General features: G+C 34.5%; 90 protein-coding genes, 1 tRNA gene and 3 pseudogenes. 9 read left to right on the top strand and 85 right to left on the bottom strand.

Features of this window, described 5'->3' with window-relative positions:
• The first annotated feature begins 142 nt into the window (after nucleotides 1-142).
• Nucleotides 143-229, top strand: a tRNA-Leu gene (locus NEH75_RS06150).
• Between the two features lie 1341 nt (nucleotides 230-1570).
• Here NEH75_RS06150 and NEH75_RS06145 read toward each other — a convergent pair.
• The 3 genes and pseudogenes from NEH75_RS06145 to NEH75_RS06135 all read right to left on the bottom strand — a co-directional run.
• Nucleotides 1571-2302, bottom strand: coding sequence for a hypothetical protein (locus NEH75_RS06145; RefSeq protein WP_055304635.1), 732 nt, complete (start codon nucleotides 2300-2302; stop codon nucleotides 1571-1573).
• Between the two features lie 89 nt (nucleotides 2303-2391).
• The gene (locus NEH75_RS06140) at nucleotides 2392-2886 is read right to left on the bottom strand and encodes a GNAT family N-acetyltransferase (RefSeq protein ID WP_055304633.1); all 495 of its coding nucleotides are present in this window, start codon (nucleotides 2884-2886) and stop codon (nucleotides 2392-2394) included.
• Nucleotides 2887-3527: 641 nt separating this feature from the next.
• Nucleotides 3528-4421 (bottom strand): annotated as a pseudogene (locus tag NEH75_RS06135) (IS3 family transposase); the annotation flags it as partial.
• 507 nt (nucleotides 4422-4928) lie between these two features.
• On the opposite strand from NEH75_RS06135, the gene NEH75_RS06130 reads away from it, so the two are divergent.
• The 4 genes from NEH75_RS06130 to NEH75_RS06115 all read left to right on the top strand — a co-directional run bounded on the left by NEH75_RS06130 (nucleotide 4929) and on the right by NEH75_RS06115 (nucleotide 8651).
• Nucleotides 4929-5240: a hypothetical protein gene (locus tag NEH75_RS06130; RefSeq protein ID WP_262948646.1), complete on the top strand. Its 312-nt coding sequence runs from the start codon at nucleotides 4929-4931 to the stop codon at nucleotides 5238-5240.
• The gene (locus tag NEH75_RS06125; protein ID WP_262948645.1) at nucleotides 5212-7149 is read left to right on the top strand and encodes an insertion element protein; all 1938 of its coding nucleotides are present in this window, start codon (nucleotides 5212-5214) and stop codon (nucleotides 7147-7149) included. Before NEH75_RS06130 ends, NEH75_RS06125 begins: the two co-directional genes overlap by 29 nt.
• Before the next feature lie 28 nt (nucleotides 7150-7177).
• Entirely contained in the window at nucleotides 7178-8053 is an 876-nt protein-coding gene (locus tag NEH75_RS06120) for a PolC-type DNA polymerase III (RefSeq protein ID WP_262948644.1), read from the top strand.
• A 157-nt stretch (nucleotides 8054-8210) separates the two neighbouring features.
• Nucleotides 8211-8651 (top strand): hypothetical protein, encoded by a 441-nt coding sequence (locus tag NEH75_RS06115; protein WP_262948643.1) that lies wholly within the window; start codon nucleotides 8211-8213, stop codon nucleotides 8649-8651.
• A gap of 462 nt (nucleotides 8652-9113) precedes the next feature.
• On the opposite strand, the gene NEH75_RS06110 is transcribed toward NEH75_RS06115, so the two are convergent.
• The 7 genes and pseudogenes from NEH75_RS06110 to NEH75_RS06080 all read right to left on the bottom strand — a co-directional run bounded on the left by NEH75_RS06110 (nucleotide 9114) and on the right by NEH75_RS06080 (nucleotide 14778).
• On the bottom strand, nucleotides 9114-9953 hold the full coding sequence (locus tag NEH75_RS06110; RefSeq protein ID WP_262948642.1) for a DUF6518 family protein: 840 nt from the start codon (nucleotides 9951-9953) through the stop codon (nucleotides 9114-9116).
• Nucleotides 9954-10632: 679 nt separating this feature from the next.
• Nucleotides 10633-10860, bottom strand: a complete 228-nt coding sequence (locus NEH75_RS06105; RefSeq protein ID WP_262948641.1) for a hypothetical protein — start codon at nucleotides 10858-10860, stop codon at nucleotides 10633-10635.
• Nucleotides 10861-11243: 383 nt separating this feature from the next.
• A pseudogene (locus tag NEH75_RS06100) lies at nucleotides 11244-11477 on the bottom strand (transposase); the annotation flags it as partial.
• Nucleotides 11478-11541: 64 nt separating this feature from the next.
• Nucleotides 11542-11949: a hypothetical protein gene (locus tag NEH75_RS06095; RefSeq protein ID WP_262948640.1), complete on the bottom strand. Its 408-nt coding sequence runs from the start codon at nucleotides 11947-11949 to the stop codon at nucleotides 11542-11544.
• A gap of 280 nt (nucleotides 11950-12229) precedes the next feature.
• Complete coding sequence (locus tag NEH75_RS06090) at nucleotides 12230-12793, bottom strand: hypothetical protein (RefSeq protein WP_055241384.1); 564 nt, start codon at nucleotides 12791-12793, stop codon at nucleotides 12230-12232.
• A 112-nt stretch (nucleotides 12794-12905) separates the two neighbouring features.
• Nucleotides 12906-14267, bottom strand: a complete 1362-nt coding sequence (gene dcuC, locus NEH75_RS06085; RefSeq protein ID WP_262948639.1) for a C4-dicarboxylate transporter DcuC — start codon at nucleotides 14265-14267, stop codon at nucleotides 12906-12908.
• A gap of 130 nt (nucleotides 14268-14397) precedes the next feature.
• Nucleotides 14398-14778, bottom strand: a complete 381-nt coding sequence (locus NEH75_RS06080; RefSeq protein ID WP_055241386.1) for a zinc ribbon domain-containing protein — start codon at nucleotides 14776-14778, stop codon at nucleotides 14398-14400.
• 154 nt (nucleotides 14779-14932) lie between these two features.
• Here NEH75_RS06080 and NEH75_RS06075 point away from each other — a divergent pair, with 154 nt between their 5' ends.
• On the top strand, nucleotides 14933-17122 hold the full coding sequence (locus NEH75_RS06075) for an ATP-dependent helicase (RefSeq protein ID WP_262948638.1): 2190 nt from the start codon (nucleotides 14933-14935) through the stop codon (nucleotides 17120-17122).
• A 36-nt stretch (nucleotides 17123-17158) separates the two neighbouring features.
• On the opposite strand, the gene NEH75_RS06070 is transcribed toward NEH75_RS06075, so the two are convergent.
• From NEH75_RS06070 to NEH75_RS06045, 6 genes are all read right to left on the bottom strand, one after another.
• A complete protein-coding gene (locus NEH75_RS06070) occupies nucleotides 17159-17311 on the bottom strand; it encodes a hypothetical protein (protein ID WP_172676248.1) in 153 nt (50 codons plus the stop codon).
• A gap of 664 nt (nucleotides 17312-17975) precedes the next feature.
• Nucleotides 17976-19628, bottom strand: coding sequence for a hydroxylamine reductase (gene hcp, locus NEH75_RS06065; protein ID WP_055304627.1), 1653 nt, complete (start codon nucleotides 19626-19628; stop codon nucleotides 17976-17978).
• A 115-nt stretch (nucleotides 19629-19743) separates the two neighbouring features.
• A complete protein-coding gene (locus NEH75_RS06060; RefSeq protein ID WP_147614341.1) occupies nucleotides 19744-20406 on the bottom strand; it encodes a Crp/Fnr family transcriptional regulator in 663 nt (220 codons plus the stop codon).
• A gap of 6 nt (nucleotides 20407-20412) precedes the next feature.
• Nucleotides 20413-21417 (bottom strand): Gfo/Idh/MocA family protein, encoded by a 1005-nt coding sequence (locus NEH75_RS06055; protein WP_055241390.1) that lies wholly within the window; start codon nucleotides 21415-21417, stop codon nucleotides 20413-20415.
• Between the two features lie 202 nt (nucleotides 21418-21619).
• The gene (gene brnQ, locus NEH75_RS06050; protein WP_055304624.1) at nucleotides 21620-22900 is read right to left on the bottom strand and encodes a branched-chain amino acid transport system II carrier protein; all 1281 of its coding nucleotides are present in this window, start codon (nucleotides 22898-22900) and stop codon (nucleotides 21620-21622) included.
• Nucleotides 22901-22946: 46 nt separating this feature from the next.
• Nucleotides 22947-23891 carry a TRM11 family SAM-dependent methyltransferase gene (locus NEH75_RS06045; protein WP_070099766.1) on the bottom strand — a complete coding sequence of 315 codons (945 nt, stop codon included), beginning with the start codon at nucleotides 23889-23891 and terminating at the stop codon, nucleotides 22947-22949.
• A 198-nt stretch (nucleotides 23892-24089) separates the two neighbouring features.
• Here NEH75_RS06045 and NEH75_RS06040 point away from each other — a divergent pair, with 198 nt between their 5' ends.
• Entirely contained in the window at nucleotides 24090-26081 is a 1992-nt protein-coding gene (locus NEH75_RS06040) for an aryl-sulfate sulfotransferase (protein WP_262948637.1), read from the top strand.
• Nucleotides 26082-26110: 29 nt separating this feature from the next.
• Here the strand turns inward: NEH75_RS06040 and NEH75_RS06035 are convergent, their stop codons facing one another.
• From NEH75_RS06035 to NEH75_RS06015, 5 genes are all read right to left on the bottom strand, one after another.
• Entirely contained in the window at nucleotides 26111-27331 is a 1221-nt protein-coding gene (locus NEH75_RS06035; RefSeq protein WP_055274972.1) for a cation:proton antiporter, read from the bottom strand.
• Between the two features lie 237 nt (nucleotides 27332-27568).
• A complete protein-coding gene (locus NEH75_RS06030) occupies nucleotides 27569-28504 on the bottom strand; it encodes a hypothetical protein (protein ID WP_262948636.1) in 936 nt (311 codons plus the stop codon).
• A 225-nt stretch (nucleotides 28505-28729) separates the two neighbouring features.
• Nucleotides 28730-29293: a chromate transporter gene (locus NEH75_RS06025; RefSeq protein ID WP_055274968.1), complete on the bottom strand. Its 564-nt coding sequence runs from the start codon at nucleotides 29291-29293 to the stop codon at nucleotides 28730-28732.
• Nucleotides 29293-29835 (bottom strand): chromate transporter, encoded by a 543-nt coding sequence (locus NEH75_RS06020; RefSeq protein ID WP_055274967.1) that lies wholly within the window; start codon nucleotides 29833-29835, stop codon nucleotides 29293-29295. Before NEH75_RS06020 ends, NEH75_RS06025 begins: the two co-directional genes overlap by 1 nt.
• 142 nt (nucleotides 29836-29977) lie before the next feature.
• A complete protein-coding gene (locus tag NEH75_RS06015) occupies nucleotides 29978-30895 on the bottom strand; it encodes a manganese-dependent inorganic pyrophosphatase (RefSeq protein ID WP_055241402.1) in 918 nt (305 codons plus the stop codon).
• A gap of 153 nt (nucleotides 30896-31048) precedes the next feature.
• Between NEH75_RS06015 and NEH75_RS06010 the strand changes: the two genes are divergently transcribed.
• Nucleotides 31049-32830 carry a M3 family oligoendopeptidase gene (locus tag NEH75_RS06010; protein WP_055241404.1) on the top strand — a complete coding sequence of 594 codons (1782 nt, stop codon included), beginning with the start codon at nucleotides 31049-31051 and terminating at the stop codon, nucleotides 32828-32830.
• Between the two features lie 197 nt (nucleotides 32831-33027).
• Nucleotides 33028-34323, top strand: a complete 1296-nt coding sequence (locus NEH75_RS06005) for an MFS transporter (protein WP_212725862.1) — start codon at nucleotides 33028-33030, stop codon at nucleotides 34321-34323.
• Between the two features lie 38 nt (nucleotides 34324-34361).
• On the opposite strand, the gene NEH75_RS06000 is transcribed toward NEH75_RS06005, so the two are convergent.
• The 64 genes and pseudogenes from NEH75_RS06000 to NEH75_RS05680 form a co-directional block, all read right to left on the bottom strand.
• Nucleotides 34362-35276 (bottom strand): lysophospholipase, encoded by a 915-nt coding sequence (locus NEH75_RS06000; RefSeq protein ID WP_262948635.1) that lies wholly within the window; start codon nucleotides 35274-35276, stop codon nucleotides 34362-34364.
• Nucleotides 35277-35392: 116 nt separating this feature from the next.
• Entirely contained in the window at nucleotides 35393-36145 is a 753-nt protein-coding gene (locus NEH75_RS05995; RefSeq protein WP_055274962.1) for a hypothetical protein, read from the bottom strand.
• A gap of 137 nt (nucleotides 36146-36282) precedes the next feature.
• On the bottom strand, nucleotides 36283-40872 hold the full coding sequence (locus NEH75_RS05990; RefSeq protein WP_055304614.1) for a PolC-type DNA polymerase III: 4590 nt from the start codon (nucleotides 40870-40872) through the stop codon (nucleotides 36283-36285).
• A 171-nt stretch (nucleotides 40873-41043) separates the two neighbouring features.
• A complete protein-coding gene (gene proS, locus NEH75_RS05985; RefSeq protein ID WP_055241413.1) occupies nucleotides 41044-42306 on the bottom strand; it encodes a proline--tRNA ligase in 1263 nt (420 codons plus the stop codon).
• 105 nt (nucleotides 42307-42411) lie between these two features.
• A complete protein-coding gene (rseP, locus tag NEH75_RS05980; RefSeq protein WP_262948634.1) occupies nucleotides 42412-43665 on the bottom strand; it encodes an RIP metalloprotease RseP in 1254 nt (417 codons plus the stop codon).
• A gap of 14 nt (nucleotides 43666-43679) precedes the next feature.
• Complete coding sequence (gene dxr / locus NEH75_RS05975) at nucleotides 43680-44837, bottom strand: 1-deoxy-D-xylulose-5-phosphate reductoisomerase (protein ID WP_055241418.1); 1158 nt, start codon at nucleotides 44835-44837, stop codon at nucleotides 43680-43682.
• Nucleotides 44838-45650 (bottom strand): phosphatidate cytidylyltransferase, encoded by an 813-nt coding sequence (locus NEH75_RS05970; protein WP_068758825.1) that lies wholly within the window; start codon nucleotides 45648-45650, stop codon nucleotides 44838-44840.
• Nucleotides 45651-45665: 15 nt separating this feature from the next.
• Nucleotides 45666-46430 (bottom strand): isoprenyl transferase, encoded by a 765-nt coding sequence (locus NEH75_RS05965; RefSeq protein ID WP_055274954.1) that lies wholly within the window; start codon nucleotides 46428-46430, stop codon nucleotides 45666-45668.
• A 218-nt stretch (nucleotides 46431-46648) separates the two neighbouring features.
• Nucleotides 46649-46801, bottom strand: coding sequence for a hypothetical protein (locus tag NEH75_RS05960; protein WP_156344102.1), 153 nt, complete (start codon nucleotides 46799-46801; stop codon nucleotides 46649-46651).
• Between the two features lie 23 nt (nucleotides 46802-46824).
• The gene (locus NEH75_RS05955) at nucleotides 46825-47001 is read right to left on the bottom strand and encodes a hypothetical protein (RefSeq protein WP_172676247.1); all 177 of its coding nucleotides are present in this window, start codon (nucleotides 46999-47001) and stop codon (nucleotides 46825-46827) included.
• A 337-nt stretch (nucleotides 47002-47338) separates the two neighbouring features.
• Nucleotides 47339-48448 (bottom strand): LuxR C-terminal-related transcriptional regulator, encoded by a 1110-nt coding sequence (locus tag NEH75_RS05950; RefSeq protein WP_262948633.1) that lies wholly within the window; start codon nucleotides 48446-48448, stop codon nucleotides 47339-47341.
• A gap of 415 nt (nucleotides 48449-48863) precedes the next feature.
• Nucleotides 48864-49817, bottom strand: coding sequence for a hypothetical protein (locus NEH75_RS05945; protein WP_262948632.1), 954 nt, complete (start codon nucleotides 49815-49817; stop codon nucleotides 48864-48866).
• A 525-nt stretch (nucleotides 49818-50342) separates the two neighbouring features.
• Nucleotides 50343-50975: a hypothetical protein gene (locus tag NEH75_RS05940; RefSeq protein WP_262948631.1), complete on the bottom strand. Its 633-nt coding sequence runs from the start codon at nucleotides 50973-50975 to the stop codon at nucleotides 50343-50345.
• A gap of 81 nt (nucleotides 50976-51056) precedes the next feature.
• Nucleotides 51057-51629: a GIY-YIG nuclease family protein gene (locus NEH75_RS05935; RefSeq protein ID WP_262948630.1), complete on the bottom strand. Its 573-nt coding sequence runs from the start codon at nucleotides 51627-51629 to the stop codon at nucleotides 51057-51059.
• A 190-nt stretch (nucleotides 51630-51819) separates the two neighbouring features.
• Nucleotides 51820-52047, bottom strand: coding sequence for a DUF5659 domain-containing protein (locus NEH75_RS05930; RefSeq protein WP_262948629.1), 228 nt, complete (start codon nucleotides 52045-52047; stop codon nucleotides 51820-51822).
• A gap of 173 nt (nucleotides 52048-52220) precedes the next feature.
• Nucleotides 52221-52511, bottom strand: coding sequence for a hypothetical protein (locus NEH75_RS05925; protein WP_262948628.1), 291 nt, complete (start codon nucleotides 52509-52511; stop codon nucleotides 52221-52223).
• Between the two features lie 1004 nt (nucleotides 52512-53515).
• A complete protein-coding gene (locus tag NEH75_RS05920; protein ID WP_055241436.1) occupies nucleotides 53516-54190 on the bottom strand; it encodes a recombinase family protein in 675 nt (224 codons plus the stop codon).
• Between the two features lie 188 nt (nucleotides 54191-54378).
• Nucleotides 54379-54783 (bottom strand): HNH endonuclease, encoded by a 405-nt coding sequence (locus NEH75_RS05915; protein WP_055241438.1) that lies wholly within the window; start codon nucleotides 54781-54783, stop codon nucleotides 54379-54381.
• Nucleotides 54784-54858: 75 nt separating this feature from the next.
• A complete protein-coding gene (locus NEH75_RS05910; RefSeq protein WP_262948627.1) occupies nucleotides 54859-54981 on the bottom strand; it encodes a hypothetical protein in 123 nt (40 codons plus the stop codon).
• 241 nt (nucleotides 54982-55222) lie between these two features.
• A complete protein-coding gene (locus NEH75_RS05905; protein ID WP_262948626.1) occupies nucleotides 55223-56440 on the bottom strand; it encodes a DUF262 domain-containing protein in 1218 nt (405 codons plus the stop codon).
• Nucleotides 56441-56599: 159 nt separating this feature from the next.
• Nucleotides 56600-56827 carry a DUF5348 domain-containing protein gene (locus NEH75_RS05900; RefSeq protein ID WP_262948625.1) on the bottom strand — a complete coding sequence of 76 codons (228 nt, stop codon included), beginning with the start codon at nucleotides 56825-56827 and terminating at the stop codon, nucleotides 56600-56602.
• A complete protein-coding gene (locus NEH75_RS05895; RefSeq protein WP_262948624.1) occupies nucleotides 56827-57777 on the bottom strand; it encodes a tyrosine-type recombinase/integrase in 951 nt (316 codons plus the stop codon). The genes NEH75_RS05900 and NEH75_RS05895 overlap by 1 nt, the downstream gene beginning before the upstream one ends.
• A gap of 106 nt (nucleotides 57778-57883) precedes the next feature.
• On the bottom strand, nucleotides 57884-58348 hold the full coding sequence (locus NEH75_RS05890) for a GNAT family N-acetyltransferase (RefSeq protein WP_055241448.1): 465 nt from the start codon (nucleotides 58346-58348) through the stop codon (nucleotides 57884-57886).
• Between the two features lie 84 nt (nucleotides 58349-58432).
• The gene (locus tag NEH75_RS05885; RefSeq protein ID WP_144436935.1) at nucleotides 58433-58894 is read right to left on the bottom strand and encodes a metal-dependent transcriptional regulator; all 462 of its coding nucleotides are present in this window, start codon (nucleotides 58892-58894) and stop codon (nucleotides 58433-58435) included.
• Nucleotides 58895-59012: 118 nt separating this feature from the next.
• Nucleotides 59013-59570, bottom strand: a complete 558-nt coding sequence (gene frr, locus NEH75_RS05880; protein WP_055241450.1) for a ribosome recycling factor — start codon at nucleotides 59568-59570, stop codon at nucleotides 59013-59015.
• A gap of 2 nt (nucleotides 59571-59572) precedes the next feature.
• Nucleotides 59573-60289 carry a UMP kinase gene (gene pyrH, locus NEH75_RS05875; RefSeq protein WP_055241452.1) on the bottom strand — a complete coding sequence of 239 codons (717 nt, stop codon included), beginning with the start codon at nucleotides 60287-60289 and terminating at the stop codon, nucleotides 59573-59575.
• A 76-nt stretch (nucleotides 60290-60365) separates the two neighbouring features.
• Complete coding sequence (gene tsf, locus NEH75_RS05870; protein WP_055304348.1) at nucleotides 60366-61238, bottom strand: translation elongation factor Ts; 873 nt, start codon at nucleotides 61236-61238, stop codon at nucleotides 60366-60368.
• A 277-nt stretch (nucleotides 61239-61515) separates the two neighbouring features.
• Entirely contained in the window at nucleotides 61516-62256 is a 741-nt protein-coding gene (gene rpsB / locus NEH75_RS05865; protein ID WP_055241456.1) for a 30S ribosomal protein S2, read from the bottom strand.
• Between the two features lie 233 nt (nucleotides 62257-62489).
• Nucleotides 62490-62885, bottom strand: coding sequence for a hypothetical protein (locus NEH75_RS05860; RefSeq protein ID WP_055241457.1), 396 nt, complete (start codon nucleotides 62883-62885; stop codon nucleotides 62490-62492).
• 283 nt (nucleotides 62886-63168) lie between these two features.
• Nucleotides 63169-64134: a class 1b ribonucleoside-diphosphate reductase subunit beta gene (nrdF, locus tag NEH75_RS05855; RefSeq protein WP_055241459.1), complete on the bottom strand. Its 966-nt coding sequence runs from the start codon at nucleotides 64132-64134 to the stop codon at nucleotides 63169-63171.
• Between the two features lie 17 nt (nucleotides 64135-64151).
• Entirely contained in the window at nucleotides 64152-66236 is a 2085-nt protein-coding gene (gene nrdE, locus NEH75_RS05850) for a class 1b ribonucleoside-diphosphate reductase subunit alpha (protein ID WP_055241461.1), read from the bottom strand.
• Between the two features lie 457 nt (nucleotides 66237-66693).
• Nucleotides 66694-67623: an SPFH domain-containing protein gene (locus tag NEH75_RS05845; protein WP_055241462.1), complete on the bottom strand. Its 930-nt coding sequence runs from the start codon at nucleotides 67621-67623 to the stop codon at nucleotides 66694-66696.
• Nucleotides 67624-67637: 14 nt separating this feature from the next.
• Complete coding sequence (locus NEH75_RS05840; protein ID WP_055274946.1) at nucleotides 67638-68087, bottom strand: NfeD family protein; 450 nt, start codon at nucleotides 68085-68087, stop codon at nucleotides 67638-67640.
• Nucleotides 68088-68181: 94 nt separating this feature from the next.
• Complete coding sequence (gene xerC, locus NEH75_RS05835) at nucleotides 68182-69090, bottom strand: tyrosine recombinase XerC (RefSeq protein ID WP_055274944.1); 909 nt, start codon at nucleotides 69088-69090, stop codon at nucleotides 68182-68184.
• 167 nt (nucleotides 69091-69257) lie between these two features.
• Nucleotides 69258-70556: an FADH(2)-oxidizing methylenetetrahydrofolate--tRNA-(uracil(54)-C(5))-methyltransferase TrmFO gene (gene trmFO / locus NEH75_RS05830; protein ID WP_055241468.1), complete on the bottom strand. Its 1299-nt coding sequence runs from the start codon at nucleotides 70554-70556 to the stop codon at nucleotides 69258-69260.
• 283 nt (nucleotides 70557-70839) lie between these two features.
• On the bottom strand, nucleotides 70840-72903 hold the full coding sequence (gene topA / locus NEH75_RS05825) for a type I DNA topoisomerase (protein WP_055241470.1): 2064 nt from the start codon (nucleotides 72901-72903) through the stop codon (nucleotides 70840-70842).
• A gap of 518 nt (nucleotides 72904-73421) precedes the next feature.
• On the bottom strand, nucleotides 73422-74219 hold the full coding sequence (locus tag NEH75_RS05820) for a DNA-processing protein DprA (protein WP_055241473.1): 798 nt from the start codon (nucleotides 74217-74219) through the stop codon (nucleotides 73422-73424).
• A gap of 81 nt (nucleotides 74220-74300) precedes the next feature.
• Nucleotides 74301-75071, bottom strand: coding sequence for a ribonuclease HII (locus NEH75_RS05815; RefSeq protein WP_317452418.1), 771 nt, complete (start codon nucleotides 75069-75071; stop codon nucleotides 74301-74303).
• A 324-nt stretch (nucleotides 75072-75395) separates the two neighbouring features.
• On the bottom strand, nucleotides 75396-76265 hold the full coding sequence (gene ylqF, locus NEH75_RS05810; RefSeq protein WP_212725854.1) for a ribosome biogenesis GTPase YlqF: 870 nt from the start codon (nucleotides 76263-76265) through the stop codon (nucleotides 75396-75398).
• A gap of 72 nt (nucleotides 76266-76337) precedes the next feature.
• A pseudogene (gene lepB, locus NEH75_RS05805) lies at nucleotides 76338-76892 on the bottom strand (signal peptidase I).
• 77 nt (nucleotides 76893-76969) lie between these two features.
• Nucleotides 76970-77524, bottom strand: a complete 555-nt coding sequence (gene lepB, locus NEH75_RS05800) for a signal peptidase I (protein ID WP_055241478.1) — start codon at nucleotides 77522-77524, stop codon at nucleotides 76970-76972.
• A 218-nt stretch (nucleotides 77525-77742) separates the two neighbouring features.
• Nucleotides 77743-78093: a 50S ribosomal protein L19 gene (gene rplS, locus NEH75_RS05795; protein WP_055241480.1), complete on the bottom strand. Its 351-nt coding sequence runs from the start codon at nucleotides 78091-78093 to the stop codon at nucleotides 77743-77745.
• A gap of 248 nt (nucleotides 78094-78341) precedes the next feature.
• Entirely contained in the window at nucleotides 78342-79076 is a 735-nt protein-coding gene (gene trmD / locus NEH75_RS05790) for a tRNA (guanosine(37)-N1)-methyltransferase TrmD (RefSeq protein ID WP_055241482.1), read from the bottom strand.
• Nucleotides 79076-79582, bottom strand: a complete 507-nt coding sequence (rimM, locus tag NEH75_RS05785) for a ribosome maturation factor RimM (RefSeq protein ID WP_055241484.1) — start codon at nucleotides 79580-79582, stop codon at nucleotides 79076-79078. The genes trmD and rimM overlap by 1 nt, the downstream gene beginning before the upstream one ends.
• Before the next feature lie 327 nt (nucleotides 79583-79909).
• The gene (locus NEH75_RS05780; RefSeq protein ID WP_155223124.1) at nucleotides 79910-81370 is read right to left on the bottom strand and encodes an RICIN domain-containing protein; all 1461 of its coding nucleotides are present in this window, start codon (nucleotides 81368-81370) and stop codon (nucleotides 79910-79912) included.
• A 165-nt stretch (nucleotides 81371-81535) separates the two neighbouring features.
• A complete protein-coding gene (locus NEH75_RS05775) occupies nucleotides 81536-82063 on the bottom strand; it encodes a hypothetical protein (protein WP_195932320.1) in 528 nt (175 codons plus the stop codon).
• A 1-nt stretch (nucleotide 82064) separates the two neighbouring features.
• Complete coding sequence (locus NEH75_RS05770) at nucleotides 82065-82607, bottom strand: ImmA/IrrE family metallo-endopeptidase (RefSeq protein WP_262940961.1); 543 nt, start codon at nucleotides 82605-82607, stop codon at nucleotides 82065-82067.
• A gap of 316 nt (nucleotides 82608-82923) precedes the next feature.
• Nucleotides 82924-83832, bottom strand: a complete 909-nt coding sequence (locus NEH75_RS13565; protein WP_317452417.1) for an N-acetylmuramoyl-L-alanine amidase — start codon at nucleotides 83830-83832, stop codon at nucleotides 82924-82926.
• Nucleotide 83833: 1 nt separating this feature from the next.
• Nucleotides 83834-84256: a holin family protein gene (locus tag NEH75_RS05755; protein WP_262948623.1), complete on the bottom strand. Its 423-nt coding sequence runs from the start codon at nucleotides 84254-84256 to the stop codon at nucleotides 83834-83836.
• 139 nt (nucleotides 84257-84395) lie between these two features.
• The gene (locus tag NEH75_RS05750; protein ID WP_262948622.1) at nucleotides 84396-85226 is read right to left on the bottom strand and encodes an LPO_1073/Vpar_1526 family protein; all 831 of its coding nucleotides are present in this window, start codon (nucleotides 85224-85226) and stop codon (nucleotides 84396-84398) included.
• Nucleotides 85219-85422: a hypothetical protein gene (locus NEH75_RS05745; RefSeq protein ID WP_262948621.1), complete on the bottom strand. Its 204-nt coding sequence runs from the start codon at nucleotides 85420-85422 to the stop codon at nucleotides 85219-85221. The genes NEH75_RS05750 and NEH75_RS05745 overlap by 8 nt, the downstream gene beginning before the upstream one ends.
• A gap of 74 nt (nucleotides 85423-85496) precedes the next feature.
• The gene (locus NEH75_RS05740) at nucleotides 85497-85691 is read right to left on the bottom strand and encodes a hypothetical protein (protein ID WP_262948620.1); all 195 of its coding nucleotides are present in this window, start codon (nucleotides 85689-85691) and stop codon (nucleotides 85497-85499) included.
• 245 nt (nucleotides 85692-85936) lie between these two features.
• On the bottom strand, nucleotides 85937-88696 hold the full coding sequence (locus NEH75_RS05735; protein WP_262948619.1) for a hypothetical protein: 2760 nt from the start codon (nucleotides 88694-88696) through the stop codon (nucleotides 85937-85939).
• A 79-nt stretch (nucleotides 88697-88775) separates the two neighbouring features.
• Entirely contained in the window at nucleotides 88776-90386 is a 1611-nt protein-coding gene (locus tag NEH75_RS05730) for a right-handed parallel beta-helix repeat-containing protein (protein ID WP_262948618.1), read from the bottom strand.
• Nucleotides 90387-90399: 13 nt separating this feature from the next.
• On the bottom strand, nucleotides 90400-90666 hold the full coding sequence (locus NEH75_RS05725) for a hypothetical protein (RefSeq protein ID WP_262948617.1): 267 nt from the start codon (nucleotides 90664-90666) through the stop codon (nucleotides 90400-90402).
• Between the two features lie 2 nt (nucleotides 90667-90668).
• On the bottom strand, nucleotides 90669-91970 hold the full coding sequence (locus tag NEH75_RS05720; protein WP_262948616.1) for a phage tail protein: 1302 nt from the start codon (nucleotides 91968-91970) through the stop codon (nucleotides 90669-90671).
• Nucleotides 91971-92004: 34 nt separating this feature from the next.
• Entirely contained in the window at nucleotides 92005-92709 is a 705-nt protein-coding gene (locus NEH75_RS05715; protein ID WP_262948615.1) for a hypothetical protein, read from the bottom strand.
• On the bottom strand, nucleotides 92709-96158 hold the full coding sequence (locus NEH75_RS05710; protein WP_262948614.1) for a phage tail tape measure protein: 3450 nt from the start codon (nucleotides 96156-96158) through the stop codon (nucleotides 92709-92711). The genes NEH75_RS05715 and NEH75_RS05710 overlap by 1 nt, the downstream gene beginning before the upstream one ends.
• 12 nt (nucleotides 96159-96170) lie before the next feature.
• The gene (locus NEH75_RS05705; protein ID WP_262948613.1) at nucleotides 96171-96707 is read right to left on the bottom strand and encodes a hypothetical protein; all 537 of its coding nucleotides are present in this window, start codon (nucleotides 96705-96707) and stop codon (nucleotides 96171-96173) included.
• Between the two features lie 40 nt (nucleotides 96708-96747).
• On the bottom strand, nucleotides 96748-97317 hold the full coding sequence (locus NEH75_RS05700) for a major tail protein (RefSeq protein WP_262948612.1): 570 nt from the start codon (nucleotides 97315-97317) through the stop codon (nucleotides 96748-96750).
• Nucleotides 97318-97320: 3 nt separating this feature from the next.
• Nucleotides 97321-97647 carry a hypothetical protein gene (locus tag NEH75_RS05695; protein ID WP_262948611.1) on the bottom strand — a complete coding sequence of 109 codons (327 nt, stop codon included), beginning with the start codon at nucleotides 97645-97647 and terminating at the stop codon, nucleotides 97321-97323.
• A gap of 4 nt (nucleotides 97648-97651) precedes the next feature.
• Entirely contained in the window at nucleotides 97652-98032 is a 381-nt protein-coding gene (locus tag NEH75_RS05690; protein WP_262948610.1) for an HK97-gp10 family putative phage morphogenesis protein, read from the bottom strand.
• The gene (locus NEH75_RS05685) at nucleotides 98032-98679 is read right to left on the bottom strand and encodes a phage head closure protein (protein WP_262948609.1); all 648 of its coding nucleotides are present in this window, start codon (nucleotides 98677-98679) and stop codon (nucleotides 98032-98034) included. The genes NEH75_RS05690 and NEH75_RS05685 overlap by 1 nt, the downstream gene beginning before the upstream one ends.
• Complete coding sequence (locus NEH75_RS05680) at nucleotides 98657-98938, bottom strand: hypothetical protein (RefSeq protein ID WP_262948608.1); 282 nt, start codon at nucleotides 98936-98938, stop codon at nucleotides 98657-98659. The genes NEH75_RS05685 and NEH75_RS05680 overlap by 23 nt, the downstream gene beginning before the upstream one ends.
• Between the last annotated feature and the right edge of the window lie 157 nt (nucleotides 98939-99095).

Genomic DNA, 99095 nt, shown 5'->3' with positions numbered 1-99095 from the left:
GGTGGCTGAATAGTTACTTTTTTTCTAATTAAAATTTACATTAGGAATTCATTCACAATGATATACTACCGTTCACAATTGGAATTTTTTTGAAAAAAACACTTGCAACTGCTATAAGATATGATATAATAAATTTGTAAATGCCAGTGTGGCGGAATTGGTAGACGCAGTGGACTCAAAATCCACCGAAGCTTACTTCATGCCGGTTCGAGTCCGGCCATTGGTACCAAACCGAACAATAAACACCGATTAAGGTGTTTTTTTTATTTTTGATGACATAAACACAGACAACTCTTCTTTATTTTCATATGGTATATTGAGGATACCAAATCACTCATACATCCTAAAAACATTCCTAATTCAGTCTAATATCCAACTTTCCTACAACACTTTAACAAAATCTATTTACTTAATCACTTCCGGTATCCTCAGTCGATTAAGGACAGTAGACACAATCAAACAATTGATTAAATTTTTCTAAACATAAACATTCATACATTACCTATCATTCTCCTATATCCTTACTAAATTTTTATTTAAACTTCTATCTTTTAAACACTTTTAATCCATTGTTATAGCCATTATACTTCATACATTATTTATTTCTTTACCTTTTACTAACAAATAATCCTTTTATCACTTTATAAAACTACCAACATCTCATACACCATCACACTATTTACTCCACCATACTGTCACTTAAGAAGAAGCTATCTCATCGATAGCTTCTTTTTTATGGAAATATTTCGCATAAATACATCTACATGCTACAATTAACACAGTATGGTGTAGGAGGGCTTTCTATGATGTATCTAAAAAATACAGGCTATTACTATTACTTAGCTTCATTTGTTGATTTCATCCAATACTTGAAACACAAGCACAAGCCAATGTAAAACTTAAGGCTCATTTACCTACTTTTAGCGAAGAAATATTTAGTGCGCGTCATATTCAAATTTAAACTTTTGCTCGAGAAGCATGCCCTTATGGTGAGTTATTTAACTATTGAAGCCCCTCAAGTAAGCCCATATCTCTTAGTAAGAAAACAATGTGATTACATGGGGCTGTTCCTGCAACCATTAGAAATGAAACTTATCTCACCTTAGGTTAGAATGACCAATCACCTGACTTTTAGTTAGACTTAATCCAACGAATTCAATGTAAAAAAGCCATCAACCCAAACTTAAATCATTACCTCTATGTCATTAATAAAATATCCTCCCCTGATGCTAATCTTCAATTTTTCCAATTGGCTAACTTATCAAATCTATTTCCATTATTCATTGGAATGCTAATTTTAGCTTTACTAACGGATTCCTTATCCTATCAACCTACTAATGATGAAAAAAACATCATTCTTAGTTAAGATGATGTTTTTTTCATGACTTAATGTTTCATATCTAAAAAAATAATTCACATAAAATTAAATAAGTAATACACATTTCAAAAATAGCTCCAAATACAAAGGCTTCAATTGTCATCCATATCACTCCCATATAAAATACAGTTTCTGACCTTTAGTATTTGATTTTTTTTAACTTTTAATCATGATTTTTAGTTAAATCGCCTATTATTGTGAAATTAGCGTACGATAGACATAATATTTTCCTTCATCAAACCCTATGTATGATTGAACATAACCTAACGTATCATTATGTGAACGGCCTAATATTCGTTGGGTTAAAATCAGATCATGACCTTGAGAGTAATGTTTACTATTGATTGGATTTGAATCACTGACAGGAGCGACAACCCCTAATAATGGATTTTTTAAATTCCCTTGCGTATCGTAAATCGCCTCTAAATAATCTGGACTCCGTCTTGATAAATCTAAAATAGTTGTCTCATTTGTATTCAAATTTTTAATTTCGACTTGATACTTAGGTAAGTAGGTGACTTGAAATTTAAATTTTTCTTCTAATAATTTATTACTAAATCCAAGTTGTACTGCCTTACCTTGATTAAAGAAAATATAATAATCGACTTGACTTCCGGTTCCACCACTAAAAATATAGACCCCCACGTCTAACAAACCATCATGCGTAAAATCTACAAGATCTATCCCGCCCCCCATTCCTTTTGAAGTTGGAATTGGGTAAAACTTTTTTTCTCCAGTTGCTCCATTTTCAACAACCAATGCAATATCGCTATAAATTAAATTATCATCCTCTTTAGTTCCTAATAAATAAATTTGATCGACTTGTTCAGTTCCCGTTAACGGAACCGTTTCATGAGCAAGTTGAATCACCTCTTTTTTCATAAATCGGTAATCAGTTTGATAACCACTAATACCATATTCCATTGTATCGCCTCACTTTAACTGTCTACTTTACTATATGCGTTTAAATGTTAGGCGAAACTCAAAGATAGATTAAATTACAAAATTATCATCTACCCAATGATCTGACTTCGACGCTCAAAAAAGATAACATCTCGAAAAGTACCATCCTCGCTTTCTCCCATTTTCTCACGATAACCAATTTCTCGAAAACCACATCGTTGATGAAGTGCAATACTTGCTTTATTTTCTGGAAAAATTCCAGAAAATAAACTCCAAATCCCCGCTTCTTCTGATTGAGTAATCATTTCATTCATTAAGGTTCTTCCAATCCCTTGTCCTGTATAAGCTCGATCTAAATAAATACTAATCTCGGCAACTCCTCGAAAGCATCGTCTTGAACTCATTAAACTCAAGACGATAAATCCACAGACCTGTCCTTGTTCATCAACTGCTACTAATCGCGGATACTGAAGATGTCCTTGATCAAAACTCTCCCAGGTTGGTACTTCTGTCTCAAATGTACATTGTTTAGAATCAATTCCCTGTTGATAGATGTTGGCAACCTTCTCATAATCAGTTGCATCCATTGAGCGGATACTTATCATATTTACCTCTCCCTCATTTAATTAATATGGATAATTAAACCATAATTTCTTAAAGCTTACAATGGCGAAGAGTTATGAGTCATGTAAAATGACAAAGGGTTCTTTGCGGTCTAAGTGCGAGAATTGAAATCCTTCAGAAAAAGTTAGCACTTTCTCATTGAAGCTCATAAATTCAAGATCAGGATGGGCTAGCGCCCACCTTTCTAATTCATGAAATAATTTCGTTTGCAGTTGATGTATTCGTTGAGATGGAACTTCTAAATATCTGTGTTTAAACTGCTGTATCTTTTGAATTGTCAAAGAATTAGGACTGACAAAAAATGCAAGTAACTCCTTTGAACATCGGCTTAAGGTAGACGATAAGTGCACCTTATCAACTAAACTCAGCTCATTGTAAAACCCTCTTAAATATTCAACATAACGCATTGAAATCACAAAAGAAAAAATACGTTGAAGCTGATCATCATTCAAAGTTGTTTTTGAAGTTGCTTTTGTTGAGAGTTGTTTAAAAAAACATTGAAGCTCTTGTTCTTTGATAAAATTTAACTTTTGCGATACGGAGCTTAGTTGTAAACAAAGCTGTTGTTCATCATAAACATATGGATCTAGGTCAATATTTTGGACACAAAAAAGTTAAGTTTTTAAGCAATTTGTCGTGCAAGTTGCTCACATTCTTCTGGTGTTAAATAATTAATGGAACCATGAATTCTTTTGCGATTATACCAGCCTTCAATATATTGAAATAAGGCCATTCTAGCCTGTTCAAACGTCACATATGTGGTTTGATACACTTCTTCTTTCTTTAAAGTGGCATGGAATGATTCAATACAAGCATTATCGTAAGGGCATCCCTTACGGCTAAAAGATTGAATGACATTAAGTTCTGAGGTTAAGTTTTTAAAATCTTGGCTGGTATACTGTGTCCCTAAATCAGTATGAAGTATAACCTTGCCTTTGGGTCTTTGAGAAACATAAGCATTCTTTAAAGCTTGAACAATAATGTCTGTTGTCATTTGCTTAGAAAAATGATAACCAATAATTTTCTTTGAATGTAAATCCATCACTGAAGCTAAGTAGCACCAACCTTCTTTTTGAACGTAAATATAAGTAATATCGGATACCCATTTTTGATTAATTGAAGTCGTCGAAAAATCCTGTTCTAGAATGTTATCACGTTCTAAAACAAGTTCCTTAGATTGTTTATAGGGGGTATATTTCTTTTGAATAATCGAAGCTAAACCGCCTGATTTCATTAATCGCTGAACACGTTTCAAGCTAACAGAGAATCCTTCTTTACTCAATTGACGGTGTACCTTAATAGCACCATATCGACGGCTACTTTCAAAATAAATCTTCTTAATTCGTTCAAGCAGTTGTTGATTTTCACGTTTCCACTTAGATTCAGTTTGATGCTTCGATTGATAATAAGTACTTCTTGGGACACTTAAGACCTCATAAAGTTGCTTAATATCATGTTCTTGATGATGTTGATCAATAAACTGACATAATTCAGATTGAGTTACTTTCTCGTGAATGGGTCACCTGGCGATTGCTAACGGCAATCTATCCCCAACTGCTAGGGAAAGTCATCGGTTTCCGTTTTGGGAGAGTTTTTACAAAATTGTTCTTAAATTTGCATCTAAAAAAACAGCTATTTTTGTATAGCTGTTTTTTGTTGTATTATCAATGTTTATTAAGATTTTTATATAAAATCACATGAGTTTTTGTAACACTTTTTGCATCTAATAAAATAGCGGTCATAAAATTATGACCGCTTTTCTTATGTCTACAAAAACATTAACAATTTTAATTACAAAAATCTATGTAAAAATCATTGTAATTTTGTTTACAAAAATACGCACATTTATTAATGAAAAAAAAATATAGTTTCGGATAAATCACCTAATAATATCTCATAATAAGAGTGTACAAAAATTCGAAATTTTTCTCTTGTTTTTGTCATTTATTTTTGACAATTTTATTTTACTATACTATCTTTGAAATGTAAAATATTTCTTGGTATAAAAAGGAGAATTTGAAAAATGAAACTATTAAAACCAAAAAGACCTGATACGGTTAGTGAAGAATATGCCATTCTAAAATCAAGTCGTCTTATTCTTGAGTTATATAGTAAGTACACTAATTATCCAGAAGGTGAAGTGCTGGATCATTTTCTTTTAGAGATATTAAAGGAGGATACAGACTTCGTAGAATGGATAAGTGAACAACGCAGTATTAAAAAATTTCTTCAATCTGGATTACTTAAACATTTGACTGTAGAACAACAAAGATTATTCGAAAATCATACAGATGAGGTGTTAGAAGATGAACCATATGAGGAAGCTTGCAACTAAAGAAGATATTCAAGCTTCAGTTGAGCCATTATTTACTCCTGATGAGGTAGCTCAACGCCAAACAGAATATCCAATACTACCTCCTGGGGTATTCGCTAAAAAAGAACGTAAACTATGGGCCAGGCCGGTTACTTTTCAAGTTCGAGATAATCAGTATCAAATTCAATTTAATACTTGTACCAACCCATTTTGTCCTAATTTTGGTTTACAACAAGAAAGGTTTACTGACTTAAAAGGTAAGCCTTCTCGTTATAAAATAGTGAGTACAAAAAATGATTCTTTAATTGATTGTACAGTATATGGTTGTAGCCCTTTTCAACCCTCATTAGGTAACAAATCGACCTTACTTAGCAACTGGGCTATTGCAGAAGAAATCACTCGCTTAGAAGCTATCAATAGTGTCGTTCCTGATGTTTTTGTTATTGATTATCACAAAGAAGAGTGTCCAAATTACTCTCATACCCCGAAAACTCACCCTAAAAGTTTCACTAAGCAAGGACTTAGTAAGGTTGGGGCACAAGTATATAAATGTAAGACTTGTGCAAAGAAAACCAGCGAACAACCTAAACAAAATCGAGCTTTTTCATATGGTCAACAGAAAAATGATGTTTTACTAAGTCTGTTCGAAGATTTGATTAATCGTACTCCTGTGAATGGAACCATTCGTAAAAATGGAATTGGAGCCAGCACGTATTATCATAAGTTAGAATGGCTTTATCGTAAGTGTTTGGAATTTTTAGAGCGCCATGAAACGCAAGTATTAGAGAATAAGGAATTTGATTCATTATATTTAAATACAGATGCCTTTATGTATAACTTAAACTATAAACGCCTTAAAAGTAATGGTACGCGAGGAAATCGAGAGGAAAACAAATTACCAACAACTTATATGTATGCGACAACAGATGTACAAAGTGGTTATGTTTTTCGGACTGATTTTGCTTATGACTATAACGTAAAGTTAGATGAAATTGAACAAGATACAATGACCTATCATTGTGACCATACTTTATATTACATTCGTAAAAATGAACGACTACGCCATGAGTATGCCCCCCAACCACCCATTAAAATGGACACACAAACACAGGAAGAGTATGAATTAGAGCGTTTTTCTTTTGATGATAAGAAGAACTATGTGGATGGATTACATGTAAAGCCTACTTATACCTGTATGGCTCATATGTGGCTATTAAAGAAATCTTTAAAAGCTAAGAAATATTATTTTATAAATGACCAGGATATGACGATTCAAACTTCTATTTTTAGAATCTTTGCTGAGGAATTAAAGACGAAACAGTCCCATGTTATTGGTTGTCAAGTTGATAAAAGTTTAACAAGAAATGATGCCTTTGCAGTTGCGATGAAGCAACGAAGAGAATTTGAAAAATGGGCACAAGATTGGGGTTATGATCATCTAAATACAAATCAGCGAATTTGCGCTCATTTAGAGGAGCAATTAGCTTATCATGACTTCTACGAAGAGAAGGTGATTGATGGTGTATTTTATCCGTATAAAGGAGAAAATCCTATTCAATTCCCTTATCCCGCAATTGATGAAGGATTTCGCTACTTAACCTGTATGACAGATGTTCGTGAGATGGAGTTAGAAGAATTAGCTAAAGTCATGTCCCATGCTAATATGCGTTCTATTGACGATTTCTTTCAAAAAATACATCGGAGTATTTCAGTGTTAGAACGACCTTTAACGACTTCAAGAGGAGATGGAAAGTCATATATTTATGCAAACTTCAATCCTAAATATGCTCATTATGCAGTAACTATTTTGCGAGTATATTATAATTTCTGTCTAACTAATAAGAAGTTTAATGATAAAAAAACACCTGCTCAACGATTAGGGATAACTGATAAGGTGTTTACGATTAAGGACATTGTTTACTTTAAGTAGAATAACAAAGAAAAGGAGGAGAGAATTTTTGAGGAATATAATACCTTCACGCATATTTGAAATCACCAAAGAATGTGAATATCCTTGTGATTATGTGGTTTTAGACTTTGAAACTACGGGGCTTAATCCTAAAGATTGTCACATTATTCAAATGGCAGCTATTCGTTATAGAAATGATTTGAAGGTCAGTAGGTTTGTATCATTTGTCAATACGACAGTGGTTCCGCCAAAGGTAACAGAGTTAACTTCTATTACCATTGAAGATTGTCAATCAGCTCCAATATTAGAGGAGTTATTACCTCAGTTACTTGACTTTATTGGTGAGGATGTGATTGTGGCACATAATGCTTCTTTTGATTTAAGTTTTTTAATAGAGGCTATGCAACGATTAAATTTGTCAGGACGAACATTTATCTACATAGATACGCTTAGATTAGCTCGTCAAAAAATGAAAGAAGTCAGACGGTATAATCTACCGACATTGAAAAAGTATTTAAAACTTGAGTATAACAGTCATTTAGCAGAAGATGATTGTTATGTCTGTCATGAAGTCTATAAGTATTGTCGAGGTAATAAAGATGTATTGCAAACTAATATTTCGGAAAAAGTTAATTTAAGTATTGCATCTAATAATCATCCAGAATCTAAGTCAGTACATGCATTTGATAAAGAATTTATTGTTGCCAAAAAACTTGAAGAGAACGGTGAAATAGATAGTGCGATTGTTATTTATGAGGAATGTCTTCAAAAGAAATGTAATCAAAACATTCCATATGATCGTTTAATTATTCTTTATCGCAAAAAACGACAAAAAGAAAATGAAATTCGAATTTTAAAATTAGCCCTTGAATTATTTAAAGACGACGATAAGTATCTAATTCGCTTAAATAAGATTCTGGACTAAATCAGACTATCAGAGGCTATTGAAATCAAAATTAAGACTGTAAGGAAACAGAATATTGCTATGATATACCATTTATTTTAGAAGGTTTTGTAGACGAATGACTAAATGATCTCTTGTGGTGATATAATTAAGTAAACGATACCAGAGGGGGATTAAAATGATTAAAAAGTTATTATTATCAATGACAATTTTTTTAATCGGAGGGGGATGTGGTTTGTTGTTAGGGATTAAAACAACACCTGATTTAGATAGCACTACAAGTTTAGAATCACTATCTACTTCAGACACGTTATTTGATTTTTGGTTAAAAGAGACGTTAATAGAAGCTGAAATCAATGCAAGTTACGATGAAGAAACAAATTCTGTTTATCTTGGAGAGAAGATCACCGTTTTTTTTGATTTAGAAACTGATAAATTTGCAGGGATTGGCATGGATTTTGGTCCTATTGACGTTCAAAATTTAACTTCAACTCAAAAAGAACAATTAGATTATCATAGAAGTCAATTCGTGTTATCAGAAATTGAAAAACTTTTCGGAACTGATAGTGTGAAATTCCAAAATGTAGCCAAAGTGCTTGAAGATACTCAAGCAAGTTAAGTCATCCTCACTGTAAAATAGTAAATAAAAGAATCAAAAAAAATCCTGATAGCATTAATCAACAGTTTCAGTTTTTTTTGGGGAAAAAACTAAATTACATTAATTTTTGCCCTATAAATTTTAATACTTTTATTAAGGAATATTGGAACAAAAATATCTTTTGATTATCCAAGATATTTTAGAGAAATTTTAACCCCAAAAAGTTAAAATAAAATTTAATGATAATTTAAATTTTGGCTATGTTGGACGATTAGTTGATAAATAAATTAATATTATTTCTCATAATTTATGACCTTTTTTAAATTCGAAGGATGGATGTTTTCTCGATAATATAAGTATTTTTTTTGAAAATTATTTTATTTTTAATCCTAAACAACAATAACTTCAGGGTGTTTTAAGTTTATTTTCAGGAACGAAAAAAAAAGCAAGACTTCGGTCCTGCTTTTTTTGATATATTGGAATTTATTCCATATTCCATGACCCACCTTTACTCTCGTAATAGTCTTGCAATGCATGGACTACGTCTGGAATATTTTTCAAGGAATGAATATCTATTTCCTTATAAACTGTTTCGTCGCCCTCAATTTCTAATATTTTACCATCATCCCTCATTTTAATGTAAAACACCACAGTTTTACCGCCTAATTCGCAAGTGATAGTAGATTCCATTGTAATACTTTGAGAAGTCGTTGGGAACAGTATGAAGCCAATTAACGCAACAACGATTAAGACAAAAACAAATAGCCCTTTCTTATCTGCTTTCTTAAATAGTACCACGAACATAACCAGAAGAAATATAATACCCAAAATGCTGTTTACTAAATTTGTCTGCGAATAGTAGAACTTCATGCAGTTGTTAATCGTATCAACTAACATACCCGCAACAGGAAGTGCATACAACACACTACCCCAAACTACCTTTTTGTTCCAATAGAACAAGACATAAGCTACAAGTCCGCAAAGAACAGATATACCAATCCAGTGGAATAAATGGTCCCATTGGAGAAAATTATCAACTGTTACATTTGGGGTACAAAAATCAATGATACCTTGTAGTAAATAATAACTAATACACATACTCGATAAATATGAGAAGGTATTTATCATTGCATTTTTATTAGAAGAACTAAAGTAAATCACAAATGTTGTTGAGAATATCCAAAAGCCAAAAGAGCTCGCAATAGAACTCCAACCCCATAAATTATCATTAGGATAAAAATTCAATAATTCAGTAATCAGACCAATAATTGCACCAAAACATATTACCTGTATATATGATTTTTTCGCATACTTAGATTTCATGTCTTTCTTCCTTTCAAATCTAATCTATTGAATACCCATTTTTTATACAATACTTATTATAAAGAATAAATCTTAAGAAAAAGGTGCACAATTCCTTAAGATTTCCTTAATTTTACTTTTAATTATAATTTGCTACTCTACACTCTGTCAACTAACTTAGACTTATGCAAACCTCTGATATAGTAAACAGTGATTCACTCACTAATTACAAATAAATTTTACATTTTAAGGATAATATAGTGGAATAATAGTTGTAAAAAATAAATGACAAAAAACAGAAAAAAATTACTGGTGTTTGTATAAAATTAAATTTTCCGATAGATGAATAGTTATTTTTTAAAATAATAATTTCATCCCTAAAAATTACAATCATTTTTGAAGACATTTTTACAATCATAAAAAAGTCGGTAATAAATTTATTACCACAATTTTTAACTACGTAAAAACAGGTGTGAAAAATAACATTTTATTTGATTTAAAATGTCTAAAAACATTGATAATACCACAAAAGCAACCATTTTAAAAATGGCTGCTTTTTTCTTTGCAAAAATTAATGTAATTTGATTTTTTCAACTCAAAAACTGAAACTGTAGAGCATTAATCAGGATTTTTTTATATAACGTCACCAAAATTGAAAAAAGTCTTTATTTTAAACATCAAGATTTATCTAAACACAATGTTATTGTTTAGAGTACACATCAATTAAGTCATTTAAGGTTCCTAATTGTGTAGTCAAATATTGACGTTGGCAGTCCAGTTCTTCTTTGCTAAACTCTTCGCACTCTTGCCAACGCGCCCAATCTTCTAAATTAATTGAAAAATCTTGATAAACTTGTTTGGCAAATTCAAGTTTTGACAAGTTGAACTCGTATGAAGCATATCCTTCTTTTTCCTCAATGATAGACACAACAGAATCCGAAACAATTAAACGCCAATCCCAACCTTCAGCATCAAATTCTAATGTTAAATCAGAAGCTTAAAATAAATATCAACACTTTTTCCATTTTTTATTACCTTAACTGTTTAAGTTCACAGTTATTTGCGAACGATTGTTTGTGATTAATCTGCTACACATTTTAGTGAATTAATTAGTTTAAGATAACACAAAAATACACCTTCATCAAGTTGCATCTTTGTATGTAAAAAGCTCATATTTTTTAACTTCATTTTATCTTAAAAATAATAAGAAAAATAAGACGCATTTATATAGACAAAAGAGAATGTAAAAATTTTATCAATTTCGTAAAAACTCTCCCAAAACGGAAACCGATGAGGGAAAGTGGTCATAGCCTTTTTTAAGATTTCATTTTCCTCTTGTAAACGTAACATCTCTTGTTTCATGCGCTTAATCTCCTCAAGTGTGATATCAGTATCATCTATTGAGGTAATAGGAGAAATTTGTTTAATCCATTTATAGATAGTGACTTCGGATACACCATATTCACGACTAAGTTCTTTGACTGAACGTCCAGTTTTATAAAGTTCAACAATCATTGATTTAAATTCAGCATTATATTTTTTCATACAGACACATCCTTTTATTAAGTCTATTGTAACGACTTAACTTAAGTGTGTCCATAAAACTATACTAGCACCAATAATACCCTTCAACCATTAAATTTATCTCATAAAGCTTAAGTAATTCTTTTAAAAGTGAAACCTTTGACTCTAAAACAGGAATCGGATTTTTAATTGTTTTCTCGATAGATGAGGTTGGAGATAGGAACTTTAAACACCAATCTTCTACCTTTCCACTCAATATTCCCTGACCTTTCAATTTTTGAATTAAATAGATGCCTTGTTCATTAAACAATAAATGATCCATCCTGATCCCTAAACAACTTAGACGGGTAACTTTATATAAACTTGCTGGTAATAACGTATAAAATAGATACTGCTTCTGAATAGGTTTTATCACCTTCCCCATTGAAGATGATTTCAAATGCCTATTATAAAAAGAAGTGGTCATGACCACTAAAAGGAGAAATAACCCCATCACAAATACACCTTCCCTGCACCAGACAAAGCTATAATTAGGAACAGCGTCCTGTTTATCAAGGAAAAGAGATAACCAAGTGGTGATCTCTCTTAATAACGAGACGGAATTATCCGATAATCAATATAGATGTTTAACATTAAAGAGAAGATGACTTTCATGATAGTGCCCCCTAAATAATGATTCTATTACTATTCCCATTAAATGTATTTACTATTCATATCTTTTTTCCTATTAAAAAAAGAGTTAGTAGAACCACTTTTCTACTAACTCTTTCACGTTATTGACCTTTGACCATTCGTTCAAATGTTGTTTGATCACTATAGTCAATGTCATCAATTTCCCACTCATATAAAAAGGCCAACAGCGAATAATCTGTTTCTTTAATCATATTAAAACGAATATATTGTTGATCCATCGTTTTAATAATAATGGATGCTTTATTAAAGGTTTGTTCACCAATAGCTAATTTAATTTTCATACGATGATATTGATTCGTTTTAGCACAACAGTCTTCATAATAGAAAAATTTATAATTAGAGCTTTCTATAAAACGTTCAGATAAATATAACTTATTACGCGCATCATACTCCTCATCTTCACCTTGATCAATAGGATGACGCATAATAAGATTGACATGATAAGCGACAATCTCAAGTGGTGTCGGATGACAAAATGTTACATAATTTAGCAACGATAATACTAACGCCATCGCAACTAGAACCATCCAATAACACCAAACTTGATTAAATAGGATAGGCCCAACCATCACATAACGCAATAAGAACGCTAAAGCAACTAATAAATTATAAACAAATAAAAAGGTTCGATTGACTCTAAGCATCGGATTCCCCCCTCTATCTTGTACAGCCTTCATTCGTTTCTTTACTGCATTATATGAAAACGGGTGAAATATGTAACTGATTGTCCTTAATTACTAAGCATTTCACGGTGTACTAAAATAAGAGATACGGTAGGATAATTGATAATAGCATTCCAATAAGTACAGGTACAATAGTACGTTTAATTAATCCAACAGGCGAGACATTCATCATGGATGAAATAATAATAACAGTTGGCGATACAGGTGAAATACTTTTTACTAAATGAGAGACAAACTGCATCGGAATAGCAAGTAACATCGCATTCATCCCAGCAGACGCTGCAAAGCTCGGCATTAATTCTACGCATGCATAAAAGAGGGCCAATCCACTTCCGCTTAATAATCCGACACAAAGAGCCAATCCACAGAAGAATAACGTTAAAATTAATCCTGCTCCACTCAGCTGATTAATACTATTAGTTAACAAATCAATAACACCAATAATTTTTAATCCTTCCACAAACGTTAATGCTGCTACGACTTGAATCACAACTGTCGTTAACCCTACTCCCATTCCATCAAAGAAAACTTGAATCGATTGAACTCCTTTTTGCACTGATTTCAACCGAACCATCTCACAGAAGATACTAAAGAGGAACGAACAGAGCGTAACTTCAACCATCCCGACATTATCTTTCTTTAAAAAGACATTAAAAATAACCATTAATAATAGAGGTAACATGGGTAAGATTGAATATAGACGTGGAGTATTGAACGTGCTTCTTTCCTCTTGATTCACTAACATCTCCTGATTAATTGCTAACGCTATCTCTTTTTTATCCATATAACGTTGCCAGACATAATGAACAATCGCTAAAACTAAAATAATTGGAATAGAGGCTTTCGCATGATAATTAAAAACATAATCTGTCACTGTCATGTCTAAAGCTTGAGAAGCTAATAAATTATCGGCTCCTAATGGGGTGGGAGCAATCGTTGCTGACATCGCAATCACAGCTGCTACCCCAAGTGGCGAAATCCCAGCTGAGACTAAAATTGGATAAGCCGTGGCCATTAATAAAACAGATAAACTTGAGGCACTTGGAATAATTAATCCGAGTACATTTCCGATCAGATAAAATAACGGTAATAATAACGCCTTATATTTTAAATGTAATAAGGGGCGACTCAACATCCGAACCGTCATTTGATTCGCTCCAATTTGTTTCATAAACGCTGTATATCCAAACAGAAGCATCAAAATAAAACTGGCTCCTGTTAACTGTTTCGTAAATAATGTCCCAATGACTTTAAAGATATCAAAAAAAGCAATGCCACTACTACTTTCCTCAGGTAAAAGAGGTACTTTAAGTAAAATAGCACTTCCCATCAAGGCAATCCCGCTTCCAAACATCACCCATTTAATATCGAAATTCTTTTTAATGAAGTACCCTGCGACGATTAATATAATCAACGTGATACTAATAATCACCATCTAATCTCCTCCTCTGATTATTTTTTCTCCATAAGCACCCATCATTATACTTGATTTCGACAAATTGTTCCACCTCTATCCATCTAAAAAACCCTTCTTAAGATTTATTTCTCTTTAGAAGGGCTTTTATTTATAAATGCCAATCAATTTGATCTGATTGAGGCGCACGACACTGAGGGCAATATTTTGCATTTTCATCCAATTCCGCCCCACAATTTTCACACGCTCGAATTTGTTTGACTTGATTGATTTGCATTTGTATTTTTCTAATTTTTGACTTTTGAAGAGAGACTTGATGAAAGAGTTCTTGAACAGTATCTGAATGTGTGATATCACTCACCTTATTTACATATATATACTCTCCAAGTTGCTCAAACAACTCATTTAACTCTAACTTTGCCGCATTCAACGACATCGTTAGCTTCCCAATTTCCAACCACTTATTTGTATGCTTAATTCCTGTTTCTGCTGTTTTACTAACTGTTTTCTGAAAATCATTCCAAAAAGCCATATCCTCACCTTCTTTCCTACTTTATCATATTATAAGAACAATTCACTGGGACCTCTTTTTGAGTGATTAAATTTCTTTACGCCGTGATTAGTCAAATCTTGAAACTTCTTGTATAATGAAAGAAGTTTAACACTTTTAAAAGGAGGCGCGTCTTATGGCCGATGAACTTACATCTTATTTATACGATCATTTTAAAATGACCTTAACCCCCTCTCAAAAAGACGCCGTGGAAGCTTTACATGGTCCAATCTGTGTGATTAGTTGTCCAGGTAGCGGAAAAACGACTGTCACAGTGATTCGCTTAGCAAATCTAATGGTTAAAGGAGGCGTTTCCCCTCAACAAATTTTGGCTCTAACCTTTTCAAAAGCCTCTGCGAAAGACATGAATGACCGATTTAAATCTCTATTTCCATCATTAGCAAATCACGTCAAATTCGCAACCATTCATAGTTTTGCTTTTCATATCATCCGACATTTTGAACAGATTAGTGGGACACGATATGAATTTATTGATACCCCTAATCAAATGACACATAGTAAACGACAACTGCTTGCTTCTATTTATCTTGAGAAATCCGAGCGCTATTTAAGTGATGACGAGTATGAGACGATAACAGGGCAAATTAGTTTATTAAAAAACTTAATGATTGAGCCCCATCAGACAAAGGAGATTAAAAAGTACGTCGAAAATGAAGTGGAGTTATTTATTCAAGTTTATAAAGCTTATGAACAAAAAAAAGAAGCTAACTTTTTCCTTGATTATGACGATTTATTGACAACCGCTTATCAAATTTTAATTCATCAGGATGAGCTTCGTACCTTTTATCAACAACGCTATACCCACATTCAAATTGATGAAGCACAAGATACATCTAAAATTCAATACGAACTCATTAAATTAGTGGCGACTCCTAGAAACAACCTCTTTTTAGTCGGCGATGATGATCAAAGTATTTATGCCTTCCGTGGGGCTTACCCTAAGCAATTACTTGACTTTAAACAAACCTTCAAAGACGCACAAATTATTTATTTAACGGAAAATTTTCGTTCAAGCCAAAATATTGTTGAGATGTCATCAACCTTTATTAGTCACAATCATGATCGTTATCCAAAAGAAATTAAAACTCCCAATCCCCCTTCTTCTGTGCCGGTTCTTCATCATTTTCAAACTGAAAAAGAACAGTTTACATATTTAATTGAACAATTAAAAGCAATCGATGATTTAAATGAGGTCGCCATTTTATATCGTCAAAATGTTTCAGCGATTTCGTTGATTGAAATGCTTGAGCGTCACCAACTTCCATTTAAACTCCAAGAGGGGAAACTTACCTTCTTTACTCATCCGATTGTCAAAGATGTCGTCGCTTTCTTTCATCTCACACTAAATCCAAGAGATGCTGAAGCCTTTAAACGTATCGCTAAAATTCTATATTTGTCTGCTTCTGTCATTCAACAAACCTTAGCTCAAAGCGAAAGTCCTTATTTAGATTATTTGACACGTCAGGTCGCTTTCAAAACCGCCTTTCAGCGTGATAAAATCAGACAATTCAAATTAAATCTTCCAAAACTTAAAGACCTTCCTCCTAAACGAGGCATTCACTTTATCTTAGATACGCTCGATTATGAAAGCTATTTAACGAAACGAGGATTTATTAAAGACGAGAAAGAACGAGTTTATACCCAAGGTCTTGCCGTCATTGAAACATTAAAAAGTATTGCCTCAGAAACTGGTGACCTTCATGAGTTTTTAAATCGCTTGTCCCATCTGTATCAGCTGAGTCATCAAAGTTCTCAGCAAATGATGCCTGCTATTAACCTATTAACCTTTCATGCATCTAAAGGTTTAGAATTTAATACCGTCTTCTTAGTCGATTGTATGGATGGAATTACCCCCTCATCAAGTGCCTTGAATCAGCATCTCTTACACGAGGAAGAAGAATTTGAAGAAGAACGCCGTCTCTTTTATGTCGCCATGACACGTGCTCGCCATCAGCTTCAAATTCTGAGCGTTGCCAATAAGCACAACATGCTTTTTAACCGTTCCGTTTTTGTAAAAGATGTTCATCAAATTCTTTATCCAAAGTCAGCAACTGAATCATTACCACAGCCTAAACGAACGGCTAGTGGACGCTCGATTTCAGAACTGAAATCCATGAACCTAACCACCTCTGTTGATTTAAAAGCTTATCAAATTGGAGTCTTGATTCATCATCAACGATTCGGTGATGGAACCATTATTGATTTAGAAGGAGAAATCGCAACCATTCAATTTGAGCACGAACAAAAGCGAATCAGTTTAAGAATCACAGTTGAAAACGGGAATGTCACGTTAAAATCATCATAAAAAAATGTCTATCCGATTATCGGATAGACATTTTTTTTAAACACGTCCAGCTTTAACATGCCCATGTTTTGCTTTTCCTTGAATCTCAGGAACAGGGGGCATATCATTTTTAGGATGTTTATTTTTTTTGTTGCTCTCTGTTCCATGTGGCTCACTTGGATCAGGACGTCGCATTCCTTTTTTAGCCATAATTATCACCTTTCTTTCGACAATATTATGAGCATTTCGCTATCTATCATACGTTATTTTAAACAGTGAAGTTTTACCTTTTATTTTTGTTTGCAATCCTGTTATATGTTATATATTTATATAAGGCTAAAAGGTTTTAACATAATTTCAACGGGAATCTTAACATAGAAAATAGTTTAATATCAGTTATTTTTAGATTTTTTGTTATAGATTACATATAGAAAAAATATGAATTATATTTCGCCATATATATTTACACTTTTTTCCGGTTTTTAAATTCTATTTAAATTATGATAAACATAGCAAAAAGAATGGGGAAATCTTAACGATTCATTCAATACTTTTGGAAGTTCAAATCATAAAAAGAGTCATTTTTTCACCAACGAAGTATATTCAAGGACCAAATAAATTAGTCTATTTAGTAACGATCTATCTGTCCACTACATCGAAGATGCTCAATTTCATTATTATTTATTTTTAAATAGTAATCTCCGCGGTAGTTACCGAGACAAGTTGCTACTAAAAACGATACTATTCATCACATGCATTTGATATGACACTATACGATGTTTATTATTATGTGATTCTTCTGCCGATTAATTAAGACAAGAAACTTAATATAAAAAAACTGAAGGGAGACTTATAACTCCCTTCAGTTTTTTAATTATTCATTGATTAATAAAAACTTTTTTAAATCTTCATCAACACTTGAGATACCACCAATTTCGAATGTTTCAACTAAGAAGTTGACGATATTTGGTGATAAGAATGCAGGTAATGTTGGCCCTAAGTGAATTTTTTTCACACCAAGTGATAATAACGCTAATAAGACAATAACTGCCTTTTGTTCATACCAAGCGATATTATAAACAATCGGTAAATCATTAATATCTTCAAGTCCAAACGCTTCTTTTAATTTTAAGGCGATGACAGCTAATGAGTATGAATCATTACATTGCCCTGCATCTAACACACGTGGAATTCCATTGATATCTCCTAATTCTAATTTATTATAACGATATTTGGCACATCCAGCCGTTAAAATCACAGAATCATTCGGTAATGCTTGGGCAAAATCTGTATAATATTGACGTTCTTTATGACGTCCATCACATCCGGCCATTACGACAAAGTGTTTAATCGCCCCACCTTTTACTGCTTCAATAATTGAATCTGCTAAACTTAAGACTTGATGATGAGCAAATCCACCCACTAATTGTCCGGCTTCAATCGCTGTTGGCGCTACACATTGTTTAGCTTGCTCAATCACAGCTGAGAAATCTTTTGTTCCATCTTCTAACACAGGAATTACTTTAAATCCTGGATATCCTGTATTTCCTGTTGTATACACACGATCCATATAAGTTGAATTAGAACGTGGTGGCACTAAACAGTTCGTTGTAAACACAATTGGTCCATTAAATGTTTCAAATTCTTTTGTTTGTAAATGCCAAGCATTCCCATAGTTTCCTTTTAAATGCTCATACTTTTTAAGTTCAGGATAATAATGAGCTGGTAACATTTCACTATGTGTATAAATATCGATCCCCTGATCTTTTGTTTGCTCAAGTAATTGTTTTAAATCGTGTAAATCATGTCCTGTGATTAAAATTCCTGGACGTGTCCCTACTCCAATCTCGACAGTTGAAATTTCTGGATTTCCAAATGTCGTTGTATTAGCTTCGTCTAATAACGCCATCGCCTGAACTCCAACTTCACCAAGTGCTAATGTCATTGGAACATATTGCTCAAGTGTTAATTCATCATTTACTAATGAAGCCATAAATTCATGCGCTGCACTAAATAAAGCTTCATTTTTATAGTTTAATTTTTCAGCATGTGATAAGTAAGCAGCTAATCCCTTTAATCCGAATAACATTAACTCACGAATCGAACGAATATCTTCATCTGCTGTTTGATGAATTGCTAAATGAAGTGCTTTGTGAATCATTTCTTCTTTTGTTTTGACGTCTAGTTCATAAATAGCTGCTGATGGTAAGACGATTCCTTTTTCTTGAAGTAATGCTTTATATTGTTCACGATAATTGATACTTGCTTGAATACGTGAGACAAATTCTTCTTCATCAAAGTTTGCATTTGTAATCGTTGCAAATAATCCTTCAATCACAAATAAATCAATTTCTTCAGTATTAATTTCTAATTTTTTGGCTTCCACCGCAAGTGATGATAATCCAATTAACGAGTAAATAAATGTATCCATTAAGGCACTTAATTCTGGTGATTTTCCACAAACACCAAAGACCGTACATCCGATCCCTTTTGCCGCTTCTTGACATTGATTACAATTCATTTCCATAACTCTCACCTCTTAATCTAAATGACTGCTTCATTATAACGTCAGCTTTTTTAAAAAGATGTGAGGTACATCACATTCAGGGAAAAAATAAAAAAAAGTAGCTCGACTTTTCGAACTACTCTTCACCACTTAACCATTGACGATTGATTTTAAAGGTTTTCCCCTTGACTTCACACAATCCCTCTTCTTTTAGTTCCCCTAACAGGCGACTAAATGTTTCTCTGCGAATACTGAGTAAATCAGCAATCTCTTGTTTAGTTACAGGAATTTTTACAAAGACATCGTCTGAAGAAGACATATGGGCAGTAGTAAAGCGTTGTAACCATTTTCTAAATCGCTCTTTCGCATCAATGAATACTTGGTCCGTTAATAATTGTTGAACACCTTCTAATCGACGATTGAGTTGTTTAAACCATTCTCGCGTTGCTACTTCAGTCGATAAAATTCCCGCTTCTAACGCCTCACGTGGAACTTTAACCACAATCGTTTCTTCAACAGCCATGGCTGTAGCAGGATAACGGTGAGGAGGATTAAATAACGTACTTAAGGCAACAAACTGCCCACCTTGATATAAAGAAAAGATTTTTTCTTGTCCCATCGATGACGTCTTTAATATTTTTAATGTTCCTTCACGAACAAAATAAATCGAATGCGCGATATCTTCTTGTCGAAATAAAGTTTCACCCTTTTTTAAAGTTATCTCTTGGGATACTCGCTCTAACTGTTCTAAATTCGTTGGATGAATATAGGCGAGTAAAGAATGTTGCTTCAGTTTCATCACCTCTTAATCAATTTCCTTTAAATCAGCTGGATAGACGAGCCCAATTTGAGAGCGAACTTCATCTAATACTCGCATGACTTCATACGAAAATTTAAATGAATTCACTGCTGATTCATGTTTTTGATTTAAAATGAGCTGAATAAATTCTTCGGCTTCATAAACCATATTCTGCTCCACTTGCGGTAATGTTATTTCCTCCACCTCACCATTTCGATAATGAATCGTGACCTGATCCATTTGATTAATTCGATCAATGATGATACTTCCCTCTTCACCTTGGATTTCGGCTGGAAGAGATGAGTTTGAAATTTTGGAGTACATAACGGTTCCTTGCATTTGTGGATATTCAAAAATCACTGACCCTTCTCCATCAACACCAGATTCTAACAGATAAGCACTTGCCTTAATGGCTAAAGGAGCTCCAAATAACGCAATCATAGGGGCAATAGTATACACACCGATATCGACTAATGCACCATTCGATAACTCAGGATTGAAGGCATTTAAAACCGTTCCAGCGCGATAGGCATCATAGCGTGATGAATACTGACAAAAGCTTGCAAAGTAACGGCGCACGGTTCCAATCTTAGACAACTGTTCTTGAATCACTTTAAAGTTTGGCAATAACGTCGTCTTCATCGCTTCCATCAACAAAACATGATTTGCTTTTGCAGCTGCAATCATAGCTTCAACCTCTTTCAAGTTTGATGCTAATGGCTTTTCACACAATACATGCTTTTGATAATTTAAACACATGATTGCTTGCTTCGCATGTAAGGCATTAGGAGACGCAATATACATCGCATCGACTACATCACTCGTTAAAAGCTCTTCAAGATCTGTGAATATATGTTTCACCCCATATTTGGCAGCGAACGCTTGACCACGTGCTTCTGTACGTGAATAAACGGCACTTAATTCAAAAGCTTCACAATGAGATGCTGCTTGAATAAATTGATCGGTAATAATGTTAGTTCCAATAATTCCAAATCTAACTTTTTGTTTCATACTTATTTCCTCCACCTCTTCTTCATCTCTATCTATAACCTATATTGATTACATCAGACTTAAAATCATAAAACCTCCTAATAAAGACTGACTATAGAGGCAGTAAATTTTTTTATGATGTACAAAAATCACGGCTTCTTACTTATTTAGCATAAAAAATAAAAGTCCCTCTGTCAAGTTGTTTGACAGGAGGGACTTTAAACTATTTCGTTGATTTCGTTAAAACAGTTGCCAGAATAAACGTGAAAATAGCTGGAATCATCCATCCAAGTCCTGCGGCATGAAGTGGTAAATATGTCATTAAGGCTGTTAGGCTTGAGATATTCATCATTGGTACTAGCGTTGTTAAAAGACTAACCACTAATGTGACATAAACCGTCCACGCGACCACTCGATCCGATTTCACCAAGCGTCCCATTAAAGTTAAGACGATTAAGACGATTACCAGTGGATAAATCACATCTAATGCCGGCCCAGCTAATGCTACAATAGAATCGACATCATTGGTTGCCATTAACACACTGATAACCGTTAAAATAATAGCATTGGCTACATAAGGAACACTCCCCTTAAAGAGCTTAGTAAAGAACTCTGCACTAGCACTTAATAAGGCAACTGCTGTCGTCAAACAAGCGAGTATGGCTGAAATACTTAAGAAGATAGTTCCGAATGATCCAAATACTTCCTTCACAATATACATGACTAATTGAGTGCGCGTAAATGATACATGCTCAAGACCTGAAGTTTGGGCACCTAAATACATTAAACCACCATAGATGATGGCTAATCCTAAAACGGCAATCATTCCCGCCATCATAATCACTTTCGAGATATCCTTATGATCCTTATATCCTTTTGATCGTACTGAGGCTAAGACAATCGATCCAAAAATCATAGCTGCAATCGCATCCATCGTTTGATAGCCTTCTTTAAACGATGAAACAAACGTCCCTTCTACCCCAAGCGGAGCAATGTCACCAATTGGCATAAAGATTCCTTTTACGACAATCGAAATTAACACGATTAATAAAACAGGGGTTAAAAATTTTCCAATTGCATCAACAATTGAGGTTGGTTTTAAAACAAAGAATAAGCAAACAGCAAAAAACACAACTGTTGTGATCAATGAATTAGCCGATGGGAATAACGTTACAATTCCTAATTCATACGTTGTTGAAGCCGTACGTGGAATAGCAATCACTGGACCAAGCGCTAAAATTAAGATGGCCGTTGACACCATCGCAAATCGTGGTCCAACACGAGAAGCTATTTTTTCAAACGATCCTTCCGCACGTGAACAGGCTAAAATCCCCAAAAGAGGAAGGCCCACTCCTGTTAATAAAAATCCAAATAAGGCTGGGACGAATTGATCCCCTACCGAATTTCCTAAAAACGGTGGGAAAATTAAATTTCCTGCACCAAAAAACATGGCGAATAATGCAAACCCAATGACTATTGAGTCTTTAAATAACTTACTTGTCATACTTTCCTCCTAGTTACTAATCTACGTTGTTCTGATCCATTTTTATTTAACAACACATCGTGATATAACGAACAAATTTCCCCTTCACAGCTTCGCATTGCTCCACAATTTCAAACCCTGCTTCTTTTAATTGTTCATCCATCTTTACTTGAGTCACAATAATTAATTGATCGGCAATGCGACGCGCCTCATTCATAATCATTTGTTGGATTTCCGGTGCAATGGGATTAAAATGTCCATATGGCAAATCAACGATTGCTAAATCATAATGTTCTTGAATCTCTTGAATATCTCCGATTTGAATCACATTTTCATAACCATAATGTTTTAAGTTCTCTTCCGCTTTCCATGCGACTTTAGGATTTAATTCATTCCCTACAATGTTTCCACCAACGGTTAACACTTCAAGTACGACAGTTCCTGCACCACAGCATGGATCAATAATTCGTTTCGTCAAATCACACCCTACTGCTAGATTGGCCACAGCACGTGAAACACGGACACTTAATGAAAATGAATAAGAATGCGGTTTATTTTCATGAGTAACCCATTCATTGGAATTAGGCTCTAACGTTCCAAAGAACCATTCCCCATTTAATTCCGTCAATCCAAGAAGTTGTTTAGGTTGATACATGTCCGCTTCTCCACCAATTAAAAAGCCAACACGTTTTAAACGTTCTAAACGTTCTTTATACTCTACCGTTTGCCCTTTAAATCGTAAGAATAGACACTTAAACGTTTCATAACTTAATGGATTCGCCTTTACTTGCTCATAAAGACCCTCATACGTTTCATGACGATATAAAATCGTTAAACGTTCTTTAATAAAGACACTACGAGAAGGATCAATATCAATTGGAGAAAAGAGATACTTATCCGTTAACTCTTGTCCAAATAAAACTTTCATTTCAAGCTTACATAACGATTCTTCACCTTCTGCATAATTAATTACATATAAATAACCTTGAATCGGTACTTCGTTTATCACCATTTAGTCGTCCTCTTCTTTTTAATCTCGTTGCATAAATGCTATTTTTCATTATAAAATACTCCCTTTGTAAATTGCAACAAAAAAAAACACGAAACGACATTCCCTTTTTCCGTTCCTAATCTCAAAAGGATTATCCCTTTTATATCATATCCTTTTATAGTAAAATAAAACGAAGTATTTGTTTAAGGAGGACTTTTTATGATCCCACGATTATTTCAAATAAGTTTTTTATTCTTATTCACCTTACTGACTGGTTGTGAAGCTACATCTATCACTATTGAGTCAACGTCACCCCCTCTAGAAGTCCAACATCAACTCGAACAAGATTGGTTAATTGAATTTGATGCGGGCAATTATACCATTGAAAATCCTTATCTGTTAAAGGATCCTTATCAAAATTCGCCCCTTTCTTATTTACTAATGTTTAAGACAGAAGAAGAGGCCATCGTCAGCTATGAAGTGGTCGGTCACACCCCACAACTATCATTTACTTACACCTCCCCCACTCCAACAAAAGAGCACTTTCTTATTTTAACGGGACTCTATGCAAATGAAATGAATACGATTCACTTACAGGCCACCTTAGAAACGGGAGAAGTACTAATGCATACGCTTCACCTTAAAACCGATCCTTTACCAAGTCAGGCCATCCATCCAAAGGTGACCCAGTTTAAAACGAATTCAGAGCAAACGAAACTTTATTTAGTATCGGATGATCACTATCACTATCTCATCGATGAAGCGGGAGACATTCGTTGGATTCAAAAGGCTTCATCCGGTTCCGTTACACCTCTAAAGGATGGTACGTTATTAACCTATGATGTCCCTGCTTTTTACTACTATCATCAGGCATTAATTGAGCGTAATTATTTAGGTCAGATTTTAAAACAAATGTATATTCCTGGCGCTGGTCATCATTCATTAGTTGAAACAGATGGTGGTGATTATTTAATCAATTCATCTGATAAATCAAATAACCGCTACATCGAAGATATCATCTATCTGCTCGACTCCAATACTGGAGATGTGTTAGAGACTATTAATTTGCGAGATTATCTCGATGTTTCCCGCTTTGAACAAACACTACCACAAGCCATTAAAGGGGATTACAATGATTGGTTCCATCTCAATTATGCCATGATAGATTCAAGTGACCAGTCGGTCATTGCTTCAGGGCGTTCACAAAGTATGGTCGTGAAAATCAATCCTGAGAAAAAAGAGATTAAATGGATTTTAGGAGCACCTGATGAGGTCAATGAAAGCTTACAACCTTATTTATTAACACCTGTGAATGAACCATTTTCTTGGCCATTTGCCCAACATTCTGCCAAAGTCTTACCCGACCTTGATCAAAATCCAGAAACAACGGATTTGATCCTTTTTGACAATCATGTCGATATCGGTGTTTTTCCTAGAAAATTGTATCCAGATTTAAATCAATATAGTCGTGCCGTCCACTATCGAATTCATGAATCTGATTTGACCATTGAACAACTTTGGTCATTTGGAGAAGAGTTGAACCCGCCTCTCTTTTCAAGCATTATTAGTGAAGTCGATTACTTGCCAATGAATGAGTCGATGCTTGTTTTATTTGGATTCATTCAACAAGGAAATCAAACAGGGGGGAAACTCTTTGAGGTCGATGCCCATGATGCGTCATCGATTGTATTTGAAATGGAACTTTTAGCTGAAGGTATTAATCATATCTATACGAGTGAAGCCTTAGACATGAGTGATTTAAATTTAACAATCGAATTTACTCCAATCTCAAGTTTGAGTAAAGTTAATTTAAACGTTCAAAAAGAAACGCCGCTTTTACCTGAGTCATTCACTAAAAAAAGATTGGATTCATCACTTATTCAAACAATGACCTTAACTGATTCGGTATTATTTTTGGATACCTATCTCATGAAAGAGCAAATCACAGATGAATTAACACTGGTCCTAACCAATGTGAATGAAGAGCGCTATACTTATAGTATTTCTCCCACAGATTGCTTCTTGGTAACGATGGATGATTCCATTCCTCGCCTTCCTTCCGCTTATAAACGAGCACTGAAAAAAGAGAACCTTTATCGGGTGATCGATCGAACGGATTTAAGTCTATTACCTTCAGATGTTTATACCGTCTCTTTTTTCACGAATCAAACCCTTTACGAAACCTCTTATAAACTACATCTTCAACATTAAAAAAGTGGTGCTACTGAGTAGCACCACTTTTATGATTGAATTAACTTTGATTTTTTATGAAGCTCAGAATCAGATTCTTTATTTGAACTAAAAACTAATTTTAATAAAATCGGAGTCAGAATAGTGGTCACAACGACCATGATAACCACCGGTCCAAAAAAGGTTGCACCCATCAATCCTAACGCTGCTCCCTTACTGGCAACAATCAATGCGACTTCACCGCGCGAGATCATTCCAACTCCGATTTGTACACATTCTCGATTCGAATATTGACAAAGTTTAGCCCCTATCCCACAACCAATAATTTTAGATATAATAGCAATAATCACTAATATAACTGTAAATATTAATAATTCACTACTCATCTCACTTAAATCTACTTGAATTCCAATACTGGCAAAGAAAATGGGCGAAAGTAACATATAAGAAATCGTTTCAAATCGAGAATTAATATACTGAGCACATGGTGTATTCGATAAAATCAAGCCTGCAATAAAGGCTCCCGTTATGTCTGCAACACCAAAAAATTCTTCTGCACAAAATGAAAGTAACAAACAAAAAACAAAAGCAATAATCACAAAGCGTCTCATATCTTTTTGATAAGCTCTGACCCAATGATTATAAAACTGATAAAATAAAACGCCCGCACCAATCGCAAAAACAAAAAATAAGGCAACCTTGCCTAATACAAGGGCAATATTAACCGAATCATCCGCACAGCTTGTGACAATCGTCAAAGCTACAATTCCTAAAATATCATCAATAATCGCTGCTCCTAAAATGGCATTACCAGCACGTGTATTTAATTTTCCTAACTCTTTTAACGTTTCAACCGTAATACTAACAGAGGTCGCCGTTAAAATAACCCCAATAAAAATATTTTGTAATAAATGACTAACCTCTTCTGGTGAACTTTCTTGATTAAAAATAGAAGCAATGCCCAGTCCCCCGACTAAAGGAACTAATACTCCAAGTAATGCAATAATAAATGATGCTTTTCCTGTCTTTTTTAACTCTGTTAGATCTGTTTCAAGTCCCGCTGTGAACATCAAGACAATGACACCTAGTTCCGCAACTTGCTTGATAAAATCTGTTTCGTGTAACACATTTAACATCGCAGGCCCTAATACTAGCCCTGCTAATAAGGCTCCAACCACTTGTGGCATCGAAAACTTTTTCGTTACTAAACCAAAAACTTTTGTACTCAACAGAATTAATGCCATATCAAATAAATACTTATATGATAGCATACCCACTCATCTCCATTACTTAGATTTTACTCATTTTCCCTATTGAATTTTGATTGACTTCGTCTTTTCTAATCAAACTTTCCCCCTTTATATCCGAATGGTTATTAACCCTAGTAATATAACATGTCGTTCACGTAAATTCGCTCACGATTTGTCGAAACATCGATTAAAATCGTGAATACGCCTTCATTTATATCCATCAAAAAAGCATGATCTGGTTATGATCATGCTTTTCGTTTATTTAACTAAGCGATTATATAATTCAACAATCTGTGCTTCTAACTGTGCTAAAACAGCAATTGATGTAAACTGAACACGACTCGTATAAGCCTCGCTCTTAGCCGGCGTATCAAAGACTAATCCTAAAGCTTCAACCTCAGCTTGAGATAAATAAGTTAGAACATAATGTTTACGTCCGGTTAATTTCAAACGCATCATCACACGACTCTTTAAATAAATCGTTAAATACTTTCCAACCGTCTTGAAAGATAGGTTCTCGACCTCACAATGATTCATTCTTAAAATCATTTTAATAGTCTCAAATACCTGTTCCTCTAAAGAAAGTGTCTGCTGGGCCGATTCTTCTTGAACATCGTCTAATTTTGCTGCTTCTGTCTCTTCTTGAATTTCCTCTACTTCAGTCGCTTCTGTTTCTTCTTGAGTTTCTTCTAATTCAGTCGCTTCTGTTTCTTCTTGAGTTTCTTCTAATTCAGTCGCTTCTGTTTCTTCTTGAATTTCTTCTAATTCAGTCACTTCTACGTCCTCAATTTGACTAGACTCATTGATGACCACTATTTCTTCGATTTGTGTTAATTGCTGTCCTTCTTCTACTAAAGCTTCAAGTGCTGCTTCAACCTCATCAGCTGAAACACCTTTACTTAACATCAGCTCTTCATTTTCCGCTAAAGACCTTCCTTCTTTAAAGTCTTTCTCAGGATTAATCATCGGAACAGTATTGACGTATAATGATTTAAACTCATCCATTTTACCTAAGCCAATTCGGATCCCTAAAACAGACAGGAAACTAATAATTAAACAAGCCGTACTAATAAATGCAGACGATAACGTCAAGAAAAAGCCGATGACACTACTAATTAAAATGACTAAAAAACAAACCGTCATTTTTCGGAACCATGTATACTTTTGGCTCCATTTATCAACTTCACTTAACAATGAATTCACCTCTTATCAAATTACAAATGGCACATATGCCTTTCTCTTCTAAATATATCGTATTTTTACATATTTTCATATACAAATTTCTCATAAATCGACAAAAAATATAACTTTTAGCTCAATTAGAAATGAATAACTAGATAATATAGGATAATACTGGTTTGTAATCCTTTTTATTAGAAATAAAAAAAGATAGAAGGTTTTCTCCTTCTATCTGAATGGTCATAATCCAATAATAACTCCAACCAGAGCTCCAGCTGCAATAAAGAAAATTGGATGTTTATTAATTTTATTCGTAATAACGTATAAAACAATAAATAAAAGAGCTGCTTTGAAATCTAAAAAATCCGCCCAATGATGCGTCACATTAAATTTATCAAGTGTTAAAACTGAAATCTTAAACACACCAAATCCCGCAACAGCAATTAGTCCGGTAACAGCTGGTCGTAAGGCATAAAACACAGATTGTACAGCTTTACTCTCTTTAAATTTATTTAAAACATGAGCCACAATAATAATGATAATAACGGATGGCATAACTAATCCAATGGTTGCAATTAATCCACCTAAAATTCCACCCGCATTAAACCCAGCATAAGTCGCCATATTAATCCCGATTGGACCAGGTGTTGATTGAGAAACCGCAATCATGTTTCCAAGCATCGCTTCATCAAACCAAGTATATTTTTCTGCTAGTTCATATAAGAAAGGTAAGGTCGCAAGTCCGCCACCGACGGCAAATAATCCAATCTTAAAAAATTCCAAAAATAAAATGAAATACGTCATTATGCTCTCTCTCCCTTTCTCCCTTTGACTAACAATCCCACGATAGCGGCTGAAATCACAATAAATACCGGTGAGATATTCGTTAAGATTCCAATGGCAATCGTAACTAGTACGATTCCTAGACACACTTTATCAATAACAGATCCTTTCCATAACTTAATCACCGCATTTAAAACAAGCACACAAACAGCCACACGAATTCCATTAAAAGCATGTTGAACTATCTCAAATTCTGCAAACGTCTGTAAAAAAGCAGCTAAAATCATAATAATCACTAAAGATGGAAACACAACACCTGCTGTTGCAACAATCGCCCCCAAAATTCCATGATGTTTATAACCAATAAAAGTGGCTGTATTAACAGCGATGACACCTGGCGTACATTGTCCAACAGCATAGTAATCCATCACTTCTTCTTCAGTCGCCCACTTTTTCGTTTCTACCACTTCTTTTTGTAACATTGGTAACATGGCATAACCACCACCAAATGTTAAACCACCAATGCGACAAAATGTCCAAAACAAATCGATATAATCGTTCATAAATGAACCTCCCAAAAATAATTTCATTCAATATTATATCTCAAATTTTATATTTTAAAAGAAATTTTAACCATTCCTTGTGGATAAAATAGTTTTCAATAAAAAAAGAGGACTTTTAAAAGTCCTCCCTAATACTTATTAATTAAGCAATACGATCCATCACTGGAACGATTTGTTTTTTACGAGAAACAACACCTTCAAGTAAAGCTGTGTTTTCTGTTAATTCAACATTAAATGCTTTTTCAACGATATCCGTACGTTCACCTAATGCGATTACTTGTGAATTACTATTTAAGATATCTGTGATGACAGCGACGAATAAGTTTAATCCTTTTTCTGCAATAATGGCTTGCATTTGCTCTTCTAACTCAGCTTTACGAGTCATCATATCTTCAATGCTAACCACGTTGATTTGTGCAATTTCAACCGTTGATGATCCCATTGGGAATACTTTAGCATCAATCCCTAATAATTGACCTGCTGTTAAATCAGAAAGATCAGTTCCTGCTTTTAACATTTCTAATCCGTAAGTCTCAACATCTAATCCTGCGATTTGCGCTAACTCACGGCACGCTTTTTCATCTTGTGGTGTACAAGTTGGTGATTTGAATAATAATGAGTCTGAAATGATCGCACTTGCCATTAATCCTGCGATTTTAGGCTCGATTTCGATTCCATTTTCTTTATACATTTTATATAAAATTGTTCCTGTACATCCAACTGGCTCTGCACGATAGAATAATGGTTCAGATGTTTGGAAGTTTGCAATACGGTGATGATCAACAACCATTTTGATTGTTGCTTTTTCAATTCCGTTTGCACTTTGGTTAAATTCGTTGTGGTCCACTAAAATAACTTCATCATTTTCAGTAACTTCTTCAATTAACGTTGGAGCTTCCACTTGGAAATGATTTAAAATGTATTGAGTTTCTTTATTAACATCACCTAAACGGCAAGCTTTCACGTCCATACCTAATTTTGTTTGTAAGTCAGTCATGACTAAAGTAGATGTAATTGAATCCGTATCTGGATTTTTATGTCCGAATACTAATGTAGCCATTGATTCATTCCTCCTTCTGAATTTTCACTTCTCTTATTTTACACTATATTGCTAAAAAACTCATCGCCTTTTACTCCAAATTTACAATTTTTCAATCATATTTTACCTCAAATCGGTTTAGACTACTAAGAGAATGAATAAAGGAGGCGTTTTATGGAAACGACTTGGAGCTTAAAAGAATTATATGAATCATTTGAAAGTGAAGACTTCTTAAATGACTTAAATACCGTTGATGACCTCATCAAGCGCTATGAAACGTATGCACAATCTCTATCTAATATAGATAAAAATGAAGTCAAAAAGCTAGAAGAGTATCTAGAATTTCAAATTGAAATGGCCAGCTTATTTCAACGACTCTTCTCATTTTGTTCCTTAACTTTAAGCACTAATACAAGTGATGAAAAAGCATTAAAATACTCAGATATTTTAAATGAAAAAAGTAGTGCTTTAGCTTCAAGTGAAGCAAAAGTTAATCATTGGATTGGGTCTTTAAAAAATATCGATTCCTTTTTATCTCAATCAGAGGCATTAAAAGACCATTCCTTTTTATTCCATGAGATTCAACAATTCAGCGCTCATTTATTAAGTGATAAAGAAGAAGCTATTGTGGCTAAATTACAAAATACAGGTTCCATTGCGTGGTCAAAGTTAAAAGATATGTTGACATCTAAGCTCATGGTTGATGTCCCGCTCCAGGATGAGGTTAAATCCATGCCACTCACCATGGCACGAAATCTCGCACACGATAAAAATCCTGATATCCGTAAAGCGGCGTATGAAGCTGAATTAAAAGCCTATGAAAAAGTGGATGATAGTTTAGCTGCTTGTTTGAGCAACATTAAAGGCGAAGTCATTACATTATGTAAATGGCGTGGCTATGAATCTGCCCTTGAAGAAACACTTTTAAAATCTCGCATCACAAAAAAAACATTAGATGCGATGCTCGCTGCCATCGTAGAAGCCCTACCTCATTTTCGTGACTTTCTAAAAACAAAAGCAAAATGTCTAGGTCATAAAAACGGTCTTCCATTTTATGATTTATTTGCTCCACTTGGAACTCACACTCAAACCTTTGACTATGAACAAGGAACACAATATGTTCTAAAATTATTTAAAACCTTTTCTGACGAACTGGCTGAGTATGCCAAAGAGGCGATGGAAGGGGCTTGGATTGATGTTTATCCCAAACAAGGAAAAGTAGGTGGTGCCTTCTGCTCAAACTTACACATCATTAAACAAAGTCGTTTCTTATTAAATTATGGCGATCAATTTAGTGATGTCATTACGATGGCTCATGAGCTCGGACACGGATTTCATGGCTATTGCTTAAATGAAGAAAGTATCTTAAACTCCGGTTATCCTATGCCTTTAGCTGAAACAGCGTCAACCTTCTGTGAAACCATCGTTAAAAAGGCTGCGATTAAAGGTGGTGACGAGGAACAAGCGTTTGCTGTTTTAGAACAAGAATTAACAGACGCCACTCAAATCATCGTCGACATTTATAGCCGTTATTTATTTGAAACTGAACTCTTCAAACGCCGAGAAGAAAGTTCAGTTGGGGTTAAAGAATTAAATGAAATGATGATTAAAGCTCAAAAAGAATCCTATGGTGATGGCCTTGATCCCAATTATTTACACCCTTATATGTGGGCATGTAAACCTCACTATTACGATGCTTCTTCTAACTTCTATAACTTTCCTTATGCCTTTGGGTTATTATTTGCAAAAGGTCTATATGCCAAATATGAAGAACAGGGCGAAGACTTCCCTAAAGCTTATAAAAACCTTTTGGCAGTAACGGGTAAACTATCGGCTAAAGAAGTCGCTCAAACAATGGATATTGATATTGAAGATCAAGCCTTTTGGAAAAAATCACTCGATTTAATCATCGAAGATATTGAATATTTTAAACAATTAGCTCAAAAACGATTTTAATTAAGTCTATTCAACAGCAACCACGATGAGTTGCTGTTTTTTATTCGCTAAATCAGTGAAACTCCCTCCCACTAAATTGAGATGAACCTATCAGCAACCTTAAAATAATTAATAGAAAAAATGGTTTTTATTGCCTTTTTTCTCTTTATCATCCATAATAAGTGGTAAATGAATTTTAATTTCAAAGGAGAATCATTATGAAAAGTTATAACTTTTATAAATGGAGAATTTGGATTATTTTAACCTTTTCATTTGTCCTTTCTCTCTTCCATCGCGGATCCATGGGTGTCATTTCATCCCCTATGAGTGCGGACTTAAATGCAACTGCTACACAAGTTAGTAATATTGCCTCGGTAACCTTTTATACATATGCTTTAATGCAAATTCCTGCTGGATTGTTACTAGATCTTTACGGATATCGTAAAATCAGTGGTTTGGGTGTCTTACTAACAGGAATCGGATCAATTTTACTCGGAATAACTCCATCCATATCTCTCGCGTATATGGGACGACTACTTGTTGGACTTGGAACGTCCGTTATTTTTATTTCTGTCTTAAAAGCCCAAAGTATTTGGTTTAACCAGCGTGAATTTACGCGTGCTTCAGGACTCCTTTCATTTATTGGGAATATGGGGGGGATGCTTGCTACATTTCCACTTGCCATTTTAGTGGCTTACATGGGGTGGCGTGGTTCAATGACTTGGATGGGATTCCTTTGTGTCATTATCTCACTGTTAATCTTTATCTATGTTAAAAATCATCCTAACGATTATGGATTCGAAGCAAAAGGAAAAACAGGTATTTCACAAAAGATTAATTTGAAACAAGCATTGAAAACGGTCCTCTTAAATCGTTCCATTTGGCGTAATTTCTTTGCCCTGTTCACATTAGTCGGTTGTACGACTGCTTTTTCTGGTGTTTGGGGGGTCAACTATTTATCAACTGTCTATCACCTAACTGAAACAAAAGCTTCATTTTATATTTCCTTTATTCTTATTGGGTTAATTGTTGGTTCATTATGTATTAATAAAATTCTAAGCTGGTTTAAATATCAAATCTCACTTTGCCAGCGCATTGCTTCGACTCTAATGACACTTTGTTGGATCTACTTTTTAATCATAGCCAATGGACAACCACCTCTTTCCATCCTACCGATTTTACTATTTATGATAGGATTTTTCGCCACCGCACACATCCTATCCTTTACTGATATTACAAATTACTGTACACCTGATAACAATGGGCTGGCTAGCAGTTTTATTAATGCTGGGGAGTTTATCGCAAGCTCACTCATCACCTTATTAATTGGTACTTTTCTTGATTTAACTTATGTCGGAAGCAGCACAGACGCTGTCCGTTACTACAGTGCTAGTCAATATAAACTATGTTTCTTTATTTTCCTATTTATTTCAGCTTTAGGGATTTTAACTAGTTTTATTAGTTGTAAACAAGAACAGGAAAAATCCTCCTCAACGCTGACAACCACTCATTAATAAAATAAAAACCAGAGATCGAATCTCTGGTTTTTATTTTATATCGCTTCTTCTAGCCATTGATGAATTTCTTCATAAACGATGTTTTTTTCTTTTTCATTTAAAATTTCATGACGCATTTTCTGATATAATTTATAATTAATATCAACTAATCCAGCGTCTTTCATAACTTCATAAGCTTTGATAACCATTTGACCATATCCACCAACGGGATCATCTTCACCTGATAATAATAAAACAGGCAAATCATATGGCATTTTTTTTATATTCTTCTCATTTGTTATATACAATAAGCCAGTAAATAAATCTTCAAATCCTGCAGTAGTAAAAACAAACCCACAACTTGAATCAGCACAAAATTGTTTCACTATACTTTCATCATAACAAATCCAATCACTTGGCGTTTTAGCATTTTCAATGTGTTGATTAAAGGTTCCATATGATAATCGGTGAATCAAAGGACTACGATATCTTGAACCTTTGATACGTTTGATTATTTTAGCAGCTATTTTTCCTGCGACTAATTGATATTTTGGTTCATGTGCCGTTCCAGTTAAAATCAAGCCATTAATCGTCTCTCCATAATCAATCGCATAATGTCTTGCTAAAAATGATCCCATACTATGACCTAACATAACAATTGGTAAATCTGGATGTTTGGCATGAATTAAATCATTAATCGATTTTAAATCATCCACCATTTTACTCCATCCGTTAGTTTCACCAAAATATCCATAATCATCTGCACTCTTCACAGATGCTCCATGTCCACGATGATCATTCGCATAAACAACATAGCCTTGGCTGATTAAATAAGCAATAAACTGCTCGTAACGCATCGTATGTTCACAAGAACCATGAACTAATTGAATCACTCCACGTGTTCGAATTTCTGCTTGTGGCTCATAGACATAAAGTTCTATGTCATAACCATCTACCATTTGAACTTTCAAGAATGTGGCCCCCTTCATATTACATATGTATACTGTACCATAATTTCAAAGGGAAGCCAACTCTTTCACTAGACTGGGCCATTGTTTTTTAATCTTTTATACTGTTTTCTCATCAATTATTCGAAATCCGTTTCATTTCCTACAACAATTTGATAAGGAACAAACTTCCCGTCTTGATACGTTAAATAAACTTCAACAATACCTAAATTATCTACCGTTGCAATTCCAACAATTCGTTGTGAGGCTACTAAGCTATAAGCATCTTGTCCCCTTGGAGTCATAATTGGATATAATCCACCTAACGGCAACACATCTCCTCTTAAATTTTCTTTAACTTTTCCTTCAGGAGTATAGTACTTATCTAATAGCTCTTTATCTTTTGTTGAAAGATCCAGTTTATAGGTTTGATTAATGGTGTTATTTTTAACGATGACTCCATAGTTATTCGTAAAACTAATACTCCAATCATATAAATCATTCAAATCATTATAATCGAGTAACTGGACTGGCTTTTTATCTTTAAAACTATAAATGTAATAATAATGAATATTTCCACTTCCACCAGAACTAATTGAGACATAAATATCATTAATATCGTCTTGATTAAAATCACCTAAAAAAAGTGTACTACCATAACCACCATTTAAATCAAGAGTTTTTTCCGTGACTTCGCTCGTCACACCATCAACGACAAAAATTGTAATATCCTCTTGGTAAATCGCATCTGAACTTTTTTTATTTCCTGCAAGATAAATAAAGTCATCCACTTGATCTCCTGTCACATCCGCTATTTTACGATCAAAAATATAAGGAGCATCAACCTCGACGGCTAATTCAATCTGAGGAGGAATATAAGCTTCTAAAAACATCTCAACAATCTCCTTTCCAATCTAAACTAACCTTAGTATGAGTGATTAACGGGAATCTATGAATTTTTTTGTATATATTAACAATTTAATTTTATGATTATTAAAAAAGAGGTCCCCCAAAAGTGGACCTCGTAAGATTAGAATAATGTCATTTGGTTACTTGGTGGTTGAACCGATGCTTTAGCTGGCTTATCATTCCCTAATTCCATGTCTCCAAAGACATTCATTAATTGTAATTTTTCGATTAATGTTTTTGAAACTTTTCCACGTGTTTGAACGTCTTTAATCGTTTTAAAGGGTTCTTCTTCACGAGCAGCTACGATTTGACGCGCTACGTTCTCCCCTAATCCGTCTAAAGCGGTAAATGGTGGAATTAATGATTTTTTATCTTCTGAAATTTTGAAATCAACCGCTTGTGATTCCTCAATATTAAAGTTTTGGAAATAGAAGCCACGCTCTGTCATTTCAAGCGCAATTTCTAAAATCGTGACTAAGTTTTTCTCTTTTGGTGTCGCTTCAAATCCTTTTTCTTCAATTTCATCTAGACGTTTACGAATCGCATCTGGCCCCTTAATCATGGTTTCCATTTCAAACACATCTGCACGTTTTGAGAAGTATGCACAGTAATAATAAATTGGATGATGAACTTTAAACCAAGCAATACGTATTGCCATTAAAACGTAAGCTGTCGCATGGGCTTTTGGGAACATGTACTTAATCTGACCACATGACCAAATATACCATTCTGGAATATTATGCTTACGCATTTCTTCTTCAAATTCTTTCCATCCATCTGGCACTTTACTTGCCATTCCTTTACGAACAAACTCCATAATTTTGAAGGCTAAGGCTGGTTCTAACCCACCATACATTAAGTAAACCATGATATCATCACGACATCCGATAACATTCTTAAATTCAATCTTACCAAATTTATCGTACTTACCTGCTACTAAATCAGCCGCATTATTTAGCCAAACATCTGTTCCATGTGATAGACCCGAAATTTTAACTAACTCAGCAAATGTTTTTGGTTTTGTATCTTCAAGCATGTTACGAACGAATGGGGTTCCAAACTCAGGTACTCCATATGATCCCGTCGTTGAACGAATTTGCTCTGGCGTCACACCTAATGATTCCGTTGAATAAAACAGTTTGTAAACCTCGGGATCATCTGTTGGAATATCTTTTGGATCAATACCAGAAATATCTTGTAAATAACGAATGACCGTCGGATCATCGTGCCCAAGAATATCAAGTTTTAATAAGTTATCATGAATTGAGTGGAAGTCGAAATGTGTGGTACGCCATTCTGCTGTTGGATCATCTGCTGGATATTGAATGGGTGTGACATCATAAATATCCATGTAGTTTGGTACAACGATAATTCCACCCGGGTGCTGTCCTGATGTACGACGAACCCCTTCACATCCTTTGGCTAAACGTTCAATTTCAGCGGTACGCATCTCTTTATGTGTATCCTCAATAAATCCTTTAACATACCCAAAAGCTGTCTTTTCAGCAACCGTACCAATCGTTCCGGCACGGAAAGCAAAATCATCACCGAAGACTTCACGGCAATATAAATGAGCGACGGGTTGGTATTCACCTGAGAAGTTTAAATCGATATCGGGAACTTTATCTCCTTTAAATCCAAGGAAGGTCTCGAACGGAATATCATGTCCATCTTTACGCATTTTCGTTCCGCAATGTGGACAATTCGCATCTGGTAAGTCAAATCCAGATTCCGCATTGGCTAAAATATCCTGGAATGGTTCTTCTTCTTTACGAATCCCATAACGCCCTTTTTCATCTTCATTCATCTTAAAGGCAGAGAATAAACAGTTCGGACATCGATAATGCGGTGATAAAGGGTTAACTTCAGTAATATCCATTAATGTGGCTACGAAAGACGATCCAACTGAACCACGAGAACCTACTAAGTACCCATCGTCGAGTGATTTCTTAACTAACATGTGTGAAATATAGTAAATAACAGCGAATCCATTACCAATGATACTATTTAATTCTTTAATGAGGCGGTCTAATACATACTGTGGTAATTCTGATCCATACCATTCATACGCACGCTCATAACACATCTCACTTAAACGATCTTTGATACTTGGAATCCCTTTATCTTTTAAGAAATCATCTGCAGGCGTAAATAACTCATCTTTAATCGCTTTAATCATCTCACATTGATCGGCAATCATATTTGGATTTGTTACAATGATTTCTTTTTGTTTTTCTTCACTCAAGAAGTGGAAATCATTAAACATCTCATCCGTTGTTCTAAAATGCATACTTGGAATCGATTTAATATCTGGATGATTTAACGGATGACGTCCACCTCCGATTGATGGTGTGCGTGTATAAATCTGACGATATATTTTATCTTCACGATTTAAGTGATGAACATCTCCTGTGGCGCAGACTGGGATATTTAACTCTTCACCAACTTTGATAATACGTTCAATCGTTTGAATAATATACCCTGCCATCTCTTTTGAATTTAAATCAATTAAATGTGAATAAACTTCTGGAGGTTGAACTTCTAAGTAGTCGTAAAACTTAGCTTTTTCTTTTAATTCCTCGTATGATTTATTGATTGCTGTTTCAAAAACCTCACCATTGACACAACTACTTCCAATTAATAACCCTTCACGATGAGCTTCTAAGTAGCTACGACGAATACGCGGCTGACCATATAAGTCGTTTGTCATCGATTGAGAAACGACTTTAAATAAGTTTTTAAATCCAACTTCATTTTTTGCTAAAATGGTTACATGCGTAGAATAATCGAGCTTAAACGATGTATCTTTATCCACTAGGTTATTAATTTCATCATGCGTCTTAATACCTAGCTTCATCATATCTTTAAGTAATAAGATAAAGGCTTGACCTGTGGCACGTGCATCGTAAATGGCACGGTGATGTTGAGTTAATTCTACCTTAAAGAATTTCGATAGCGCCTTTAAGTTAAATCGTTTCATCTTACGCTTAAATTTTTCATCAATGGTTGCATCTGTCGCATAATTCCAATACACCCCAAATTGGTGGTGATACATCACACGAGCTGCAGCCAGTGTATCAATGACAGGATTTGTACATGGACCTAAATTAAAGCGTTTATAGGTAGCATGTAAATGCCCCATATCAAAGGCTGCATTATGAGCAACTAAAATACAGTCTTCTGACCAAGCTTTAAAGCGGCGCATGACATCCTCAAGTTCAGGTGCATGATCAACATCACTTTGTAAAATATGAGTTAATTCAATTGTTTTTAACGAAAGTTTACGATGAGGGTTTGCAAAGTCTGAAAACTCATCAATAATCGCACCATTTTTAATTTTTACCGCTGCAATCTCAATAATCACATCATAATTTGTCGAAAAACCAGTGGTTTCGACGTCATAAACGACATAGGTAGCATCATTTAAATTTAACGGTTGTTCATCCCAAGCAATTTTCGGTTCATCTTCAACTAGATAACCTTCAACGCCATAAATGACTTTAATATCATTTTTCTTTGCGGCATGATAAGCGTCAGGAATTGCCTGAACAACACCATGATCCGTTAAAGCAATCGCTTTATGTCCCCACTGTGCCGCTTGCTTAATGTAATCTGCAATATCGGTTACACCATCCATTGCACTCATTTTCGTATGGACATGAAGCTCCACACGCTTCTCACCTTCTGGTGCTAGATCTTTACGAGGTTCTGTTTTAGCATCAATCACGTTTGCTGCATTTACCATCATACTTAACTCTTTTGAGAATGAGTCAAATTGAATACGTCCACTCACACGAACCCAATTACCTTTTTTCAAAATTTTAGGAACCATTTTTTTCATTTCTGCTGATTTAGCAAACATTTTAATATAAATCGAATCCGTATAATCTGTAAATTTAGCCGTAATTAACATCATCTCACCATTTCGGATATCGCGTGTTTCGGCATCAAAGATATATCCTTCTAAAATACAGCGACTCATTTCATCATCAATATCTTTACAGTTCATCGGAGTTCCATTAATCGGTCCTCCAATTGATGTCTCTGTCACTTCTGGCTCTTTTCGCGAATAGCCTCCGCGACTTCCACCATAACCTCCACCTTCACCACGATAAACCGGTTTTTGTGGCTCCGCCTCTGGTTCAATAGGCTTTGGAATTTCTACAATTGGTGGTAATGACGTTTCTCGCTCTGTTAAAATATCTGCATCTGAAAGAGCATCTTCTGAATAAATTGGTCGAACCTGTTTAATTGGGAACCCAAAGCGTTCATAACTTTGCTGAATCTTAGTCGCATACTTTTGTTGAATTTCATTATAATATTGCTCATCCTTAACAGCGATTTGTAACTCATCACCTACAACAGAAGCTTTAAAGCTCTCAAGACAGCGAATTAATAAATCTTGACGGCTTAAATATTCAATCATCAGCGGCCAATATTCTAAAATTTGCTCGTCACTTGGTCGACTTAAATAACGAATCGTAAATGTTGCTTGATTCACTGTTTGAATACGACCAAATGTGTGATCAAATCGTGAATAAAACTCATAAAAAGCTGCTGAAATAAGCGGTGTATCAAACGTTAAATGAAAAAGTAATGCTTGACGCTTACGAAAAACATCTACTTTCTCAATCGTTTTTTCTTCAAATAAAAAAAGTTGATGCTCCGGATATTGAATTTGTTCCAATAAAATTTGCATCTGTTTTTGCATACGGGGCTCCCCCTTTTCTATATAAAAGACTAGTTAGTCATAACTAATACATTTTATCATTATTTGACGATTATTTCATCATTAAAATTTAACCAACCATGACTCTAAGTTATTATGGATTTTTTTAATTGATATAAAAAAAGTTCCCTCAAAAAGAGAGAACTTTTCACATTATGCTAATGTTTCATATTTTTCTTGAACAAATGTCATTAAGTCAGCAACTGCCACTTCAGCAACTTCACCTGTTTGACGAACTTTTACTTCAACTAAACCGTCAGCAATACCACGTCCAACTGTTACTCGGATTGGTAATCCGATTAAGTCAGCATCAGAGAATTTAACTCCTGCGCGCTCTTTACGGTCGTCTAATAGAACATCAAATCCTGCTGTTTTTAAATCAGCATAGATTTTTTCTGCTGCTTCTAATTGATCTGCTTTTTTCACATCAACTGGAACGACATGAACATCAAATGGAGCGATTGATTTTGGCCAAATCATTCCATTTTCATCGTTATTTTGTTCAATTACTGCCATCATTACACGGCTAACACCAATTCCATAGCATCCCATAATGATTGGTTGTTTCTTTTGGTTTTCATCTAAGAAAACAGCATTCATTGGTTCAGAATATTTTGTTCCTAATTTGAACACGTGTCCAACTTCGATTCCTTTCGCGTGGTCAACGACACCAACACCGTCTGGAGATGGTGCTCCAACTGGTAAATCAGCTACCTCAATATTAGCAGCAAATGATCCAGTTGTTGAGTAGACGATTGTATCTTCTCCAATTTCAGCTAATGCCATAAATTCCGCAGATTGAGATCCACCAATTTGTCCACTATCAGCTTCTACCATACGGAAGTTTAATCCACAACGAGTAAAGATGTTTGTATAAGCTTGAACAAAGTTATTATACGCTTCATCTAAAGACTCTTGTGTCGCATGGAATGAATAAGCATCTTTCATGATGAACTCGCGTCCACGCATTAATCCGAAACGAGGGCGTGCTTCATCACGGAATTTTGTTTGAATTTGGTAAACTGTTAATGGTAATTTTTTATATGAATTTAAGAAGTCACGAACAACGTGTGTAATGACTTCTTCATGTGTTGGCCCTAAAGCAAATTCACGGTTATTACGATCTGTTAAACGCATTAACTCTGATCCATAAACATCCCAACGTCCTGATTCATCCCATAATTCTTTTGGTTGTAACGCAGGCATTAATAATTCATTTCCACCGATCGCATCTAACTCTTCGCGAACGATTCCTTCAACGTTATTTAAAACGCGTTTTGCAAGAGGTAAGTATGTATAAACTCCTGCTGCAACTTGTTTAATAAATCCAGCACGTAATAAGAACTGATGAGAACGAATTTCTGCATCACTTGGTACTTCACGTAGCGTTGGAATAAACATCATAGATTGTTTCATGTTTGGTCCTCCTAAAGCTTACTACGACTATTATTCAATTAGTCTCGACATTTTACCGTCTCTAATTGTTCATTATCGCATCTTTTTAATCCCTTTTCAATCTTTTTATGCACTAATTAAACGAATGATATCGTTAAATGTGACATAAATAAATAATCCAAAGAATAAAAGTAATCCCGTCATATGAATATAACCTTCAATTCGACGATCAACTGGACGTCCAATAATCGCTTCAATTAATACGAATAAGATACGTCCACCATCTAAAGCTGGGAATGGAAGTAAATTCATAATTCCAATATTCACACTTAAGAACCCAACCCAGATTAGTAATGATGTTAATCCATAAGTCGCAATTGTTGACGTCATTTTATAAATGCCAACTGGTCCCGATAAATCATTAATTCCCGCCTCTTTTGTTACGAATAACATTCTAAAGGTCTCAAAAATTGAAACAAAAGCTTCTTTTGTTTTAAAAATGGAGTACTTGAAACCAGTTAATAATGATCTTTCATATTCAGGACCCACACCTATTGAAGAAACTAACGTTCCCTCACGATCATTGACTTGTGGTGTAATTTCTACCGTGTGTGTTTGGCCATTACGAATATAAGTTAGTGTCGTCGATTCTGTCGTACTTTGAATAGCCGCCGTTAAGTCTTCCCAATTACTCACCACTTGATTATTATAAGAAACAATCGTATCCCCTTCTTCTAATCCAGCAACTTGAGCTGGAGAATCTTGAATAATTTGACCAAGCGTATTCGAATAGGTTGGCATACCTACTGATAAACCCACAATAAAGAATAAGACAAGGGCTAAAACAAAGTTCATCGTTGCTCCAGCTACCATAGTCGCAAAACGTGCCCATTTTGATTTTGATTCTAAACAACGATCATAAGGAGCAATTTGTTGAGTTCCTTTTTCAAGGATATAATACGCCTCATGTTCAACATTAAACTCACGAAGTATTCCATCTTCTGTTTCAAGGGATATCGTTAATTGTTTATATAAGTCAACCGATTTAATCGTTCCAATGACTTCTGGCTTTTGATCTTCTGGCTTTAAGTAAATTCGATCAACAAGTCCTTGTCGTGAAAAACTGACACCGACTACTTGATCAACCTTAACCATTTCTTTTTCAGCTTCTTCGCCTGCCATCGCAACAAATCCACCGAATGGAATAGCACGAATAGAGTAAGTTGTTTCCCCCTTCTTTTTACTCCAGACCGTTGGCCCCATTCCAATTGAAAACTCATGACATAAAATTCCATAATGTTTTGCTACAAGAAAATGCCCTAATTCATGAACTAAGATAATGATACCTAGTGCTAAAATAAAACTTATAATTCCTATCATCTGTCCTTCCTCCATTATTCATACTTTGTCATGATATTTTTTCGAACGTCACAATCAATTTCTAAAATTTCATCTAAGGTTGGGTTAGTAATCGTTTGATGGGCCGATAATGCTTCATAAACAACCTCTTCGATTCCTAGGAAACTGATCTTATTTCGTAAAAACAAATCTACCGCTGCTTCATTAGCTGCATTTAATACTGTCGGGCAACTTCCGCCCATACGTCCAGCATCATAAGCCATCTTTAAACATGGGAAGCGCTCAAAATCCATTGGTTTAAATTCTAATGTTCCTACTTCAGCTAAATTCAATGATTTCGCCTGCTTTAAATCAATACGCTCTGGATAACTCATTGCAAATTGAATCGGAATACGCATATCCGGTGTTCCTAAATGGGCAATAATACTCGTATCTTCAAACTCAACCATCGAATGAATAATACTTTGGCGATGTAAAATCGTTTCAATACGATCGTAGGGCATATCAAATAACCAATGTGCTTCAATGACTTCTAGTCCTTTATTCATCATTGAAGCTGAGTCAATAGTAATCTTAGCCCCCATCGACCAATTGGGGTGATTTAACGCTTGCTCACGTGTAACATTTTGTAGCATCTCTCGTGTATAATCACGGAATGATCCACCACTTGCTGTGATAATCAATTTCTTTACCGCTTTTGAATCTTCACCTTGTAAGCATTGATAAATTGCCGAATGCTCACTATCAACAGGTAATAACTTAACCCCATATTGCTTTGCTTTTTCCATGACTAAATGTCCAGCTGTCACGAGTGTTTCCTTATTTGCAATTCCAATGGTACGACGCATTTCAATCGCCTTTAGTGTTGGTAATAATCCAACTGATCCCATCACCGCTGATAATACAAAGTGTTCATCTCCTGGTACTTCGTCATAAGTTGCAACCGTGATTAATCCTTCACTTCCAAATCCAAAATGAATGGCTGGATATAAGTGAGATAACTTTTTCGCATCTTCTTCACTGATAACTGATACATATGACGGCTGAAACTCTTCAATAATTGCTTGTGTTAGTTGGATATTACGTCCCGCTGAAAAAGCGACTAATCGAAACTTATCTGGATGCTGTCGAATCACATCTAGTGTTTGCGTTCCGATTGAACCTGTTGCCCCTAATAAATAAATATTTTTCATCTAAATCACCACATTCAATACATTAATTAAAATATAAAGTGCCAATGAAGCATATAAGTGACTGTCAAAACGATCGAGAACGCCACCGTGACCTGGGAATAACTTTCCAAAATCTTTAATTCCATATTCTCGCTTCATTGAAGAAGCCACTAAATCACCAAATTGTGCTACAGCTGCTACGACTAAACTCATGATAATCAGCATTAAAATCTGAGTTGATAATCCCGTGAACACGCCGAAAACAGTTCCAATAATAATTCCTAATAATGTTCCACCGATTGATCCTTCTACCGTCTTATTTGGACTAATACGTGGAGCTAATTTACGTTTCCCTAACTTACGTCCAACAAAATAAGCACCGGAATCTGTCACTGCTACGACAATAATCATAAATAAGAATAATTTTAACCCTAAAAATCGAATAAATATCATGGAGTGAAAGGTTGATCCGACATAAAAAATGGTTAGTAGATAGTAACCCGCATCCTTAATTGAAAAGTCCTTACGAACCACAACCGCTAATAATAAAATAAATAAAAATAATGCCATTGTACCTAACCCAAAGGTTAACGTCCCAGTAAATGATAAAGTTTTAAAGTTAAACGAACTAAACATAATCATCAAAGTAGCTAACATTGTAAATAGCTTCACTTCAATTGGTGTTTTAGCAACTGTCTCTTTCATATCAATCATTTCCTGTGTCGCTACAAGGGCTAATAACAAGCCTAAAATGATAAACGGTAACTTTCCATAAATTAAAATCGGTAACCCTACCGCAATCATAATAATAGCTGTGATAACACGCTGCTTCATGATTTAAACACTCCTTTAGTTTGCTTCATTTAAAGCACCAAATCGTCGATTACGCTTTTGATAATCTAATAATGCTTCATATAACTGCTCTTCTTTAAAGTCTGGCCAAGCAATCGAAGTAAAGTACAACTCTGCATAAGCTAATTGCCATAATAAATAGTTACTGATACGCAATTCTCCACTTGTTCGAATCATTAAATCAAGTGGGGGTAAATCTGAAGTCATTAAGTGTTGATCAATCACGTCTTCATTAATGTCTTCCACATTTAACTGACCATTTTTAACCTCTGTTGCAATGGCTTGGACCGCTTGTTTAATTTCATCTTGTGAACCGTAATTTAATGCAATCGTTAACGTCATCTTCGTATTATTCTTGGTTAATTCACTAATTTCTAATACTTTTTGTTGCAAGTCTATTGGTAATTCTTCTACATTTCCAATTACTTTTAACCTAATATTATTTTCAACTAACTCTGGAGCAAATTCATTAAAAAATTTAATCGGTAACTTCATTAAAAACTTCACTTCTTCATCTGGGCGTTTCCAGTTTTCTGTTGAAAAAGCATACACCGTTAAAGCTTTAATTCCAATATTCGCACATAGCTTTGTTATTTCTCGAACATTCATTGCTCCTTCTTGATGTCCAGCTGTTCTTGGAAGCCCACGTTTTTTAGCCCATCTTCCATTTCCATCTAAAATAATCGCAATATGTTGAGGCAATGGAGCGTTTAAAACTTGCTCTTTATTTACCTGTATCTTTCTCCTCTTTCTAAAGAACATTCAAGAAACCGCCTTTCATAAATTTAACCTATCTTGTATATTTTAATACACTTAACATCTTTTTTCCACTGACATTCAAGATTTATACAAATAAAATATACTTCCTCTCCTCTACAATAGAAAAAAGCTACTAAGAAAATTTCCTAGTAGCTTTATCTATATCAAGTCATCGTTTTACATCGTATAAAATCATGACATTCATTCATACTAAATACAGGTTAGTGTCTATTTAATCTTTTTTGAGCTTTTATCTTAATTCGATGAACCTCTTCTTTTGTTAATGGAGGAATCTCACTACTCAACTCGACTTCTTGTTTCTTCATGTGTTTATGAAAAGATAATTTTACAAACTTATCATCTTTCTCACTCATCACATTTTACCTGCCAGATTAAATTAATCTTCTCGTTTAAAATATCCGTAGCGCTGTGCATTCGTTTTGACGCGCGTTTCTACTTTATGCGTCACACGTTTGGCATCACCAACAAATTCCGTACCAAACTCCGTTTCCATTTTCGATGCATCTGGAATTAATGCGTTACGAGCTAATCGTTTTGTTTGTTTTGTTGCCATGTAACTGCCTCCTTATGATGTAAAACGATGACATTTTTATTTTGCATTTTTTGTCGAAATATATGCATGAATCCTCATTAAGTCTAATAATTATTTAATCTAAAGTGAGATTCCATTCATAAACATTAATCTCTCGAACGCCCATCATATACATTTCAAGATGAAAAGGAACGACGTAGTTCCCTAACCATCGAGCTCCTAAACGTTGATTTTACCACATTCTTGAGTACACATGTACATTTCCTTTTTAAAAATATGTTCCATTTCATACGAACAGTATACTCATATTTTAAGCCATAAATCAACAGCTATTTTCAACAAATAATTACCAACTAATTCATGCTACACGCTTGTTGTATTTTGTCATAAAGTTATTAACCGTTGACTCACTACATCCTAACATTTGAGCCACTTCTTTACTCTTATAACCTTGCCCTTTCAACTCAATTATCTTTTGCTCACGTTCCTCTTTAGTCAATACTTTCTCATCATCAGTAGCGGGATTATGTAATTCAATCATTCCCTTTAAATCTGTATAAATAGAATCTTCTACATCTAACACTTTACATGAGTAGCCCTTGAATACCTTATCAATCTCACCTTGTAGCAACTGACTACCACCGCCACACCATACAATAACTAAATTTTGAGGATTAGCTACCTTGAACACCGTTGACTCTAAATCACATTTAATCATACTCAAGAATCTACTTGTCACACCACTCACTTGTAATTGCTCATCCTTCGTAAACTTATAACCATCAACTAGCCATGAGTTAAGAATTGAACTTGTAGGTGCTTGAGTATAACCTGCTACTTCACTTAATATCGCATTAGTTCCCATTGATAAGGATACCATTTTCTCTCTATAACCCTTACTACTAAATAAAGCAATGTCGGTCGTTGAATATCCAACATTGATTACACACACATTCTTCCCCTTGAGCTTTAGTTTTTGGCTTATGTAATGCTTACTTGATTCACCTTCTACATAAACTTTTGCAACTTGTAACTTCATCTTAGTGTCATATAGTTGGTAAGTTTTCTCCAATTTTGACTTTAACTCTCTAATAGTTCCCAACTCATTGTAAGGCAATAGTATGTGTAGCTGTACTTCATCTTCTTGAAACTCAAGTAGTTGTAAGCCATATATAACTAGAACGTGTAAATTCTCCTTTTGAAACTTATATTTGTAGTTCCCTGTTGATGTAGCACTCTCTCCTATGATGTACCACTTGCCATCCACTAGAATCTTATTCTCCTGAAACGTCACTTCTTCATAACTAGCCACCCTTACACTAGAACGGAATGTGATAAACTTCCCATTATAACTCATCTTTATGCTTGAAGCTCCTAAATCAACGTACACTATACCACTCATATGAGTGCTTATTTGTGATTGTTGTTTATTAAATAACTTCTTTATCCATTTGATTACTTTATTCATGATTAATTCTCCTTACGCTTACTTATTGATTTTACCTATATGCTAAAAAGTACGGATTTACCGTACTAAATCCCATATGCCATTTGTTATAAAATGCTGATTTTATTGTTTATATCTATCCTTATTATATATAAGTGTCGATTTTGCTCGGAAACACCGAACTAAATCACACTCTATCTTCTTAAAAATGCGGTATTTTCGTCGCTATTTTAAGGTCTGATGTGATAATTGTTATAATTAATAATAATTCCTAATATAAAACACCTATGCACATTTATACAATTCACCATAAATCCTCATATAAATCTCATAACACCTATGAGAATCCTAATATCAGTAGTGGGATTTTCTTACTCAAATATGAGCATCCAATATAAAAAGAGCCACACGTAATAAAGTGTAGCCCCATCTTATGCTAATCAATAAACAACATTCTTATCGCTTTCTTAACCTCGTTCATATTTGACATACTTGTTACTAATAGCGGATTGACTAAGAATCGTTGCACTTTTGTTGTTGAATTTGATTGAATAATCTCATTAAACAAGTGATAGCTCTCCCCACGATACTTTATGCGAATAGCCATTAAATCCCTTTTAAACTTGCTCATATTTCCCTTATTAGTAGACACTCCTAAGAATTTACAAATAGCCTCAAGATTCATATACTCAATGCTAGTGTGCGATTCACTATTGTTATTACATAAGAAGTTCGTTGAATAATGAATACAAGGAATCAATTGGAATACATAAGTTAATATGCTATGTTTCTTGCTGTCCGTCCCATTGTAAATTTGACGAACGGTATCAATATACATGCGTGTATAATTACCTTTAATTTCCTTCTTGTACTTTTCCAATTCACCTTTATAAAAATAACCTTTATTCAATACAAACTTACCATTTTCCTCAATCAAGATATTAGCCGATGTGACTTCATTGAAGAACTTCTTGAACGTAGAAGGTTTCAAATTTAGAACATGTTGGATATCTTTTTTAGTCATGTACTCAACCGCTCCCTTGACTTTAATGACTTTATTGGTAGAGGATTCCAGTACTAACTGATTCTTATAATTCATATACGTTGCTAACATCATAAGTCGTGTCAAATTAGCCTTTGATATTACCTCATTCGGTCTCTCTTCATCATCAAATAACACTTGATTGTTGAAGTAAAATACCGTTACAAATCCGCCTAGTGATTTTGTGTAACTCTCTTGAGCCTTTTTTTTGTCAAGATGTTCTTTTTGACCTTGTGTAAGTGAAGACTTTATCCCTAGTCTCTGATTACCTCTTAACTTTAAATCAGCTTCAATTTCCCCTGTATCTACATTCAATGCTATAATATTACGTACTTTATTTTGTTCCATGTTATTATTCCCCCTATTGTTATGATTAATTATTACTTATGAGAAGCGAATAGTTGTAAAAAACTGACCAACTGGTTGTAAAAAACTGACCAATTTCGACACTAAAAGTGCGGTAAATCCATGCTTTTTGAGCCCTCCCTTCTCTTATCTCAATTCAGATAAATTCACTTCAAACTTTGATGCCATAATCCCCTAACTTCCAAAGTTCAAACCTAATTATTTTACTCTGATACTGTACAACAGGTTTCGACAATTGTACAGGTAAAAAAGTGATTTTTTTCACATTATTTCATATTTTTTTAAATACAAAACTTTCAGTTGGATAAATTGCTTTATGCGTGGTGGCGGTGAGACCTTGTCGAAACCGACATCCCTTTAGAGCATAAACAATTTAGACAATGAGCGTTGAAGTTTACTTCAATGCGAACAGGTGGCTGTGCCGTATAATCAATTTATTCTCTAACCACTCAAGCTAGAGGTAGGCATTTATCACTACGTTCTATGCCCACCCCATACGCTCTCGTTCTACTCTAAGAAGTATGAATCTAATCCCAATGCTTCACAAACTTTATTTCTCAATCGAACACTATCATAAAGTGAACTATCTTCATCTTTAGCTTGACTAATGATAGCACACATCAATTCATTTTGAGCTTCACGACTAAATGATTCAAAAGTACGTTCCATTTCATTAACATCTAGCTCAACAAACTCATCAATATTCTTACGATAGTGTGCAAATGTCATAGCGTTCTCAAGCCCTAGAACCTCAATAATATCGCTATATTGCTCATATTCAACAATAGCCACAAGTCCACGTTTTAATAACTCTACATTGTGCATCAAGTCATCAAATTCAACATAATCTACATCTTCATAGTTATCCCATTGATAAATCATATGACTCTTCTTGCTCCCCATTGTAACAGATCCACTGGTCATATTAACTAGCTCAATAGCATCACCTTTATATTTGCTTCTTAATGTTGCTCTACTCGTAGGCTTTAATAGTTGATTTTTACCTTTAACTTTAGATTTAGTCTCTTGTTTAACTTCCTCTACTTTAGTTGCTTGTAAGTTCTCATAAAATTCCATGAATTGCTCCATTAATTCAGGTGTTAATTGCGATAAATCAAATTTTGTATTTTTATTGTTCATGTGTTATTCCTCCGTTATTTTAGTTGATATTAATAAAGCACCTACCACACTTAGCAATAGGTACTTATGATTATTGATTGATTATTCACCTTTAGCGTGTTGATTATTAATGACAGTAAATACACCACACGCTTTATACTCTTTAATGTATTCAATCTCTCTTGCTCTTAAATCCTCTTCGGTTGTTGTAATGTGTTCTAACATTTCAAACGTTCCTCCACGTTTTAACATATGATAAGTATGTTCATTCACATGATTATTGAAGTGTTGACTTAATCGTGTCATGATATCAAATGTTGAACCAATGTACACTTGATTTCCAAATTGAACCTTGTAAACAATCATTTCACCATACTTCAATAATTCACGAGGGATTAAAACTTGAGCAAGGTTAGAATATAATTCTCGGTTTGGTCGATAGAAAACATCTTGAGTAGTTGGGTTATCATAAACTTTAATAATGTGATAACGTGTTGCTCTACCTTTCCCTACCTTTTGAATTAAACAATGACGTTGTAGTTCTAACAATTGTTTAGCTCTAGTAGCAGGAAGCGTGTTATAACACCAACCAGTTAATTCCATTAGTTGTACATAGGTGTACGTTCCTTCTTTTAAGTTAAGTTTTACTCCAGTGTTGATAGTTGTAGTTGTCATTAATACTCGTTCTCCTTTTGAACGAAAGTTTTCTTAAAATCATCATTACATTCACATATCCTTTCGTGTTTCGATTTATTTTGTTATTGATTAGTTTATATACAAAAAGGGATAACACCTCGCAGAACGTATCAGAATCGTTCAGAAAGGCATACATCCCTCTTCATTGTGATTTAGTTGTATATTGTGATTATTCATGAATATCATGACACAAGCGTTGCTCTAATGCTCGTAGTTCTTCTCTCGTGTTATGATACTCACTAATAGCTTGGTGTAATTCTTCCGTACTCTCAAATAAGAACACGTTATGCTTTGGATAGAACTTATTCATCTTAACTTTCACAAGTTCAAATCCCTTTTGTTGTAAGTATTTAGCTAAGTAGATTGATTTAATAATATAGTGTCGTTTATTTTCCATGCGTGATTCCTCCTATTGTTTATTAAGCAACTGATTGATAATATATAAGTCACTTTTTGCGATTCTCTTGTTCGCATGATTCATGAAGATTAATGTCATAATAATTGCTACTAATAATGCCATATGTAATACTCCTTTATGATTGATTGTTATTGATTAATTCTAATGTGATATTACCCTAGTAAATCATAGGCTTCTAGCACTTCAATGGCTTCTTGATGCTTACTCTTATCTAGTCCAATGCTTAGCACCTCATTAGCATAGACTTTTGTAATTCTAATTTGATGGGTTTTTACTCCATCAACTTCTACTCGCTCAAAGTCGAAATATGCTTTAAGTTTGGTTAGTTGAACCATTTGCATATGACACCCAGCTTTATACCGCTTGATGTTCAACTTCTCACACATCTCACCATAGTTTTTAAATACTTGCCCTACATAAATCTCTTGTTTGTTTAATTGCATATAATACATCTCCTTGTATAATTTTGTTTACTACCCTTTTGTTGGTAAAAATAAAAAGAGGTCTAATCGAAATTAGACCTCTGGAAAATAAGGTTAAGAAAAATGAAAGAATGAAATATGAAAGTGTTAATTAAGGAAAAACATATCGAGGGTAGGGAGAGCATATGATTACCTCTTCCTACCCTATATGTATTTTTATAGTAAATACCAAAAATGGTTGCATTTTTATAACGAACACCTCAAAAACGTTGGTATTATCATGTTTTTGATAGTGGATTAACATGTGTTTTTATTTGAAGTTTTCGCTACACTTTAGTTTTCACACTACTTTCCTACCCTATATCGAAAAACATAATACCATTTCAGATACCAAGAAGAACTTGGGGTTTTTAGACTTTTGTTTTTTCTCCCTACCCCTGAAATATCCCCATATCCTAAAACTATTGATGCTATTGGCTTTAGAAGATTTCTACAAAAGTGGTAATTATTAAAAACCTTGGATTTTCCAAAAATCACATTTAATCTCTGATTAAATATTTATTGATAACTTTAGTCGAATCATGTCGCAAGTGTCATATTTATAATATAACCTAGCATATGCTTTCGTGTAAGCACTAAGCGTAAGCAACGCTACGCAAGAGCTAATACGATAGAGCAACTATGGTCATTCTCTAACCTATGGCACGTTGCTCTTTTTTATTGTTTAGAATTATTTACACTTAAACATAAGTAAATAATTCTAATTAATTAATGCTTTAACTATTGATTAACTTTAAAGATTCGCATTTTTGTGACACCCTAATGAGCGTTCTCAATTTTGGAATCGTGTGAGAATGGATGAGTGATAACCTTTCTCTAATGCGACAGATTACCTTCTAGTTGTAAACCATCCCCCCACCTTATTATCATTCAATCCGATACTAGAACCTCGCAGAACATACAGAAATAGCTCAGAACGATATTCTAAGCATAATAAAAAGCACTAACTACGATATTTTCCGTAGTTAATGCTTTTGTTCGTTTTTAACAATTTCAACGTATTTTTTTAATGTGTTACGACTAATATTATGTTTATTCATGAGGTCTACTTGCTTAATCGTTCTATCACTAATGAATCTAACAATATCATCTCTTAGCTCATTTGACATTTTATCTAATTGACCAACCTTACGACCTTGTTTCTTATCACTAGCTTCAATACCTTGCTTAATTCGCTTGACGATAATTTCACGCTCTTGTTGTACTCGGTCTAGTTCAACGATTAATAATAACTTGATTGTGCTTTCTAACGCTGTTTTAGCTACTAATTGTTGACTATTTGCGATTGACGTTAATTGCTTAATATATTCAGTGCTAACCGTTGGATTGTCAACGAATACTAAGTTAATCCCCTTATTCATTAGCTCCATATATTTCTTATAACCTTGTTCCGCTTGTCTAGTGAAACGTGAGATTTCTTTAAAAATAATTGTATCATTCTCATTCAGATTACTCTCTAACTCTAGCCATTCTTTACGATTGAATGTAGAACCACTCATATCATCTTTATAGACATAACGCTCACTATATATCATATCATTAGCTTGAGCATATGCTTTTAGTGATTTCTCTTGTCGTACGAATGATTGCTTGTCATTTGATTCTTTTGTACTAATTCGTAAATAAAAATATGTAGCCATGTTATTCCTCCAAAGTGCCATTTAAACTATACTTTATTTGATACCGAGACTGTATCATCATTTAAACTATCAGTCAATATATTTTGACACTTTCGTATTAAACGTTATAATTAAATGTTATTTTGACACTTTTTACTCTTAATAGCATAACAAAAGGCACTATCTTAATTTAGTGCCTTTTATACTATTCAATTCACTTTCATCTTATCTTCTTCAGCCCATCTACGCTCTAGTTCCGCTTCAAATAGGTTAATATATTTATTAATCGTCTTATATCGTTTAACATTCATGCAATCCATAAACTCTAATTTAGTTATTTCATTATTTGCCCACATTCCATAGTAATATTCAAAGTCTAAAGGCAAATCATTAAAAGTCATTTTTTCACGTTTAAAGAATTTAACATTATGTATTAACTCATGGCAAGGTTGACATAACTGAATAATATTAGAATCTAAATTTGTTCCACCTTTAGATAGTTGCACAATATGATGTAAGTGGGTAGCTTTATTTCCACAATTAGCACATGGACATTCTAATTTATATACATATAAATCACGATTCTTAACAAACCATTCTCTTGTATTTTCCATTAGATAATCACCTCTATAATATTAAAATTTATAACATTAGTCAGTATGCCCAATGTAAAATAAAAAAAGCCTACACTAGGCAGACTTTTTGGATTTGGATAATAAAACAACAACGGTAAACATTAATAGCACAAAACATAATTTTGTTAAGGCATTAAGCATACCAATTAATCCATCAAATGAATTTTGTTGCTCCATCAATTCACCTCCTTAACCCGTTAAATAAATGTCCATGACGACAGACTAGTTAAGTACGACATGTGAATTGAGACCCTCCTTAAATTGTACTCATAATAGAGCACGTATCTATTTTATAACAAATTAACTATATCTTCAACAAAATTCCTTTTTATGGATTTAAAAACATTCAAATAAGTAGTCTAAGTGGGAATTTACTTGAAGTTCCAATTTATTTATTAAGATTTAATAAACAAGCAATTTAAATAGTATTTCCCTTACTACGGTTACAGTGCATATGAGCTAATTGTGCATTATCAAGAGTAGTTTTTCCACCTCGACTAAAGGGAATGATGTGGTCAATCTCAGCAACATCCATATTCACTATTTGTTGTCCACAAATTCCACACGCTCCATGTTGATTTTCAAAAAGAATATCTTTCCATTCTTTTGGGAAGGTACGTTGAAGTTCTTTTTCATACTTATCTAAGCAAGATTCTAAACGTCCAAATACTTGAATAAGTGAATGACGAGTTCCTTTTGCATCACCATTAACATTACCATTAGGGTTACGTATACAAATATCATCTTGAGTAAGATTAGTTAAGAGTTCTCTCACTTCATCAGCATGATTTCTAATTAATTGGTGATTAAATTGTGAAAAGCTGTAATAAATTCCATAAGTTAAGTTATTGTTAGCTTTAGTTTCTCCTTTATACTTAAAAGCTCTATCACCTAATACATCATCAATGAGCCTAAATGTTTTTAAGATTTGATTTTTAACTTTCAAAGTTTCTTGTTCACTATCTTTTACATGCTTATCCATATACTCATTTAAAAGTCTTCTTCGAGAAGTTTTATAATTAGGATTATCTGTAATAGCTAAAATATTGAGAAGTGTCTCCACTCTTTTTAAACGGTCATTTTTGCTATATGATAAATGATGACGAACGATACTTGCCTCGTTCTTATCATCGACTAATTCTTCTAACATTGAATTAAAAGCACCATGATAAACACATCGACGAATCTCTTGAGCATTTAATTTAACTGCCCCCATATTTAACTTTTCATATAAGAAGTAAATTTGTTCATAAGTACAATCTTCAATCGTAACAATAAACATATCATAATCTAAAATTGCATCTTGTGTTTTTTCATCTAAATCTTTGAACATTTTTCCATTTAATTCTTCTAATACGTCTAATTTTTTCAATGAAAAGTCGCCTTTTATAAAGTTTATCATTGAGGTTAATCGTTGTTGCCCATCTACACAAATATTCTTTCCTTCAATATCAGCTAGATATATGACTCCAAGAGGCATTCCTAATAACATACTTTGAATAACACTACTAGCTTTTTCTTCACTATAAACATAATTTCTTTGAAATTCAGGTTGTAAGACAATTTTTCCTCTATCTACAAAATCTTTAATTTGCGATAAATTTCTATCTGTTTTTTTAGTTCTTAACTTCTCCAACACACTCACTCCCAATATATACCTTATATTGATAATTTTAACAGATTTATCCAGTGATTGCGATAGAATATAAGAAAATAGGTTATATTTTTTATAGAATTTAGAACTTATTATACTCATAGATTTCAAATGAAATATTACTATTACATAAAAAGACACTCAACTAAGAGTGCCTTGCATTTCACTATATAAATAAGTTACATATCCTTCATGACATATGAAGTAATATCCATTCACATTATGATGTTCAATTCTTCCCGCTACAAATATATCCTCATCATCAGCATAAAGATTAAACCTAGTGCCACAAGTCAATGTAGACACATACTCACCGTTATCATAACAATCATATCGTTCAGAAGCGGGATTATACCTAAGAGTTAGCATTATTTGCTACCTCCTAGCTTGATACGATTCTTTTGATATTGTACTAATGTGTCTAGTCCATCTGTTGCCTTACGTATATCATCACTAAATAACTTGATGTAGCGTTGTGTGACCTCAAGAGAGTGGTGTCCTAATAATTCCTTGATAATCATAGGATTAACATCCGCCTTTACTAAATCACGAGCATAAGTATGTCTTAGGATGTGTAATGACGTTTCAACTCCCCTAGAACGTGCATACGCTCTAAATAGGTTCTTTAGTGACCTATTACTTAACTCTTCCCCATAAACCGTAGGAAACAATGGACTATCACCTTTTAGTTGAGTAATCTTAAGCCACTCATTAAGTATTTTAATGATACTATGACTCAAGTAAATCGTTTGTGGCTTATGCGACTTTGTATCCCTTAAATAAAGCGTACGATTGTGTAAATCTAAATCACTAACTTTAACCTCTCTAACATTACGTGACCTAATACCACAGGATAAAACTAAATTAGCTATTGCCCATGACCTTACCTCTGAAAAGGTCATTTTAGTTGGCTTAGCAATTAGCTTTTGCACTTCCTCTTGTGTTAGTGGGGTTTTGTTCTCCGTTGTATCCTTTAGCAACTCAATATTAAACTTAGCACAATAACCACACTTATAAGCATAATTCATGAGTTTTCTAATATACTTAAGTCTTTCATTGACACTAATAACCTTGATTCCACGTTCATTAGTTAAATAATTGATATAACCATTCATAGCCTTTGGTGTTATATCCTCAATTAAACAATCCTCTCCAAAGTAATCTGATAGCACAATAAAGTTAAATTCATTATTCTCTAGGGTTTGTGGTCTAAAGTTTCTAGCCTTGCTATACTCCATATGTTCGTCATAAAGTTGTTTCAATGTCATCTCTTTAGTTTGATTGATTCTAAGCCTATTTTTTACCGTTTTAGTAGCCATAAATTAGTCTCCATTTCATATGAATTTTAGTTAAAAGGAAATGGAACATATTTTTAGCAAGTATTGAACGCTTTGATTAAGCACTAAACTCAAGAATATGATAATATCAACGATTATAGGCATTCAAATTCCATTCATAAACATTAATCTCTCGAACGCCCATCATATACATTTCAAGATGAAAAGGAACGACGTAGTTCCCTAACCATCGAGCTCCTAAACGTTGACACGTCTTATTTGATGGAAGATTATCTGGAAGACAGCTAATATACAGATAATTCATCCCATGTAATTGGGCCACTCGTTTAATAATTTGACAAGCTTTAGCTGCATAATGATGACCACGATAAGGGGGATATATTTCATACCCTATATTTCCTCCATAAAATGTATTTTCATTATATCCAACTCGAATATCAATTTTTCCAATCTCATAAGGCATTAAATGCTGTTTAATTTGAAAATGGTAGGATGGTGCGGCGAATTTTTCAAGATGAGCTGGAACTTTTTTTTCAATGATTAAATCAATTTCTCCATCTGTTAAATAACCCACATCTTTAAATCTAAACATGATATTAACACTCCTTCGTGTCCTTTACATTATTCCTTATCATCATACGTGACAATTCTAAAAAAATGAAAAAAAAGACAATATTCATTGTCTTTTTTTAAACTGATGAAACTGTTCTCGAATCTGAGGAAAACGAATAAAGAAATCTATTAATTTATTCAAACACTGAAGGGTTTCTTGCCCCACTGTATGTTCCATTTTTTCTGTCTCATCTAATAAATCTTGTTGAACACCAATCTCTTGTAAAAATTGATAGATTAGATGATGCCGTTGATATAAATACTGAGCGACTTTCCATCCCTCATTTGTTAAACGAATTTTCCCATAACGTTCATATATAATTAAATTCTTTTCATTCAATTTTTTTATCATCTTGGTCACAGAAGATGATTTTATATTTAATGAAGTTGCTAATTCATTTACTCTGATTTCTATTTTATTAGGCTGTGCTAATCGATAAATCATTTCAATATAATCCTCTTCGCTGGCAGTTAAGTTAGCCTGTTTCATGTAATCATAAAAGGTATGATACTCTTGAATTCCCACCTCAATTCCTCCCTATCCCGCTTTAATTACAATTCAATTTATTCTAGTTTTTAACCATCTATACCTAATTTAACTTTTTAAAAATAAAAAAGACTACCAAATAGGTAGTCCTATAAAACTAGATTGACATGATATCTTTTTCTTTTTCGTCCGCTGCAGCGTCTACTTCTTTGATTTTCTTGTCAGTTAATTTTTGTACATCTTCTGTGTAACCTTTTAATGCATCTTCTGTGATCTCACCATTTTTTTGTAATTTTTTAAGATCATCGTTTGCATCACGACGTACGTTACGGATTGCTACTTTTGCATCTTCAGCAAATCCTTTAACTTTTTTAGCTAATTCACGACGACGCTCTTCTGTTAAAGCAGGTACGTTTAAACGAATAACTTCTCCATCGTTGTTTGGAGTTAATCCGATGTTAGCCTCGTTGATGGCACGTTCGATAGAAGATAATGTTGATTTATCATATGGCTTAATCACTAATTGACGAGCTTCAGGAACTGTCACTTGTGCCATTTGATTAATTGGAGTTGGCATTCCGTAGTAATCCACTTGGATGTTTTCTAATAAAGCAGCGCTAGCACGACCTGTACGTAAAACTGCGAATTCACGTTTTAATGAGTCGATTGCTTTGCTCATACGAGTTTCAGCATTTGTTAATACATTTTTAGGCATGATTATCTCCCCTTTACAATTGTTCCAATTTGTTCACCAGCAACGGCTTTCTTAATATTCCCAGATTCATTCATATTAAACACTAATAATTCAATATCATTATCCATACATAAAGAAGCCGCTGTTGAATCCATAACTTGTAATCCTTGATTTAATACTTCTAAATACGTTAATTCATCGTATTTAGTTGCTTTTGGATTATAACGAGGATCATCGTTATAAACTCCATCAACACCGTTTTTAGCCATTAAAATAGCATCGGCATTAATTTCAGCCGCACGAAGAGCAGCCGTTGTATCTGTTGAGAAATAAGGGTTCCCTGTTCCTCCACCAAAAATCACGATACGTCCCTTTTCTAAATGGCGAATAGCACGACGTCGGATATATGGCTCAGCAATTTGATTCATATGAATTGATGTTTGTGTACGCGTTTGAATTCCACAAGCTTCTAAAGCATTTTGTAAAGCTAAGGCATTCATAACTGTCGCTAACATCCCCATATAGTCAGCACTTGAGCGTTCCATCCCCATTTCACTAGCCGTTTTACCACGCCAGATATTTCCTCCACCTACAATAATGGCAATTTCTACACCAGTTTCGTAAGCACTTTTAATTTGTAAAGCAATTTGTTGTACAGTTTCGGCATCGATACCAAACCCTTTTCCTCCAGCTAAAGCTTCACCACTAAGCTTTAAAACAACACGTTTATATGCAGACATTACGGCACCCACTTTCTCATCCTTTTATATCCAAAGCAAGGGACACAGTGCTGTGTCCCTTAAATATGAATCGTAATTATGCGCGAACTTGGCTCATTACTTCTTCAGCGAAGTTTGCAACAACTTTCTCAATTCCTTCTCCAACTTCTAAGCGGATGAATGATTTGATAGTTGATCCGTTGTTTGCAGCAAATTTAGCAACTGTTACATCACCATCTTTAACGAATGGTTGTTCTAACATACATACATCTGCTAAGAATTTGCGGATACGTCCTTCAACCATTTTTTCAACGATGTTAGCTGGTTTTCCTTCGTTTAATGCTTCTTGAGTTAAGATTTCACGTTCTTTAGCTACAACTTCTGCAGGAACTTGTTCTACAGTTAAGTATTGAGGGTTGATTGCAGCAGCGTGCATTGCAGCATCTTTAGCTACTTCTTCTTTACCTTCAACAACAGTTAACGCAGCAATACGTCCACCCATGTGTAAGTAAGATCCGAAGAATTCGTTGTCAGCTTTCTCAACAACAGTTAAACGACGTAAAGTAATTTTTTCTCCGATTGTTGAAGTTGCTTCGATTAACATTCCATCTACAGTAGTTCCTTCAACTTCGATTGCTAAAGCTTCTTCTACTGTTGCAGGTTTGTTAGCTACTAAGATTTTTCCTAATTTATCTAATAAAGTTAAGAATTGTTCGTTTTTAGCAACGAAATCAGTTTCTGAGTTTAATTCGAAGATAACTGCAGTGTTTCCTTCGATTGCTACTGAACATAATCCTTCAGCTGCTACACGATCAGATTTTTTAGCCGCTTTAGCGATTCCACGCTCACGTAACCAATCGATTGCAGCAGACATATCTCCATTTGTTTCTACTAATGCTTTTTTACAGTCCATCATACCTGCACTAGTTTTTTCACGTAATTCTTTAACCATAGCCGCTGTAATTGCCATTATGATTCCTCCTAATGTTTTTTATAAAAATTTAGAGTTTGCTTATAGTTGCATCTTCTTGATAATAACAAAAAAACACAAATATTGCAAGTCATTGAATACCTCAATCACTTATTTAAACGAATTCAGTCTTAAATACTCCCTATCTATTGTAACAGGTTTCTAAAAGCTTTATTCACTTAATTTTAAATTATCATTCTGAACGTTATTAATGATTAAGTAGTTTTCAAAAAAAATACCTTTAACTCATATTGAGAAAAAGGTATTCATTATCAAATTACTCAGCTGCTACTACTTCTTCAGCAACTACTTCTTCAGTAGCTACTTCTTCAGCAGAACCTTGGTTAACTTCGATGATTGCATCAACCATTTTACCAACGATTAAACGTACCGCACGGATAGCGTCATCGTTAGCTGGGATTACGTAATCAACATCTTCAGGATCACAGTTAGTATCTACGATACCGAATACTGGGATGTTTAATTTACGAGCTTCAGCGATTGCAATACGCTCTTTACGAGGATCGATTACGAAGATTGCGCTTGGTAATTCTTTCATATCGCGGATTCCGCCTAAGAATTTATTTAAACGATCCATTTCTTTACGTAATGTGATAACTTCTTTTTTAGGTAATACTTCGAAAGTACCATCTTGCTCCATAGTTTCTAACTCTTCTAAACGAGCGATACGAGCTTGGATAGTTTTGAAGTTAGTTAAAGTTCCACCTAACCAACGTTGGTTAACCCAGAATTGTCCACCACGGATAGCTTCTTCTTTAACAGCTTCTTGAGCTTGTTTTTTAGTTCCTACGAATAAAACACGTCCACCATCTTTAGCAACTTCTTGTAAAGCGTAGTATGCTTCATCTAATTTCTTAGCTGTTTTTTGTAAGTCGATGATGTAGATTCCGTTACGATCTGTGTAGATGTATTTTTTCATTTTTGGGTTCCAACGACGAGTTTGGTGTCCGAAGTGTACCCCTGCTTCTAACAATTGCTTCATTGAGATAATAGCCATTGTAAGTTCCTCCTAAATTTAAATTTGTTCGGCCGCCACATACTTCATCACTAATTGCCACTATAATTCATAGCACTCGACAATTCGCTCCATATGTGTGTGTATTTTTATGCCATGAATAAATGTATCATACTTCGCCTTTTTTTTCAATCGAATCTTCAATTTTTTTAGCTTTATATAAAAAAAACTTTCTCAACGAGAAAGTTTTAGTGAGGTTATCATCTTCTATTTACCTAATTATAGTATTCTAAGTCTGCCTCATCTGCTACACAAATAATGGTTTGTAATAAAAATGGTGGAAATGAAAGTTGATTAGTCTTAATACTTTTTGGATCCGTAATTACTTTTGCACAACGAATTCCATCCTGTGTTAAAACTAATACATATTGTCCCTTTCTAATTTCTTGTTGCATCACTGCATATGTAAATTTTCCATTATATCCTTTAAATTGCACATCGACAACAGTCACTCGCTCATTTGAATACTGCTCATCAGTTACGAAGTGTTCCTCAATTTCATCCTTAACTTGCTGTTGTTCACCTTGTTTTGGAATCAAGAAATAGATTAACATTCCTAATCCAATTAATAATATGATTATGATGACACTAACCAACAAAATTGTTTGCACAATATCACCTCGTTACCTGTTTTCTCCCTATGACTATAAACAAATTTTATCCAATGTAACAGTCAAAATCAACAGTATTATGTATTTTTTTCCATGATTTTGACGCCATTCGTAATGTTTTTTCGAATCCCTCAAAATTCGACAAAATTCTTCTGGTAAATGACGCGCTTTCACGTCGAAATCGACTGGTTATACAAAGAAAATAAGCTACTTTTTTATAAAATAGCTTATTTTGTAGAAAAAACAGGTTTTATGTTGTAATCATTATTACGCGTGCTTCACATTAAAACTCAAAATCTGAATCTTGTAATGGTTCTACCTTCGTCGTTTTAATATAACCATTCCCTTTTGTTGAGAAGAAATCATGATTCTTTGTTTCAACTGAAACTCCATTCATTACGATTGGATTAATATCTTGTTCAGTTGTTTCAAATAGCGGATCAAAGTTCAGGCATTGTAATGCATAGTTCACATTATACTGAATGTACGTCTGCACATCATCTAGCATTCCAATTTCTTTATATAACAATTTTGAGTAATCACACTCAATTTCATAAATATCCTGAATCATTGAATAAGTTTTTGCTTTAAGTTCTTGCTGCTTATCGGCATCAAATGTTGCAAATAATTCCTGCGCAAAAAAGCCAACACCAACGGTATGAAGTTTTTCATCACGTAAAATTAGATTAATAATTTCTCCACTATTCACCATTTTCCCTTGTCCCGCTAACCATAACGGTAAAAAGAATCCACTATAAAAGCAAACTCCCTCTAAACATAAACAACCTACCATCGACATAAAAAGAGACTCTTCATTTTCAATGCTGTAATAAGTCTTCATAATCCGATCAACCTTTTGTTGAAGGGATTTTGTTTCTTCGATCCAGTCAAATAATTCGTCAATTCGTTCTGTCGTACACAAGGTTTGAAAAATAGTTGAATACGACCTCGCATGAATACTCTCAAATCCTGCAAATAACGCTAAAATACTTTTCACAAAAAGACTTGGTGATTTTTCAGCAATTTTTTGAATTCCTGTCGATTGTTCTGTATCTAATAACGTTAATCCTGCAAGGATTCGCTCATACGTAACTTTAACTTCAGGAGCTAATGTTTCCCATGTTGATTTATCTTCTGAGACTGGGATTTCCTCAGGTAGCCAAAACTGTTCGGTTTGCTTTAAATATAAATCATCATAAAATTGATGATCTGGTGCGTTCCAATTCACTGCTTGATATCGTTGTTTCACCTTTCTCACCCTTCCCCTTAAACTGAACATGTTGTACATTCTTCAAATGCTAGATTTTTTGTACGCGTATAATATAAACTTTTTAATCCTAAATGATGGGCATATAAATAGTAACGAACTAACTCACGTGTACTCGTATTACTATCGACATAAAGTGTCGTACTAATTCCTTGATCAATATGAGGTTGAATTTCAGCCACTAACTCTAATACCTTCATCATATTCATATGGTACGCTGATTTATAAAAGAAAATATTATCTTCTCCTAAATACGGCATTGGATAGTAAGTCGTTGCATTACCGTATGTACGGCGCTCCACTAAATCAACGATCGGTAAAATACTTGCCGTTGCATTTTGGACATAACCAATACTTTGTGTTGGGGCAATCGCTAAGCGATAGGCATGATACATTCCACTTTCTTTTACAGCCGTCGCAAGTTTAGCCCAATCTTCCGTTGTAGGAATCATCATATCTCCAAACAATGCTTTAATACGATCAGTAGTTGGCGTATAATCTATTTCTTGATAATTCTTGAAATAGTTACCATTCGCATATTCAGATTGCTCAAAGCCGGTAAAACTTTGGCCTTTTTCAATCGCGATTTGCATACTACGCTCAATTGAATAATAATTAACCATCATAAAGAATGTTCGTGCAAATTCTTTCGCAAGATCACTTTCATAAGCAATTTTATTTTTGGCGAAAAAGCCATGTAAATTCATACACCCTAATCCAACAGCATGTAATTCATGATTCGCTTTATTAATGCCTGGTGCATTGGAAATAGCTGAAAGCTCACTAACACTCGTTAAAGCGTCCATTCCACTATAGACACTTTCTCGAATCGATTGCTTCTCCATCACATTGACAATATTTAATGATCCTAAATTACAACTAATGTCTCGGCGAATGATATCCTCTTGTCCATAATCATTAATCGTTGAAGTTTCTTGTAATTGGAAGATTTCTGTACAAAGATTAGACATTTTAATTTGCCCAATCTCTTTCAGTGCGTGAGCATCATTTGAATTTGATTTAAAAACCATATACGGATAGCCCGATTCAAATTGCATCTTTGCAATATGTGTTAATAGACGTCTTGCATCTAACGCTCGTTTTTTAATTGATTCATTTTGTACAAGTTCTTCATACATCACATCTAAATCTAAATCATCTAAATGTTTTCCAAGCGCTTGATAAACAGTATGTGGAGCAAAGACATACATCGGTTCATTCTTTTTGGCCAATTCAAAGAATTTACTTGGGACTACTACTCCAATCGATAAGGTCTGAATTCGACTTTTCTCATCTGCATTAATCTTCTTTGTATCTAAAAACTCTTCAATATCCCAGTGAAAAATATTTAAATAAGCTGCTCCTGCTCCTGGACGTTGACCAAGTTGATTGACATAGCTGAATGAGTCTTCTAACAATTTCATAACCGGTAACACACCGCTCGCTGCATTCTCAATTCCTTTAATCGACTCATTACGCGCACGAAGTTTTGATAAATTTAATGCCACTCCACCACCAATTTTCGATAATTGCATTGACGTATTAATATTATATGTAATTGAATTGAGTGAATCATCCATCTCTAGTAAGAAGCAAGACACCATTTCACCACGGCGAGCCTTTCCCGCATTTAAAAATGTAGGTGTTGCTGGTTGATAGCGCTGCTCAATCATTGCAACGGCATAATCCATTGCTTTCTTTGCATCCCCTTGCGCTAAGTATAATGCAACGGCTACAATTCGATCTTCATAATACTCTAAATATTGCTGATGATCATTTGTTTTTAAAGCATAATCTTTATAAAACTTTGAAACCGCCATGAACGATTGAAATTTAAACTCATAAGAAAAGACAGTCTCACGAATACTTAAAATATCGTCTAATTCATATAATCTAAAGAAATCTTCATAATAATTCTCATCAATTAGCCAGCGTAAACGTGCCGCTTCTGTCTCAAATCGCTTCATTTTCGATTCTACTTCTTCTAAAAAGGCTTGAACTGCTTCACGATCTTTTTGTAACTGATAAAATCCATCTTTCTTTTGCATTAATTCATTATTTAACTGAATATATTTCTGTTCCATATGCTCACTCCTTTTAGCGACTCTCTTTCAACGCGGTAATTTATAATAACATATTTTTTTCGACTTTTTCTACTAAAACGAACTGTTTTTTTGTATATAAAAATGCAAAAAATACCCTTTATTTTTATTCTTTTTTCATGGAGTGCCGACCTTTGTATTATTCACATTAAAAACACCCTCATACCTCACCAAACAAAAAGAAGTAACCCATATGGTTAGGTTACTTTAGCTCCAATGATACATACTTAAATTATCAGCTTTATCATGAATGATACAAATAAAAGTTTAAATTCTTACTACAGATCTTTACCTCTTATCACTTCCCAAGTCCCCTCTAGTCTTCCTGCTTATCTTTAGACCCTGTCTATTAAAGACATCTATTATTAATAAGTGATAGTAGGAAGTTTCCTGTTATACTAAAAAAAAGACCTTATTAAAAGGTCTTTTTCTGTATCAATTAGTCTTCTTTAACCACTTGTGACGTTTCAGCAAGTGAAGCAATTAACCCACTAACATTTTGAATTTCAGATGGGATAATTAATTTTGTTGCTTTTCCATCTGCTACTTGTGCTAAAGCTTCAAATGATTTAAGTGTTAAAACTTCTGTTGTTGGGTGAGATTCATTTAGCATACGAAGCCCTTCAGCTGTTGCTTCTTGAACTTTTAAAATGGCTTCTGCTTCCCCTTCTGCACGGCGAATCGCAGCTTCTTTATCTGCTTCTGCCGATAAAATCATGGCTTGTTTACGAGCTTCTGCCTCAAGAATTTGTGATTCTTTTAATCCTTCCGCTTTTAAAATTGCAGATGTTTTTTCTCCTTCTGCTTGTAAGATTTTTTCACGACGTTCACGTTCTGCACGCATTTGTTTTTCCATGGCCGCTTGAATATCTTGTGGCGGAATAATATTTTTAACTTCTACACGGTTAATTTTAATTCCCCATGGATCAGTGGCTTCATCTAACACTGAACGCATACGAGAGTTAATAATATCACGTGAAGTTAACGTTTCATCTAACTCTAATTCCCCGATGATATTACGTAATGTTGTTGCTGTTAAATTCTCAATAGCAGCAAATGGATTACTTACCCCATACGTAAATAATTTAGGATCTGTAATTTGGAAGAAGACAACTGTATCGATTTGCATCGTCACGTTATCTTTTGTAATAACGGGTTGTGGTCTAAAATCAATAACTTGTTCTTTTAATAACACTTTATTTGCAACGCGATCCATAATTGGAATTTTAACATGAAGCCCAACAGTCCAAGTTGCAGCATAAGCACCGAAGCGCTCAATAACATAGGCATTTGCCTGAGGTACCACTTTAATGTTAGCTGCTACTAAAATAATAATAACAACCACAATAGCAATGATAAAATAAGCCATTTTTCCATCTCCCTTTATTTAATGATAATTGTGACTCCTTCAATACGTAACACAGTCACAATTTCATCTACTTTATATACTTGTTTACTTTCTGACATCGCACGCCATACTTTACCATCAAGCTTTACTTCACCGGTCGTATAAGGCCTAATCTCTTTTACTACCACAGCTTCTTTTCCAATCAACTCATCAACATTTGTTTTGACTTGACCGATTTTTAACTTTTCAACAGCTACTTTTCGAGTGGTCGCCACTAAGACTAATGAGACTCCCAAAAAGATAAGGAGTTGAACTATAAATGAATCAATAACAAAGGCAAATAACATGGCAACTAAAGCTCCGATTGCAAACCAAATTGAAACAATCCCTAAAGTCAATGCTTCAATAACAGCAAAGGCAATAGCAATCCAAAACCATAGCCATGTGAAAGGAATCCCCAAAACCAAACTCGTTAAACTGACCATCTTCTCTCACTCCATTCTAATTGTTACTCTTACACTGTTACTTTTACATTATAGCAAATTTATTCCTCATTTGATACATCTAGCGAATTTGCTTTCATTTATTTTCCATCTTTTTAGCGCGCGGGTGTGCTAACGCATAGGCTTGCTTTAAATGTTCTTTCGAAACATGCGTATAAATTTGAGTGCTCGATAAATGCTCATGACCTAACAGTTCTTGCACAGCCCGCAAATCTGCTCCATGATTTAATAAATGTGTCGCAAACGTATGGCGAATCATATGTGGAGCCAACTTAATATGATTTGCCGTTTGTTTCGTTAATCGATTTAAAATATCTCTTACCCCTCGTTCTGTTAATGGCAGTCCATAATGATTCAAAAATAAATAATCGGTTTCAATCTTTGATTTTTTTAGTAACCTAGGTCGACTCTGTTGTAAATATGCTTGGATTGATTCCACTGCAAATTCCCCTAATGGAATATATCGATCTTTCCCACCCTTACCGTGTACTAACATCATCCCTGTTTCAAAATCTAATTGTTTTAAGGTTAAGCCACAGCACTCTGAAACACGGATACCTGTGGCATATAGGATTTCCAATAATGCATAATTTCGACATCCTAGTACCGTTGATTGATCAATACTTTCAAATAAGGCAACCATTTCTTCCTCATATAAAAACTTTGGTAAAACTTGTCCTCCTTTAGGTGCCTTAATCATCGAAAAAGGATTATGAGAAATGACACCCTCCTTTAATAAGAACTGATAATACGAACGTAAAGATGAAAGTTTACGACTCACTGTACTTCGATTCAATTGATGCGTGTAGCAATAATTTAAATACGCACGGACTTCGCTATACTCCACATCTAACGGCTCAATCAGCTCCTGCTTACAAAAAGATTGCCATTCCTCTAAGTCTTTTTTGTAATTTAAAATCGTATGAGTTGAATAACGCTTCTCGTACGTTAAATACTCTAGATAACGATTAACCAGTTCTCTCATTATTACTCACTCCCTCTACGTATAAAGAAAACAGTACTTATTGTACTGTTTTCCTTCATCGTTTATTTAATTGCCTGAAGCTATTTTTCTTCTTCATTTAGCAGATAAAGAGGCTGAAAGTCTTCAGATTCACCAAAGAACAAATTCTCCCTCACACTGATCAATGATTAGATTAATTCTTTACATTCATTGATTTTTTCAATGGCGCGTGCAGCATAAAGAGCTTTTTTCTCTTTTTTCTTAACACGTCCTGGTAAGTCTAAGAATAATCCGAAGTTCGCATTCATTGGTTGGAAACCATCTTGAGACGTATGAGTAATATAGTAAGCCATTGATCCCATAGCTGTTTCACGTGGGAATTCAATTAATTCTTCACCTAACATGTATTTCGCCATGTTAATTCCAGCTACCATTCCTGATGCTGCCGATTCAACGTATCCTTCAACCCCTGTTAATTGCCCCGCAAAGAATAAATCTTCACGTGTTTTAAATTGGTATGTTGGGCGAAGTAATACTGGTGAGTTAATGAATGAATTACGATGCATAACTCCATAGCGTACGATTTCAGCATTTTCTAATCCCGGAATCATTTGAACAATACGTTTTTGTTCTCCCCATTTTAAATGCGTTTGGAATCCTACTAAGTTGTATAAAGTTCCCGCTGCATTATCTTGACGTAACTGAACAACAGCATAAGGTGTCTCTCCTGTTTTTGGATCTTCAAGCCCTACCGGTTTCATTGGTCCAAATAAAACGGTTTGGCGACCACGTTTCGCCATTACTTCGATTGGCATACATCCTTCAAAGAAGACTTCTTTTTCAAATTCTTTAACTGGAACGACTTCTGCATTGATTAAAGCTTCATGCCAAGCATTAAACTCTTCTTCTGACATTGGACAGTTTAAATAAGCGGCTTCTCCTTTGTCATAACGAGATTTTAAATAAACTTTATCAAAATTAATTGAATCTTTTTCAATAATTGGAGCTGCTGCATCATAGAAGTAGAATGAGTTATGTCCTGTCATTTCACGAATATATGCACTTAAAGCATCACTCGTTAATGGTCCTGTTGCAACAATCGTTGGTCCCTCAGGAATTTCAGTTAACTCTTCACGAATGACTTCAATATTTGGATGATTACTTAAGAATTCTGTAATTTGTCCTGAAAATCCTTCACGGTCAACTGCTAATGCTCCACCTGCAGGAACCGCATTCGCATCGGCTGCCTTCATGATTAATGAATCTAAAATACGCATCTCTTCTTTTAATACTCCAACAGCGTTTGCTAACCCATCTGCACGAAGTGAATTTGAACAAACTAACTCTGCGAAGTTTTGTGTGTGATGCGCAGGTGTATTTTTCACTGGGCGCATTTCATATAACTTAACTTGAATTCCACGTTTAGCTAATTGATAAGCGGCTTCCGAACCAGCTAAACCTGCTCCAATAACATTTACAAATTTCATTTTAACTTGCCTCCTAAGTTGCGAATTAACACATGGTTACAAATGAGAATTATATCATAAATTACGGATTCTGCTAATACATTTTGCAATAAGCCCGGCGCTAATACGACAAATCTCAAATCAAGGCGATGAAGCGGGAGAATTCCTTGAACTTTTCTTCATCTGCTTAAGCCAATCTCTTTTGCCTATTAACTTAAGATCCTGAATGACTTTATTATAACATAAACTTTTACCCTCTGTCTGTTTGCTTTAAAAACCCACCTTCTAAAAGGTGGGCTTTTGATTATTCTTCTTTATAGTCACATTCCTTATTCGGACATTGAATTTCATTTTTCTTCCCTTTAACGACTAACAAGCTATCGCATTTTGGACATTTTTTATCAACTGGTTTATGCCAAAGTGCATAATCACAGCTTGGATATTGATTACATCCATAGAAGACTTTTCCACGGCGTGTTTTCTTTTCAACGATTTCACCTTTTTCACATTTCGGACATTTAACTCCTGTCGAAACGGGTGCAGCCTCTTCTTTTGTTTCCTTTTTAATATACTTACATGTCGGATAGCCACTACATGCGACAAACTCACCGTAACGCCCACGACGAATGACAAGTGGACTACCACATTCTGGACATTCCTCCCCAATTTCAACTGGAGCAATTTTCTCCATATTTTTTTGAGCATCTTCAAGCATTGGCATAAAATGATCGTAAAAGACTTTTAATTCATCGTACCAAACTTTTTGTCCCTTTGAAATTTCATCTAAATTATTTTCCATCTCTGCAGTATACTCCACATTAATAAACTCAGAGAAGAATTCAGCTAATTTCTCACTTGTTAAAATTCCTTGATCCGTTGGCTTAAACTTTTTATCCTCAAGTGTCACGTAACCTCGATTTTTTAACGTCTCCATTGTTTGTGCATAAGTCGATGGACGTCCAATCCCTAACTCTTCCATTTCCTTAATTAATTTCGCTTCGCTATAACGAGCAGGTGGTTGAGTAAAATGTTGTTGTGGTTCAACATCAACTAACGCTAACGTATCCCCTTCACTTAAACGTGGTAAAGCTGCATTTTTTGTTTCTTCATAGCTATAGACACGTAAATATCCATCAAACACTAGCACTTGACCGTTAACGCGGAATAAGTAATCATTTGAGCGAACTTCAATCGTTGTCGCTTCAACTGTTGCACTTTTCATTAAGCTCGCAACAGCACGTTCCCAAATGAGTTTATATAAACGCAGTTCATCACGTTTTAAATAAGGTTTCATCTCTTCTGGTGTACGCGCGACTGATGATGGGCGAATAGCCTCATGTGCTTCTTGTGCATTTTTAACTTTCTTCGCATTTGTACTTCCTGTTTTAACATAATTTGCACCATAATTTTGTTTAATAAATGACTTAGTTGCATCAACGAAGTTATCGGCTAAACGAGTCGAGTCGGTACGCATATATGTAATTAATCCAACAGTTTCGGAACCGATATTAACCCCCTCGTATAATTTTTGAGCAATTGTCATTGTCTTCTTCGCATTATAACCTAATTTACTTGCAGCTTCTTGTTGAAGAGTTGAAGTGATAAATGGTAACTTCGGTTGTTTTGATTTATTTTTCTTTTCAACCTTTTCCACTACATAAGGATCACTTAATTCAGCTAAGATGGCTTTGACTTCATCTTCATTCGCAATTGAAATCTTCTTATTAGCTTTCTTTACTAATTCTGCTTCAATTTTTGCACTTTCCCGCTCAAACATAGCATGAACTGACCAGTATTCTTCACTAACGAATTTTTGAATTTCTTTCTCACGTTCAACAATTAACTTCAATGCTACTGATTGAACTCGTCCCGCACTTTTACTTTTGATTTTACTTTGTAATAACTTACTTAATTTAAATCCAATAATGCGGTCTAAAATACGACGACTTTCTTGAGAGCGAACCAAATCCATATCAATCGCACGTGGATGTTTGAATGCTTCTAAAATCGCATCTTTTGTAATCTCATTAAATACTACTCGACGCTCTAAATCAACATCAAGTCCTAAAACATCTGCTAAATGCCAACTAATCGCCTCTCCCTCGCGGTCGGGGTCAGTTGCGAGGTAAACAGCATCTGAATTTTTAGCTGCTTGTTTTAATTCTTTAATGACCTTTGATTTTCCTGTTACGTTTTTATAGTTGGGTTTAAAGTGGTCTTCAACATCCACACCTAAACCTCCTGGACCTGTCGTTGCTAAATCTCGAATATGACCAACGCTTGATAGAACCACATAATCTGATCCTAAGTAGTTTTCAATCGTTTTAGCTTTAGCAGGCGACTCTACAATTACTAAATTTTTCCCCATACCTATCACCTTTTCTATCTCAATAACTAATAACCGGCTTAGCTTCTAAACTTAGCTAAGTTAATCTTTCATCTATTATTCGACTTTATTTTAAAAACATTCAATGAGTCTGCTGATTCATTCAACGCTTATCTGTAGCAAATAGTCAAAATAAAACACAAAAAATATTACTGGTTTCTTTTCCTCTTGTCAACAATTTCATTATAAATTACAGATAAACATGAGGGTCTTTTACTTTTTTCATCTATAGATTCATTCAAAATTACTGTTTCACCAATGTCTCTTTTTATACCTACTATTGATTTTTTTCAACTCATTCTAGCAATTTCACCCCGTGATCCATCCATTTCCATGCTCCATTCTTTTTCCTCTCATCCTGATTTAAGTCGAATAAATCATCTCAGAATGCAGAAAAAAATAGATACTGTCGTATTTTCTGCGAATATAAAAAAATCTGACTTTAGAGGTGATTCTAAAATCAGATTTCATCAATGACACATCTTATTAATCTAGCTACCTTACTCTTCACTATGCACCCAATCTAACATATTAAGAACGTCCTGATAATGTGTCAAACAATAAGCGCCATTCTTAATTAAGTTTAAACTTCCTTCAGAATGAATAGAGTTATACGGAGCTGGTAGAGCATAAACCACTTTTCCCTCCTCGACTAGCTGTTGCGCAAGTTTTAAGCGCTTATCTTCTTTGACCGCTTCAATAACGACCATCACCTCACTTAATTCTTGCACCAATTGATGAGCTCGATAAAACTGAGGTGCACTTGGATAAACATGTGGTGGATATTCAGTCATCACCAGATGATCTCGAGCAATCCGTTTATAAAGCTCAAAGTTTTCTTGCGGATAGACATGTAAAAAGCCCGACGATAAAAGGGCAATGGTTTTTCCACTTCTAACCGACAACAAATGGGCAATAGCATCGATTCCAAGTTGTAAATTTCCTACAATAGCGACATCCTGTGATAACAAATTTCCAACAATGGCTTTACATGATTCCATTCCATAAGCGGAGGGCCTACGATTCCCCATCACTCCTATTTTTTTCTTCTTTAATAGCATCAAATCACCTTGATAATACAACACAAACGGCGGACGAATCATCTCTTTGAAAAGGGATGGATACTCCTCATCTAACACCGTTAATACTTTGCTTTCTCCTAATTTTAACTTAGCTTGTGTCACTTGCTCTTGTGTGATTTGCTTCAACTTAATATCATCTTTTAAAACATCATACATTTTAAACCAATTACCATTTTTTAAAACACTTAATGCAATTAATTTTTCTCGTAATTCCATTTTAATCACCTAAGTTAATGTACGCTCATCGTCACTCATTTCTTTGTTAAAATAAAAAAAGATTACAAAAAGTAATCTCTTCTAAAATTTTGAGCGAATCGGTTCAAAAGATTGACGATGCTCTGAAATAATTCCATTTTCTTCAATGGCTTTTAAATGTTCCTTTGTTCCATAACCAACATGACGTTCAAATCCATAAGCTGGATATTTTTGTCCTAGTCGCTTCATATAGGCATCACGTGTCACTTTAGCAATAATACTTGCTGCAGCAATTGAGACACTTTTTGAATCTCCTTTAATAATTGGCGTTTGAGGGATATTTACATTCGGTAACGTCATCGCATCTAGTAATAAATGCTGCGGTTTAGGATCCATTTTTGCAATCGCACGTTCCATTGCTACTTTAGTCGCCTCATAAATATTTAATCGATCAATCTCTTCACTGATACAAATTCCAACGCCAATACTGATCGCATGTTTTTTTATTTCTTCATAAAAATATAAACGCTTAGCTTCTGATAACTTTTTCGAATCATCAATTCCAAATAACCAGCAATCAGCTGGTAAAACGACAGCTGCTGCAATGACGGGCCCAGCTAACGGTCCACGTCCTACCTCATCGATACCTGCAATCAGTTCAACACCACTATAGCGAAGCTCATTTTCATAAATCGACATGGTAATAAATTTTTGGAATTCGTCATATTCCTTTTGCATTTTATTTTCATATTGTTTAACAAGCTTTTGAACACCACTACGTTCATCGGATTTTAATCGTTCAACAAAAGCTTCATCAACTACATCTTGTTGTAATATTTTTTTTATTTCATCTACCGTATACTTTTCCATCATTGAGCAGCTCACCTTTCTAAAGTAAAAAGCGATAACTTATTTATTCTATCAATGTTTTTTACATTAGTCAACTATGTTCAAATTTATGTCTTTTTTTGTAGAGAAAACTGTTTTTTTCTCGTTCTTTCTTATTTTAACATCATTCTAAGGTGGATTCTAGTTAATTTTTACTATTTTTCACAAATAGTTTACTAACCCTCACATTATAGACTAATTTTCATGATATTAGTCATTTTTTGTATTTTTTTCCTTTAACTACATCTTAATTTTAAAAAAGAGTCGATGATTCAAACAAGATTGAATCCAACGACTCTTTTTATGTCTTTATTTTTCTTCTGATGTTGGAATATCACTAGGTAACTCAAATGATAAGCGTCCTAATTTCACACTACGAATTTCACGAAGTAAAATCTCGTAAACTTTATCATAATCCACATAGCCACCTGATTGTAAAAATCCACGCTTTTGTCCAATCTCATCTAATACAGCAACTTTATCTTCAAACTGACCACTTAAGTTATAACGTTCAACTAAACGATCTGGATAATGTGCAATTAAATAATCTAAAGCATACAAAATAATATCATCTAAATGTAAAATCGTATCTTTAATGGCACCAGTAACAGCTAAATTATAACCTACACGTTTTTCTTCAAACTTTGGCCATAATACTCCTGGTGTATCTAATAATTCTAATTCTTTTTCAACTTTAATCCATTGTTGTGCTTTTGTAACCCCTGGACGATCTCCAGTTTGTGCCGCTTTACGTTTCGCTAGATTATTAGTTAGCGTTGATTTCCCAACGTTAGGAATTCCTAAAATCATCGCACGAATTGGACGCGGACGTAATCCTTTCGCTTTTTCTTTTTCAAACTTCTCTTTTAGGATTTCTTTTGAAGCTTCCGTAATGTGCTTGATGGCATTTTGATGAAGCGCATCAATCGTAATGACGGGTTGACCTTTTTGTTTAAAATAATTTAACCATTGTTGTGTGACATTAGGATCTGCAATATCCGCTTTATTTAAAATGATTAATTTCGGTTTATGTTTAATAATTTCATTCATCATTGGATTACTCGATGAATATGGAATACGTGCATCTAGCAACTCATAAACGATATCAACTAATTGTAATTTTTCTTGAATTTGACGACGGGCTTTTGCCATATGCCCTGGAAACCATTGTACTGTCATCTTGTCACTCCCTAAGTTGTTTTTTAACCTAATAGTAGGTTATCACCATTTAAAACTTTAATTCCTACCTAATTATTCGATTTTACCAAAATGTAAAACTGGCCATTGTGTCCATATGACCTGACCTAAAATTTGATCTTGATGGATTAATCCAATTTGACGACTATCGAAACTATGCGGACGATTATCTCCAAGCACTAAATAATACCCCTCAGGAATTACCTCACACGGATTAAATTGACAAATCTCTTGTAATGTAAAATCCTACGTAAACAGTCCATTAGATGAAATGAGTGATTTCCCTTCATCAAGATAAGGTTCCTCAATTGATTCCCCATCCATATAAATTTAATTTTGATCAATAGCTATCGTTTGAACGAGTAGTCCAATAATTCGTTTGACATAATATTTATCCGTGGATACTTCAAACACAACCACATCAAATGCATTTGGCTCATAACCACGCTACCACAAGATAACGGTATCCTCATCATGTAACGTTGGATACATCGATGCACCATCCACCTTTACCGGGGTAAAAATAAATCGATGAACGATAGTTACTGCAATCAAAATTATCATAAATGTCTTAATCCAATCAAAGACTTCACCTAAGATTGACTTCATCTCACCATGTTTAATCTAATCCCTATTTCATTTCACTCACTGACATTAAAAACGTCACTTCTTCTACCTGCTTCAAACTATTCAATTCGACCAAAACTTGATAGTGGCCATTGAATCCATGTTGCTTTACCTAGAATCTGATCTTCACTAATTAAACCAATATGACGACTATCTTTACTATGCGGACGATTATCCCCAAGCACTAAATAATAGCCTTCTGGAATGACGTCACATGGATCAAATTGACAAATTTCTTGCAAAGTAAAATCCCAAGTAAATTCACCACTATAAGAAACGAGTAATTTTCCTTCGTCAAGATAAGGTTCCTCAATCGGTTCCCCATCAATATAAAGTTGATCTTGATGATATGAGACAGTTTGACCTGGAACACCAATGACACGTTTCACGTAATAAACATCTGGTGAATATTCAAAAACAATCACATCAAATGGCTCAGGCTCATACCCAAGCTCCCATAAAATAACAGAATCTCCGTCATGCAACGTTGGATACATGGATGGTCCATCTACTTTTACTGGAGTAAACACATATTTATGAATGAGCGTTACGGCAATAAAAATAATAACAAATGTCTTTACCCAATCAAAAATCTCACTAAATACTTTTTTCATTCCCTTCACTCCACCATTATATTTTCAGTTAACAACCTGACTTAGCTGATAATCTGATTGAACATTACCCTCTAGTATTAGCTAAAGCCAGTTTGAACATACAGTTTACTGTTAATTTTACCATAAAGTTGAAGTATTTCATAAAAAAAAGATGCCCTAAAACTAAGTTTTTAGGGCATCTTGATTGCAATTGAGGTAATTGTTTTGAAAAAGTAAAATTATCGACGCTCTTTGATACGAGCAGCTTTAGCTGATAAGCTACGGATGTAGTTAAGTTTTGCACGACGAACTTTACCACGACGAGTAACTTCGATTTTTTCGATGATTGGTGTGTGTAATGGGAATGTACGCTCAACTCCACATCCGAAAGAAATCTTACGAACTGTGAAAGTTCCGCTAATTCCGTTACCATTTTGACGTTTTAATACTAAACCTTCGAATACCTGAACGCGCTCACGGTTACCCTCTTTGATACGAACGTGTACACGTACGTTATCTCCTGCGCGGAATTCTGGTAAATCTGTTTTTAAGTATGATTGTGTTAATTCATTGATTAATTGTTGACTCATTAATCTCACGCTCCTTCATTACGCAAGTTCATTCAATTAGTTTGCTAATTCAGCGGAACTTGGGGTAGTGCTCTTTGGCACGTTTGAAATCATATCACAATCGTCTCGTTAATTCAATGATTTTTTATAATTATTCGCAAAAATCTTCTTTTTTTATTTACAACTGTCTAAAAATCTTTTAATACTTTCCTTAATTGTCAAACTCTGTCTAAAAAAGAGCCAATCGACTTCGCGATTAGCTCTCTATCTTATGATTGTTGTTTAAATTTTTCAATTAATATTTTTTCATGATCGGTTAATTCACGACTGTCTAACAAATCAGGTCGACGTGTATACGTGCGATATAACGACTGTTCATGACGCCACTTCTCAATCTCTTTATGATTTCCTGACGTTAGCACAGGTGGAACCATCATGCCTCTAAAATCAACAGGACGTGTGTATTGTGGAAATTCTAGTAACCCCATTGAAAATGAATCATTTTCATGAGACTCTTGTTTCCCTAATACATCTGGAAGTAAGCGAACGACTGCATCAGTCATTACCATGGCAGCTAACTCTCCGCCTGTTAGAACATAATCACCTAATGATAATTCATCCGTCACTAAATGCTCACGAATTCGCTCATCAAACCCTTCGTAATGACCACAAATAAAGATTAAATGCTCTTCTTTCGCTAACTCCTCTGCTTTAGCTTGCGTAAATCGCTCACCTTGTGGACACATTAAAATAATACGTGGCTTTGTCTTGGTGTTTTGGCACACGGATTCAACCGCGTCAAAAATTGGTTGTGGAGCTAGTAACATTCCCGCTCCCCCACCATACGGATAATCATCAACCTTTTTATGCTTATTCGTTGAGAAATCACGGAAATTAACTGTATTTAACTCAACAGCTCCGCGCTCTTGAGCACGTTTTAAAATCGAGTCGTTAAAAACACCTGAAAACATTTCTGGAAATAACGTTAAAACATCAATTTTCATTATAATAACCCTTCTAACACTTGAATTGTTACTTGTTTCGTTTCGATATCGACCGCTTTAACTACATCTTCAATATAAGGAATTAAGGCATCTTTTTGTCCAGGACGTTTCACGACCCAAACATCATTGGCACCTGTTTCTAAAATTTCACTAATCTCTCCGATTGTTTCTCCATCCGTCGTTACGACTTGACATCCGATAATTTCAAAGTAATAGAATTCATTTTCATCTAATTCTTCTAAATCATCTGCTGAAACTAATAATGCACATCCTTTATACTTTTCAACATCATTAATAGAATTTAAATGTTTAAATTTTAATAAGTCGGCTCCTTTATGAACGCGATGCGTTGCCACTGTCACATCCACATATTCTCCATTAAAATCAATCACTAATTGACTTCCTTTTTTAAAACGATCCTCTTTAAAATCACTATTTGAAACAACTTTCACTTCACCTTGTAAAGCATGAGTGTTGACGATTTTTCCAACTTGTAAAAAATCCATGATTTAAAACCTCCTCTATGCGAGTGGCACGCTTTGTTAGCTTAGCGCTAACGAAGGGCCAATTGCTAACTAACACTATCTTTATTATGGTAATATTATATCATATCACCGCAAGTATAATACAGAAACTTACACAAACGTTCATAATCATTGGTATTATGATGTTTAGAAAGTTAAATATCAATTTATAAATTACACATAACAATCCAAAGTAATTCAATGTTATTCACTATGTTTAGTGGCAAATTAGTGGCAAAATTAAAACAACAGATAGCAAAAGCCGTCTGTTGTTTTTTTATTTCTTCCTCCCCATCCTTGATAGCAGTTTTATCGAAAAATCCTAAATTTTTGATTATTACTATTACTTTTTTGATTTACTATAATATTACTTCCATTTTTCGTATTTGAATTGGTTAAGTCTAACACCATATTCTGATTATGATAATTTTTAAAAATATAATACCCATCACCAACATATTCTAACACCCAGTATGCTCCCGTATGATAACCTCCCATAGACCTAACACTAGTTGACAAACCACTAGGATCCCATGACAAATATAGATTATAATATTTATCCTTTATTCTATACGCTCCTTTACTATAATCATATTCAAACTCCCACTGTTGTTGACTCACATTAGCATTATCCCAAATAGTTACATTCCAGGGATCACGTCCACCTATATCAACATTCAAAGTTTTATTATTATCGAGTTTAGAAACAATTCTCCAGTGCCCATCTGACAAACTTTTTTTCTCACCTACTTTAACGAACTTGAACTGCTGTTTTATATTATTCCTTTCATTTGCTACACTTATATTAGTGTAATTTGCATCAAGATTTAGAAATTTTGATGGATTCCTTGCACTAGAAATTCTATAAGTTCCATTTCCTGTGTCATGTAAATACCATAGTCTTTCACCGGCCACGGTATCTGTGCCCGATACATCCGTTCCTGCTATAACATCATTTCCACTATTTTTATTCCAGTGTAACACATTATTACTATTCTTTAATTTTATCCTATAAGCTTTATTCAAGTCATCATATTGGAGCGTAAATATTTGAGATTCAACATTATCAACATAATCACTTACTCCAATATTATTTCCTGGTAACTGACTCAACACTCTATTTTCATACTCGGATGTTTCTATAATATAGTCCCCATCTGGGATTCTATCTTGATTGATATATTCTGCATATAATCCATCTCTTCTAACTCTAAATCTCCACTGTTCTGTCAATACCGATTCCCAAAAACTCATATTAAAATCCTTGTTCTGAAGATTAGAATGAATTTCACCATGATAGGTAAACATAGATTCACCTTCTCGACTGAAATCTGGACTTATATTCTCCTTTCTTATTATCTGAAGCGTATCCACGTCATACGTGAAAGTTAGTGATTCTAAATAGTAACTTACTATTTGCATCGCTGTCCCTCTATACATTGATTTGGTTCCAGAAAATCCATAAATATTAGTAAGAGTAAAGTATAATGAGTCGTATAACGCTAAACTAGATTCAATATCATATGGACTTATAAACTCACCATTCGAGTAACACTTTAATTTTGCAGTACCGTCTCCCTGATCAACAAACTTAAATTCCACCCATTTTTGTTTAAAATCCCATGGATACTGGTAAGCAAGCAATTTTATAGAATTATTTGTTATGCTATCTGATGATGCTACAACTTTGGCACTAGTCTTAGGAGTTAATAACAAAATCAACATTAAGCATAGTACAATACCTGAATAGTATTTCATTATTTTTCTCATATTATTTTCCCTCTTTCTTTATTGATCATATGTTATTTTTACATTTTTTTACAAAAAAATCAACCTATTTTTCCATATTTTTCACAAAACATATGAATTTTTAACTTATACTACTGTAATTACAAGAAAAATGAGAAATATCAAAAAAGGCAGCAGTGAACTTAATCACTTGCTACCTTTTTTATAATCTTGATGAGTATAATTCATGTTATTAAGACTAACATTATTTATCGTTTCTTTTGCTATATCTAATACACTTGTTGTTCTCTCTTTAAAAAGATATCTTATCGCTATACCTATTAGTGTAGTGATTTCGATGAATACGACAGATACAAAGAGATTTAACGTAAACTCATTAAGCTCCCAACCATCTTTCGCTATTCCCATTATTAATTCATTAATAAATATGACTTGCTTAAACATTAGAAGACAGAAAAAACCTAAGACTAGCGCTCTTAATAATAATTCAGCTAGTTCCTTATATATCCAAGAACGTAAAACCCTATTAGTAAACTTAACAGTTTCTAAAGAAATCTCTTTATGTAAAAACTCCGAAACCTCTTCTTTAACCACCTTAGATAATCCATTATCAGTTATATTTCCCCTAGCCTTGGAAATTTTCCCCAATCTTCTCTTTATCTCTGTTTGTTCTTTTCCCTCTACTTGTTCAATCGCATCCTGTTGTTCTATCATCCTAATACCCCAAATAATCTAATCTATTATTTATTGCTGCTATAGAAACTCGCAACTCATACGCCATCTTTCGTGCGCTATATCCTAATTGATACATTTCATCAATTAATGATTCAGGCATCAATAGTTCGGCAGCAAATGCATTTGCACTTGTTTCCATCGGATTTGTACCAAGTGTAGAAACTTTATCTCGCCACATTACATCATTTGGAGTCTCCTTTGAGATGTGATTCAAGTAGTAATGACCAATTTCATGAGCAATTGTAAATCTTTGACGATAGGCAGGATTTTCACTATTAGTATATATATACCACTCATCATCTTCTTTTGACAACAATCCAGCAATATCATCATGTTCATCTAAAATTTCCTTAAAATCAATTGAAACTGCTACAATATTCAAAAAATCTAGAACTTTATCTAAATCTGTAGATACTCTGTAATCATCTAATGTTGGGTATTTTTCAAATACATTGAGGTAAAGTTCCTGTGCTTTTTTTGTTACTTCGTTTCTATCTGTAATTGGTTGATTTATATTCTCCATAGCAACTCTCCCCCTCATTTTTGTTGTATCTTTAAAAAATATCACTTTCATTATAAACATTACCCCACTCTAGAAATGTCGTTTTTTGTCGAATTTCATTATTTTTTTAATTTTATACCATTTTTTATAATATTATTCCTAATGAATTTAATTATTGCCATAAATTCATTAATTCATTCAAAAATAAAAAAGAGGTAGAAACGGAATGAACCGAATCTACCTCTTTTTACTTAATCTTCGTCTGATAGAGATTTTTATGTGATATTTGATTTTTTTATTTTATTTAGGCTAACGCCTATGATTCTATTATAACACATTATTTACGTTTTACATATTTAGTGTTCATGCTAATATATCCAACACCGCTTTTTAACTTACCTAAGCCATTCTCTTCTTCAACGATAGTAAATACTTCACCTTTTTTAACTGTTCCGACAATTTTAGAATTAAAATCTGCTTTTTGACGAATATTTAACTCGCCACAGATAATTTCGACTAGAAATGAGTTATCTGAATTTGATTGAGTTGTAGATCCGACCTTATCAACATCATAACCCCATACCCAAGATACAATGTCAGATAATAATAATTTATTTTCCTCAATTCGAGTGACTTCATACGTTGAACCTTTCACAAATGAAGCCATAGACTGTCCTGTTGCGTAATGAGTTGCTGTCGTCTTAACTTTCACTTTATCTCCAACAGAAATGCTAGACGATTGAGTGGATTGCACTGGTTTATTTAATTCATTTAAATAGTCTTTAATCATATTTACGAATGATGCCCATCCTTTGTCTAATGTGCGATGAGGACAATATTTATTGCTGAAGTCCTGATGCTTCTTCACTTTATCGGCTCCCCATCCACGCTCTTTTAACAACTGAGCGATAAATTTAGCGGCATTCTTTTCGGCGTTCTCAAAACGAGCTCCACCGCTTTTTGAGTAGCAAATTTCAACTTGAATACCTTTACGATTTCCACTACCGTTCGTTCCGTCACCGCAAGCCCAGGCGTTACGATCAAGTGGTAATCCTTGAATCACCTCTTTATCATCTACGGCAAAGTGAAATGATACTTGATTGTCATTGCTAATCATATACTTAATTTCATTAGCAGCTGGTGCGTCGTTTGCTGTATTATGAACGACGATGAACTCAGGTGTCATAGAATAAGGACATTTAACGCTATATTTGCTTTCAGAAACTAGATTTTTAATGATATTCATATTATTTTTCCTCCTTTAATTCTTTTCTCTCTCCATCTTTTAGTTGAGCTAATGCGTCTTTTAATTTTTCTGGAATTGGTAATCCCAAACAAGCACAATTTTCAAGTAAGCTAATCCCCTCATTTGCAATATAGAAATAGCATACTAATGTTCTAAATACCCAACTACCTGTATTTAATAGACGATCTAAGAGCACCGATACAATTAACACAACTAAGATAACAGACTTACGGGCAATCCCCTTCAATCCTACATCACTAGATACTTCTTGATTAACCCATGCTCGCGTTAATCCAGTTGTGTAATCTAAAACCATGAAGCAAATTAATACAATTAAAGCTGTATCCCATGCTCCAAATAACCAGGTAAAAATCGTTCCAACTAATGCAATCATTGCATTCACCCTTTCATCATAAATTCTCATACTTTTATCGCTCCTTCTGTGATATAATTTAGTTACAGAAAGACGAATATTATAGTTTTAAAGACCTGGTGACGCAGGTCTTTTTCATATTAAAAGGCCACTCAAACGAGTGACCTTTTAAAACATTTTATAAAATTTATTATTTAATCCAAATACCTAAATCGCAGTCCAAATCAATTTTAGTTTTTAAATAACTTATAGCAATTGTAATTCCGACACTTGTTAAACTAGCGTGTTTATACTGACTATTATTCCATACACTACTTAAAGTTTCCATAATTTTATTGCTTTGGATTACTAAACGAACATTTTCTTCTGTATCAAGGCATGGGATTTTACCTTTAACTGCTCTTTCGAAACTTATCTCACCCATACTAATTGATATACACGAAGCGTATTGTAAATGTTGAAACGATATATCTCCTTTTTCAATATTTAAAGTATCCATAAATGGGAGAAATAACTCGACAAGTGCTTCTAGACTCCACTTCATAGAAGTATAGCGTACCAAAAATAAAATAGTGAGGATATTCATTTGCTCAATTGTAATTTTAGGAATAACATTTAATGCTTCATTTAAAACTAGTTCTTGAATTGAACAATCATTAGTACATGTTCTTCTAACTAATGTTTCAATGAGTACCTCAGCTATCGAATCATCTCCACGTCGCGCATGATTTTTTTGCACCTCGTATACTCCATAACGAATGTCTGGATCTGCAGTTTTACTTATCAACTCTGGATTAATAGCCATTATCTTTTCTAAATAATCATCTAGTATTTTTTCTGCTCTTTCTTGAACAAGCGACTTAACAGTTTCTCCTAAATCATAAAAATTACTCTTAAATACTGTCATAGCAATATCTTTAACATCAGCATAGGTTAATCCTTGATTTTGGATAATGGTAACGTTCTCCCCTTGAGCATTCACAGAACCTTCTCCACTTTTAATTGATTGGCGACTACTCATGATCACTTTTCCCTCCAAGGGTAATTGTGACATTTCCTCCACCTTGTATATTAGTAGAGTTTTTCCCTGATTTTATTTTTTGATTAGGAGTATCTTTCTTTTTAAAAAATAACCCTATAATAGTTACCAATACCGTAACCCCTATACCACTGAAAATCCAATCTTTATTTTCAATTATCCACTGTATCCATTGCAATAAGATCATCTCCTATAAAATTTGTTCATTTCAAATTCTATAAGAAATGACTTCTTGTGTCAAAAAAAAACAATTTAAATCCTTTTATACCGGATAATTGGGTATTTTTCTTCAAGCATTACAACTGCGCTACACTTCGGGCATTTATGCTCATGTTGTGGGGGAGCAACAGACCAATCACTTCTATTTGTATATAGCATTTCACCTACACCGCATTTATCACAAACATATTTCACTCCATATGGTTCTACTTTAAATTCACTTTCCATTTTTTAGCCTCCTTATTAAAATCTTATGTGCATCATCTTAATTTATACGAGAAGCTGCTATAAAAAAAGATAGCTCTTATTACGCTACCAGTTCATTTTATCTATTACCCAATTGTTCCTAGAATAACCCCACAACAATTAGAATTCCTGTCAGAACTACATAATTTGATAACTCTAAACTCACGCTTCCTCACCACCTTTCAATACAAAAGGCCACTCAATGAGTGACCTATTTTTTTATTGGATTAATCTACTAATTCGCGCGCGTCCATTAAGGCGATTAACTCTTCGTATTCTTCAACAGCAATGCGCCCTGCTGCTTTGTAGCGATTTAATTTGTATTCCATGTCCTCGCGTTCATATTTCCCTGCTAAGATTAAAGTTTTTGCTTGTTGATACACTGTCATTGCCATGCTTTTAACTCCTCTCATCATCGCCATCATAGGCATATCTAAATTCATTTCAATTTCAAATAATCGGAAATCTAACTCAAATTGAGATGACATTAACTCCAAGTCGCCATTGACGCTAGAATTTGCCGTTTCCTCGATTACGTTTTTTAATGCTACATTTTCTTTTTCTAACTCTTGGATCGTTACTCGTTGTCTTGTTACGACTGCTGGAAGATTAGTTGGCACATCGATTGATAACGTCGGAACTAAAGAACCCTCGGCGCTAGAACAATCGTAGTGAGTCACATCTTTATATGAATAAACGTGATTGTCGCTTAAATCAACTGTTTTAACAACCTCTTGAGATAAAACCACTCCATCTTCGCCAATACGTTGCGTTAATTGTCCGGTTAACAAGTTAAGTTCATCACAAATATCCCCGTTTGAACGCAACGTCACATCTTCATTTACCGTTAAAATGTTTGTTTTAGTACCATCTTCATTCGATGTTGTTAAAACAGGCATTTTAACTGATTGTATACCCTCAAAGTAAGGAATATCCCAATTTTTCATACCTTCTTGATATTCAATAATCATAATATCTCTGATTTTAATTGCCCCTCTTGCATGTGCATTTTGACTACGTAGAACAATAAATATTTCATCAGTTAATTCGCTTTTTGTTGTTGAAAGCCATTGATAACGCCCAACACCATTGATTATCATAGAATCCTCAAAAATAGATTCCACACTTGGGTTATTAAGACAATAATCTTTATTATTAGCATCCTCAAAAGTTTCAACATAGCAACTTATATAATATTTCGTGTTTGGTTTTAAATCTTGTAATGCTCTCCATTGGTCGAATGATTGTTTTGAATTTTGGACTAAGCAACAATAACCATCCCAATCACTAGAAGCGATATGGTCGATAATTTTTTTCGGCACTAAATTCACCAATGTCTGACCCTTTAAAGTTGCACTTTTAGCTCGCCCTTCAAGAGTATCAAGAGCTGTGATATGTTGCCCCTCGTAATGTGCCGTGTTCACTTCACCTAACAACCAATCAACATTCGCATCATTAGCTTTTTTGATTGATGAATGTTGATTGCCGATATAGTCAACACGCGCTCGTTCAATTTCATTTGAACTTTGTTCGATGACCGGTAGACATTCTTCTGCTCGTTGTTCAATGCCTTCCATCGTTGAATTTGCGGTGTCGATAGCTCCATTCACATTAGACACGGCTTGATTCATCGTATTTTGAATGTTTTCGATTTCTCGGTTGAAGTCGGCTGCTCGTTTTTGTTCCGCATTAACACGTTCACGTTCAGTTGTTGCGCGTTGAGATTCTGCAGTCTCTCGTTCACGCTCGCGAGATTTACGCAATTCTTCACTTTCAACACGTTGACGTTCAGCCGTCGTATATTCCGATTGGCGGTTCACTTCGTTTTGTTCAAAAGCATCGTTGCGTGTTTTTTCTGATTCAGCGTACTGACGATCACGCTCGTTCTCGCGGTCTGCATAACTGTTCTGACGGTTGGCTTCAGCAGCTACACGGTTCTCTTCAGCCGTTTGTCGTTGCAACTCTTTATTTACACGACTAGCTTCTGCTTCGTTGAATTGCGTGTAGGTACGTTGTCTATAATCTTCTTGATTCTGACGAGTTTGTTCGTGGCGTTGTCGCGTTTCTTCGTTCGCAACGCGCACTTGCTCCTGGATAATGCGATTTTCTTCTGATCTTAATCGAGTAGTTTCGCGTTCTTCCCATGTGCTAAATTTTTTCTCGCGCTCATTCTCATTGGTGATTCGTTTTTTCTCTCCATCTTTACGAATAGTTTCATTTTCTTCAAAGATAGAGTTGCGTTGTAATTCAGCATCTTGTCGCGCTCTTTCTTGTGCGATGCGAGTGTTCTCGGCTAATCGGCGATTTTGCTCATTGGTTACACGATCCTGTTCATTTGCGACACGTTCTTCTTCATTTGTCACGCGATCTTCTTCGTTCGTAACACGATCATGTTCGTTTGTGACACGAGTTTCTTCATTGTCGATACGGTTTAACTCTTTAGATGCTCGATTTAACTCACTAGCTTGTCGTTCCGCTTCTTTTTCCGATGATGACGCGTTAAACTCCGACATTTCATCTTTGAGGTCGGTAACGATGGCTTGTGCGTCATAAATAACCTCGCGCCCTGTCTGAATATATGTTTCTAAATCATCTAACACCTTAACATCCACGCGACTTTCAATAATATCTCGATCTAAACTTTGACCTACAAGCAAATAAAAGATAGTTGTGCTTTCTCGACCACCATCTTTGATGATTAATTGCATTTTAACAATTCCACGACACGTTAAAAATTGCTCTTTCAACTCGATTCGCACTTTATGTTCTTCTTTACTTAAAATCGTAAAATGATCTTGATCAACCTCTCGAACAGGGTTGTTGTCACGTTTCATTCCGATTAATTCGAAACGCGGCTCATCCCAAACATTGTCAATTTGTCCATCAGTAACAATTTTCAACTCTAAAGTTGCGTTATCGAATTGATTGATAGAAGCGATAACTCCGTTTTGTTGTCGTGTATCTAAGGTTCCTTTAAAAATATTCATCTTGCACCTCCATATAAATAAAAGCTACACAAACGGCAGCTTAAAACGTCATTTTCAATTAACTATTACCCAATTGTTCCTACAACAGATACGAAACACCTAAATAAATTTCAGTTGTTCCAACAGGTGTTTTTTCAATAACAATTCGACCGTCTTTATCACATCTAATTAATGCAAAATCAGCGACACCATTTGCTATACATTTAACAGAATATTGGTGGTTAAATAGTGGTCTAAACCCTTCTGGGATAATAGCTAGTGATTGACCTGGTGAAATGTTTCCGCCTTGTAAAGCCCCAATAATATGAATGAATCCATTTCGATGACGTACCTGCATAGGGGCGTAAAGTGATGTGTCAATATCTGTCCAATCACCGCTTTTGATTAGAGCTATTGAGTTGGTGTTGTCAAGTTCTCGAATAACAGGTATAACAGGGTTGTTTGTTGCCCCTTTATACAAAGTGTTAAATAATGTTAATTCGTCATTTTGTGAAGAAAAGGCGCGAACCCCTTCGCTAATATCACTATCAATAATTTTAACATTTGATGAGTCTTGTCTAACAAAAACATTCCCTCGTTTTTCTAAATCACTAATTGAATTAAACTTACTAACGGTTTTATAGATTGTCACGTTGTTGCTATTTTGCACATTTATTCCCGCATATCCATTATTTCTAACATCACATTTATCAATACTTATATTTAACGAATTATAAATTTGAATACCGTGTCCATTTTGAGAACTAAGAGATGATAATTTATCAATATGACCATTATCAATACCACTACAAGCTACATTGTGTTCACTGCATCCATCAACAGTTACGTTTGTAATATACACATTGTTCATTTTATTTACATCGCCGGCATTTGTAATGTGCACACCAATTTTATCAATATTTTTTACTGTTGAATTTTCAATATAAATATTCTCGCAATCTGAAAACTCAACAGTAATTCCGGCTTCTTTGCAATTTTCAACATAACAATTCTTAATCTTGAAATTAGTTACACCGCGTTGAGCTGTAATTCCTTTCCAAGTACACTCACTTACATAAATATTATCAAAAACAATATTGTCCGAATACATAGTACCAATACAATTGTCGTCTTGATTTGTTTCTGACAAATAAGTTGATAGATGTAGATCTTTAGCACACCCACCATTTAATTTACTTCCTGTTGTTCCTAAAAAACCAATTAAATGTCCATTTGATGATTTTTGTGTTAATTTGATGTGTGAAGATTTACCCTCACCGTATACAACAACATAACCGTGTTCATTGGTAATTTCAATTTGATTTGTAATTCTATAAAAGTTAGGTGTTTTTGGAATAAAAAGATACCCACCGTTTGGTTTTAGTGCATTTAGTGCGTTAATAAACGCTTGCGTGTCGTCTGTCACGCCATCACCCAATGCTCCATAGTCTTTAACGGAAACGGTTAAATTATTTGCGATAATATCAGACAATTGTGCATTAGTTTGAGCTTGAATTTCATCTACATTGTCTAGACGATCATTTAATGTGTTATGAGTTCCACGAGCCATTTTAACTTCCATATTTGCATTGTCGTGATTAACTGATGCATCATCATAGACTTGTTTAATTGCGTCATGAATAGCACCACGAACATCCTTGCCATATACGGCTGTTTTAATTTTATTCAAATAATTTGTAATATTGGCCATTTTCTCACTCTCCTTATAGTTGCAATCCAGTAATATGGACATTAACTCCATCACCACTGCCCTTAATTGCTTTAGTCATTATAGGCCCTTCAAATTTAGTTACGTCGCTTCCTAATTCAAAATTAAAAGCAACTCCGTCAAATGACAGGGTTGCTTTTGTTATTGTTGGATTTGTTGATTGAAGTACGATTGTTTTAATGACGACACCCGACGAATGACTGTAAAGCACTTGTTCCTCTTCTGTTAATGTTGACGCTTTAATTATTTTATAATCTTCCATCATTACACTCCCATCGTTAATCGCTTGTTGATACGCTCTAACTTATCATTCATAGCACTCATATTTGTGATGATTGTATTTGTCGCTTCAATGTTAGCACTGACAATAGCGGCCAAATCCGATATCGACGTGTTAGCGCCTTGGAGTGACTGAGCAGTTTTAGTCAACTCTACTGATAAGTTAGATATATTTTTAAAAGCTGATTGCACATTACTTTTAACTGTTGCAACTTCCTGAGCGGTGGAAAAGGTTTCTAACTGATAGTCTTTAATATCAACAAATTTATCACCAATCGTTAGAGTTGATGTTTGAGGATTCTCTATCGAGATAGTCTTTTCAACAATTCGCAAGGTTTCATCAATCCCCATAAGATCATTAATAACAGGATAGTAACTTCCTACTTCGAATGAATCAAGGTCTAATCCAATAAGTGATAAATCCAAAGCACTTAACTTATGCGCTTTTTTAATTCTATTATTTTCTTTCTGAAACTCTTTACCCTTAGCCAAAAGATTGGTTGCTAGCGTTACGTCGTCCCACGTTTCAGAGCCAACAATGATTCCAAATTTAGCAATTGCTTCTTCATCATCTATGTAGTTGACTCCATCATTAACACTAGCAATTGTTAATCGTTCATCCGTATCATCTAACTTATTTCCTAATGGAATCAGACGACTAATGATAGCACTAGGATCTTGTTCTTGCTCAATGGTTATGAGGTTTTTAGAAAGTCTAATATCCGTAGTTTTAACTTCACCAATGGTATTTAAATAATCGAGATAGCGTACTCCATTTTCATATCGAATCTGTAATTCTCCACCTAATCGATTAATCAGTTTATCTTTAATAGCAGTAAATGTTTTTTCATAACCTAAGAATCGATAGAGATTTACTTCAATCTCTACAATACCTACTTCGAATTGCTTATCATTATCCACTTGACTGTTATGGTTATCAATTAACAATTCTAATAATCCACGTACACTGATATCATGATATTCCCCGTATTCTGTCATTGAATCATTAAGATATCCCAACTCTGACTCACAAGTGACACTTTTATAAACTAACCCACTTGCTGTCATTTTTGGAGAAGACAACAAAACACGACCGATAAATTCATGCTTTTTAGATTTTGTATTGAAAACTTCAACTTTAGTTGTTAAAGGTGCCAACTGATCGAATCCAGGATTATTGGATAAAATATTAAAAGTAAAATCATCTACACTATTGATTTTTTGTTTAATTGTTCCTGTAATTCTAGAAGCTTCTTTAGATGTGGATACCGTATTGATATAAGTCACTTTATTGTTATTAATTAACCTTACTTCATACAGTTTAAATCACCTCTTTTCTAAATTTAAATTCAATCGTTCCATTGCCTTTTAATTTTAAATGATTGTCACCCTTTTTCAACTTAAACCGATAATCTTTTGTTTCTCCACTTGTAAATGAGTAGATAGACTCAGCGTTTGACACCTCGATATCACCAAAACATACGACCGTTGGTGTAACAGACGTAGAACTTACATTATGTAAGGAGATTTCCAAAAAGCCACGAACGTCAAATTTAACAGGTTGAGCATAATCGAGATCGAAAGCAAATTCATCCCAAATGTCATGGCCTTCATAGAACTTACCAAGCCTAAACGGATAGCAGTCGAATGTAATTTCAATCGATTCTGTGTTTAAAAACTTCTCTTTCTTACTGATATCTTTAATAGCAGCAAGAAAGCATCCTTCGATATAATCTATTTGCAATTCTGATGTATCAGCGTCGAACAGCCATTTGATTACATTATCATAGATGATATTTAATTTTGTTCGTGTAGTTCTGATACGTGGCGCAACTTTGATTTTAACCTCTCGATTTGAATAGGTTTTTTCTCCATAAAGTGAACTGAAATCATAATGTCCGTGCATATATGGTACTTTATCTGTAATTCGATTTATTGAAGGCATTCCAACAGTGACACTAACCGTTATTAAATCAAAATCTTCAAAACTCTTTTTGTTATCGAATATAAATTGACTTCTTTTCATTAGAACCTCCTATAAAGTTGCAAGTTTCTTCCGTTAATCAAGTCAAGTGACTCCGATAATTTCTGTCCATCTAAATAAATATCCGGAATGGTGTTATCGATTTTAATATCTCGTATGGCATCAACGATATCCGACAATGCATTTCTCACGACTTCTTCGATGTTAGACAACTCTGCTTTTGAGCGTTCAGAAGAAGAGCTTCTTGCTCCGAGACTTACACTAACGGCTTTATCATTGAAATAACTAGCTTTCAACTGATAGCTATTATCTGAGATAGCAGATACACCTCTTAAATATGGATTTGATTGTATATCGGCATTTCTCTGATTTGATGAGGCGATAGTCGCACTTCTTACAGTTCGTTCATTAATTGTGACATTTGCCGAAATACTACGAGAATAGGCGTTTCTGATTCTATTCCAGTCCGATATCATGTCGTTAGCCATTCTGGCAGTTGTTGAAGTTAATGAGTTACTCATATCTTTGACATCTGCTTTAGTTGTAGAAGCCATGTCTTTCACATCTTTTTTAGCTTCTTTAGACATATCCGAGGTATTGCTCTTTACATTTTTAGTACCTTCGCTTGATTTATCAGATAAGTTAGATCGCATCGTGTCCATAGCATTGCTAATATCTTTGTTGAACGAATCAGCATCCAACTTACCAGCTGCCGCCATATCTTGAAGATTTTTCTTGATTTGAGCTGTTTGTTCACCAACAGTCATATTTTCACGAATGCCTCTAAATAAATAACCTGTTGTATCGTTCATTCCTCTGAGAATAGTCAATTGGTTATCGTCCATGCTTTGAAGTTGACCAGCTAATTTAATTGCAGCAAGTCCGTATTCTTCTTCTACCACACCAGGAATTTCGTTCATAGCCACTTCAAAGATATTTAACATCCCATTAAGACTATCATCTGTCGCATTCAACATCTGCGACATTCCGCGAGTCGTCGTTAAAGTGACTTTTTGCATGCCATCCGTATTGTTGGCATCGATTCGCGCCCAGTGGTTTGTCCAAGCGTCTTCAATTGTTGCGCCACCAGGACCATCAATCATAGCTCCTATGACGTCAAACGCGAGTTGAAACCATGAGATCACGTTCCCGATCGTCATTTGAACAACTCCACTTATGAATTCACACACCGCAGAGATGGCAGTACCAAATCCACCAAATTTATCTTGAAGCCATAGCAACGATTGCTCACTATCTCCCAACCACGTAATCAATCCACCTAAAGCTAGAATGGCCGCTCCAATCCCAACTGGACTTGCTAAGATGCCTAAAGCTCCTGTTAGTCCTCCTGTAGCACCAGCTGTAGCGCCAGCTGCTCCCCCTAAACTTCCAACCCAACCGAATAATTGAGATCCTAGTCCAATAGCTCCACTTAATCCACTTGCTAAGGGTCCTAAAACCATCGTTAACAACCCAATTTGAGCCATTGATTCAATAGTTCCTTCATCTAAAGTCGAGAACCAATCTGCGAATTGTGAAATCAAATCACCGGCTACATCTAAGATAGGAATAAGTCCTTTTTCTGCTAACTGGATTAAAGGTTCCTTCAACTCTTGCAACTTAGCTTGAATTTCTGCTCCAAAAGTTTCTTCAAACGATTGTCTAACATCAGCTGTTTTGCCATCTAACTCGATAGTGCTATCACCTAATGATGCTAAAGCTTTAACCCCATTAACTCCGAGGTCTTCGAACATCGTACCGAATAACTCAACCCCTATTGCACTTTGTTTGATAGGGTCTTCTATTTCGAGGACTTTTTGAGCGACTTCAACCATTTGATTAGCAGCTGCCTCGCCGCCATCAGTAATATTTTTTTGAACGTCTTTAACATTTAAACCTAGCTTTTTAATAGCATCTTTTTGGTCATCACTCATCTCCTTCATACGAATATTAGCTTCTTTAATCATATCTGCTAATTTATCTGTATTGAAAGTACCCTCTTCCATACCTTTAGCGATAATTTCCAAAGTGTCTTCAGCAGTAAATCCTAAGTCTGCGAATTGATTGCTATACTCCCAAAGCGTATCTAGAAAATCTCCTGATATATTCAATCCGTTTTGAAGCCCATAAACCATGATATCTAATGCTTTTTCACTCTTAATTCCAAAGTTACGCATCATAGCGCTACTCGTTTTAACAATATCATTAAAATCTTGATCAAATGTATTCGTTAAAGCTAGCACACTACCTGCAAAGTCATCAAGCTCATCATCATCTAATAAATCAGACATTGTTTGTTTTACCACAATCATCGTTTGTAACGCTTCATCAAAATCAAATCCATCTTCAGCTAATTCTTGAACACTATCAAGCGTGTCTTCTGCTTCATCAGATGTTTCTCCAAGCGCTCCTTTAAGTTTGCCAAGCGCATTTGAAGCTTCACCATATGCAGCAACGGATGCACCACCAACTCCAGTAGCTAATCCGGATAATATATTTAACTTGTCATTAACTTTATCGATATCATCTTTTAATTTGTCGAAGGGCATCTTCTTCAACTCACGAGTCAACTCATTAGCCTCTGATTGAACATTATTCATTTGAGTATTTAATTGATGATACTCACTCTGTTGCTCATTGATTTCTTTCGATAGACGATTGTAGTCGTCTTTCAACGACATTAACTTGCGAGATAGTTGATTAGCTTCATTAGAATTCTCGCCATAAGACTTCTTAGCTTGCTCTAGTTGTTGATCTACATTTTTTATCTGAATAGCTAACTTCATGTGCTCAGATATATTTTGATTCATTTCTTTTTCTAACGAATTCATCGCAACTTCGTAAGCTTGCACATCTTGAACATTTTTTTCAATTTGAGTCGCCATCTGTTGCATTTCGTTCATCATTTTTTTGATTGAATTTTTAGATTGGTCTATTGTAGAAGCTAATAATTTCAACTCTGATTGCTGCAATTCAAACGCTTCTGTATTATCAGACAACTTATCCTCAAGAGATTCGACCTCTTTACCGAGGGTATTCATCTTATCTTTAGATTCCTTTAAAGATTTATTTAGCTCCTCAATAGAGCGCTCAGTTACTCCGATATCCGTTGATAATTTGGTTAATGCGACGCTGTTTTTTTGGACTAATTCCGATTGCGCCTTATACTCTTTAGAATTTTTCCCTAAAGTAGACTCTAAATCGTTAAGTTTTGCTATCTGACTTTGCAAAGTAGACTTTAATTTGTCGTACTCTTCACGTTGCTTAGATAACTTCGTCTCATAAAGATCTAGTTGCTTAGCAGACTTTTTAACTTTAGCGTCTAAACCCACAAACGTATCTTCATAGTTCTCAACGCCTTTAGCACCTGCTTTGAATTGTTTTTCGGCATTTTGAACCATTTTATTGATCGTCGTCATTTGCTTTTGGAAACTACCTGCTTCTAAACTCAAGGAGACGGCTAACTTTTCAATTTCTTCTGTTTTTGACACATTCCCACCTCCTTACAACTCTTCAATTTCTTCTGTTTTTTGTTGATTTTGACGTTTATAGATTTCAACTTGTTCTACAAAATTTTTAAGCGTTGTGCTCCAAAAATCATCACGTTTTAGCACGTATGTCCAGGTATACTCGAGTTGAGCAAAATCAAAATCATCTTCCGATTCCGATGTCGGAAAATCTTCAAACTCAGATTCTGTTTTTTTGTTACTTTTAGGCAAACACGCCACACATAAATTCTCGAAATATGCAAACCATTGTTCAAAACATTTTTCTAACCATTCTTCACTACTTTTTGATTTGAAATGGGCATTTTTTAATTCAAGTAATTCTTCAGGCTCAATGTCTGTTAATCGCATAATAGATTGAATAAATACCGATGACATGACGACAACATTACCTTCTAACAATTCCGATAAGATTTGTTCGATTCGCAAATCTAATCCGACAGAGAGTAGTTCTTGTTGCACTTTTTTAAGTACATAAAAATCAAGAGTACCTTTTAACTTTTTACCACTTAACTTGATGGTTGACGTATACATGACATCACCTCGTATAAAAAAGCAAGAGGGAGGTTCCCTCTTACTCACCTTTTGGTTTTGGTGTTTGAACTTCAGTGAACCAGTTTGCAATTTGTGTTGAGTCCACATCTGATGCATCTGTATCAATATAGAAATACACGCCATGCTCTGAATGTTCTCCGATAGTGTATGACACTTCATCTTCAGATGCCGAACCTTTACCTTCCTCAACAGTTTCTCCGCCAAATGATGCTGGATTACATTGGCACGCATAAACAACGTATAAACGTCGGTGAGTCGAGTTCTTTTTACCACGTTCAAATAATAACGCCCCTGTCGGTGCAATATCTGTTGATTTGACTGAAACACCACCTTTAACCGCAGTATTACCGAATAATAAAGCTTGTTCTTCAGCAGTTAATCCTAAAGTAACAAACGTTCCTTCACCACCGGCAAATCCTGTTGTTGTATCGATTAAAGCATCGTCTGCCCATTCTGTTTCTGTTTCATATGTTAATGAGTTCTCGATTCGTTTAGCATTTGTGATACGAACTGGTTGTTCGAATGTTGAACCGTTCCATTTAGCGAAGTGAATATTTTTTAAACCACGTAATAATTTTTTAGTCGCCATTTTCTAGGCCTCCTTTATTTTTTCAAAAATAAAATCCATGCTGATACCTTTCATCGCTCCATCGAATAGATCTTTACTGTTGTCAAAAGCAAATCCAACCGTCTTCATGGATTGTTTGATCAATTTCTCTTTTTTCAACATCGAAAAAGACTTAGACCAGTACGTCAATGTCACATAGTACACTTCTGATAAGTATTCGTCTTCACACTCATCATTAATCTGATTGTTATAAATTGAGAAGATGATATATTCATCAGATTGCCCTTCGTAACTGCCCCAGGCAACTTCGATATCTAGTGGTGTTAGTGCATCAACAACTTTCTGACGCATTACCTCACCCCTTTAAATTTTCTTTGAGCGAATTAGCAACTGCTTGAATCGCTTCTTTTTTGGAATTTTGACTAGAACGTTTCATCCATTTCTTCCCGATCATACGCCTTGTGCCATGCTCTTGATAATAACCACGTTCAACAGTTTTACGATCATCAGAGTTAATCCCTATTACAGACTTCCTTTTTACCCCTGTTCCAGACTTTCTAATTTCACCAAGCGATGATTTTAGTTCACCCGTTCTTACTGGGACATTTTTTCTCATCTCATCTAGCAAAACTTCACCACCTGCTTTTAAAGCCTCATCGATAGTTTCACGACTTGCTTTTTTAGATAAGTTTTGGAGTTTTTTTTCTAGACCGGTAAAATCAAAATCTAAAGACATCAAATCTCCTCCGCTTCTAACACAAGCACCCCATCCATTTCATCGACGTTTGTGGTTGAAGTGATTTTATAAGTTTTACCTTTGAATTTAAGCCTTTTATTAACAACAGAATAAATAGCATGATCTAATACATCTAAATAACGTATTGTAAATGACTTCTTATCAATCAAGTCACTTTTATCAGCTTCACTAACTGATGATGCCTTATTACCCGTCACATCGCACCATAATGTTCTAAAGTGCATTAATTCAGCATCTTCTAATGGGCTAGGCTTGATGTAATCCAATACTTCCACCTTGTATCTCATGCTTTCAACATAACTACTTAAATAAAGGAATAAATTCTGACGATTAACCCCAGGATCAATATGTGTAATGCTGTAATACTCATCATTACAACGGATAACGTGATTGGAATTAATCAACGAAAGATATGGAGTTTTAATCTTCATCGTTACTTTTTTCGACGAATCATATTTTAGAGAGTCTTGTTCTCGGATTGACGATAACACAAAGTAGAGTCGCCCACTTTGGACGAACTCTTTAACTGTTGCATCACCATTCTCATCATATCGTTCTACATAGCTACCAAAATGAATGATACCATCATTAAATGAGTCAAATTTAATCTGTTGGTTCGGATTCATAATTATCAATCGCCACCTTCCATCTTAACGTAACTAAGTCTTGATGATAATTCACTTTGAACGTCTCTAATGAATGATAATAAGCATATCTACAATAAGCAAAGAGGAGCGGTTTAATATAGTCATTTGTGCAGTCTACATCAAACCCTACGATGCTTTTGAGATAAGCCTTTCCTTCGCGTAAATAGCGTTCTAACCTATCTTCTAATTCACCATCAAACCAAGTGATTTGAAGCTCACTCTTTAACTCCTCTAGCATTTGCGTCACCTACTTTTTAGCGCGGGTAGAGGCTACTTCTAACTCTGCTGCTTGTGTAGGTTGATTGAAGATATTTAAATGAGGATTTAGGCTTGAGATATCGAATAATAAGAATGAGTCGTTATCTTTTGGTTTACCGTTTGCATATTGTTTTGTC

The organism is Turicibacter sp. T129, from assembly GCF_025594975.1.
GTDB classification, from domain to species: domain Bacteria; phylum Bacillota_I; class Bacilli_A; order MOL361; family Turicibacteraceae; genus Turicibacter; species Turicibacter bilis.
The sequence above is the reverse complement of the archived record's forward strand: the minus strand, read 5'-3'. Positions and strand labels throughout refer to the sequence as shown.

Excerpts from the sequence above, each read along its gene's own strand:
- NEH75_RS06145 (WP_055304635.1), bottom strand. The coding sequence starts at position 2,302 with ATGGAATATGGTATTAGTGGTTATCAAACTGATTACCGATTTATGAAA.
- NEH75_RS06140 (WP_055304633.1), bottom strand. The coding sequence starts at position 2,886 with ATGATAAGTATCCGCTCAATGGATGCAACTGATTATGAGAAGGTTGCC.
- NEH75_RS06130 (WP_262948646.1), top strand. The coding sequence starts at position 4,929 with ATGAAACTATTAAAACCAAAAAGACCTGATACGGTTAGTGAAGAATAT.
- NEH75_RS06125 (WP_262948645.1), top strand. The coding sequence starts at position 5,212 with ATGAACCATATGAGGAAGCTTGCAACTAAAGAAGATATTCAAGCTTCA.
- NEH75_RS06115 (WP_262948643.1), top strand. The coding sequence starts at position 8,211 with ATGATTAAAAAGTTATTATTATCAATGACAATTTTTTTAATCGGAGGG.
- NEH75_RS06110 (WP_262948642.1), bottom strand. The coding sequence starts at position 9,953 with ATGAAATCTAAGTATGCGAAAAAATCATATATACAGGTAATATGTTTT.
- NEH75_RS06095 (WP_262948640.1), bottom strand. The coding sequence starts at position 11,949 with ATGGGGTTATTTCTCCTTTTAGTGGTCATGACCACTTCTTTTTATAAT.
- NEH75_RS06090 (WP_055241384.1), bottom strand. The coding sequence starts at position 12,793 with ATGCTTAGAGTCAATCGAACCTTTTTATTTGTTTATAATTTATTAGTT.
- dcuC (WP_262948639.1), bottom strand. The coding sequence starts at position 14,267 with ATGGTGATTATTAGTATCACGTTGATTATATTAATCGTCGCAGGGTAC.
- NEH75_RS06080 (WP_055241386.1), bottom strand. The coding sequence starts at position 14,778 with ATGGCTTTTTGGAATGATTTTCAGAAAACAGTTAGTAAAACAGCAGAA.
- NEH75_RS06075 (WP_262948638.1), top strand. The coding sequence starts at position 14,933 with ATGGCCGATGAACTTACATCTTATTTATACGATCATTTTAAAATGACC.
- NEH75_RS06070 (WP_172676248.1), bottom strand. The coding sequence starts at position 17,311 with ATGGCTAAAAAAGGAATGCGACGTCCTGATCCAAGTGAGCCACATGGA.
- hcp (WP_055304627.1), bottom strand. The coding sequence starts at position 19,628 with ATGGAAATGAATTGTAATCAATGTCAAGAAGCGGCAAAAGGGATCGGA.
- NEH75_RS06060 (WP_147614341.1), bottom strand. The coding sequence starts at position 20,406 with ATGAAACTGAAGCAACATTCTTTACTCGCCTATATTCATCCAACGAAT.
- NEH75_RS06055 (WP_055241390.1), bottom strand. The coding sequence starts at position 21,417 with ATGAAACAAAAAGTTAGATTTGGAATTATTGGAACTAACATTATTACC.
- brnQ (WP_055304624.1), bottom strand. The coding sequence starts at position 22,900 with ATGACAAGTAAGTTATTTAAAGACTCAATAGTCATTGGGTTTGCATTA.
- NEH75_RS06045 (WP_070099766.1), bottom strand. The coding sequence starts at position 23,891 with ATGGTGATAAACGAAGTACCGATTCAAGGTTATTTATATGTAATTAAT.
- NEH75_RS06040 (WP_262948637.1), top strand. The coding sequence starts at position 24,090 with ATGATCCCACGATTATTTCAAATAAGTTTTTTATTCTTATTCACCTTA.
- NEH75_RS06035 (WP_055274972.1), bottom strand. The coding sequence starts at position 27,331 with ATGCTATCATATAAGTATTTATTTGATATGGCATTAATTCTGTTGAGT.
- NEH75_RS06025 (WP_055274968.1), bottom strand. The coding sequence starts at position 29,293 with ATGACGTATTTCATTTTATTTTTGGAATTTTTTAAGATTGGATTATTT.
- NEH75_RS06020 (WP_055274967.1), bottom strand. The coding sequence starts at position 29,835 with ATGAACGATTATATCGATTTGTTTTGGACATTTTGTCGCATTGGTGGT.
- NEH75_RS06015 (WP_055241402.1), bottom strand. The coding sequence starts at position 30,895 with ATGGCTACATTAGTATTCGGACATAAAAATCCAGATACGGATTCAATT.
- NEH75_RS06010 (WP_055241404.1), top strand. The coding sequence starts at position 31,049 with ATGGAAACGACTTGGAGCTTAAAAGAATTATATGAATCATTTGAAAGT.
- NEH75_RS06005 (WP_212725862.1), top strand. The coding sequence starts at position 33,028 with ATGAAAAGTTATAACTTTTATAAATGGAGAATTTGGATTATTTTAACC.
- NEH75_RS05995 (WP_055274962.1), bottom strand. The coding sequence starts at position 36,145 with ATGTTTTTAGAAGCTTATATTCCTCCTCAGATTGAATTAGCCGTCGAG.
- NEH75_RS05990 (WP_055304614.1), bottom strand. The coding sequence starts at position 40,872 with ATGCAAAAACAGATGCAAATTTTATTGGAACAAATTCAATATCCGGAG.
- proS (WP_055241413.1), bottom strand. The coding sequence starts at position 42,306 with ATGAAACAATCTATGATGTTTATTCCAACGCTACGTGAAGTACCAAGT.
- rseP (WP_262948634.1), bottom strand. The coding sequence starts at position 43,665 with ATGATAGGAATTATAAGTTTTATTTTAGCACTAGGTATCATTATCTTA.
- dxr (WP_055241418.1), bottom strand. The coding sequence starts at position 44,837 with ATGAAAAATATTTATTTATTAGGGGCAACAGGTTCAATCGGAACGCAA.
- NEH75_RS05970 (WP_068758825.1), bottom strand. The coding sequence starts at position 45,650 with ATGAAGCAGCGTGTTATCACAGCTATTATTATGATTGCGGTAGGGTTA.
- NEH75_RS05965 (WP_055274954.1), bottom strand. The coding sequence starts at position 46,430 with ATGTTCTTTAGAAAGAGGAGAAAGATACAGGTAAATAAAGAGCAAGTT.
- NEH75_RS05960 (WP_156344102.1), bottom strand. The coding sequence starts at position 46,801 with ATGAGTGAGAAAGATGATAAGTTTGTAAAATTATCTTTTCATAAACAC.
- NEH75_RS05955 (WP_172676247.1), bottom strand. The coding sequence starts at position 47,001 with ATGGCAACAAAACAAACAAAACGATTAGCTCGTAACGCATTAATTCCA.
- NEH75_RS05950 (WP_262948633.1), bottom strand. The coding sequence starts at position 48,448 with ATGAATAAAGTAATCAAATGGATAAAGAAGTTATTTAATAAACAACAA.
- NEH75_RS05945 (WP_262948632.1), bottom strand. The coding sequence starts at position 49,817 with ATGGAACAAAATAAAGTACGTAATATTATAGCATTGAATGTAGATACA.
- NEH75_RS05940 (WP_262948631.1), bottom strand. The coding sequence starts at position 50,975 with ATGAACAATAAAAATACAAAATTTGATTTATCGCAATTAACACCTGAA.
- NEH75_RS05935 (WP_262948630.1), bottom strand. The coding sequence starts at position 51,629 with ATGACAACTACAACTATCAACACTGGAGTAAAACTTAACTTAAAAGAA.
- NEH75_RS05930 (WP_262948629.1), bottom strand. The coding sequence starts at position 52,047 with ATGGAAAATAAACGACACTATATTATTAAATCAATCTACTTAGCTAAA.
- NEH75_RS05925 (WP_262948628.1), bottom strand. The coding sequence starts at position 52,511 with ATGCAATTAAACAAACAAGAGATTTATGTAGGGCAAGTATTTAAAAAC.
- NEH75_RS05920 (WP_055241436.1), bottom strand. The coding sequence starts at position 54,190 with ATGGCTACATATTTTTATTTACGAATTAGTACAAAAGAATCAAATGAC.
- NEH75_RS05915 (WP_055241438.1), bottom strand. The coding sequence starts at position 54,783 with ATGGAAAATACAAGAGAATGGTTTGTTAAGAATCGTGATTTATATGTA.
- NEH75_RS05910 (WP_262948627.1), bottom strand. The coding sequence starts at position 54,981 with ATGGAGCAACAAAATTCATTTGATGGATTAATTGGTATGCTTAATGCC.
- NEH75_RS05900 (WP_262948625.1), bottom strand. The coding sequence starts at position 56,827 with ATGCTAACTCTTAGGTATAATCCCGCTTCTGAACGATATGATTGTTAT.
- NEH75_RS05895 (WP_262948624.1), bottom strand. The coding sequence starts at position 57,777 with ATGGCTACTAAAACGGTAAAAAATAGGCTTAGAATCAATCAAACTAAA.
- NEH75_RS05890 (WP_055241448.1), bottom strand. The coding sequence starts at position 58,348 with ATGTTTAGATTTAAAGATGTGGGTTATTTAACAGATGGAGAAATTGAT.
- frr (WP_055241450.1), bottom strand. The coding sequence starts at position 59,570 with ATGCCTAAAAATGTATTAACAAATGCTGAAACTCGTATGAGCAAAGCA.
- pyrH (WP_055241452.1), bottom strand. The coding sequence starts at position 60,289 with ATGTCTGCATATAAACGTGTTGTTTTAAAGCTTAGTGGTGAAGCTTTA.
- tsf (WP_055304348.1), bottom strand. The coding sequence starts at position 61,238 with ATGGCAATTACAGCGGCTATGGTTAAAGAATTACGTGAAAAAACTAGT.
- rpsB (WP_055241456.1), bottom strand. The coding sequence starts at position 62,256 with ATGGCTATTATCTCAATGAAGCAATTGTTAGAAGCAGGGGTACACTTC.
- nrdE (WP_055241461.1), bottom strand. The coding sequence starts at position 66,236 with ATGGAACAGAAATATATTCAGTTAAATAATGAATTAATGCAAAAGAAA.
- NEH75_RS05845 (WP_055241462.1), bottom strand. The coding sequence starts at position 67,623 with ATGGCTTATTTTATCATTGCTATTGTGGTTGTTATTATTATTTTAGTA.
- NEH75_RS05840 (WP_055274946.1), bottom strand. The coding sequence starts at position 68,087 with ATGGTCAGTTTAACGAGTTTGGTTTTGGGGATTCCTTTCACATGGCTA.
- xerC (WP_055274944.1), bottom strand. The coding sequence starts at position 69,090 with ATGAGAGAACTGGTTAATCGTTATCTAGAGTATTTAACGTACGAGAAG.
- trmFO (WP_055241468.1), bottom strand. The coding sequence starts at position 70,556 with ATGAAATTTGTAAATGTTATTGGAGCAGGTTTAGCTGGTTCGGAAGCC.
- topA (WP_055241470.1), bottom strand. The coding sequence starts at position 72,903 with ATGGGGAAAAATTTAGTAATTGTAGAGTCGCCTGCTAAAGCTAAAACG.
- NEH75_RS05820 (WP_055241473.1), bottom strand. The coding sequence starts at position 74,219 with ATGGAATTACGAGAAAAATTAATTGCATTAAGTGTTTTAAAAAATGGT.
- NEH75_RS05815 (WP_317452418.1), bottom strand. The coding sequence starts at position 75,071 with ATGATGGAAAAGTATACGGTAGATGAAATAAAAAAAATATTACAACAA.
- ylqF (WP_212725854.1), bottom strand. The coding sequence starts at position 76,265 with ATGACAGTACAATGGTTTCCAGGGCATATGGCAAAAGCCCGTCGTCAA.
- lepB (WP_055241478.1), bottom strand. The coding sequence starts at position 77,524 with ATGAAAAAAGTATTTAGTGAGATTTTTGATTGGGTAAAGACATTTGTT.
- rplS (WP_055241480.1), bottom strand. The coding sequence starts at position 78,093 with ATGAGTCAACAATTAATCAATGAATTAACACAATCATACTTAAAAACA.
- trmD (WP_055241482.1), bottom strand. The coding sequence starts at position 79,076 with ATGAAAATTGATGTTTTAACGTTATTTCCAGAAATGTTTTCAGGTGTT.
- rimM (WP_055241484.1), bottom strand. The coding sequence starts at position 79,582 with ATGGATTTTTTACAAGTTGGAAAAATCGTCAACACTCATGCTTTACAA.
- NEH75_RS05780 (WP_155223124.1), bottom strand. The coding sequence starts at position 81,370 with ATGAGAAAAATAATGAAATACTATTCAGGTATTGTACTATGCTTAATG.
- NEH75_RS05775 (WP_195932320.1), bottom strand. The coding sequence starts at position 82,063 with ATGATAGAACAACAGGATGCGATTGAACAAGTAGAGGGAAAAGAACAA.
- NEH75_RS05770 (WP_262940961.1), bottom strand. The coding sequence starts at position 82,607 with ATGGAGAATATAAATCAACCAATTACAGATAGAAACGAAGTAACAAAA.
- NEH75_RS13565 (WP_317452417.1), bottom strand. The coding sequence starts at position 83,832 with ATGAATATCATTAAAAATCTAGTTTCTGAAAGCAAATATAGCGTTAAA.
- NEH75_RS05755 (WP_262948623.1), bottom strand. The coding sequence starts at position 84,256 with ATGAGAATTTATGATGAAAGGGTGAATGCAATGATTGCATTAGTTGGA.
- NEH75_RS05750 (WP_262948622.1), bottom strand. The coding sequence starts at position 85,226 with ATGAGTAGTCGCCAATCAATTAAAAGTGGAGAAGGTTCTGTGAATGCT.
- NEH75_RS05740 (WP_262948620.1), bottom strand. The coding sequence starts at position 85,691 with ATGGAAAGTGAATTTAAAGTAGAACCATATGGAGTGAAATATGTTTGT.
- NEH75_RS05735 (WP_262948619.1), bottom strand. The coding sequence starts at position 88,696 with ATGAATATTTTTAAAGGAACCTTAGATACACGACAACAAAACGGAGTT.
- NEH75_RS05730 (WP_262948618.1), bottom strand. The coding sequence starts at position 90,386 with ATGGCCAATATTACAAATTATTTGAATAAAATTAAAACAGCCGTATAT.
- NEH75_RS05725 (WP_262948617.1), bottom strand. The coding sequence starts at position 90,666 with ATGGAAGATTATAAAATAATTAAAGCGTCAACATTAACAGAAGAGGAA.
- NEH75_RS05715 (WP_262948615.1), bottom strand. The coding sequence starts at position 92,709 with ATGAAAAGAAGTCAATTTATATTCGATAACAAAAAGAGTTTTGAAGAT.
- NEH75_RS05705 (WP_262948613.1), bottom strand. The coding sequence starts at position 96,707 with ATGTATACGTCAACCATCAAGTTAAGTGGTAAAAAGTTAAAAGGTACT.
- NEH75_RS05700 (WP_262948612.1), bottom strand. The coding sequence starts at position 97,317 with ATGGCGACTAAAAAATTATTACGTGGTTTAAAAAATATTCACTTCGCT.
- NEH75_RS05695 (WP_262948611.1), bottom strand. The coding sequence starts at position 97,647 with ATGCGTCAGAAAGTTGTTGATGCACTAACACCACTAGATATCGAAGTT.
- NEH75_RS05690 (WP_262948610.1), bottom strand. The coding sequence starts at position 98,032 with ATGTCTTTAGATTTTGATTTTACCGGTCTAGAAAAAAAACTCCAAAAC.
- NEH75_RS05685 (WP_262948609.1), bottom strand. The coding sequence starts at position 98,679 with ATGAATCCGAACCAACAGATTAAATTTGACTCATTTAATGATGGTATC.
- NEH75_RS05680 (WP_262948608.1), bottom strand. The coding sequence starts at position 98,938 with ATGCTAGAGGAGTTAAAGAGTGAGCTTCAAATCACTTGGTTTGATGGT.